General features: G+C 73.2%; 101 protein-coding genes, 1 pseudogene and 3 riboswitches (2 of these 105 only partly in view). Of the genes and pseudogenes, 38 read left to right on the top strand and 64 right to left on the bottom strand.

The window, feature by feature from the left end; translation table 11 throughout:
• From V6D49_RS04140 to V6D49_RS04125, 4 genes are all read left to right on the top strand, one after another.
• Positions 1–396: the final stretch of a M16 family metallopeptidase gene (locus tag V6D49_RS04140; protein WP_340557200.1), read on the top strand. Its footprint begins 993 nt before the window's first position; only the last 396 of its 1,389 coding nucleotides appear in the window; its start codon lies beyond the left edge, outside the window; its stop codon occupies positions 394–396.
• A 17-nt stretch (positions 397–413) separates the two neighbouring features.
• On the top strand, positions 414–1,784 hold the full coding sequence (locus V6D49_RS04135) for a M16 family metallopeptidase (protein WP_340563668.1): 1,371 nt from the start codon (positions 414–416) through the stop codon (positions 1,782–1,784).
• Between the two features lie 233 nt (positions 1,785–2,017).
• A riboswitch (cyclic di-AMP (ydaO/yuaA leader) is annotated at positions 2,018–2,153 on the top strand.
• Between the two features lie 12 nt (positions 2,154–2,165).
• Positions 2,166–2,942 carry a M23 family metallopeptidase gene (locus tag V6D49_RS04130; protein WP_340557199.1) on the top strand — a complete coding sequence of 259 codons (777 nt, stop codon included), beginning with the start codon at positions 2,166–2,168 and terminating at the stop codon, positions 2,940–2,942.
• A 158-nt stretch (positions 2,943–3,100) separates the two neighbouring features.
• On the top strand, positions 3,101–3,796 hold the full coding sequence (locus V6D49_RS04125) for a GntR family transcriptional regulator (protein WP_340557197.1): 696 nt from the start codon (positions 3,101–3,103) through the stop codon (positions 3,794–3,796).
• Between the two features lie 172 nt (positions 3,797–3,968).
• On the opposite strand, the gene V6D49_RS04120 is transcribed toward V6D49_RS04125, so the two are convergent.
• Complete coding sequence (locus tag V6D49_RS04120) at positions 3,969–4,250, bottom strand: HPr family phosphocarrier protein (RefSeq protein ID WP_340557195.1); 282 nt, start codon at positions 4,248–4,250, stop codon at positions 3,969–3,971.
• A 157-nt stretch (positions 4,251–4,407) separates the two neighbouring features.
• Here V6D49_RS04120 and V6D49_RS04115 point away from each other — a divergent pair, with 157 nt between their 5' ends.
• The 4 genes from V6D49_RS04115 to V6D49_RS04100 all read left to right on the top strand — a co-directional run bounded on the left by V6D49_RS04115 (position 4,408) and on the right by V6D49_RS04100 (position 9,749).
• Entirely contained in the window at positions 4,408–7,119 is a 2,712-nt protein-coding gene (locus tag V6D49_RS04115) for a bifunctional acetate--CoA ligase family protein/GNAT family N-acetyltransferase (RefSeq protein WP_340557194.1), read from the top strand.
• Positions 7,120–7,182: 63 nt separating this feature from the next.
• Positions 7,183–7,767 (top strand): DUF5998 family protein, encoded by a 585-nt coding sequence (locus V6D49_RS04110; protein WP_191209969.1) that lies wholly within the window; start codon positions 7,183–7,185, stop codon positions 7,765–7,767.
• A complete protein-coding gene (locus tag V6D49_RS04105) occupies positions 7,767–8,975 on the top strand; it encodes an alkaline phosphatase family protein (RefSeq protein WP_340557193.1) in 1,209 nt (402 codons plus the stop codon). Before V6D49_RS04110 ends, V6D49_RS04105 begins: the two co-directional genes overlap by 1 nt.
• Positions 8,976–9,059: 84 nt before the next feature.
• Positions 9,060–9,749, top strand: a complete 690-nt coding sequence (locus tag V6D49_RS04100; protein ID WP_340557191.1) for a thymidine kinase — start codon at positions 9,060–9,062, stop codon at positions 9,747–9,749.
• 24 nt (positions 9,750–9,773) lie between these two features.
• On the opposite strand, the gene V6D49_RS04095 is transcribed toward V6D49_RS04100, so the two are convergent.
• A complete protein-coding gene (locus tag V6D49_RS04095) occupies positions 9,774–10,580 on the bottom strand; it encodes a VOC family protein (RefSeq protein WP_340557189.1) in 807 nt (268 codons plus the stop codon).
• Between the two features lie 293 nt (positions 10,581–10,873).
• Between V6D49_RS04095 and V6D49_RS04090 the strand changes: the two genes are divergently transcribed.
• Together V6D49_RS04090 and pdxR are read left to right on the top strand one after the other, a co-directional pair.
• Positions 10,874–11,719 (top strand): sulfurtransferase, encoded by an 846-nt coding sequence (locus V6D49_RS04090; protein ID WP_340557187.1) that lies wholly within the window; start codon positions 10,874–10,876, stop codon positions 11,717–11,719.
• Entirely contained in the window at positions 11,650–13,140 is a 1,491-nt protein-coding gene (gene pdxR / locus V6D49_RS04085; protein ID WP_340557185.1) for a MocR-like pyridoxine biosynthesis transcription factor PdxR, read from the top strand. The genes V6D49_RS04090 and pdxR overlap by 70 nt, the downstream gene beginning before the upstream one ends.
• A gap of 50 nt (positions 13,141–13,190) precedes the next feature.
• Here pdxR and V6D49_RS04080 read toward each other — a convergent pair whose 3' ends face one another.
• Positions 13,191–14,588 carry a class-II fumarase/aspartase family protein gene (locus V6D49_RS04080; RefSeq protein ID WP_340557183.1) on the bottom strand — a complete coding sequence of 466 codons (1,398 nt, stop codon included), beginning with the start codon at positions 14,586–14,588 and terminating at the stop codon, positions 13,191–13,193.
• Positions 14,585–16,549 carry an FAD/NAD(P)-binding protein gene (locus tag V6D49_RS04075; RefSeq protein ID WP_340557181.1) on the bottom strand — a complete coding sequence of 655 codons (1,965 nt, stop codon included), beginning with the start codon at positions 16,547–16,549 and terminating at the stop codon, positions 14,585–14,587. The genes V6D49_RS04080 and V6D49_RS04075 overlap by 4 nt, the downstream gene beginning before the upstream one ends.
• A 283-nt stretch (positions 16,550–16,832) precedes the next feature.
• On the opposite strand from V6D49_RS04075, the pseudogene V6D49_RS04070 reads away from it, so the two are divergent.
• Positions 16,833–17,144, top strand: a pseudogene (locus V6D49_RS04070) (hypothetical protein); the annotation flags it as partial.
• Positions 17,145–17,284: 140 nt separating this feature from the next.
• Here V6D49_RS04070 and sepH read toward each other — a convergent pair.
• Both sepH and V6D49_RS04060 read right to left on the bottom strand, forming a co-directional pair.
• Positions 17,285–18,322 carry a septation protein SepH gene (gene sepH, locus V6D49_RS04065; protein ID WP_340557180.1) on the bottom strand — a complete coding sequence of 346 codons (1,038 nt, stop codon included), beginning with the start codon at positions 18,320–18,322 and terminating at the stop codon, positions 17,285–17,287.
• A 401-nt stretch (positions 18,323–18,723) separates the two neighbouring features.
• Positions 18,724–20,040, bottom strand: coding sequence for a D-arabinono-1,4-lactone oxidase (locus V6D49_RS04060; protein WP_445330462.1), 1,317 nt, complete (start codon positions 20,038–20,040; stop codon positions 18,724–18,726).
• 137 nt (positions 20,041–20,177) lie between these two features.
• Between V6D49_RS04060 and V6D49_RS04055 the strand changes: the two genes are divergently transcribed.
• Positions 20,178–20,573: a VOC family protein gene (locus V6D49_RS04055; protein WP_340557177.1), complete on the top strand. Its 396-nt coding sequence runs from the start codon at positions 20,178–20,180 to the stop codon at positions 20,571–20,573.
• A gap of 49 nt (positions 20,574–20,622) precedes the next feature.
• Here the strand turns inward: V6D49_RS04055 and V6D49_RS04050 are convergent, their stop codons facing one another.
• On the bottom strand, positions 20,623–21,873 hold the full coding sequence (locus V6D49_RS04050) for an MFS transporter (protein ID WP_340557175.1): 1,251 nt from the start codon (positions 21,871–21,873) through the stop codon (positions 20,623–20,625).
• Positions 21,874–21,974: 101 nt separating this feature from the next.
• Here V6D49_RS04050 and V6D49_RS04045 point away from each other — a divergent pair, with 101 nt between their 5' ends.
• Positions 21,975–23,099 carry a ferrochelatase gene (locus V6D49_RS04045; protein WP_340557173.1) on the top strand — a complete coding sequence of 375 codons (1,125 nt, stop codon included), beginning with the start codon at positions 21,975–21,977 and terminating at the stop codon, positions 23,097–23,099.
• A gap of 49 nt (positions 23,100–23,148) precedes the next feature.
• Positions 23,149–23,961, top strand: a complete 813-nt coding sequence (locus tag V6D49_RS04040) for an inositol monophosphatase family protein (protein WP_340557172.1) — start codon at positions 23,149–23,151, stop codon at positions 23,959–23,961.
• Between the two features lie 81 nt (positions 23,962–24,042).
• Here the strand turns inward: V6D49_RS04040 and V6D49_RS04035 are convergent, their stop codons facing one another.
• A complete protein-coding gene (locus tag V6D49_RS04035; RefSeq protein WP_263576230.1) occupies positions 24,043–24,165 on the bottom strand; it encodes a hypothetical protein in 123 nt (40 codons plus the stop codon).
• Between the two features lie 381 nt (positions 24,166–24,546).
• On the opposite strand from V6D49_RS04035, the gene V6D49_RS04030 reads away from it, so the two are divergent.
• The 4 genes from V6D49_RS04030 to V6D49_RS04015 all read left to right on the top strand — a co-directional run bounded on the left by V6D49_RS04030 (position 24,547) and on the right by V6D49_RS04015 (position 28,130).
• Entirely contained in the window at positions 24,547–25,200 is a 654-nt protein-coding gene (locus tag V6D49_RS04030; RefSeq protein WP_340557170.1) for a response regulator transcription factor, read from the top strand.
• Positions 25,201–25,206: 6 nt separating this feature from the next.
• A complete protein-coding gene (locus tag V6D49_RS04025) occupies positions 25,207–26,451 on the top strand; it encodes a sensor histidine kinase (RefSeq protein WP_340557169.1) in 1,245 nt (414 codons plus the stop codon).
• A gap of 508 nt (positions 26,452–26,959) precedes the next feature.
• Positions 26,960–27,259 (top strand): DUF4193 domain-containing protein, encoded by a 300-nt coding sequence (locus V6D49_RS04020; protein WP_191209982.1) that lies wholly within the window; start codon positions 26,960–26,962, stop codon positions 27,257–27,259.
• Between the two features lie 16 nt (positions 27,260–27,275).
• Complete coding sequence (locus tag V6D49_RS04015) at positions 27,276–28,130, top strand: hypothetical protein (protein ID WP_340557168.1); 855 nt, start codon at positions 27,276–27,278, stop codon at positions 28,128–28,130.
• Here V6D49_RS04015 and V6D49_RS04010 read toward each other — a convergent pair.
• A complete protein-coding gene (locus tag V6D49_RS04010; RefSeq protein ID WP_340557166.1) occupies positions 28,082–28,537 on the bottom strand; it encodes a DUF3093 domain-containing protein in 456 nt (151 codons plus the stop codon). The genes V6D49_RS04015 and V6D49_RS04010 overlap by 49 nt on opposite strands.
• Positions 28,538–28,619: 82 nt before the next feature.
• Here V6D49_RS04010 and V6D49_RS04005 point away from each other — a divergent pair, with 82 nt between their 5' ends.
• The 7 genes from V6D49_RS04005 to V6D49_RS03975 all read left to right on the top strand — a co-directional run bounded on the left by V6D49_RS04005 (position 28,620) and on the right by V6D49_RS03975 (position 35,277).
• Positions 28,620–29,204, top strand: coding sequence for a PaaI family thioesterase (locus tag V6D49_RS04005; protein WP_340557165.1), 585 nt, complete (start codon positions 28,620–28,622; stop codon positions 29,202–29,204).
• Positions 29,201–29,707, top strand: coding sequence for a dUTP diphosphatase (dut, locus tag V6D49_RS04000; RefSeq protein WP_340557163.1), 507 nt, complete (start codon positions 29,201–29,203; stop codon positions 29,705–29,707). The genes V6D49_RS04005 and dut overlap by 4 nt, the downstream gene beginning before the upstream one ends.
• A 1-nt stretch (position 29,708) precedes the next feature.
• A complete protein-coding gene (locus tag V6D49_RS03995) occupies positions 29,709–30,494 on the top strand; it encodes a DUF3710 domain-containing protein (RefSeq protein WP_340557162.1) in 786 nt (261 codons plus the stop codon).
• A 125-nt stretch (positions 30,495–30,619) separates the two neighbouring features.
• The gene (locus tag V6D49_RS03990; protein ID WP_340557161.1) at positions 30,620–33,160 is read left to right on the top strand and encodes a sensor histidine kinase KdpD; all 2,541 of its coding nucleotides are present in this window, start codon (positions 30,620–30,622) and stop codon (positions 33,158–33,160) included.
• Between the two features lie 38 nt (positions 33,161–33,198).
• On the top strand, positions 33,199–33,876 hold the full coding sequence (locus V6D49_RS03985; protein ID WP_340557160.1) for a response regulator: 678 nt from the start codon (positions 33,199–33,201) through the stop codon (positions 33,874–33,876).
• A gap of 118 nt (positions 33,877–33,994) precedes the next feature.
• On the top strand, positions 33,995–34,405 hold the full coding sequence (locus V6D49_RS03980) for an OB-fold nucleic acid binding domain-containing protein (RefSeq protein WP_340557159.1): 411 nt from the start codon (positions 33,995–33,997) through the stop codon (positions 34,403–34,405).
• 212 nt (positions 34,406–34,617) lie between these two features.
• Entirely contained in the window at positions 34,618–35,277 is a 660-nt protein-coding gene (locus V6D49_RS03975) for a DUF3159 domain-containing protein (RefSeq protein ID WP_340563665.1), read from the top strand.
• A 72-nt stretch (positions 35,278–35,349) separates the two neighbouring features.
• On the opposite strand, the gene V6D49_RS03970 is transcribed toward V6D49_RS03975, so the two are convergent.
• From V6D49_RS03970 to V6D49_RS03960, 3 genes are read right to left on the bottom strand one after another with little or no spacing between them, the layout of a single operon-like run.
• A complete protein-coding gene (locus tag V6D49_RS03970; RefSeq protein WP_340557157.1) occupies positions 35,350–36,039 on the bottom strand; it encodes a potassium channel family protein in 690 nt (229 codons plus the stop codon).
• Positions 36,036–36,713: a potassium channel family protein gene (locus tag V6D49_RS03965; protein ID WP_340557155.1), complete on the bottom strand. Its 678-nt coding sequence runs from the start codon at positions 36,711–36,713 to the stop codon at positions 36,036–36,038. Before V6D49_RS03965 ends, V6D49_RS03970 begins: the two co-directional genes overlap by 4 nt.
• A 56-nt stretch (positions 36,714–36,769) precedes the next feature.
• Positions 36,770–38,305, bottom strand: coding sequence for an SDR family oxidoreductase (locus tag V6D49_RS03960; protein WP_445330461.1), 1,536 nt, complete (start codon positions 38,303–38,305; stop codon positions 36,770–36,772).
• A gap of 102 nt (positions 38,306–38,407) precedes the next feature.
• Between V6D49_RS03960 and V6D49_RS03955 the strand changes: the two genes are divergently transcribed.
• Genes V6D49_RS03955 through V6D49_RS03945 form a run of 3 tightly spaced genes read left to right on the top strand, consistent with a single transcriptional unit; the run spans position 38,408 to position 40,518 of the window.
• The gene (locus V6D49_RS03955) at positions 38,408–39,766 is read left to right on the top strand and encodes a class I SAM-dependent RNA methyltransferase (RefSeq protein ID WP_340557152.1); all 1,359 of its coding nucleotides are present in this window, start codon (positions 38,408–38,410) and stop codon (positions 39,764–39,766) included.
• Positions 39,767–39,817: 51 nt separating this feature from the next.
• Entirely contained in the window at positions 39,818–40,078 is a 261-nt protein-coding gene (locus tag V6D49_RS03950; protein WP_340557151.1) for a ribbon-helix-helix domain-containing protein, read from the top strand.
• Positions 40,075–40,518, top strand: coding sequence for a PIN domain-containing protein (locus V6D49_RS03945; protein WP_340557150.1), 444 nt, complete (start codon positions 40,075–40,077; stop codon positions 40,516–40,518). The genes V6D49_RS03950 and V6D49_RS03945 overlap by 4 nt, the downstream gene beginning before the upstream one ends.
• A 254-nt stretch (positions 40,519–40,772) precedes the next feature.
• On the opposite strand, the gene V6D49_RS03940 is transcribed toward V6D49_RS03945, so the two are convergent.
• Genes V6D49_RS03940 through V6D49_RS03920 form a run of 5 tightly spaced genes read right to left on the bottom strand, consistent with a single transcriptional unit; the run spans position 40,773 to position 46,332 of the window.
• Positions 40,773–41,222, bottom strand: coding sequence for a hypothetical protein (locus V6D49_RS03940; RefSeq protein ID WP_340557148.1), 450 nt, complete (start codon positions 41,220–41,222; stop codon positions 40,773–40,775).
• Between the two features lie 10 nt (positions 41,223–41,232).
• The gene (locus tag V6D49_RS03935; protein WP_340557147.1) at positions 41,233–42,300 is read right to left on the bottom strand and encodes a hypothetical protein; all 1,068 of its coding nucleotides are present in this window, start codon (positions 42,298–42,300) and stop codon (positions 41,233–41,235) included.
• Positions 42,297–44,279: a hypothetical protein gene (locus V6D49_RS03930; protein ID WP_340557146.1), complete on the bottom strand. Its 1,983-nt coding sequence runs from the start codon at positions 44,277–44,279 to the stop codon at positions 42,297–42,299. Before V6D49_RS03930 ends, V6D49_RS03935 begins: the two co-directional genes overlap by 4 nt.
• On the bottom strand, positions 44,276–45,025 hold the full coding sequence (locus V6D49_RS03925; protein ID WP_340557144.1) for a toll/interleukin-1 receptor domain-containing protein: 750 nt from the start codon (positions 45,023–45,025) through the stop codon (positions 44,276–44,278). Before V6D49_RS03925 ends, V6D49_RS03930 begins: the two co-directional genes overlap by 4 nt.
• Positions 45,022–46,332 carry a helix-turn-helix domain-containing protein gene (locus V6D49_RS03920; protein WP_340557142.1) on the bottom strand — a complete coding sequence of 437 codons (1,311 nt, stop codon included), beginning with the start codon at positions 46,330–46,332 and terminating at the stop codon, positions 45,022–45,024. The genes V6D49_RS03925 and V6D49_RS03920 overlap by 4 nt, the downstream gene beginning before the upstream one ends.
• 586 nt (positions 46,333–46,918) lie before the next feature.
• Here V6D49_RS03920 and V6D49_RS03915 point away from each other — a divergent pair.
• The 3 genes from V6D49_RS03915 (at position 46,919) to V6D49_RS03905 (ending at position 50,501) form a co-directional block, all read left to right on the top strand.
• On the top strand, positions 46,919–48,541 hold the full coding sequence (locus V6D49_RS03915; protein WP_340557140.1) for a PP2C family protein-serine/threonine phosphatase: 1,623 nt from the start codon (positions 46,919–46,921) through the stop codon (positions 48,539–48,541).
• Positions 48,538–49,593 (top strand): cobalamin B12-binding domain-containing protein, encoded by a 1,056-nt coding sequence (locus V6D49_RS03910; protein ID WP_340557138.1) that lies wholly within the window; start codon positions 48,538–48,540, stop codon positions 49,591–49,593. The genes V6D49_RS03915 and V6D49_RS03910 overlap by 4 nt, the downstream gene beginning before the upstream one ends.
• Before the next feature lie 266 nt (positions 49,594–49,859).
• Positions 49,860–50,501: an SMI1/KNR4 family protein gene (locus tag V6D49_RS03905; protein ID WP_340557136.1), complete on the top strand. Its 642-nt coding sequence runs from the start codon at positions 49,860–49,862 to the stop codon at positions 50,499–50,501.
• Between the two features lie 115 nt (positions 50,502–50,616).
• Here V6D49_RS03905 and V6D49_RS03900 read toward each other — a convergent pair whose 3' ends face one another.
• On the bottom strand, positions 50,617–51,045 hold the full coding sequence (locus V6D49_RS03900) for a hypothetical protein (RefSeq protein WP_340557134.1): 429 nt from the start codon (positions 51,043–51,045) through the stop codon (positions 50,617–50,619).
• Between the two features lie 310 nt (positions 51,046–51,355).
• On the opposite strand from V6D49_RS03900, the gene V6D49_RS03895 reads away from it, so the two are divergent.
• Complete coding sequence (locus tag V6D49_RS03895; protein ID WP_340557132.1) at positions 51,356–52,006, top strand: phosphatase PAP2 family protein; 651 nt, start codon at positions 51,356–51,358, stop codon at positions 52,004–52,006.
• 7 nt (positions 52,007–52,013) lie between these two features.
• On the opposite strand, the gene V6D49_RS03890 is transcribed toward V6D49_RS03895, so the two are convergent.
• From V6D49_RS03890 to V6D49_RS03760, 27 genes are all read right to left on the bottom strand, one after another.
• Positions 52,014–53,384 (bottom strand): glutamate-1-semialdehyde 2,1-aminomutase, encoded by a 1,371-nt coding sequence (locus V6D49_RS03890; RefSeq protein ID WP_445330460.1) that lies wholly within the window; start codon positions 53,382–53,384, stop codon positions 52,014–52,016.
• A 9-nt stretch (positions 53,385–53,393) separates the two neighbouring features.
• Positions 53,394–53,945 (bottom strand): dTDP-4-dehydrorhamnose 3,5-epimerase, encoded by a 552-nt coding sequence (gene rfbC, locus V6D49_RS03885; RefSeq protein ID WP_340557130.1) that lies wholly within the window; start codon positions 53,943–53,945, stop codon positions 53,394–53,396.
• Between the two features lie 11 nt (positions 53,946–53,956).
• A complete protein-coding gene (locus V6D49_RS03880) occupies positions 53,957–55,189 on the bottom strand; it encodes a polysaccharide pyruvyl transferase family protein (protein ID WP_340557128.1) in 1,233 nt (410 codons plus the stop codon).
• Positions 55,186–56,130: a glycosyltransferase family 2 protein gene (locus tag V6D49_RS03875; RefSeq protein WP_340557126.1), complete on the bottom strand. Its 945-nt coding sequence runs from the start codon at positions 56,128–56,130 to the stop codon at positions 55,186–55,188. The genes V6D49_RS03880 and V6D49_RS03875 overlap by 4 nt, the downstream gene beginning before the upstream one ends.
• Entirely contained in the window at positions 56,127–57,437 is a 1,311-nt protein-coding gene (locus V6D49_RS03870; protein ID WP_340557125.1) for a hypothetical protein, read from the bottom strand. The genes V6D49_RS03875 and V6D49_RS03870 overlap by 4 nt, the downstream gene beginning before the upstream one ends.
• Positions 57,438–57,442: 5 nt before the next feature.
• Positions 57,443–58,729, bottom strand: a complete 1,287-nt coding sequence (locus tag V6D49_RS03865; RefSeq protein ID WP_340557123.1) for a DUF4910 domain-containing protein — start codon at positions 58,727–58,729, stop codon at positions 57,443–57,445.
• Positions 58,717–59,742, bottom strand: coding sequence for an NAD-dependent epimerase/dehydratase family protein (locus V6D49_RS03860; RefSeq protein ID WP_340563661.1), 1,026 nt, complete (start codon positions 59,740–59,742; stop codon positions 58,717–58,719). Before V6D49_RS03860 ends, V6D49_RS03865 begins: the two co-directional genes overlap by 13 nt.
• Before the next feature lie 2 nt (positions 59,743–59,744).
• Positions 59,745–60,392, bottom strand: coding sequence for a PIG-L deacetylase family protein (locus V6D49_RS03855; protein WP_340557121.1), 648 nt, complete (start codon positions 60,390–60,392; stop codon positions 59,745–59,747).
• Positions 60,389–61,210 carry a glucose-1-phosphate cytidylyltransferase gene (locus V6D49_RS03850; RefSeq protein ID WP_340557120.1) on the bottom strand — a complete coding sequence of 274 codons (822 nt, stop codon included), beginning with the start codon at positions 61,208–61,210 and terminating at the stop codon, positions 60,389–60,391. Before V6D49_RS03850 ends, V6D49_RS03855 begins: the two co-directional genes overlap by 4 nt.
• Entirely contained in the window at positions 61,207–62,451 is a 1,245-nt protein-coding gene (locus tag V6D49_RS03845) for a class I SAM-dependent methyltransferase (protein WP_340557119.1), read from the bottom strand. Before V6D49_RS03845 ends, V6D49_RS03850 begins: the two co-directional genes overlap by 4 nt.
• Positions 62,448–63,722 carry a glycosyltransferase gene (locus V6D49_RS03840; protein WP_340557118.1) on the bottom strand — a complete coding sequence of 425 codons (1,275 nt, stop codon included), beginning with the start codon at positions 63,720–63,722 and terminating at the stop codon, positions 62,448–62,450. The genes V6D49_RS03845 and V6D49_RS03840 overlap by 4 nt, the downstream gene beginning before the upstream one ends.
• 2 nt (positions 63,723–63,724) lie before the next feature.
• Positions 63,725–64,966 carry an O-antigen ligase domain-containing protein gene (locus V6D49_RS03835; protein WP_445330459.1) on the bottom strand — a complete coding sequence of 414 codons (1,242 nt, stop codon included), beginning with the start codon at positions 64,964–64,966 and terminating at the stop codon, positions 63,725–63,727.
• The gene (locus V6D49_RS03830) at positions 64,959–66,437 is read right to left on the bottom strand and encodes a right-handed parallel beta-helix repeat-containing protein (protein WP_445330615.1); all 1,479 of its coding nucleotides are present in this window, start codon (positions 66,435–66,437) and stop codon (positions 64,959–64,961) included. The genes V6D49_RS03835 and V6D49_RS03830 overlap by 8 nt, the downstream gene beginning before the upstream one ends.
• 104 nt (positions 66,438–66,541) lie before the next feature.
• Positions 66,542–68,494 (bottom strand): heparinase II/III family protein, encoded by a 1,953-nt coding sequence (locus tag V6D49_RS03825; RefSeq protein WP_340557114.1) that lies wholly within the window; start codon positions 68,492–68,494, stop codon positions 66,542–66,544.
• Positions 68,491–70,686 carry a bi-domain-containing oxidoreductase gene (locus V6D49_RS03820; RefSeq protein WP_340557113.1) on the bottom strand — a complete coding sequence of 732 codons (2,196 nt, stop codon included), beginning with the start codon at positions 70,684–70,686 and terminating at the stop codon, positions 68,491–68,493. The genes V6D49_RS03825 and V6D49_RS03820 overlap by 4 nt, the downstream gene beginning before the upstream one ends.
• 23 nt (positions 70,687–70,709) lie before the next feature.
• Entirely contained in the window at positions 70,710–72,632 is a 1,923-nt protein-coding gene (asnB, locus tag V6D49_RS03815) for an asparagine synthase (glutamine-hydrolyzing) (RefSeq protein ID WP_340557112.1), read from the bottom strand.
• Between the two features lie 3 nt (positions 72,633–72,635).
• Positions 72,636–74,153 (bottom strand): Wzz/FepE/Etk N-terminal domain-containing protein, encoded by a 1,518-nt coding sequence (locus V6D49_RS03810; RefSeq protein WP_340557110.1) that lies wholly within the window; start codon positions 74,151–74,153, stop codon positions 72,636–72,638.
• Complete coding sequence (locus V6D49_RS03805; protein ID WP_340557109.1) at positions 74,150–75,595, bottom strand: Wzz/FepE/Etk N-terminal domain-containing protein; 1,446 nt, start codon at positions 75,593–75,595, stop codon at positions 74,150–74,152. The genes V6D49_RS03810 and V6D49_RS03805 overlap by 4 nt, the downstream gene beginning before the upstream one ends.
• The gene (locus V6D49_RS03800; protein ID WP_340557108.1) at positions 75,592–76,857 is read right to left on the bottom strand and encodes a glycosyltransferase family 4 protein; all 1,266 of its coding nucleotides are present in this window, start codon (positions 76,855–76,857) and stop codon (positions 75,592–75,594) included. Before V6D49_RS03800 ends, V6D49_RS03805 begins: the two co-directional genes overlap by 4 nt.
• The gene (locus tag V6D49_RS03795; RefSeq protein ID WP_340557107.1) at positions 76,847–78,163 is read right to left on the bottom strand and encodes a nucleotide sugar dehydrogenase; all 1,317 of its coding nucleotides are present in this window, start codon (positions 78,161–78,163) and stop codon (positions 76,847–76,849) included. Before V6D49_RS03795 ends, V6D49_RS03800 begins: the two co-directional genes overlap by 11 nt.
• A 73-nt stretch (positions 78,164–78,236) precedes the next feature.
• A complete protein-coding gene (locus V6D49_RS03790; protein WP_340557106.1) occupies positions 78,237–79,715 on the bottom strand; it encodes a sugar transferase in 1,479 nt (492 codons plus the stop codon).
• Between the two features lie 545 nt (positions 79,716–80,260).
• Complete coding sequence (locus tag V6D49_RS03785; protein ID WP_340557105.1) at positions 80,261–80,638, bottom strand: DUF1330 domain-containing protein; 378 nt, start codon at positions 80,636–80,638, stop codon at positions 80,261–80,263.
• A gap of 135 nt (positions 80,639–80,773) precedes the next feature.
• Positions 80,774–81,523: a class I SAM-dependent methyltransferase gene (locus V6D49_RS03780; RefSeq protein WP_340557103.1), complete on the bottom strand. Its 750-nt coding sequence runs from the start codon at positions 81,521–81,523 to the stop codon at positions 80,774–80,776.
• Entirely contained in the window at positions 81,520–82,752 is a 1,233-nt protein-coding gene (locus V6D49_RS03775) for an MFS transporter (protein ID WP_340557101.1), read from the bottom strand. The genes V6D49_RS03780 and V6D49_RS03775 overlap by 4 nt, the downstream gene beginning before the upstream one ends.
• Complete coding sequence (locus V6D49_RS03770; RefSeq protein ID WP_340557099.1) at positions 82,745–83,998, bottom strand: ATP-grasp domain-containing protein; 1,254 nt, start codon at positions 83,996–83,998, stop codon at positions 82,745–82,747. The genes V6D49_RS03775 and V6D49_RS03770 overlap by 8 nt, the downstream gene beginning before the upstream one ends.
• Entirely contained in the window at positions 83,995–85,017 is a 1,023-nt protein-coding gene (locus V6D49_RS03765) for a cysteine synthase family protein (protein ID WP_340557097.1), read from the bottom strand. Before V6D49_RS03765 ends, V6D49_RS03770 begins: the two co-directional genes overlap by 4 nt.
• Complete coding sequence (locus V6D49_RS03760; protein ID WP_340557095.1) at positions 85,014–85,868, bottom strand: GHMP family kinase ATP-binding protein; 855 nt, start codon at positions 85,866–85,868, stop codon at positions 85,014–85,016. The genes V6D49_RS03765 and V6D49_RS03760 overlap by 4 nt, the downstream gene beginning before the upstream one ends.
• 177 nt (positions 85,869–86,045) lie before the next feature.
• A riboswitch (cobalamin riboswitch) is annotated at positions 86,046–86,190 on the bottom strand.
• A gap of 331 nt (positions 86,191–86,521) precedes the next feature.
• Between V6D49_RS03760 and V6D49_RS03755 the strand changes: the two genes are divergently transcribed.
• Both V6D49_RS03755 and V6D49_RS03750 read left to right on the top strand, forming a co-directional pair.
• Entirely contained in the window at positions 86,522–87,526 is a 1,005-nt protein-coding gene (locus V6D49_RS03755) for a ferric reductase-like transmembrane domain-containing protein (protein WP_340557094.1), read from the top strand.
• A 35-nt stretch (positions 87,527–87,561) separates the two neighbouring features.
• Positions 87,562–87,749: riboswitch (cobalamin riboswitch) on the top strand.
• Between the two features lie 42 nt (positions 87,750–87,791).
• The gene (locus V6D49_RS03750) at positions 87,792–88,196 is read left to right on the top strand and encodes a (2Fe-2S) ferredoxin domain-containing protein (protein WP_340557093.1); all 405 of its coding nucleotides are present in this window, start codon (positions 87,792–87,794) and stop codon (positions 88,194–88,196) included.
• 49 nt (positions 88,197–88,245) lie between these two features.
• Here the strand turns inward: V6D49_RS03750 and katG are convergent, their stop codons facing one another.
• Positions 88,246–90,477: a catalase/peroxidase HPI gene (gene katG / locus V6D49_RS03745; RefSeq protein ID WP_340557091.1), complete on the bottom strand. Its 2,232-nt coding sequence runs from the start codon at positions 90,475–90,477 to the stop codon at positions 88,246–88,248.
• Between the two features lie 377 nt (positions 90,478–90,854).
• Between katG and V6D49_RS03740 the strand changes: the two genes are divergently transcribed.
• On the top strand, positions 90,855–91,265 hold the full coding sequence (locus V6D49_RS03740; RefSeq protein ID WP_340557089.1) for a Fur family transcriptional regulator: 411 nt from the start codon (positions 90,855–90,857) through the stop codon (positions 91,263–91,265).
• A gap of 90 nt (positions 91,266–91,355) precedes the next feature.
• Here V6D49_RS03740 and V6D49_RS03735 read toward each other — a convergent pair whose 3' ends face one another.
• The 3 genes from V6D49_RS03735 to V6D49_RS03725 form a co-directional block, all read right to left on the bottom strand.
• Positions 91,356–92,225 carry a carbohydrate ABC transporter permease gene (locus V6D49_RS03735; RefSeq protein ID WP_340557087.1) on the bottom strand — a complete coding sequence of 290 codons (870 nt, stop codon included), beginning with the start codon at positions 92,223–92,225 and terminating at the stop codon, positions 91,356–91,358.
• Positions 92,222–93,190 (bottom strand): carbohydrate ABC transporter permease, encoded by a 969-nt coding sequence (locus V6D49_RS03730; protein ID WP_340557086.1) that lies wholly within the window; start codon positions 93,188–93,190, stop codon positions 92,222–92,224. Before V6D49_RS03730 ends, V6D49_RS03735 begins: the two co-directional genes overlap by 4 nt.
• Positions 93,191–93,272: 82 nt before the next feature.
• Entirely contained in the window at positions 93,273–94,592 is a 1,320-nt protein-coding gene (locus V6D49_RS03725) for an ABC transporter substrate-binding protein (protein ID WP_340557084.1), read from the bottom strand.
• 271 nt (positions 94,593–94,863) lie between these two features.
• Here V6D49_RS03725 and V6D49_RS03720 point away from each other — a divergent pair, with 271 nt between their 5' ends.
• Both V6D49_RS03720 and V6D49_RS03715 read left to right on the top strand, forming a co-directional pair.
• Positions 94,864–97,263 carry a glycoside hydrolase family 2 protein gene (locus V6D49_RS03720; protein ID WP_340557082.1) on the top strand — a complete coding sequence of 800 codons (2,400 nt, stop codon included), beginning with the start codon at positions 94,864–94,866 and terminating at the stop codon, positions 97,261–97,263.
• Positions 97,260–98,291 carry a LacI family DNA-binding transcriptional regulator gene (locus tag V6D49_RS03715; RefSeq protein ID WP_340557080.1) on the top strand — a complete coding sequence of 344 codons (1,032 nt, stop codon included), beginning with the start codon at positions 97,260–97,262 and terminating at the stop codon, positions 98,289–98,291. Before V6D49_RS03720 ends, V6D49_RS03715 begins: the two co-directional genes overlap by 4 nt.
• A 71-nt stretch (positions 98,292–98,362) precedes the next feature.
• Here the strand turns inward: V6D49_RS03715 and V6D49_RS03710 are convergent, their stop codons facing one another.
• The 4 genes from V6D49_RS03710 to V6D49_RS03695 form a co-directional block, all read right to left on the bottom strand.
• Positions 98,363–99,994: a cellulase family glycosylhydrolase gene (locus tag V6D49_RS03710; RefSeq protein ID WP_340557078.1), complete on the bottom strand. Its 1,632-nt coding sequence runs from the start codon at positions 99,992–99,994 to the stop codon at positions 98,363–98,365.
• Between the two features lie 293 nt (positions 99,995–100,287).
• A complete protein-coding gene (gene manA, locus V6D49_RS03705) occupies positions 100,288–101,481 on the bottom strand; it encodes a mannose-6-phosphate isomerase, class I (RefSeq protein WP_340557076.1) in 1,194 nt (397 codons plus the stop codon).
• Positions 101,482–101,491: 10 nt separating this feature from the next.
• Positions 101,492–102,451, bottom strand: coding sequence for an ROK family protein (locus V6D49_RS03700; RefSeq protein ID WP_340557074.1), 960 nt, complete (start codon positions 102,449–102,451; stop codon positions 101,492–101,494).
• A gap of 188 nt (positions 102,452–102,639) precedes the next feature.
• Positions 102,640–103,452, bottom strand: coding sequence for a LysR family transcriptional regulator substrate-binding protein (locus tag V6D49_RS03695; RefSeq protein WP_445330458.1), 813 nt, complete (start codon positions 103,450–103,452; stop codon positions 102,640–102,642).
• Between the two features lie 57 nt (positions 103,453–103,509).
• On the opposite strand from V6D49_RS03695, the gene V6D49_RS03690 reads away from it, so the two are divergent.
• Complete coding sequence (locus V6D49_RS03690; protein ID WP_340557070.1) at positions 103,510–103,929, top strand: DUF5997 family protein; 420 nt, start codon at positions 103,510–103,512, stop codon at positions 103,927–103,929.
• Positions 103,930–103,951: 22 nt separating this feature from the next.
• Here V6D49_RS03690 and V6D49_RS03685 read toward each other — a convergent pair whose 3' ends face one another.
• The 11 genes from V6D49_RS03685 to tdh form a co-directional block, all read right to left on the bottom strand.
• Positions 103,952–105,370, bottom strand: a complete 1,419-nt coding sequence (locus tag V6D49_RS03685; protein ID WP_340557068.1) for an NADH-quinone oxidoreductase subunit N — start codon at positions 105,368–105,370, stop codon at positions 103,952–103,954.
• Entirely contained in the window at positions 105,367–106,860 is a 1,494-nt protein-coding gene (locus V6D49_RS03680; RefSeq protein ID WP_340563656.1) for a complex I subunit 4 family protein, read from the bottom strand. Before V6D49_RS03680 ends, V6D49_RS03685 begins: the two co-directional genes overlap by 4 nt.
• Before the next feature lie 2 nt (positions 106,861–106,862).
• On the bottom strand, positions 106,863–108,713 hold the full coding sequence (locus V6D49_RS03675) for a proton-conducting transporter transmembrane domain-containing protein (RefSeq protein ID WP_340557066.1): 1,851 nt from the start codon (positions 108,711–108,713) through the stop codon (positions 106,863–106,865).
• A complete protein-coding gene (gene nuoK, locus V6D49_RS03670; RefSeq protein WP_340557065.1) occupies positions 108,710–109,015 on the bottom strand; it encodes an NADH-quinone oxidoreductase subunit NuoK in 306 nt (101 codons plus the stop codon). The genes V6D49_RS03675 and nuoK overlap by 4 nt, the downstream gene beginning before the upstream one ends.
• Positions 109,012–109,527 carry an NADH-quinone oxidoreductase subunit J gene (locus V6D49_RS03665; protein WP_340557064.1) on the bottom strand — a complete coding sequence of 172 codons (516 nt, stop codon included), beginning with the start codon at positions 109,525–109,527 and terminating at the stop codon, positions 109,012–109,014. Before V6D49_RS03665 ends, nuoK begins: the two co-directional genes overlap by 4 nt.
• 4 nt (positions 109,528–109,531) lie before the next feature.
• Positions 109,532–110,458, bottom strand: a complete 927-nt coding sequence (locus V6D49_RS03660; RefSeq protein WP_340557063.1) for a complex I subunit 1 family protein — start codon at positions 110,456–110,458, stop codon at positions 109,532–109,534.
• Positions 110,455–111,591, bottom strand: coding sequence for a hypothetical protein (locus tag V6D49_RS03655; protein WP_340557061.1), 1,137 nt, complete (start codon positions 111,589–111,591; stop codon positions 110,455–110,457). The genes V6D49_RS03660 and V6D49_RS03655 overlap by 4 nt, the downstream gene beginning before the upstream one ends.
• Entirely contained in the window at positions 111,588–111,938 is a 351-nt protein-coding gene (locus V6D49_RS03650) for an NADH-quinone oxidoreductase subunit A (protein ID WP_340557059.1), read from the bottom strand. The genes V6D49_RS03655 and V6D49_RS03650 overlap by 4 nt, the downstream gene beginning before the upstream one ends.
• Before the next feature lie 129 nt (positions 111,939–112,067).
• Complete coding sequence (locus V6D49_RS03645; RefSeq protein WP_340557057.1) at positions 112,068–112,988, bottom strand: LysR family transcriptional regulator; 921 nt, start codon at positions 112,986–112,988, stop codon at positions 112,068–112,070.
• Positions 112,989–113,009: 21 nt separating this feature from the next.
• Positions 113,010–114,191: a glycine C-acetyltransferase gene (locus V6D49_RS03640; RefSeq protein WP_340557055.1), complete on the bottom strand. Its 1,182-nt coding sequence runs from the start codon at positions 114,189–114,191 to the stop codon at positions 113,010–113,012.
• Positions 114,192–114,213: 22 nt separating this feature from the next.
• A protein-coding gene (gene tdh, locus V6D49_RS03635) for an L-threonine 3-dehydrogenase (RefSeq protein ID WP_340557053.1) crosses the window boundary here: on the bottom strand, positions 114,214–114,960 show its 3' portion. Its footprint extends 282 nt past the window's final position; only the last 747 of its 1,029 coding nucleotides appear in the window; its start codon lies off the right edge, out of view; its stop codon occupies positions 114,214–114,216.

Raw genomic sequence — 114,960 nt, 5'->3', positions numbered from 1 at the left:
ACGGTCGCCGAGATCGAGGCGGCCGTCGACGAGGAGCTGGCACGCTTCGCCGCCGAGGGGCCGAGCCCGGAGGAGCTGGAGCGCGCGCAGGCCCAGCTGGAGCGGGAGTGGCTGGACCGGCTGGCCACCGTCAGCGGGCGCGCGGACGAGCTGTGCCGGTACGCCGTCCTCTTCGGTGACCCGCAGCTCGCCCTCACGGCCGTCCAGCGGGTGCTGGAGGTCACGCCGGAGGAGGTGCGGGCGGTCGCCGCCGCGCGTCTGGGGCGCGACAACCGGGCCGTCCTCGTCTACGAGCCGACGTCCGGGGCGGAGCGGGGCGAAGAGGACGCCACCGAGGTCATCTCCGACGACGCAGCCGACGTGCACCACACCGCGCAGGAAGGGGCCGAGCAGTGAGCGACGCCACCCCCACCATGGAGTTCCACCCGCAGCCGGCCGGCGGCAGCGCGAAGCCGTGGGCCTTCCCGGCCCCCGAGCGCGCCACCCTGCCCAACGGGCTGACGGTGCTGCACTGCCACCGTCCCGGCCAGCAGGTCGTGGCCGTCGAGGTGAACCTCGTCGCCCCCCTGGACGCCGAGCCGCAGGGCCTGGAGGGCGTCTCGACGATCATGGCCCGCGCCCTGAGCGAGGGCACGGACAAGCACTCGGCCGAGGAGTTCGCGGCCGAGCTGGAGCGCTGCGGTGCCACGCTCGACGCGTTCGCCGACCACCCGGGTGTGCGCGTCTCCCTGGAGGTGCCCGTCTCCCGGCTGGCCAAGGGGCTCGGCCTGCTGGCGGACGCCCTGCGCGCTCCGGCGTTCCCCGACGGCGAGGTGTCGCGGCTGGTGGCCAACCGGCTCGACGAGATCCCGCACGAGCTGGCGAACCCGGCCCGTCGCGCCGCGATCGCCATGTCCGGGGAGCTGTTCCCGGACACCTCGCGGATGTCCCGGCCGCGCCAGGGCACCGAGGAGTCCGTCCGGCGTATCGACGCGGCGGCCGTGCGGGCGTTCTACGAGGCGCACGTGCGTCCTGCCGCGGCCACGGTCGTCGTGGTCGGCGATCTCACCGGGGTCGACCTCGCCGGGGCGCTGACCGAGACACTCGGCGCGTGGACGGGCGCGTCCGCGCAGCCGCGGCCCGTGCCGCCGGTCACCGCGGACGACACCGGCCGCGTGGTCATCGTGGACCGCCCCGGGGCGGTCCAGACGCAGCTGCTCATCGGCCGTACCGGCGCCGACCGGCACGACGCCGTGTGGCCCGCCCAGGTCCTCGGCGTCTACTGCCTCGGCGGCACGCTCACCTCCCGCCTCGACCGGGTCCTGCGCGAGGAGAAGGGCTACACCTACGGCGTCCGGGCCTACAGCCAGGTGCTGCGGTCGACGCCCGACGGCAACGGAACGGCCATGCTCGCGATCAGCGGTTCGGTGGCCACCGACGTCACCGGCCCCGCCCTCGCGGACCTGTGGCACGTCCTGCGGACGCTGGCGGCCGAGGGGCTGACCGACGACGAGCGGGACACCGCCGTGCAGAACCTGGTGGGTGTCGCCCCGCTGCGCTACGAGACGGCGGCGGCGGTCGCGGGAACCCTTGCCGACCAGGTGGAGCAGTTCCTCCCCGACGACTTCCAGGCGCGGCTCTACGAGCGGCTGGCCGAGACGGGCACCGTCGAGGCCACGGCGGCGGCGGTGGCGGCCTTCCCCGTCGACCGTCTGGTGACCGTTCTCGTCGGGGACGCCGAGCAGATCGAGGCCCCCGTGCGCGAGCTGAACATCGGGGAGGTCACCGTCGTGCGCGGCGACTGAGCGGTCGCACGGCATTTTTCGGTCACTCTCCGTGCACCCACTGTGCGGCCCCCGGACGCTCCAGGCGGACGGGGGCCGCAGCGTGTTCCCGGGCTCCCAGTGGCCCGCGTCACCCTTCTGACCTGCGAATGTGGCATGTGCGACAAAGTGGCCGATTTTCTTGGCCCGGGCGGGATGTCCGGTTTAGCGTCGTTCGCGTTGCCCGTCTGAAGCGACCACGCCCTGTGGCCGACGTGCAGCGATCGCCGAGTCCCCGCGAGGGGAGCCGGGGACCCACATGTCCTCTGGGGTGAATCGGGCCTGCGCCCGTAGGAGACCTTCCTGCTCCGAACCCGTCAGCTAACCCGGTAGGCGAGAAGGAAGGAAAGGATCACTACCTTCATGGCGTTCAACCGTGCCACCGGCAAGCTGAACCGTCCTGCCCGCGCCGTCCGTCTGGGCACCGCGGTCGCCGCCGTCGCCGTAGGCGTCGCCGGAACCCTCGCCGCGCCCGCCGCGGCGGCCGAGCACCAGAACACCTTCAGTGAGGCCCTCGCGCTGAGCCCGTCCATCGCGGGTCACGTGGCCGACCAGGCCGCCGCGCAGAAGAGCGCCGCGGCCGAGCAGGCCGAGGCGAAGAAGGCCGAGGCGAAGAAGGCGGCCGAGAAGAAGGCCGCTGAGAAGAAGGCCGCTGAGAAGAAGGCGGCGGAGAAGAAGGCCGCCGCCGAGCGCGACGACGCCAAGCGCGCCGACCGGTCCGCGGCCCGTCCCGCCTACGTGGCGCCCGTCAAGGGCGGCGACGTGACCACGCCCTACAAGAGCGGTGGTCAGATGTGGTCGTCCGGCAAGCACAGCGGCATCGACTTCGCCGCCGCCACCGGCACCCCGGTGAACTCCGTCGCCGCCGGCACCGTCGTCACCGCCGGTTGGGGTGGCGCCTACGGCAACAACATCGTCGTCAAGCACAACGACGGGACGTTCACCCAGTACGGTCACCTCTCCGCCATCGGTGTCAGCGTGGGCCAGAGCGTCTCCGCCGGTGCCGAGATAGGCAAGGTCGGCTCGACCGGTAACTCCACCGGCCCGCACCTGCACTTCGAGGCCCGCTCGACCGCCGCCTACGGCTCGGACATGGACCCGGTGAACTACCTCCGGGGCAAGGGCGTGCCCCTCTCCTGACGCGGCGCCCCCGCTCAGGACGGACCCCCGGCCACCCGGCCGGGGGTCCGTCGTTTTTCCGCCTCCTCACCGGGGGCCGTCGGCAGAATGCGAGGAGTGGAATACAGTGCGGGGAAGCGGTACCTGGAAAACGTGGGGATAACGGCGGAGGTCGGGGTATGCGCATTTCCGCGCACACGGTGTGCACGGCGGTTCGGGACGACATCGTGAGCGGTGCCTTCCCGCCGGGTTTCCGGCTGACCGAGGAACTGCTCGCACGCCGCTACGGCGTTTCCCGGGTGCCGGTGCGGGAGGCTCTGCGGGCCCTGGAGTCCGAGGGGTTCGTCACCAGCAGGCGCCACGTGGGGGCCTGCGTGGCCCGGCCGACCGAGCAGGAGGCGGCCGACCTGCTGGACATGCGTGCGCTGCTGGAGCCCCTCGGCGCGGCCCGTGCGGCGCACCGCCGGACGGAGGCGCACCTGAAGGTGCTGCGCGGCCTGGTGCGGCTGGGCCGGGAGCGGGCCGAGCACGGGCACCTCTCCGACCTGCGGCCCCTGGGGGACTGGTTCCACGAGACCCTCGCCCAGGCGTCCGGTACCCCCACGCTGGCCACGGTGCTGGTGCAACTGCGCCGCAAGATCGCCTGGCTCTACGCGGCCGACCGGCAGGACGACCCCTCGGCGACGGACCGCGCCGCCGCCGTGTGGCACGAGCACGGTGCCATCGTCGACGCCGTCGCCCGGCGGGACGCGGAGCGGGCCAGGAGCCTCGCGGCCGCACATGTCGAGCGGGCGGGCGCGATACGCCGTGCCCAGCGGCCGGTGACGGTGAGAACATCGAAACCTGCCGTCAACACGGCGCGTGGCCCCGTTTAACACGGGACGTATACAAAAGCACTCGGGAATGCGCGCCCCACTTCTTTGACGCGTTTCGCCTGGCGCGCCATTTCTCGTGCGTGGCTTTCCGTGCGTGGTTGAGAATCCGGAAGGTGTATTACGCGCCGCGCTTTTCCCGTGCACCCGGTGCGGCTTTTCGGTCCTGCCCGGTTCACACCGTCTCCGGCATCTCCTCCAGCCCTTCACCGACCAGTTTCGCCAGCCGGTCCAGTGCCGCGTCGGCGTCCTCCGCGTCGGAGGCCAGCAGGACCTCATCGCCCTTCTCCGCCCCGAGGCCCAGCACGCCGAGCATGGAGGCGGCGTTCACCGGCGGCCCGTCACCCTTGGCGATGGTGACCGGGACGCCCGTGGCCGTCGCGGCCCGGACGAAGATCGCGGCGGGGCGGGCGTGCAGCCCCTCAGCCCAGCCGACGGTGACGCGACGCTCAGCCATGGTGATGCCCTTCGGTCGTAGCCTGCCGGATCAGCTTCGCACGCGGGCGCGCGGACGGCCGGTCCACCGTCCCGGCCCCGCCCCCGGTCGTGCGGAGCGTTCCACGGGGAGGCACGGGGCGAGCGCGGCGGCACGGCCGCGCCGTACGCTGGGGCGCATGCAGACGCCCCCGGAGCGCGCGTACCCGACCCACTGGGAAGCCGACGTGGTGCTGCGCGACGGCGGGACGGCGCGCGTCCGGCCCATCACCGAGGACGACGCCGACCGCCTGGTCAGCTTCTACGAGCAGGTCTCCGACGAGTCGAAGTACTACCGGTTCTTCGCCCCGTACCCGCGACTGTCCGCCCGTGACGTGCGCCGGTTCACCCAGCACGACTACGTGGACCGGGTGGGCCTGGCCGCGATCGTGGGCGGCGAGTTCATCGCCACCGTCCGGTACGACCGGATCGACGCCACGGGCCGTCCGGCCTCCGCCCCGGCCGACCGCGCCGAGGTCGCCTTCCTCGTGCAGGACGCCCACCAGGGGCGCGGTGTCGCCTCCGCGCTGCTGGAGCACATCGCCGCGTGCGCCAGGGAGCGCGGGGTGCGGCGCTTCACCGCCGAGGTCCTGCCCGCCAACACCAAGATGGCGAAGGTCTTCACCGACGCCGGCTACTCCCAGCAGCGCAGCTTCGAGGACGGGTCCGTCCACCTCACCCTCGACCTCGAACCCACCGAGCGCTCGGTGGCCGTCATGCGGGCCCGCGAGCAGCGGGCCGAGGCGCGTTCGGTCCGGCGGCTCCTGGCGCCCTCGTCAATCGCCGTCGTCGGGGTCCGGCGGCAGCCGGGCGGGGCGGGCCGCACCGTCCTGGAATCGCTGCACAGCGCCGGCTACACCGGGCGCGTGCACGCCGTGAACGAGCGACTCCCCGAAGGCGCTTCGGTGCTGGAGGGGCTGGAGGAGGTGAGCGCGCACCGCTCGGTGCGCGACATCCCGGACCCGGTCGACCTCGCCGTCGTGGCCGTGCCCGCGCCCGCGGTGGACGCCGTGGTCACCGAGTGCGGCGAGCACGGCGTGCAGGGCGTCGTGGTCCTCTCCGCCGACTTCGACCGGGCCGCCCAGCGCGAACTGGTCCGCAAGGCCCGCTCCTACGGCATGCGCCTCATCGGCCCGAACGCCTTCGGCCTCATCAACACGGCCCCCGACGTACGGCTGAACGCCACCCTGGCCAGCCGCACGCCCGAGCGCGGCCGGATCGGGCTGTTCACGCAGTCCGGCGCGATCGGCATCGCCCTCCTCGGCGGGCTCCACCGGCGCGGGACCGGGCCGTCGTCCTTCGTCTCGGCCGGGAACCGGGCCGATGTCTCCGGCAACGACGTCCTGCAGTTCTGGGACGACGACCCGGACACCGACGTCGTCCTCATGTACCTGGAGTCGTTCGGCAACCCGCGCAAGTTCACCCGGCTGGTCCGCCGTACCGCCGTCCGCAAGCCCGTCGTGGTGGTGCGCGGGGCACGGCACAGCGGCAGCGCACCGCCGCCCGGACACGCGGTGCCCGCCATCCGCACCCCGGACGCCACCGTGTCGGTACTGCTGCGGCAGGCCGGCGTCCTGCTCGTGGACACCGTCACCGAGCTGGTGGACACCGGGCTCCAGCTCGCCTTCCAGCCGCTTCCGGCCGGGCCGCGGATCGCCATGCTGGGCAACGCGGAGTCGCTCTGCCTGCTCACCTACGACGCGTGCCTCGCCCAGGGGCTGCGCCCCCGCGATCCCGTCGACCTCACCGCCTCCGCGACCCCCGGGGAGTACCACCGGGCCCTGGCCGAAGCGCTCGCCGATCCCGGCACGGACGCCGTGGTCGTCACCGCGATCCCCTGGGTGGAGGACCAGGGTGCGGAGGAGTTGGCGGACGCGCTGCAGCACGCGGCGGCCGGATCCGGCAAGCCCGTCGCCGTCGTCCACCTGGCCATCGAGGGCCTCGACGACGCCCTGAGCGCCCGCCGCATCCCCGCCTATCCCGCCCCCGAACGGGCCGTCCGGGCGCTCGCCGAGGCGGTCCGCTACGCGCAGTGGCGGCGGGACGCGCAGCGGCCCGGCCGGGTGCCGGAGGAGGACGTCGACGAGGCCGGAGCCGCCGCGGCCGTCTCCCGTGTCCTGTACGGCGCCGCGCGGGAGCCCGACGGGCGGTCCGCGCGCCCGCGCAGCGTCACCCTGAGCGCGCCGGACGCCGCCGCGCTGCTGGGCTGCTACGGCGTCCCCGTGCTGCCGGTGCGCCCGGCGCCCGACCCCGACACCGCCGTGGCGGCGGCCGCCGAGGTGGGGTACCCCGTGGCGCTCAAGACGACGGCGCCGCACCTGCGGCACCGGGCGGATCTCGGCGGGGTGCGGCTGGACATCGTCTCGGAGTCCCAGCTGCGCCGGGTGTACGGCGAGTTCACCGACGCCCTCGGCTCACCCGCCGAGCTGCGCCCGGTCGTGCAGACGATGGTGCCGCGTGGTGTGGACACCGTCGTGCGGGCCGCGGTGGACCCGGCCATCGGGACCGTCCTGTCGTTCGGGCTGGCGGGTCCGCCCTCCGAGCTGCTGGGGGACGTGGCGCACCGCCTCGTGCCCGTCACCGACCGCGAGGCCGCCCAGCTCGTGCGGTCCCTGCGGACGGCGCCCATGCTCTTCGGCTGGCGCGGTGCCGCCCCGGTGGACACCGCCGCGCTGGAGGACCTGCTGCTGCGCGTCTCACGGCTCGTCGACGACCATCCCGAGATCGTCTCCGTGGACCTGGAGCCGGTCGTCGTCGCCGCCCGGGGGCTGACCGTGCTCGACGCCGTCGTCCGGCTCGCCCCGCCTCCCGCCACCACCGACCTCGGGCCCCGCCGGCTCTCCGCGTGGTGACGCCCGCCCGGTGGTCCGCCTCGAGCGGAAGCCGCCCGTCGGACGGGCCTTAGGATGGGCCGCATGGCGAAGACCGGAACGACGACGCAGGGACTGCGGACGGCGATCGAGCGCAGCGGCTACTACCCGGCCCTCGTGGCCGAGGCAGTGGAGGCCGCGGTCGGCGGTGAGCCGGTCACCTCCTTCGTCGTGCACCAGGAGACGACGTTCGACGCCAACGAGGTGCGGCGCCATGTGACGGTGCTCGTCCTGACCGGCACCCGGTTCATCGTCAGTCACACCGACGAGCAGGCCGCCGACAGCGGCTCACCCGTGCCGTACGCCACGACCTCCACGGAGTCGGTGCGGCTGGAACGGATCTCCTCGGTCGTGCTGAGCCGCGTGGTGGCGAACCCGGAGGCGTACCGGCCGGGCACGCTGCCGCGCGAGGTCGTCCTCACCATCGGCTGGGGCGCCGTCAACCGGATCGACCTGGAGCCCGCCGCCTGCGGCGACCCCAACTGCGAGGCCGATCACGGCTACACCGGCTCCACGACGGCGGACGACCTGTCCCTGCGGGTGAGCGAGGCGGGCGACGGACCCGACACCGTCCGGCAGGCGCTCGACTTCGCGCAGAGCCTGTCCGAGGCCACGGTGGCTGCCCGCTGATGATCCAGGCGACCCCAGCGGACCCGGCCTGGGCCGAACCCGTACCGCTCGACCCGCGCACCGCGCCCGTGCCCCGCTACGGCACGGCGTCGCTCGCGGACGTCCTGCCCGCCGCCGCAGCGGGCCTCGGTGTGCCCGGGCTGCGGGCCGGGCTCGCGCTGGAGCCGGCCGACCGCGTCTGCGTCTTCCTCGTCGACGGCCTGGGCTGGGAGGCGCTGCGGGCCCACCCGGCCGAGGCGCCCTTCCTGACCTCGCTGCTGCCCGGCTCGACGAACGGCACGGGGGAGCCCATCACCTCCGGCTTCCCCTCGACGACGGCCACCTCCCTGGCCTCCGTGGGCACCGGCCAGGTCCCCGGCGCACACGGTCTGCCCGGCTACGCCGTGCTCGATCCCGACGCCGGGTCGCTGATGAACCAGCTGCGCTGGCAGCCGTGGACGGACCCGCACGTCTGGCAGCCCTACCCGACGGTCTTCCAGCTGGCCCACGCGGCGGGCGTCGAGACCAGCCAGGTCTCCGCACCGCACTTCGAGCACACGCCGCTCACCAAGATCGCTCTGTCGGGCGGGACGTTCCTCGGCCGGCTCTCCGGTGAGGACCGCATGGACCTCGCCGCCCAGCGGCTGGCCGCGGCCGACCGTTCCCTCGTCTACACCTACTACGCCGACCTCGACGGCAACGGCCACCGACACGGCGTCGACTCCGACGCCTGGCGCGCACAGCTCGCCTACGTCGACCGGCTCGCGCAGCGCCTGGCCGAGCAGCTCCCGCCGCGCAGCGTGCTCTACGTCACCGCCGACCACGGCATGGTCGACGTCCCGCCCGGCTCGCCCTCGCGCTTCGACTTCGACGAGGACTGGGAGCTGAGCGCCGGGGTGGCCCTCCTCGGCGGGGAGGGCCGGGCCCGCCACCTGTACGCCGTGCCCGGTGCCGCCGCCGACGTCCACACCGTCTGGCGGGAGGTCCTGGCCGACGAGGCGTGGGTCGCCACCCGTGACGAGGCGATCGAGCTGGGCTGGTTCGGTCCGCCCGGGCGGGGTGTGGACGAGCGGGTCCACCGGCGCATCGGGGACGTCGTCGTCGCGATGAACGGCACCGCGGCCGTCGTCGCCACCCGGACGGAGCCCAACGAGTCGGCGCTGATCGGCATGCACGGATCGGTGACCCCGGCCGAGCAGCTCGTGCCGTTGCTGGAGGTCCGTACCTGACGTCCCGGCGCCCGGCGCCGACCCGCAGACACGTCCGAAACCCGATGACCCGGCGACCACAGCGAAGGGGGGGCCGCACCTGCCATGCCCGAACTCGTCTTCTTCAGCGGCACGATGGACTGCGGCAAGAGCACACTCGCCCTGCAGATCCAGCACAACCGGGCCGCCCGGGGGCTCCAGGGCATGATCTTCACCCGCAACGACCGCGCGGGCGCCGGGCAGCTCTCCTCGCGGCTCGGGCTGGTCACCGACGCCGTCGAGGCCGACGAGGAGTTCGACTTCCACGCCTGCCTCGTTCGCCATCTCACCGCGGGCGGGCGGGCGGACTACGTCATCGCCGACGAGGCGCAGTTCCTGACGCCCGGCCAGATCGACCAGCTCGCACGGGTGGTGGACGACCTGGGCATCGACGTGTTCGCGTTCGGCATCACCACCGACTTCCGTACCCGCCTCTTTCCCGGCTCCCAGCGGCTCGTCGAGCTCGCCGACCGGGTGGAGGTGCTCCAGGTCGAGGCGCTGTGCTGGTGCGGTGCCCGGGCCACGCACAACGCCCGCACGGTGGCCGGGCGCATGGTGGTGGAGGGCGCACAGGTCGTCGTGGGCGACGTCGCGGGCGGCGCCGAGGACGGCGGGCAGCCCCGCGACGTCGGGTACGAGGTCCTGTGCCGACGCCACCACCGGCGCCGGCTCACCGCGGCGGCGGCCCGGGCGGGCGTCCTCTCGCCCGACGTGCTCCCCGTCGACGGCGCCGCCCTGCCCGCGCCCCGCCGCTGACCCGACTCAGCCGGCCGACCCGGATCAGCCGCGCTCGCGGCGGGTCACGGCGTCCTGTGGATCGACCATGCGGATCACCGCGAAGTGCGCGCCCTCCGGGTCGGCGACGTGCGCGATCCGGCCGTAGGGCGACTCACGCGGCTCCCGCACGAGGTGGCCGCCCAGTTCGGTGACGTGCCGGGCGGCCTCGTCGGTGTCGGCCACGGCGAAGTACGTCGTCCAGTGCGGGCCCCGGTCCCGGGGAAGCGACCGCCCCACCCCCCGCACGCCGCCGACGGCGCGCCCGTCCAGGCGGAGCGTCAGATAGTCGGTGTCGGTGGACGCGGCGGGCTCGGTCGTGTAGCCGAAGACCCTGGAGTAGAAGGGGCTCACCGCGAAGCCGTCGGCGGTGACGAGTTCGTTCCACACCGGCGTGCCGATCGCGCCGTCGGCCGGCACGCCCACGTAGTCGCCGGCCTGCCAGATCCCGAAGGTGGCTCCGCCCGGGTCCGCCGCGATGGCCATGCGGCCGGCCTCGCCGGAGTCCAGCGGCCCCACGCCCACCGTGCCGCCGCAGTCGCGCACGAGGTCGCAGACGGCGTCGGCGTCGTCGGCCGCCAGGTACGGCAGCCAGGCCACCGGTACGGCGCTGCCGTCGCGCATCTCGCCCAGCCCGGCGACCCGCCGGCCGTCGAGGTGTGCGCGGGTGTAGGGGCCGAGCTGCGCCGGCCCCTCCTCGAACTCCCAGCCGAAGAGGTCACGGTAGAACTTCTCGCTGGCGGCCAGGTCGTGCACCATCAGGCTCGCCCAGCAGGGTGTGCCCGGGGTGAACCGAGTCGTGCCCTCGGTCATCTGCGTCGTCTCCTCGAAACCATCGTCGTCGTGGTGTCTCGTCGTGGCGGTCGGGCCGTGTCGTGCGGTGCCCCCTCGGGCGAGGGGGCACGCGGGCGGACGCGGGGCCAAGCGTCGCGGGTGCCCGCCGGTGGCGGGCGTCAATCCGGTGCGCCGCCGTGATCGCCCGGGGCCGGAACCCGTTGCGGGCCGGCGAGGGCGCTGCGTGCGGTGTGTAGTCATGCTCGCACTCTCCGGGGGCTGTGTCCCGGTCCGTGGGGTGAATTCCCGCCGGTGTGCGCGACAATGCGCCCATGACTGCCCTGATCTCCGCGTCCGCGCTCGCGAGCGACCCGGCCACGGCCGACCCGGCCGCCGGACCCGTGCTGCTCGACGTCCGTTACGAGATGGGCGGCCCCACGGGCCGTTCGGTGTACGAGGCCGGGCACCTGCCCGGCGCCGTCTACGTGGACCTGGAGACGGAACTGGCCGCGCCGCCGGGCCCCGGAGGACGGCACCCGCTGCCGGACCTCGACGTGTTCGGAGCCGCGATGCGCCGGGCGGGGGTCACCACGGCCCGACCCGTGGTCGTGTACGACGGCGGTCAGGGGTGGGCCGCCGCCCGCGCGTGGTGGCTGCTGCGCTACACCGGCCACGGCGACGTCCGCGTCCTCGACGGCGGCTTCGCGGCCTGGGACGGGCCGGTGACCACCGAGGCGCCGGAGGTGAAGCCGGGTGACTTCCTCCCCGAGCCCGGCGGTATGCCGCTGCTCGACGCCGACGAGGCCGCCGCCCTGGCCCGGCGCGGCGTGCTGCTCGACGCCCGCGCCGCCGAGCGCTACCGGGGCGAGGTCGAGCCCATCGATCCCGTGGCCGGGCACATCCCCGGCGCACTGTCGGCCCCGACGACGCACAACGTCGCGCCCGACGGCAGGCTGCGTCCGGCGGCCGAGCTCCGTGAGCGCTTCGCCGCCCTCGGCGCGCACCGCGACGCCGAGGTCGGGGTCTACTGCGGTTCCGGGGTCTCGGCCGCGCAGCAGGTCCTGGCCCTTGAGGAGGCGGGCGTCACCGCCGCCCTGTACGTCGGGTCGTGGTCGCAGTGGTGCGCCGACCCGGCCCGGCCGGTGGCCACCGGGGCCGGCTGCGCGGAGGCGTCCTGAGCACGCTCCCGCGCGCCCACACCCTCGACCTGCACCTCGACCTCGACCTGCGGCAGCGTCGCGGGCGCAGGGAGCAGCTCGCGGCGGCCCTGCGGCGTGCGATCGAGAGCGGACGGCTGCCGCCCGGCGCCCGGCTCCCCTCCACCCGCAGCGTCGCGGTCGAGTTCGGCATCGCCCGGGGGACCGTCGTCGCCGCCTACCACCTGCTCATCGCCGAGGGCCACCTGGAGACGGTGCAGGGCTCGGGAACCCGCGTCGTCGGTCCCGCCCGCCCGACGCCCCGGCACGTCCGGCGTCCGGCCTCCTCGCCGGAGCCCCGGACCCCGTGGCGGTACACCTTCCGGCCGGGTATGCCGGACGTGACGCTGTTCCCGCGCGGTGCCTGGACCAGGTCGACGCAGCACGTGCTCAAGACGGTCCCGGCCGAGGCCCTGGGCTACGGCGACCCCCGGGGCCGCATCGAGCTGCGCCAGGCCCTCGCCGACTACCTGGCCCGGAGCAGAGGCGTCAGCACGCATCCCGAGCGGATCGTCATCTGCCACGGCTTCACCCAGGCGCTCGGGCTCATCGCCACGGTGCTGGCGGAGCACGGGGTGGCCGGAGTGTCCGTCGAGAACCCGTGTTACCCGCTCTTCCGTGACGTGATCCAGCTCGCCGGGCTCGACGTCCACCCCGTCGACGTGGACCGGGACGGGCTGCTCCCGGGCGATCTGCGGGGCGGTGCCGCCGTCGTCACCCCGATCCACCAGTACCCGTCGGGCGTCAACCTGTCCGCCGAACGCCGCCGGGCCCTCATCGACTGGGCCAGGGACACGGACGCGGTGATCGTGGAGGACGACTACGACAGCGAGTTCCAGTACGGAAGGCAGCGGGTCGGCACGTTGCAGCCCATGGCCCCGGACCGGGTCGTCTACGCCGGGACCACGAGCAAGACCCTCGCTCCCGGCGTCCGGCTGTCCTGGCTCGTCGTCCCGCCCGACTGGGTGGAACGGATCACCACCGCCAAGCGCGTCGCGGACCGGCACACCGCCGCCCTGACCCAGATGGTCCTGGCGGACCTGCTGCTCTCGGGAGCCTACGACCGGCACGTCCGGCAGTGCCGGGACCACTACCGCAGACGGCGGGACCAACTCGGCAGGGCGCTGGCCGAACACGCCCCGACGGCGTGGCTGGCCGGGGAGAGCGCCGGACTGCACGCGCTCATCCGCTGGTCCCCGGACGGCCCCGGGGAGGACGAGGTGATCCGGGCCGCGCGCCGGGAGTCCGTCCTGGTCGTCGGGCTCGGCGACTACTGGGGCACGCCGGGCCCGCACGCCCCGGGGCTGGTCATCGGGTACGGCACACCGCCCCGGCACGCGTTCACCGGGGCGCTGGAGGCACTGAGCCGGGTCCTGGCCCGGTGCTTCGGCCGACCCGGCTGACCGGCCGAAGCACCGGTGGGCGTCCCGGCGGGCGGACGCGTCCCGCCCGGTTAGGGGAGCGCCCGGTCGACCAGTGCTCCGGCCGCGCCGACGTACCCCGAGGGATCGCACAGCGCCTCGACGCGCTCGCGGCCCAGCGCGTCGACGACCTCGGGATACGTGGTGAGGACCCGGTCCAGCGGCACGCCGGTGCGGGCCGCCCGCGCCGAGGCCTCGGTCAGCAGCGTCTTCGCCGCGTTCCGGCCGAGCACCGGCGCCAGGTGCGCGGTCACGCGCTCGGAGACGAGGTGCCCTCCGGTCAGCTCCAGGTTGGCCGCCATCCGGTCGGGGTGCACGCTCAGCCCCTCGACCAGCTCCACCACCGTGTGCGTGGCGCCTCCGGTCAGCCGCAGGCCCTCGCGGAGCAGCAGCCATTCCGCGTGCCAGGCCCCACCCGAGCGTTCGTCCTCGGCCATCAGGCACTGCGTCAGCCCCGTGCACAGCGCCGGGACCTGCAGTGCCGCCGTGCGGACCAGCGTGGCGAGCACGGGGTTCCGCTTGTGCGGCATGGCGGACGAGGCGCCCCGGCCGTCCCGGACCGGCTCCGCCACCTCCGCGATCTCGGTGCGGGACAGGTTCTGTACGTCCAGGGCCAGTTTGCCGAGGGCTCCGGCGGTGAAGGCGAGGGCGGAGGCGAGATCGGCGACGGGGGTCCGCAGCGCGTGCCAGGGCAGGGGCGGCCGGGCCAGTCCCGTCTCGGCGGCGAAGGCGTCCAGCAGGCACTCGGCGTACTCCCCGGACGTCGCTTCCGCGACCCCGTCCACCCGGGCGTACTCCAGGTACCCCGCCAGGGTGCCGGCGGCGCCACCGAGGGAGACGGGGAGCCCGCCCTCACGCACCCGCGTGACCCGCTCGTGCGCGTCCAGGAGCAGCTGCCGCCAGCCGGCCGCCTTCAGGCCGAAAGTGGTCGGAACCGCCTGGAGAGCCAGGGTGCGGCCGGCCATCACCGTGTCCCGGTGGTCGTGGGCGAACCGGGCGAGCGCCTCGGCCGCACGCCCCAGGTCGTCCAGGATCAGCCCGAGGGCCCGCCTCGCGACCAGCATGGCGCCCGTGTCGAAGACGTCCTGGCTGGTCGAACCCCGGTGCACGGACTCGGCCGCCGCCGGGTCGTCCTCCGCCACGGCCCGGGTCAGGGCCCGGACCAGGGCGACCACCGGGTTTGCGGTCTCCCGGGACGCCAGGGCCAGGGCCCGGACGTCGAACCGCTCGGCGCGCGCCGCCGCCGTGATGGCCTCGGCGTGGGCGGCGGGCACGGCCCCGAGGGCGGCCTGCGCCCGGGCCAGGGCCGCCTCGGCGTCGAGCATGCCCTGCAGCCAGGCCGCGTCGCCGACCGCCGCCTCGACCGGTGTGCCCGCGCGCACCGGGGAGAGCAGAGCGGAATCGGCCCGGCGGTCGTCGAACGTCGTCACGAACCCACCTCCATACGTCGGGGCGCCGGCCTGCGGCTCGCCACGCCCTGTGCGAGCACGGCCCGGGCGATGGCGTCGGCGTCGCCCAGGCTGACGGAGTCGACGCCGGGACGTGCCGCCGCCGCCGTCACCCAGTGCACGGACTCGGTCGGCACGCCGTGCGCGAAGCGACGTGGGTGCGGGCGGCCCTGTGCGTCGACGAGACGGCTCGGGCGGGGCGTCACCGTCATGCCGCCCGTCTCGTACCGGACGCCGCAGGCACCGTCGATCCGGAAGGGCGCGGCCCGGCCGTCCTCCCGCAGTCGGCGCATCAGCGGGTCGGCCGTGCGGCGCAGGTCGGGCTCGGGCAGCCGGGCCTCGATCAGGATGCGGGCTCTGACGGGCGGCGCCGGTATCCGCTTCGAGACGCACACGAAGGCCGGCTCATGCGGATCGACCTGGATCTCCGTGCCGGGCCCGGTCACGTGGAGGAGGCCGGCCCGGATCAGTGCGATCATCTGTTCGATACGGAAGGCCGGTGGGCCGATGGACGCGAACGCGTTGAGCGGCGTGTACCAGCCGTCCAGTTCGTCGCGGTGGGAGTTGCCGTCCAACCCGCCGTGGTCCACCGCGAGCCGGACCTCGTTGCGCAGGTCACGCAGCACGTCGAGGGCGGCCTTGACCGGATCGCTGACGTTTCCGCCGCGCGCCTGCCGGACGTCCCGTCGCAGATGGGCGATGAGCCAGGTGTGGAACGCGTCCCGGTCGGCGAAGGCGCGGCCGGTGTAGGGGCGGGCGAGGGTGTCCCAGTCCCAGCGGTCCTCCTCAGGTAATCCGAACGTGTCCAGCACGGCGGCCCGGTCCGCCTCCCGTGCGGCCGCCAGATACCGCTCGGTGAACGCCTCCCGGTCCGCCGCCCGGTCCCGGCGCGCCAGGAGCGCCGCGTAGTAGACGCTCTCCACCTCCCGTGCGATCAGCGGCCACACGTCGGTACCGAAGTAGAGACGCTCGCCGTCCCGCGCCCGCCGACGCAGCCGCGCGATGCGGTCGGCCGTCAGCAGCCGGGGGACGTACCTCCCGTGCGGTCCCTTCTCGTTCTCGCCCCTCGCCTGGTAGGGGATGCCCCGCCGGGAACCGGCGTACATCAGCGGCTCCAGCCCGGAGGGCTCGTAGGACAGCTCCCCGTCACGCCGCACGAACCTGCCCCCGCGCCCGCTGGTGAGCAGGGCCATGTAGTCGAAGAAGTTCAGCCCGAGCCCGCGCAGCAGCACCGTCTCGTGCGGCCCGACGGCGTCGAGGTCGACGTCGGCCGGGTTCACCGGCGGAATGTAGTGCAGCCCGAGGCTTTCCGCCCGGGCGCCCAGCAGCCGTTCCGGCGGAGCGGGTTCGGCCGCCACGTGACCCTGGGAGAGCACGACCGCGTCCAGCCCCTCGATCAGCCGCCCGTTCTCCAGCCGCAGGGTCTGCTCCGGCGTGCCCTCGTCCCCGCCGGTCAGCTCCACGGCCCGGCTCCGGTGCGCGGTGATCTCCACATGCGGCGGAGCGGCGTCGCGGATGCGCGTGAACATCTCCCGCAGGTAGGCGCCGAAGAACGCCCGCGTCGGGTAGTCGTCCGGGCCGAGCGACCGCGCCTCCGCCAGCGTCCGCTCGTCGTGCGCCTCCAGGGCGCTCCCGGGGGCCGCGAGGCGCAGTTCCTCCACCCACGCGTACAGGCTCGGGCCCGGCTCGACGGGGCCCTCCATCGTCACGGTGGGGTCCGTGAAGGCGGTGATCTGCGAGGCCACGGTGTTCATGAGCAGCTCGCGGGACTGGTCGGTGCGCCACACGGCGCCCGCGCCGGCGGGCCACGGGTCGACGAGGTGCAGGTGGACGCCCTCGGCCGAGGGGCGGTGGCGGGCGTTGGCACACAGGCGCTCCAGCACGGCGAGGCCGCGCGGACCGACACCGACGAGAGCGACCGACAGAGGTCTGATGGCAGCCAAGACGTGCTCCTCACGACAGGGGGGGGAGGTGGGGCCGTCATTCACGCTAGGTCCGCCGAACGCACCTGAATGGGCCACTTCGCGGCGGCTCACATGGACCACTTCCGCGTGGTGAGGTGAGCCCGGCCGACGGTGGCCGAGCGCGCCACGGGGATGTGGCGCACCATGGTGAGGGTGGTGCCGGTCCGGGTACCGCTCCGCTCACGACCGGCGTCGAAGCGAGGTCGGGGGCGCCATGTCACCTCTGTCCCAGGGCCGTTCGCGGTAGGAAGCCGAGCGCACCCTGGCGGTCAACCCCTTCCACTCGGTCGCCGCCGGGCTGACCCTGGCCACGCCCGAGCACCGTCTCCCCGAGGCGCCGATCGACCCGGAGACGGCCTATCGGCTCGTCCACGACGCGTTGATGCTGGACGGCAACGCGCGCCTGAACCTGGCCACGTTCGTCACGACGTGGATGGAGCCGCAGGCCGATGCCCACCGTTACCCCGCACGCGAGGCACGGCCCAACCTCGTGACGGGCGGCAACGTGCAGGTGTGCTGGGAAAGGTTCTGCGCCTACGGGGAGGTGGAGCCGCGCCCGATGGTCGACGACCGGAAGAGGGAGACGACGTTCCACCACGCGTAGCACCGGACGGCACTACGACGAGGCGGGACGACGCGGTAGGACATGGCCGAACGGACCCGTACCGGGCGCAGCCGGGTGCGGGCGGCGCCGGTGCCGCCCGCACCCCTCGTTCACTCCTGCTTCTTGCGGCGCGTCCCGAAGACGATCTCGTCCCAGCTCGGTACGGCGGCCCGACGGCCCGGCCGGACGCCGTCCGCCTCGGCCTGACGGTCGGTCGTGCCGGTGAGTCGGTCCCGGTGGCTGGCGACCGAACGGGGCATCAGGACATCCGCGTAGGCGGCGCCGGCGCTGGCGGCGGTCGGCTCCGCCTGTTCGGACAGCTCCGCCGCCGGCGCTTCGATCTCGTCGTCGTCCACGGGGGGCTGTTCGGGCACGACCATGTCGCCCCGGAAGCTCGGTACGGCCTCCAGCAGGCTGGTCAGGGAATCCCGCTCCTCGGGCCGGGCGACGGGCTCGGGCCGGGCCTGCCCGCCGTCCTCGCCGCCGCGCTCCCTGGGCAGGCGCGCGATGCGGGGCACGAACGGGAAGCTCGGCTCGGGCGGGTCGCTGCTCTCGCCCACCAGCGTCCGCGCCTCGTCGTCCATGCACTGCACGAGACGTCGGGGCGGGTCGTAGCTCCAGCTCGCCGAGTGCAGCTCACCGGCGACGCGGTAGACGAGCAGGACCTCCCACGTGCCGTCGTCCCGCCGCCAGGAGTCCCAGCGGACGGTGTCCTTGTCCGCGCCACGGACGAGGAGCCGCTCGGCCACGGTGTCGCCGAGTTGCGGGCCGGTGTTCTCCCCGGGGCGGCGCACCGGGGTCTTGCGGGCCCGCTCGGCCATGAACGCGCGCTCGGCCAGCACCGGGCCCTCGAACCGGCGTACCCGCTCGACGGGGATACCGGCGAGCTGGGCCACTTCCTCGGCCGTCGCACCGGCTCGTATCCGCGCCTGGATGTCCCGGGGACGGAGGTGGTTCTCGACCTCGATCTCGATCTGCCCCAGCCGGGCCCGGTCGTTGCGGACGGCGGCGCGCAGCCGCTCGTCGATCGGGAGGGTGTATTCCGTGTTGTCGGCAGCCTTGAGCACCAGCCGTGTGCCGTCGTTGCTGACGGCCACGACACGCAGTTCGGGCATGGGGACCTCCCGGGTGGTGCCTGCCGACGTCACGTGCGTCGCTGCTCCCGCTAGACGAGTGTGACGGCCCGGGGTGCAGGCTGCCACAACCTTTTGCCGACTTGCCCGGCGTGTCGGGCCCGCAATCCGATCCGTCGCTGTGGCACGGTGACCGATTGGACACCCAGAGTGACTGATTCGCTCACTCTCCGCCACATCGACCGGACAGGGCCGAGGCCAGGGCTTCGACACTACTCCATTAGGGCCACGCCGGAAGGACCGGCGCGCCGCCTATGTTCTGGCGATGCAGGGGAGTTGACCGTATAGGGCTGGTTGGTCCCGAGATAGGGGCGGAGTCGGGTGCGGCGGAGGTCTGCACGGAACCACCCGAAAGGGAACCGGGTGTTCGTGTGGGGCGTCACCCGTGTGCCCGCAGCTGAACGACCGTCGGGGCGTCAGTCACCGAGGACGCGGCGGAGGTAGTCGTTGCCGAAGACCCGGCCCGGGTCCAGCCGGTCGCGCACCGAGGCGAACTCGGCGAAGCGCGGATAGACGCCCGCCAGGTACGTCGCGTCCCGGCTGTGCAGCTTCCCCCAGTGCGGCCGTCCCCCGTGCGCCGTCATGATGCGTTCGGCGGCGGTGAAGTAGGCCGAGTGCGGCGTCCCCCGGTAGACGTGCAGGGCGAGGTACGCCGAGTCCCGGCCCTCGGCCGTGGAGAGGGTGATGTCGTCGGCGGGCGCGGTCCGTACCTCGACGGGGAAGTTGACACGCAGGTCCGACCGCTCGATCAGGGCGCGGAGTTCGCGCAGCGCCGGCATCGCGGCCTCGCGCGGCAGCGCGTACTCCATCTCCAGGAAGCGCACCCTGCGCGGGCTCGTGAAGACCTTGTACGGGACGTCGGTGTAGCGGCGGGCCGACAGCGCCCGGCTGGCCGTCCGGGCGATGAACGGCACCGCCGCCGGGACGGCCTTCCCGAACGCGCACGCGGCCCCGAAGACGCCGTTGGACAGCAGCTCGTCGTCCACCCACCCACGCACGCGCGGCAGGGGGCGCGCCGGGCCCGCCGAGCGGTTGTTGCGCTTGGTGTTGCAGTTGCCGGTGTGCGGGAACCAGTAGAACTCGAAGTGCTCGTTCTCGGCGGTCAGCCGGTCGAACTCCGCCGTCACCCGTTCGAAGGACATCGGTTCCTCGCGGGCGTGCAGCAGGAACAGCGGCTCCACACGGAACGTCAACTCCGTGATGACGCCGAGCGCGCCGAGCCCGATCCGCGCGGCGGCGAAGACGTCGGCGTTCTCCGTGGGGGAGCAGCGCAGCACCGAACCGTCGGCGAGCACCATCTCCAGCGCGACCACCTGCGCGGCGAGGGAGGCCGAGTCGCGGCCGGTGCCGTGCGTACCCGTGCTCACGGCCCCCGAGACGGTCTGCTCCATGATGTCGCCCATGTTGGCCAGCGAGAGCCCTTCGCCGGCCAGCACCTCGTTCAGCTGTCTGAGCCGGGTGCCGGCCGCGACCGTCACGGTCCCGGCGGCCCGGTCTATGGTCCGGACCCCGCTCAGCCGCTCCGGCCGGATCAGCAGGCCACCCGTGGCGGCGACCGCCGTGAACGAGTGGCCCGAGCCGACGGCCTTCACCGGCAGACCGTCCTCGGCCGCGCGCCGGACGGCGGCGGCGAGCGCGTCGGTGGTGGAGGGGGCCACGGTGCGCCGGGGGTGGGCGGAGGCGCACCCCGCCCAGTTCTGCCACGATCCCGTCCTGCCGGCCCTGCTGTACAACGTGCTCACTGTCGTCGTCCCTCCTGCCGAGGCGGTGGGGGGATCATACTCACGCTCGGCGTGCGCACGGCTTTTCCGGGTAGACGGGCGGCAGCCGGGCCAACAGGGGCCCGGAACGACGGGGAGAGGGGACGTTCATGGCCGTCGCGAAGACCTGTGTGCTCGTGCTGGACAGTACGGAGCCGGAGGTGCTGGCCGAGTTCTACGCCAAACTGCTGGACGGCGAGGCACGACTGGGGCGCCATCCGGACTTCATCGAGATCGTCGGCCCGGACGGTACCGCGCTGACCATCCAGCGGGACCACGGGTTCGCCCCGCCGACCTGGCCCCGCCCCGAGGAGTCGCAGCAGTCCCACCTGCACCTGCTGGTGGCCCAGGAGGACATGGACGAGGCGGAGCGCGAGATCATCAGCCTCGGCGGACGCCCGTTGGACACCAAGGACAACGGGGGCGCGCACGACACCCGGCTCTACTCCGACCCCGGCGGGCACCCCTTCGCGCTGGTGGCCCGGGAGGGCCGGACGGCGCCGTGACGGCCGAGCCGTCCGGGCGGCACCCGACCGGGGTCCGGGCGGCCGGCCGTCAGACCTCCGCGTCCACGGTCGCCTCCCGCCCACCGGGTGTCTGCCCGGTCACGGGCGGCCCCGGCGGCGCGGAGGACAGGCTCCGGTGGCCGAGCAGCGCGACCACGGCGGCCAGGGCTCCGGCCAGGGCCGGGACGGTGTACGCGCGCTCCGCCCCGACGGCGTCCACCGTCCGTCCCGCCACCGCCGCGCCGAGCGCCACGCCCACGGCGATGCTGCTGCTGACCCACGTCATGCCCTCCGTCAGCCGGGAGCGCGGCACCATCTGCTGGACGAGGGAGACCGACGTCACCAGGGTCGGGGCGATCGCCAGTCCGGCCACGAACAGGAGAACGGCGAGGAGCGGCAGCCCGGTCACGAAGGGCAGCGGCACCATCCCGGCGGTCACCGCGCACACCCCCGTCAACCAGCGCCGGCTCGCCGGTCCGGCCGGTCGCAGCAGGCCGAAGACGGCCCCGGCCAGGCACGAACCGGCGGCGTAGGCGGCGAGCAGCAGGCTGGCCGCTGCCTGGTGTCCGCGTTCCTCGGCGAAGGCGACGGTCACCACGTCGATCGCCCCGAAGATCACGCCGACGGCCAGGAGTGTGCCGAGAACGACCGTGATCCCGGGGGTGCGCAGCGCGGAGCCGCGCCCCTGCCCCTCCTCGTGCGGGATCACCGGCGGCTCCGTGGCCCGCTGGGACGTCAGCCAGAAGACACCCGTCAGGAGGAAGCAGGCGGCGGCCAGCGGGCCGGCCTGCGGGAACCAGGCGGTGGACAGCCCGATCGACAGGATCGGCCCGAAGATGAAGCACAGCTCGTCGACGATGGACTCCCACGCGTACGCGGCGTGCAGCTCGCGCGGACGGTCGCGGTAGATCGTCACCCAGCGCGACCGCACCATCGAACCCAGGCTGGGCACGCAGCCGGCGAACGCCGCGCAGACGAAGAGGGTCCACACCGGCCACCCCCACACCGTCCCGGCCGTCACGCCCGCCACCGCCACGGCCGTGACCAGGGCGGCCGGGCGCAGCACCCGGCGCTGCCCGTAGCGGTCCACGGTGCGGGACACCTGCGGGCCGATGGCGGCGGCCGACAGGGCGACCGTCGCGGCCAGCGCTCCCGCCAGTCCGTAGGCGCCCGTCAGCTGCGCGACCATCGTGACGATGCCGATGCCGAGCATGGCGACGGGCATCCGGCCCAGCAGCCCGGCGGCGGAGAAGCCGCGGGCGCCCGGCGCCGTGAAGATCACGCGGTAGGGACTCGGCACGGCCATCCCGCCTGACAGGGAGTAAGGGACGTTCTGACTCAGACAGCTTACGGCTGCGGGCCTGAACCGTCCGCGCCGTCCCGGATGGCAGGATCGGGACCATGCCCGACGAACGTCCGCACCCTTACGACGCCCTGCTGCTCCTCTCCTTCGGCGGCCCCGAGGGGCCCGAGGACGTGGTGCCCTTCCTGGAGAACGTGACCCGGGGCCGGGGGATCCCGAGGGAACGTCTCGAAGAGGTCGGCCAGCACTACTTCCTCTTCGACGGCGTCTCACCGATCAACGCCCAGAACCGCGAGCTGCTGGCCGCGCTCCGCAGCGACTTCGCCGATCACGGCGTCGACCTGCCGGTCTACTGGGGCAACCGCAACTGGGCCCCCTACCTCACCGACACGCTCCGCGAGATGGTCCGGGACGGCCGGCGCCGCGTCCTCACCCTGGCCACCAGCGCGTACGCCTCCTACTCCGGCTGCCGCCAGTACCGGGAGAACCTGGCCGACGCCCTCGCCACCCTGGAGGCCGAGGGGCTGCCGCTGCCCCGCGTCGACAAGCTGCGGCACTACTTCAACCACCCGGGGTTCGTGGAGCCCATGACCGAGGGCGTGCTCACGGCGCTCGGTGAGCTGCCCGAGGCCGTGCGGGACGGGGCGCGGCTGGCGTTCACCACCCACTCCATCCCGACCGCCTCGGCCGACACCTCGGGCCCCGCCGAGGCCCACGGGGACGGCGGCGCCTACGTGGCCGAGCACCTGGACACGGCGCGGCTGATCGCCGAGGCGGTCCGGGACCGCACGGGGACCGACCGTCCCTGGGAACTCGTCTACCAGTCGCGCAGCGGCGCGCCGCACATCCCGTGGCTGGAGCCGGACATCTGCGACCACCTGGAGGCTGTGCACGCCGACGGCGCCCCGGCCGTCGTCATGGTCCCGATCGGCTTCGTCTCCGACCACATGGAGGTCCTGTACGACCTGGACACCGAGGCGCTGGCCACGGCCCGGGAGCTCGGCCTGCCGGTCGCCCGGTCGGCGACGGTGGGCGCCGACCCCCGGTTCGTCGCCGGGATGCGGGAGCTGGTGCTGGAGCGGGCCGCGACCGAACGCGGGGAGGCACCGCAGCGGTGTGCCCTCGGCGCGCTCGGACCGTCCCACGACGTGTGCCCCGTCGGCTGCTGTCCGGCGCGTGCCCCCCGGCCCGCCGCCGCCGGTGCCGACAGCCCCTACCGCTGAGCCGTGCGCCGTGCAGCCGTGCGCGAGCGCCATCCGACGAGGGAGAGACATGACCGAGCCGACCGGCCCGGCACCGTACGCCGAACTGCTGGACGTCGCCCTGGAGGCCGCCCGCCGCGCGGGTGACCTCCTGCGGGACGGCCGTCCGGCCGACCTGGGTGTGGCCGCGACGAAGTCGAGCCCCATCGACGTCGTGACGGAGATGGACCTGGCCGCCGAGAAGCTGATCACCGGCTTCCTGGGCGAGCGGCGCCCGGACGACGGCCTGCTGGGGGAGGAGGGCGCGAGCGCCACCGGCCGCAGCGGCGTCCGGTGGATCATCGACCCCATCGACGGCACGGTGAACTACCTGTACGGACGAGCGGACTGGGCCGTCTCCGTCGCCGCCGAACTGGACGGCGAGACGGTGGTCGGCGTCGTTCACGCACCGGCCCGGGGGGAGACCCACCACGCGGTGCTCGGCCAGGGCGCCCGGCGCGACGGTGTGCCGGTGCGCTGCCGGCCGGGCACCACGCTCGACCAGGCACTGGTGGCGACGGGCTTCAACTACGTGCAGGCCACGCGTGACGCACAGGGCGCGGTCGTCCGGGCGCTCCTGCCGCAGGTCCGTGACATCCGCCGCTCCGGTTCGGCGGCGCTGGACCTGTGCGACGTGGCGAGCGGGCGGCTGGACGGCTACTACGAGCGCGGTACGCACCCGTGGGACTACGCGGCGGGCGACCTGATCGCCCGCGAGGCCGGTGCGCTGACGGGCGGACTGCCCGGTGCGCCGCCCGGCCGGGAGCTGCTGGTCGCGGCCTCCCCCGAGGTGTTCGGCGTCCTCCAGCCCCTGCTCGCAGAGCTGGGCGCCGCGCGCGGCTGACCGCGTCACGACGGCGGCCCCACCCGCTTCCGCGGAAGCGGGTGGGGCCGCCGTCGTGACGCCGGGTGTGGCCGGGGCGGGTCAGCGGCTGGTCAGGGCCGAGACCTCGACGCCGTACTCGCTGGCGAGCCGGTGCAGGTCCTCCAGCTCGGACTGCTCGACCTCCGCCAGGAAGTCGTCCCCGGCCTCGCGAGCGCGGTTCAAGTCGTGTTCCGTACTCCTTATGCGCTGCAGGAGCCCTGCGGTGAACGCGTCCATGGTGCGCCCCCTCGTCGTGGGTCGGCGGCACGGAGAGTGCCGGGGGTGAGGTGATCACGGCGTGGTCCCTGGGGCGAGCGGTAGCCGGGAACCGTCCGGGCTGCGCCGGTACGGGCCTCCGCAGTGGCGTGCCGCCTACTGGGCGTGATCGAGGGTGTGCATCGTTCCTCCCCCCGCCGATCCTCAGGGAAACCTCAAGTACCGCAAAATTCCCCCGGCAGCCGGGAACGCGTCCCCTTACGGCCGGTTTAACAGCGTTCGGGGCACGATGGAGACCGCACGTCCCGCCGGACGCTGCGCCACCACCTGACCGAAGGAGAGGACGCCGTGCGCGTACTCGTCGTCGAGGACGAGCAACTGCTGGCCGACGCCGTGGCGACCGGGCTGCGACGGGAGGCCATGGCGGTGGACGTCGTCTACGACGGCGCCGCCGCGCTCGACCGGATCGACCTCAACGACTACGACGTCGTCGTCCTGGACCGGGACCTGCCGCTCGTCCACGGGGACGACGTGTGCCGCAAGCTGGTCGAGCTCGGTCTGCCGACGCGCGTCCTGATGCTCACCGCCTCCGGCGACGTGGACGACCGGGTGGAGGGCCTGGAGATCGGCGCCGACGACTACCTGCCGAAGCCCTTCGCCTTCAGCGAGCTGACCGCCCGCGTACGGGCCCTCGGGCGCCGGACGACGGTCGCGTTGCCGCCCGTCCTGGAGCGGGCCGGCATCAGGCTCGACCCCAACCGCCGCGAGGTCTTCCGGGACGGCCGGCAGATCCAGCTCGCGCCCAAGGAGTTCGCGGTGCTGGAGGTCCTGATGCGCAGCGAGGGCGCCGTCGTCTCGGCCGAACAGCTGCTGGAGAAGGCCTGGGACGAGAACACCGACCCGTTCACCAACGTCGTCCGGGTCACGGTCATGACGCTGCGCCGCAAGCTGGGGGAGCCGCCCGTCATCGTCACCGTGCCCGGCGCCGGCTACCGCATCTGAGCCGCCATGCCGACTTCCGCACCGCCCCCCGCCGGCCCCCCGCCCGCCACGCCGCCCCGGCCGACCTGGGATCCGCCGGTACCGCCGCCCTCCTACCCCTGGCTGCGGCCCACGATCCGCATACGGCTCACGCTGCTGTACGGCGGCATGTTCCTCATCGCCGGGATGACGCTGCTGGCGATCATCTACCTGCTCGCCGCCCAGGCCCTCCAGGACGGTGCGGAGATGCCGATCCGCATTCTCAGCGGCAAGGTGGACGTCACCTCCACCGCCTGTGACATCACGGGGCTGAACGACCTGAACGCCGAGGTCGACGCCTGTCTGGCGCGGCAGCGGCAGGCCGCCCTGGACTCGCTGCTCCAGAGCTCCCTGCTGGCGCTGCTGGGCCTGGCCGTCGCCGCCTTCGGGCTCGGGTACGTCATGGCCGGACGCGTGCTGGCGCCGCTCGGCCGGATCATGCGCACCGCGCGCCGGGTCGCCGGGTCGGACCTGCACCGGCGGATCGAGCTGGACGGGCCGGACGACGAGCTCAAGGAGCTGGCCGACACCTTCGACGACATGCTCGACCGGCTCGACCGCGCCTTCACCGCCCAGCGGCGGTTCGTCGCCAACGCCTCCCACGAGCTGCGTACGCCGTTGGCGATCAACCGCACGCTGCTGGAGGTGCAGCTCTCGGACCCGGCCGCCTCGGTGGAGGTGCAGCAGCTCGGGAAGACCCTGCTGGCGACCAACGAACGCAGTGAGCAGCTGGTGGAGGGGCTGCTGCTGCTGGCCCGCAGCGAGAACGAGATCGTCGACCGCAAGCCCGTGGACCTCGCCGAGGTGGCGGGACAGGCGGTGGAGCAGGTCCGGTCCGAGGCGGTCGCGAAGGGCGTGGAGATCCGCGGGGTCCGCCAGCCGGTCTACCTTCAGGGCAACGGGGTGCTGCTGGAGCGCATCGCGCTGAACCTGCTGCAGAACGCCGTCCGCTACAACCTGCCCGAGGACGGCTGGGTGACGGTGACCACGGAGGCCGTGGCGGGCCAGGCGGTGCTGACCGTGGAGAACCCGGGCCCGCAGATCCCGGCCTACGAGGTGGACAACCTGTTCGAACCGTTCCGCCGGCTGCGGACCGAGCGCACCGGCAGTGACAAGGGCGTGGGGCTCGGGTTGTCGATCGTGCGCTCCGTGGCCCGTGCCCACGGGGGCACGATCACGGCCACGCCCCGCGAGGACGGCGGTCTCCTGATGCGCGTGGTGCTGCCCGTCTGAGCAGGTGAGGGGCGCGCCGGAGGCGGCGGAGGAGGACGGTGATGACCACGGGAAGGAATGGCTCGAAGGGGCTGTTGTCCGGAAAGCAGCCGCCCGGTTGCGCCACCCGCCCCAGGGGTGTTCGCTGTGAGCGCAATACCGCGAATATCGACCCCTTCGTGGCGTTGCGTCCGGTCGCGGAGCCCTTTGTGACCGAACACACACGGGCAGATTTGGTTCGGTACGCTGCGTCTTCGACGACTCGGCGGAAAACACGATAAATCAGAGGTTTCCGCAGCTCCTGGCTGCGGGAAATACCGGAAACGGCCTGCGTGACGGAGCACGCTTCCGCCGCAGTACCCTTCTCCGGCGTCCGGCCTGGTCACCTCTTCAGGGGCCCGGTCGGGTGTCGATCGAGTAACAGACCTTGATGTGAGGCAAAATCTCCGCCTCGGGTCGGGCACAAGACCGGCCCCTCACGCGTTACGTGCGCTGAGACGTCACAGAACCCAGAGGGGGAGAGAACGACATGGCTACGGACTACGACACTCCACGCAAGACCGATGACGACCTCAACGAGGACAGCATCGAGGAACTGAAGGCCCGGCGGAACGACAAGTCGGCGTCGAACGTCGACGTCGACGAGTTCGAGCAGGCCGAGGGGCTGGAACTGCCCGGAGCGGACCTCTCCAACGAGGAGCTGGCCGTCCGGGTCATGCCCAAGCAGCAGGACGAGTTCACCTGCATGAGCTGCTTCCTCGTCCACCACCGCTCGCAGCTCGCGGCGGAGAAGAACGGTCACCCCATCTGCCGCGACTGCGCGGCCTGACGGGAGCTCCGCGTTCGTGACCGGTGACGACGCACGTGATGCCGAGCGAGGCGGCCCGCAAGGCGAAGCCTCGCTCGCACCCCGCGACGCCCTGCCCGAACCGGCCCGTCGCCACGGTCCGCTGCGGAGAAGGCGCACGGACACGGCCGGCCCGACCGGCACGGCCGACACGACGGACACCGCCGCGGCCACCGAGCGCCCACCACGGCGCACGGACCGCGGCAGGCTCCGTGCCTTCGCGGGGGCCGTCGCCGACAAGCTCATCGAGACCGCGCCCCGCGTCCCCGTGCGCGGGCTCGCCACCCTGCGGGCGCAGTTCCCCGGCAAGGGGCCCGAGGAGATCGCCGACGCGCTGATCGCGGGTGCCCTGCGCGGGTCGGCCACCGTCGGGGCGGGCGTGGGCGCGGCCGCCATGCTGCCGGTGCCGCCCGCGATGCCGACCGAGCTGGCCACCGAGATCGTGGGTGTGGCCTCCGTGGAGATCAAGCTCCTCGCCGAACTGCACGAGGTCTACGGGCTCCGCCCGCCCGGCGGTCCCGCCCGACGCGGCTCCGCCTACCTCAGCTCCTGGGTCCACCAGCGGGGCATCGACCCCCTCAGTCCCGCCACCGTCAACGCGGCCCTCGGCGGTCAGCTGCGCCGCGAGCTGCGCCAGCACCTGCTCAAGCGCTCCCTGCGCAACCTCCCCAACCTCACGCCGTTCATGATCGGCGCTGTGGTGGGCGCGGCGATGAACCGGCGCGACACCAGGAAGCTCGCCGAGCGCGTCCGCGCGGACCTGCGCGAGCGGCAGGTGCCCTGGGACGCCCTCCCGGACGCTGCTCAGTCCCTGGAGCCCCCGGCGGCGCCCAGCACCGACACGAGCCGTTGAGGTCGTCGCGTGGACAGGTACACGTACGGCGTCGGGTCCTGCGGATCGACGACCTCGACGCGCACCGCCGTCGGGATGTAGGCACGCAGCACCATGAACGCCCGAGGATCGGCCCGGTGCGAGCGCCACGCCCGCGCCTCCTCCGCGTCCAGCACTCTCGCCTCTCCCAGGGCGCTCAGCGGGATGCGGGCGCTCCCGGCGACCAGCGAGCCGGCCACCACGCGTACCCGGACGGCGCCGTACGCGCTCAGCCCGGCCGCGGCCAGCGCCGCCCCCGCCACCAGCGCCGCCAGCATCGGCACCGGCCCCAGCGGCAGCACCACCAGCCCCAGCGTGAGGCCGGAGAGCGCGGGGACGGTCAGCCACCACGACCGGGGGGCGGTCAGTCGTTCGTCGTACGCCTGCATGCCCCTCAGCTTGGCACGCCCGCACGGCGCTCGGTACAGCGGCTGCGGGGGCCGGTGGCGGGCGGCGGTAGGGTCTGCTGACGTGACTGCTCAGAGAACCTCGCTCACACCGCCGGAGGGCGCGCGCGCGCCCGTCCGGCACCCGGACGCGCCCGCGCCCGGAGAGCCCCTCGGCTCCCACTACGACCAGTGCTTCGGCTGCGGGACCGGCCAGCCGCACGGCCTGCACCTGGACGCACGCGCCGGCGAGGGCGTGGACGTCACGGCCGAGTTCACCGTCAAGCCCGAGCACCAGGGCGCTCCGGGCCTCGCCCACGGCGGCGTCCTCACCACCGCGCTCGACGAGACGCTGGGCTCGCTGAACTGGCTCATGCACACCATCTCGGTCACCGGTCGGCTGGAGACGGACTTCCGACAACCCGTCCCCGTCGGATCGGTTCTGCACCTGGAGGCCAGGGTCACGGCCGTGCACGGCCGGAAGATCTACTGCACCGCCACCGGCCGGATCGGCGGCCCCGAGGGTCCCGTCGCCGTCCGGGCCGACGGCCTCTTCATCGAGGTCAAGGTGGAGCACTTCATCAGCAACGGCCGCGACGAGGAGATCCAGGCGGCCATGAACGACCCGGACCAGCTCCGCCGGGCCCGCGCCTTCGAGGTGAACCCGTGAGCGCGCCCCGGCCACCGGTGGACGTCCTCGTCCGCCGACTGGACCCCGAGGTGCCGCTGCCCTCCTACGCCCACCCCGGCGACGCGGGCACGGATCTGGCCACGACCGAGGCGTGCGAGCTGGCCCCCGGGGAACGCGCCGTGCTGCCGACCGGAGTGGCCATCGCGCTGCCCGACGGCTACGCCGCCTTCGTCCACCCGCGTTCCGGGCTGGCCGCACGCCTGGGCGTCGCCCTGGTGAACTCCCCCGGAACGGTCGACGCCGGGTACCGTGGAGAGATCAAGGTGATCGTGGTCAACCTGGACCCGCGCGGGACCGTGCGCTTCGAACGGTTCGACCGCATCGCCCAACTCGTCGTCCAGCAGGTCGAGAAGGTGCGCTTCCACGAGGTGGAGGAGCTGCCGGGGTCGGTGCGGTCCGCAGCGGGCTTCGGCTCCACGGGCGGATTCAACACCTACGTTGCGGTCGACGGCACCGAGGCCGCCGACCTGAAGGGACAGTGACGTGTTCGGTCGTCGCAAGCGCGCCGAGAAGCAGGAGAAGCTCTCGGCCGACATCGAATCAGCCGCCGACGAGGCGGCAGCCGATGACGCGGAAGGCGCGGGGAACGACGACGCGGGGAACGCCGCCCGCGTGAAGCTGCCGCCCGCGCCCCGCCCGGACGGCCCCTGGGACGTCTCCGAGGTCAGCGAACCGGGCAAGGGCCGGGTCGACCTCGGCGGCATGTTCGTCCCCGGCGTGGAGGGCATGGAGCTGCGCGTCGAGGTCGCCGGTGACGCGATCGTCGCCGCCACCGTCGTCCTGCGGGACAGCGCCGTCCAGCTCCAGGCCTTCGCCGCGCCCAAGCGGGAGGGCATCTGGGACGAGATCCGCGAGGAGATCGCCGCCGGCATCACCAAGCAGGGCGGCGTCATCGACGAGACCGAGGGGTCGCTCGGCTGGGAGCTGCGGGCCCAGGTGCCCGTCCAGCTTCCGGACGGCAAGGGCGGCGTGCAGGTCGTGCGGTTCGTCGGCATCGACGGGCCCCGCTGGTTCCTGCGCGGCGTCATCTCCGGCCAGGGTGCCGTCCAGCCGCAGGCGGCGGGCCTGCTGGAGCAGATCTTCCGGGACACCGTCGTCGTCCGGGGTGACGCCCCGATGGCCCCGCGCGACCCGATCGTCCTCAAGCTGCCGCAGGACGCGGAGATGGTGCCCGACGGCGTCCAGCAGGACAACGCGGAGCAGGGCTCCCGCTTCGCCGGCGGCATCGACAAGCTGGCCCGCGGCCCGGAGATCACCGAGATCCGCTGAGTCGCGTCCGCGCCGGGGTGCGTGCGCCCCGGCGCGACGGGCGTCCGACGGATCCGTACGCAACCTTGACGCCGGGGTGCGCGCACGCCGTGTGGACCACTCGTTCGGGTGGTGACAATGGGGCCATGGCACAGGCACCACGCGGAACGCTGCGGATCTACCTCGGGGCGGCTCCCGGCGTGGGCAAGACCTACGCCATGCTCTCCGAGGCCCACCGGCGGCAGGAGCGCGGTACCGACGTCGTCGTCGGGCACGTCGAGCACTACGGCAGGCCCCGCACCGAGGCGCTGCTGCACGGCCTGGAGCTGGTCCCGCGACGCGGCGGGGAGATGGACACCGACGCCGTCCTCGCCCGCGCGCCCCGCGTCGCCGTCGTGGACGAGCTGGCGCACACCAACGCGCCCGGCTCCCGCAACGGGAAGCGCTGGCAGGACGTCGACCGTCTGCTGGAGGCCGGGATCGACGTCATCTCGACCGTCAACATCCAGCACCTGGAGTCGCTCGGGGACGTGGTGGAGTCCATCACCGGACTCCGGCAGCGCGAGACGGTGCCCGACGAGGTCGTCCGCCGGGCCGACCAGATCGAGCTCGTCGACATGTCGCCGCAGGCCCTTCGCCGCCGCATGGCGCACGGCAACATCTACCGCCCCGACAAGGTCGACGCCGCGCTGTCCAACTACTTCCGCCCCGGCAACCTCACCGCCCTGCGCGAACTCGCCCTCCTGTGGACGGCCGACCGCGTCGACGAGTACCTCCAGCGCTACCGGGCGGAGCACTCCATCAGCTCCACCTGGCGGGCCAGGGAGCGCATCGTCGTCGGTCTCACCGGCGGCCCGGAGGGACGGACCCTCGTCCGCCGGGCCGCCCGGGTCGCGGCGAAGGGCTCGGGGAGCGAGATCCTCGCCGTCCACATCGCCCGCCCCGACGGCCTGGCCGCCGCCTCGCACGCCGAGCTGGCCGCTCAGCGCGGCCTCGTCGAGGACCTCGGGGGGACGTACCACCACGTCATCGGCGACGACGTCCCCGCCGCCCTCCTGGACTTCGCGCGCGGCGTGAACGCCTCCCAGATCGTCCTCGGCTCCAGCCGCCGCAAGAGCTGGCACTACGTCTTCGGCCCCGGGGTGGGCGCCACCGTCGCCCGTGACTCCGGGCCGGACCTGGACGTGCACATCGTCACGCACGACGAGGTCGCCACCGGGCGCGGACTGCCGGTGGGGCGGGGCGCCCGGCTCGGTCGGCTGCGCACCGTCACCGGTTGGCTCGTCGCCCTCCCGGCGCCCCTGCTGCTCACCTTCGTGCTCTCCGAAACACCGCTCGACGTCGGCTTCACGAACACCGTGCTGCTGTTCCTGGCGTTCACCGTCACCGCCGCACTGGCCGGCGGACTGCTGCCCGCCCTGGTCTCGGCCACCGTCAGCTCGGCGCTTCTGAACTACTTCTTCACCGACCCCCGGCACACCTGGAGCGTCACCGACCCCCACAACGTCGTCTCCATCGCGGTCTACCTGCTGGTCGCCGTCTCCGTGGCCTCCGTCGTCGATCTCGCGGCCCGGCGCACCCAGCAGGCCGCCCGGCTGCGGGCCGAGTCCGAGATACTCTCCGTCCTCGCCGGCAGCGTGCTACGGGGGGACGACTCCCTCGAAGGCATGCTCGACCGGGTGCGGGAGACGTTCTCCATGGAGGCCGCCGCGCTGCTGGAGCGGCAGGAGGACCACGGCCCGTGGGCCTGCGCGGCGGCCGTCGGCGCCCCGCGCGGCGGCGGTGCGCTGCTGCGTCCCGAGGACGGCGAGGTCGACATGCCGGTGGGGGACCGGCGCATGCTCGTCCTCTCCGGCCGGGCGCTGCCCGCCGAGGACCGCCGCGTCCTCGCCGCGTTCGCCGCCCAGGCGGTGGGCGTCCTGGACCGGCAGCGGCTCGTCGGGCAGGCCGAGCAGGCCCGCGAACTGGCCGAGGGCAACCGCATCCGCACCGCCCTGCTGGCGGCGGTCAGCCACGACCTGCGCACCCCGCTCGCGGCGATCAAGGCCGCCGTCACCTCCCTGCGCTCCGACGACGTCGCCTGGTCCGAGGAGGACGAGGCCGACCTGCTGGAGGCCATCGAGCAGGGCGCCGACCGGCTGGACCACCTGGTCGGCAACCTTCTGGACATGTCCCGCCTGCAGACCGGCACGCTCACCCCGCTGATCCGCTCCATCGACCTGGACGAGGTCGTGCCCCGCGCCCTCGGCGGCGTCCCGGAGAGCAGTGTCGACCTCGACGTCCCCGAGACGCTGCCCGTAGTCGCGGCCGACCCCGGGCTGCTGGAGCGCGCCGTGGCCAACGTCGTCGAGAACGCCGTCAAGTACAGCCCGGCGGGCACGCGCGTGCTGGTCGCCGCCAGCGCCCTGCGGGAACGTGTCGAGGTGCGCGTCACCGACCGCGGACCGGGCGTACCCGACAGTGCGAAGGACCGCATCTTCGAGCCGTTCCAGCGCCACGGTGACGCCCCGCGCGGCGCGGGTGTCGGGCTCGGCCTCGCCGTCGCCCGCGGCTTCGCCGAGGCCATGGGCGGCACGCTGCACGCCGAGGACACCCCGGGAGGCGGGATGACCATGGTGCTCACCCTGCGCGCGGGGGAGGCCGCCCCCCACCCGCGGGCGGACCTGCCCGCGCACGTCACGACGTGACCCCGCCCGCCGTGGCCGGGAACGGAAAGGAACCGCTCATGCACCGTGTGCTCGTGGTCGACGACGAGCCGCCCCTCGTCCGCGCCCTGCTGATCAACCTCAGGGCGCGCCGGTACGAGGCCGAGGCCGCGCCGGACGGGGAGAGCGCGCTGCGGCTGGCGGCCGAGTGGCACCCCGACGCCGTCATCCTCGACCTCGGCCTGCCCGACATGGACGGCGTGGAGGTCATCAGGGGCATCCGGGGCTGGAGCCGCATGCCGATCCTCGTGCTCTCCGCCCGGCACACCTCAGACGAGAAGGTGGCCGTCCTGGACGCCGGCGCCGACGACTACGTCACCAAACCCTTCGGCATGGACGAGCTCCTCGCCCGGCTGCGGGCCGCCGTGCGCCGGGCCGAGCCCGCCGGTGGCGACGTCGGGCTCGTGGAGACCGCGACGTTCACCATCGACCTCGTCGCGAAGAAGGTGCACCGCAGCGACCGCGACGTGCGGCTCACCCCCACCGAGTGGCACCTGCTGGAGGTCCTCGTCCGCAACCCCGGTCGCCTCGTGGGCCAGCGGGAACTCCTCCAGGAGGTCTGGGGCCCGGCGTACGAGAAGGAGACGAACTACCTCCGCGTCTACATGGCCCAACTGCGCCGCAAGCTCGAAGCCGATCCCTCGCACCCCCGCCACCTGATCACCGAACCCGGCATGGGGTACCGCTTCGAACGGTGACGCCCGGTGACCGGCGCACACCCCCCGGGACGGGCGGCCCGGCGTGCTCCCGTGAGCCCCGGTGACGCTCCTCACCGGGCCTTAGGAGCGGCCCGCGACCACGGGTACGCTGACCCGTATGAGCGGTGTCCACGACTCCGAGAAGCGCAGCACCGGCCGTATACGGCGCTTCCTCGACCGGTTCGCCCCCGGTGACGGAGCGTCACGGCAGCAGGACGAGCAGGCCGCCGAGGAGGCGCTGCGGGGCTGCACCAAGATCTGCGACTGCGGCGACCGGCAGATCGTCAAGGTGACCGGGACGCTGCGTACCGTTACACTCCGGCCCCGGGCCGGTATGCCCGCGCTGGAGGCCGAGCTCTTCGACGGTTCCGACTCGCTGGACGTCGTGTGGCTGGGTCGCCAGGCCATCGCGGGCATCGAGCCGGGCCGTACGTTGATCGCCTCCGGCCGCATCGCCATGAACCGCGGACGCCGGGTGCTGTTCAACCCGAAGTACGAGCTCCGACCCTGGGACAGGAGTAACGGGTGACCTCACTCGACAAACCGGCGGCGCACGACGCGGGAACCGGCGCCGTGCCACCGGCCGACGGAGCCGGGCCCGGCGACAGGCCCGGTGACGGCCCCGGCGACGGGAACTCCCCGGCCGCCGGAACCGAAGCCGCCGGAACCGAAGCCGCCGGAACCGAGGCCTCCGGCACCGGCGGTCACGACACCGGCAGCCACGACGTCACGAAGGCCGCCATGCTCGACGCCTTCGGCGGCGCACGCGGCATGGTCGAGACGACCGTGCCCGGGCTCGTCTTCGTCCTGAGCTACACGATCAACCGGGACATCCACGTCTCCGCCATCGCCGCCCTGAGCCTGTCCGCGCTCATGGCCGTGCTGCGGCTGCTGAGCAAGGGCACGCTCAAGCACGCCTTCGGCGGCGTCTTCGGCGTCGCGTTCGGCGCCGTCTTCGCGATGATGTCCGGCGACGCCAAGAACTTCTACCTGCCCGGCATGCTCTACACCCTGGGGCTGGCCGTCGCGTACCTGGTCACCGCCGCGGCGGGCGTGCCCCTCCTGGGGATCGTCCTCGGCCCGCTGTTCCGGGAGAACATGTCGTGGCGCACCCGCAACCCGGGCCGCAAGAAGGCCTACACCAAGGCCAGCTACGCCTGGGGTCTGGTCCTGCTGGGGAAGTCGGCCATCACCTTCCCCATCTACCTCTGGGGGGACGCCACCCAGCTCGGCTGGCTGCGCGTCGCGCTCGGCATTCCGCCGTTCCTGCTGTGCGTGTACCTGACCTGGATCTTCCTCGCCAAGGCCCCGGCGCCCATCGACGTCTTCGCCGAGATGGAGGCGGAGGAGGAACGCGAGCGCGCCGCTGCGGCCGCCGCCGAGGGCGACTCGGCCCGCTGAGCACGCGGGCCGGGCCCGTTCCGCCGACCCCGCGTCCTCACCCGGGAGCCCGGTGGAGCGGCGGCCCGGAGGTCACTGCGGGGCGTCGGCGTCACCGTGCTCCCGGCGCACGGACAGCAGCTCCTCCAGCTCCTGTTCACGGGCCGGGGCGGCCACGAAGAGCAGTTCGTCGCCCGCCTCCAGCACGTCCTCCGGGCGGGGCGTCAGGACCCGCGAGCCCCGGATGATCGTCACCAGCGCCGTGTCCTCGGGCCATCCGACGTCGCCCACCCGCGTGCCCGCCAGAGCCGCCTCGGGGGCGAGCGTCAACTCGACGAGGTTGGCGTCACCCTGGCTGAAGCGGAGCAGCCGGACCAGGTCGCCGACGCTGACGGCCTCCTCGACCAGCGCCGACATCAGGCGCGGCGTGGAGACGGCGACGTCCACCCCCCACGCCTCGTTGAAGAGCCACTCGTTCTTGGGGTTGTTGACGCGCGCGACCACGCGCGGCACGCCGTACTCCGTCTTGCTGAGCAGGGAGACCACGAGGTTGACCTTGTCGTCACCCGTCGCGGCGATCACGACGTTGCAGCGCTGGAGGGCGGCCTCGTCCAGAGCGGAGATCTCGCAGGCGTCCGCCAGCAGCCACTCCGCCAGCGGCACCCGCTCCACGGCGATGGCGCTCGGCGCCTTGTCGATGAGCAGGACCTCGTGCCCGTTCTCCAGCAGCTCACCGGCGATCGACCGGCCCACCGCGCCCGCTCCGGCAATCGCGACTCTCACCGCTGGTGCTCCCCTGCCTCGTCCGGCCCCCGGTCGAAGACGGCCTCCACCTCGCCGACCTGCTGGCTGCGCATCATCACGTGCACCAGGTCGCCCTCCTGCAACACGGCCTGCGGGTCGGGCAGTATGGCCTCGCCCAGCCGGGTGATGAACGCGATCCGCACGCCCGCCTCGGCCTCCAACCGGGCCGCGGCGTGGCCGAACCACTCCGGCGAGACGTGCACCTCGGCGAGCTGCACCCCGCCCGTGGGGTCGAGCCAGAGCGGCTCGGCGCCGGCGGGCAGCAGCCGCCGCAGCATCTGGTCGGCCGTCCACCGCACGGTGGCGACCGTCGGAATGCCCAGCCGCTGGTAGACCTCGGCGCGGCGCGGGTCGTAGATGCGGGCGGCGACGTTCTGCACGCCGAACATCTCGCGCGCCACCCGGGCGGCGATGATGTTGGAGTTGTCACCGCTGCTCACGGCCGCGAACGCGCCCGCGTCCTCGATGCCCGCGTCACGCAGGGTGTCCTGGTCGAAGCCGACACCCGTCACCCGCCGACCGCCGAAACCGGAGCCGAGCCTGCGGAACGCCGTGGGGTCGCGGTCGATGATGGCGACGGTGTGGCCCTGGTTCTCCAGGGTTCTGGAGAGTGCGGCGCCCACTCGGCCGCACCCCATGATGACGATGTGCATGAGGCCGCTACCCCGCACCTTCCCCTGCTGCGATCACCTCGGTAAACACCGTAACGCTACCCGCTGTGAGGCGATTCTCCGCCACCCAGGTGCGCCGTGACCGCCGCGCGCTCGGCCGCCCGGGCGATGTTGCGGGCCATCCCGCCGAACACCAGGGCGTGGAAGGGGCTCACCGACCACCAGTAGAGATGACCGGCCAGCCCGTGGGGGTGGAAGATGGCGCGCTGGGCGTAGCGCGCGCGCCCCTGTCCGTCCTCCCGCACCTCCAGTTCCAGCCAGGCCAGCCCCGGCAGCCGCATCTCGGCGCGCAGCCGCAGCAGCCGTCCACGCTCCACCTCCTCCACCCGCCAGAAGTCCAGCGAGTCACCCGCCCGGAGCCGCTCCGCGTCCCGCCGCCCACGCCGCAGCCCGACGCCCCCCACGAGCCGGTCCAGCCAGCCCCGCAGCGCCCACGCCAGTGGGAAGGAGTACCAACCGTTCTCGCCGCCGATGCCCTCCACGACGTGCCACAGCACCTCGGCGGGCGCGTGCACCGTCCGCTCCCGCCGGTCGGTGTAGAGGCTGCCGCCCGCCCACCCCGGGTCGGTCGGCAGCGGATCACTGGGCGCCCCCGGCACGGCGGCCGACGACCAGCGGGTGTCCACCCGCGCGTCCCTGATCCGCTGCAGGGCCAGCCGCAGCGCCGCGTCCAGCCCGAGCAGCCCCTCCGCAGGCGGCGGCACGTACCGCTGGATGTCCGACTCCGCGCACACCACCTCGTGTTTCAGCGACTCCGCCAGCGGCTTCGCGATCGAGGCCGGCACCGGCGTGACCAGCCCGATCCAGTGGCTCGACAGCCGGGGTGTCAGAACCGGCACCGGGACGATGAACCGACGCGGCAGCCCGGCGATGGCCGCGTACCGCTGCATCATCTCCCGGTACGTCAGCACGTCCGGCCCACCGATGTCGAACGTCCGGCTGACGTCCTCCGGCAGGGCCGCACTGCCGACGAGGTAGCGCAGGACGTCTCCCACGGCGATCGGCTGCACCCGCGTGCCCACCCAGCTCGGCGTCACCATCACCGGCAGCCGCTCGGTGAGGTACCGCAGCATCTCGAACGACGCCGAACCGGAGCCGATCACCACCGCCGCGCGCAGCACCGCCGTCGGCACCCCGGAGTCCAGCAGGATGCGCCCCACCTCGGCCCGCGAGCGCAGATGCGGCGACAGCTCCTCCTCGGGGACGCCGGAGGGCGTCAGCCCACCCAGGTACACCAGGCGCCGCACCCCCGCGTCCCGGCACGCCCGCCCGAAGATCCGCGCGGCCAGGCCGTCCGTCCGCTCGAAGTCCCGGCCACTCCCGAGGGCGTGCACCAGGTAGTACGCCACGTCCATGTCCGACAGGGCGGCCCGTACGGACTCCTCGTCCGTCACGTCCCCGCGCACCACCTCGACGTCACCGGCCCACGGGTGGTCGCGGAGCTTCTTCGGGCTCCGCGCCAGGCACCGCACCCGGTACCCGGCGGCCAGCAGCTCCGGCACGAGCCGGCCCCCCACGTAGCCGCTCGCTCCCGTCACCAGCACCCGCTGCGGTTCGTCGTTCACGCGCCCCATGCTCGACCGCCGCCCCCGCGCATGCAACACCGACCCCCACGGGGCACTAGACTGAACGGCTGCCGTCGCTTTCCACCCCCGCCCCCTGGAGCTCTCACCGCCATGCCCACCGAAGACTCCCGGGGGACGAGCCCCGCACCGCTGACCGGCCACGCGTACGAGGTCGAGGTCGGACCGGTCGCGCACGGCGGCCACTGCGTCGCCCGTACCGAGGAGGGCCGGGTGCTGTTCGTGCGGCACGCCCTCCCCGGCGAGCGCGTCGTCGCCCGCGTCACCGAGGGCCACGAGGACTCCCGCTTCCTGCGCGCCGACGCCGTGGAGATCATCGAGGCGTCCAAGGACCGCGTCGAGGCGCCCTGCCCCTTCTCCGGCCCCGGCCGCTGCGGTGGCTGCGACTGGCAGCACGCCAAGCCCGGCGCCCAGCGGCGGCTCAAGGCCGACGTCCTCACCGAGCAGCTGGCGCGCCTCGCCGGCCTCACGCCCGAGGACGTCTCCTGGGACGGCACCGTCGAACCCGTCCCCGGCGACAAGCTGCCCGCCGGAGAGGTCCCCGCCTGGCGCACCCGCGTCCAGTACGCCGTCGACGCCGACGGGCACGCCGGGTTCCGCCGGCACCGATCCCACGAGGTCGAGCCCGTCGACCACTGCCTCATCGCGGCCGAGGAAATCAGCGAACTGGGCATCGAGCGGCGCACCTGGCCGCAGATCGCCTCCATCGACGCGATCGCCGCCAGCGGCTCCACCGACCGGCAGGTCATCCTCACCCCCGAGCCCGGCGGCCGGCTACCGCTCGTCGAGCTCGACCGGCCCGTCTCCGTCCTGCGGGCCGAGGAACCCCGGGGGCGCAGCGGCAGCCGCGCCGTCCACCGCGTGCACGGCCGACCCTTCGTCCGCGAGCGGGCCGACGGCCGCACCTGGCGCGTCGGCGCGGGCGGCTTCTGGCAGGTCCACACCGCCGCCGCCGACCTCCTGGTGGACGCCGTCATGCGCGGCCTTACCCCCCGCAAGGGCGAGACGGCGCTCGACCTCTACTGCGGCGTCGGCCTCTTCGCGGGCGCCCTGGCCGACCGCATCGGCCCCGAGGGCGCCGTCCTCGGGATCGAGTCCGGCAAGCGCGCCGTCGAGGACGCCCGCCACAACCTCGCCGACTTCGACCGCGTCCGCGTCGAGCACGGCCGCGTCGACCGCGTCCTGCCCGCCACCGGCATCACCGAGGCCGACGTCGTCGTCCTCGACCCGCCGCGCTCCGGCGCGGGCCGCGACACGGTGAAGCTCCTCACCGCCCTGAACCCGCGCCGCATGGCCTACGTCGCCTGCGACCCCGCCGCCCTGGCCCGCGACCTCGGCTACTTCGCCGAGTCCGGCTACCGCGTCCGCTTCCTCCGCGCCTTCGACCTCTTCCCGATGACCCACCACTTCGAGTGCCTCGCCATCCTTGAACCCGCAGCGAAGGGCGCCTGAACCGCGGTCTCGCCGCGTACGCCGCTGCGGTACATGTGCTATTCGTGGTACATGTCTATGAAGCGAACCAACGTCTACGCCGATCCGGAAGATCTCGCGATCATCAAGGAAGCCGCCAAGCGGCGCGGCGTCAGCGAGGCCGAGATCATCCGCCAGGGCATCCATCTCGCGGCCATGGCCAACCGTGTCTGGGACGAGCCTCTCTTCTCCCGCACCTTCCGCGGGCCGGGTCGTACTCCCGGCAAGAGCGAGGTGCGTGACGCTGTCGCCGACGCCGTGGGCCGCGAGACGGAGTCGGGTACCGCCGGGTGATCATCGTCATCGCGGACACCTCCGGGCTCCTCGCGGCGCTCGACTCCGCCCACCCGGAGCACCACGCGTCGAACGAGGCGATCATGTCGGCCGGGCTCCTGGTGATGTCCCCGCTGCTGCTCGCGGAGATCGACCACGTCGCCACGCGCGAGCTCGGCCGTGAAGCGGCGCTCAGCGCGGTCGACGACATCCGGCACTGGATGCGGCGGGGCCGTATCGCTCTGCCGGAGATCACGGAGGATCATCTGGGTGTCGCCCAGTCGGTGCGGTCCCGGTATCGCGACCTTGATCTGGATCTCGCGGACGCGGTGAACGTGGCCCTCGCCGCCGAGTACGACACCGATGCCGTACTCACGCTCGACCGTCGCGACTTTCGAGCGGTGCGCCCACTGGGCCGGTTCAAGGCGTTCCGGGTCCTGCCCGACGACCTTCCGATCTGACGCGGAAGCCGCCCGGCTGTGACCCGATGACCCACCACTTCGGCTGCGTCGCCGTCCAGGAACCCGGCGGCAGCCGTACGTACCCCCGGCCTGTTCCACTGCGCGCGCCGCGCCCGCTCTGCGGTCGACCCGGATCGGGTGGGTGACGTGCGCGTGAACGCCGCATCGACGGCGGCGACGCCCGTACCATCCGAGCCGCGACAGGAACGGGTTGACCGAGGACCGGAGCGCACGACACCCTCCCTGCGCTGGCGCTACTGGCGATCCGTGCGACGGACGTGATGCGTGTGGAAGGTCAGTCCCGCAACGGTGCCTGACTGGACTACGGGACCGTGCTGGACTCCCCCACTGATGTGGTTGTCCACCGTGCGCCAGGTGTCTGCCGTGGCCGCCGAGAGTTCCTGCAAAGAGGTCAACAATGCGCGAAGGGCTTCGTCGCTTCCGGCGTCGGCTTCCGCCAGTCGGCGCAGACGGTCACCGTATCGACGGCTGATCTCGCAGGCGATTCGTTCACGTTCCGTGGCGTCGGTGACGAGGAGCCGGGTCCTCGCGTCCTGCAGGTCCTCGAACGTGTCGGGGGCCGCGCCTGTGCGGTTCAGGTACCGCCCGACGAGTTCCCGGGCATGAGTCCAGGAATCGGTGACCATGAGCGAGACCAGTGTGGTGGCGCCGGACGCTGCTAGTACGGCCAGTTCGCTGTTCACGTGTCTTCTCCTAGACGAAAGGGGCGCCGGAGGCAGGCGCCTCGTCGTCATCAGCTGCCAGGGATGTCGGCGGATCGAAGTGGTGCTGGATCTCTTCGGCGGTCTCGTGGCGGTTCTGCTCCTTGATGAGACCCGCGATCTGTGCCGCGAGCATCGGGCGGCGTACATCTCCGTCAGTGAAACCGACGCTGTCAAGGAAGTCGGAGAGACGCGTGGTGGCCGTTTCCTTCCCCTGAGGAGCTGAGGAAGGCTCCATTCCGCAGAAGTCCGATGCCGTCGGCTCGCCGTTCTGCTGGGAGATCAGATCTCGCAGTCTTTCGGGAATGTCGGCGTCATTGGCTGCCGAGGTGAGCTGAGCCAGCAGGCCCAGGTCGTTCACCGTACGTTCCACGTGTTCGTCGTTCTTGGTGAGCCACCAGACCACGGCGCTGCCGGTGTCCTTGAGGACGTCCTCGCCCAAGTACCGGCGTTTGCTCTGCTCGTACTTGCGCTGGTGCACCCACACCGCTTCGTCCTTGCGTACGTTGGCGAGCTTGTCGAGGCGCTCTTGGTCCTGCTGAGCCAGGACAACCTGGATGTCCTGCGCCATTGCCTGGAGGTGTCCGGTTGACTCGGGTGCCATCGGGCTGAGGGCGCCGGACAGTTCCTGCTCGACGAGTGAGACACGGATGGGTTCTCGTTGCTCGGTGATGGCGCGGGCCCGCTTCAGGATCGCGTCGACGGCGAGGCCCGCCGGGTTGAGCACGGGAGCACACGCGGGAGCGTCGACGAGATACCAGCGCACCGTCGCCGAGAAGACGAAGTCGTAGTCGGGCCACTTGCTGGGTAGGACTACCTGGCTGACGCGATGGTGCGTGCGTTCCGTGGGGGCGGCCGTGAGTTGCTCCTCGAAAGCCACCGGTACTGGTCCGCGGCGCGTCGCGCTGATCCGGAAGACGACCGCGGGGACGACGAGCAGCGTTGCTGCCACCAGTGGCCATGCCCACGCGGGCCACCGCTGCGTCAAACCAACGATGCTCAGTAGGAGACCGCTTAGAACGGTGAGGAAGACGGTTGCGGTTTTCCGCGTGGTTGTCATGGTCGAGTTCCCCTGGGTGAGGTCGTCGGTGTGGCCGGTGCGATGCCTTGAGCCACGCTGATCTTGTGGAGCAGTACACCTGTGGTCTCGGCTGCCCGTGCAGCATCTTCCGGACCGGTGCGCTCGGCGTCGCGGGCGCACGCGTACAGCAGAGCGAAGGTCGTGCCCCGCTTCTCCGTGCACCGCTGCGCCGCGCCGACAAGCAGGTCGAGCAGGAGCCCACCGAGCGGCCCGGTGTCTGCGGCCGCGCAGTGGAGCCAACGTCGTGCTTCGCTCTGCCACTGTGGAGGCGGCAGTTCGGTCAGTACCGCGTGCCAGCAGGCTGTCAGGGAGCGCTGCGCGCTCTGCTCCTCGACCAAGGCGTGCGAGTTGCCGGGACGGAGCGTCAACAGTTCGGGGTCGCTGACCTGGAGGAATATCCCGAGATTGGCGGGTGAGAAGTCGGAATGAGCGAGACGGTTGAGTAGCACGCGGTGCAGTCGGCGGCTGCGCGTCACCAGCTCATACAGCGCCTGCCGGGCACGCGTCGTGCCGCGTTCACGCCGGGCCAGGTGATAGAGCCTGACCAGGGCTTGATCGGGATGGCTGGTCGCGAGGACGTCAGCACAAACGCGCACCAGCACCTGCGCGAGCTCCCCCTTGAGGCGCCGTTTGGCGCACCATTGGTAGATCTGTTCGCGGATGTTCCTGGCGTGCGCCGGGTCTGCCAGCCCTCGGGTGAGCGCATGAACGGCCGCTTCCAGGCGAGGGCGGCTCGTCACACCGGTGCTCCAGGCTTCAACGAGGTTCCCCAGTCGGTCCGCACGTCCGGTCCGCAGATACTCACCGGCCACTCGTTCCACCAGTCCGTCGCGTACAACGGTCACGACGTGTGGGTCGTTCAGCTCCACCACACTCCCGGCCCAGGTACCGAGATGGGGGCGGAGATCCGGCATGTGGTCCCAGAAGTGGGCACGCACGGCCGAGTCGAAGTCCAGCTTCTCGAACCTCACCTGCCCGTTGGGGGCAACCGTGGCCGAGATCTCGAGGAGTCGCTCGGCCAGGTCCCGGTGCTGCAACGGAGAGTCGCCCTCCGGCGGGAGCCCGAGGAGGCTTAGCAGTTGCTGCGTCGCGCGGTGAACGACATCGGCATGTGCCCCGTGCAGCATGGACACTGCGATCAGCAGGGCTCGCTGCGAGGCTTCCCGTATCTTGGAGACGAGCGCGGCGGCTTCCCGCCGGCCGTCGTTTCGAGCCTGCCAGGCCGCCTCGCACCACTGACCGAATCCATCCCCCGGCTGACCGGCCTCGCGTGCTCGGCGCACCAGGTCGGCGAATTCCGCGATCTCCCGCATGGGCCTTTTGGCCGTCAGGAACCCGGTGACGGTTTCGTCCGGACGGAGGTATTGCTCAGGCGGCACACCGTGTAGACGCAGATGCCGCCGGAAGACGCCAATGCCGGGAGGCCGTTCGAGCATCACACGGCAGTACTGCAGCTCCGGGTCGAGAACGCCGTAAGGCGGCATGATCACGACGAGATGAGCCCGCTGCTCGTGCACAGTCCTACGCAGAGCCGGGAGGTCGGCCTGGGCCGCTGCCCAGCGGCTGTCGTCCGCGGCGGACAGGTCGAGCAGCAACTGATCACCGGACCCGACCAGAGCGGGGTCGTGGAGGGAAAGCTCGCCCTCCTCACCAGGCAGGAGTTCGTGGAAGGCACCACTGTCCCGGTGGTGTTCGTGCAGCAGTACGCGGGCCGCTGCTGACCGACCGCTGCCGGGGACACCGTCCAGGATGACGGTGCCGGAGTCTGCAAGTTGGGCACGAGCCTCACCCATACACGGCGGTGCCACCAGCACGTAGCGCAGTCTGCGGAGTTGGTCCTCGGCGATCCGGCGGAAGGCCGGTTTGTCTGAGTCCTGAAGCCCTGCGCCGATGTAGACGGGGCCTGGGCCTGCGACCGTGATGCCCGAGTCCTGGACCCATGTGCAGGTGTGGTTCACCGGCTCTTGTCCTCTTGAGCGTCCCGTTCAGTGAACCGGTGCTGGATGGCGCCGTGGTGGTCACCCTCGAAGTACGTCATCCCGTCGCCGGAGAAGTGACGGTCGCCGGAGACATGACGTGAGTGCGAGTAGATGTTGCCGTTCCCGGTGTGGACGGGACCTTGGGCGCCCTTGATGACCGTGCCGACGTCACCGGTGAAGGCACGGCTCTGTACGGCTGTACCGTGCACGGCCTTGATGGAATTGGTCACGCCGCCCGGCACGGACGCACCCGTTTCGGTCGCGTGCCGGTTGAGGCTGGGAACCAGATCGGCCATCAGTTCACTGATGCGCGCGACACAGGCGTCGGTGTCACCGGATTCGAACGCGATGGACTGGAGATCGGCGAGCCTTCGCAACGTGGGCGGAAGATCGGCCTTGCTCAGTCGACTGGTCTTGCGCCCGTCCAGAACGGGGACAACCGGAACCTCACACGTGAAGGCCTCCTCGATCTCCTTGCGCACCCAGTCCTCCGGATTCTCCAGGCAGGTGCGGAAGCTCATCCAGTCCGGTCCGATGACGGCCAGGAGCACGGAGCTGCGCCGTACCGCGACCAGTAGCCGTTCGGGCCAGCTTTCGCCGGGGATGATGGACTGTGACGCGTGGAACGCGTGTCCCGGGCCGAAGCGGTGCGACAGCCCTTGGCGGAGCAGTGCCGCGGTCTTCTCCCCGTCTCCGGTGCGGTAGTTGATGAAGATCTCGTTCATGACGGTGACTCCTCGAGAGAGGTATTCGGACGTGACAAGGTGCCGAGCCGCGGTGCCAGCCGACGCACCAGTGGGTGGTCCGGGTAGCGAGCCAACACCCGGACAAGTCGTCGGAGATCGGTCGTGACGGTCGCCGAGCGCACAGCCGTCATGCCGTCGAGCAGTGGCTCCGTGAGTTCGCACGCGTGGTCAACCTCGCCGGCGGAGGCATAGGCGAGGGCGCGGCGTACGCCGTATCGCACCTGAGTGCGCACCGCGTCGGGGCCGACCTGTGCGAGCTGCCGATCCAGCTCCTCACCCGCCTCGCGCGGTCGTCCGGGATCGACGAGGCACCAGCCGGTGACCATGCCGACCGGATCGGGCAGATGCATAGAGCCGATGACCGGGTCGTCGGCACCGTCGTTCGGGCGGGTGAGCAGAGCACGGGCCCGGTCCAGGGAACGGAGGCAGGCGCTGCTGTCGCCGGCGAGGGCGTGACCCTGCGCTTCGCGCTGAGCGGCAAGACCGCGGATCCGTGACGGAAGCACGCCACTCTGCGCTCGACGGGCCAGCGCGATTGTCTGCTCGGCGTCTTCCCGGTACAGCGTGACTAACGCCCTGCGGACCAGCGCATAGCCGGCCAGTGCTTGATCACCGCCGGCGGCGGCCAGGTCGACTGCACGCTGCGTCCACCACAGCGCCGCACGCTCGTTCCCGGTCTCCTGCACCAGCCAGCCCACGTACTCGGCGTACCGGGAACCGAGCGCCAGCAGGCGACGCCTGGTGCCGCTGTCGCTCTGAGCCGACAGCTCTCGCAGCGTGTGTGTCTGCGTGATCAGAACGGGCAGGAGCAGGCCGGGTTCCACGGCCTGGCCGAGCCTGCGGTAGTGCGTGAAGAGTGAGCGTGAGGCTTCCAGCATGCCCGCGCCGGCGGCCGGAGAAGCCGGATTCGATCCGTCGGACCTCCAGGTCATCAGCGATGCGACACCGGCATTCACCACATCACGTCGGCCCACGGGCCCGAACGAGCTCGGGCCGTACGGTGACAGCTGCATCATCCAGTTCTCCTCCTCGACCCGGCCTGGCGCCGATACGACAGGTGAATCGACAGCGGTTGGGGTGCTCAGGGCGATCAGCCCCCCGTCGGCACCGAGCGTGGCGTCACATAGCCGTGCGAGATCACGGCTGGGTGCTTTGATGCCCCGCTCGACCTTGCTGAGCTGCGCCTTGCTGTAGTGCACGAGACCGGACAGGCCCGTAAGGCTCAGCCCGGCCTCTAGACGTCGCTTCCTCAGTTCCTCGCCGAACGATGTGGACGGATGTGGCACGGGACCCTCCCGAACCCGGTCGTCCGGGCTGAGGCGGTACTGCACGGAAGAGTGCTGCACCAACTCCCGGACTGACAAGGCGATCGAAGCTGTTTCCCGTTTCCATCTCCGGTGACAGAGCGCTGCAAGCCTCGTCGGTAAAACTCGACTACGCTGCCCATTCGGCGTGGGTCTCTGCCATGCACTGGGCGCACCGACGCGACTCCATCGGTATGAGGCTCCGTACCGGTGGAAGCGTCGCGTTCTACGGGGAGGCACGACGTGCCAGAGTTCCGGTGCCGAACCGACCTCGATCTGTGACGCTCATTTGACGCTTCGTGTGCCCGACGGCCTTTGACTAAGTTGAGTAATCCGCTCTGCTGGCTTCTTGACGCCTGCGTCCAGGTGGAACACATTTTTATGCCCACTTCACGGAGCGCGCCGTGCCCGCTCTGGGGTCGGCTCGGATCGGGTGGGTGACGTGCTCGTGAACGGTGCATCGGCGACGGAGACGCCCGGCCGGCCAACCTGTACGGTGGGAAACAGTTGCTGCGTTGCAGTGACGGCGACAGGCAGGAGGCTGGGAGCCGCCGGGACTCCCGAAGCAATGGATTCTCCCTCTCCCCCCTCGCGTGACATCGTCCGGAATCTGGTCAGCGACCTGGACCGGACGCCCTACGCCGTGCTGAGACTCGGTCCGGACGGCGCCCCCGTCGGTCTCAACACCCGGGCAGCGCGCCTGCTCGCCGTGGACACCGGGCCGGTCACGGTGCCCGGGTGGCTCGCCGAGGCGCACCGTGGTCTGAGTTCCGCCGACGGGGAGGGTGACGGTTACGCGGGGCCGGTCGGCGACCGTCGGCTTGAAGCGCGCCCCATGCCGGAACGCGACGGCACCGTGGTGTGGTGGCTCCTGGACGTCACCGACCGGGTGCGGGCCGATCGCGAGCTTCAGCAGGAGCGGGAGCGCGCCACGGTGCTCGCGGAGGTCTCCACCGCCCTGCTGTCCGCTCTGAACGTGGACCGCTGTCTGGAGTTGATAGCACGCACCGCGGCCGACCATCTGGCCGAGGCCGTCGTGGTCATCGCCTCGGCCAAGGGCCGCCGGTACCCTCTCGCGCTGGCCCGGCGGGGCGGCCCGGTCACGTTCGACCAGCAGGCGCTCGACCCCGCTCGACTGCCCGGCCTGACGGAGGCCCTCGCGGGCTTCCCACCCGCCACCGCGCGCTGGATCGTCCCGGGCGATCTACCGGACTGGGCCCTGCCGGCCGGACCGCACACGCCCGTGCGGTCCGTCAGTGTCGTCCCACTGCCCGGACACGGCGAGTCCTCCGGGGCGCTGGTCCTGCTGCGTAGCGCCGCTCGGGCGGCGTTCGACCCCGCTGAGGAGGTCTTCGTCCGTTCCTTCGCCGTGCGGGCGGGGGCGGCACTGTCCTCCGCCCGCACCTTCGCCGAGCAGGCGGAGATCTCCTCCGTGCTCACGCGTGATCTGCTGCCACCGACCCTCGGTCCCCTCGACGGGGTCGAGTACGCCGGTGCCTACCGGGCGGCACAGGACGCCGATCAGGTCGGCGGTGACTTCTACGACGTCCACCCGCGCGCCGGCGACGGGGACGAGACACTCGTGGTCCTGGGCGACGTGGCCGGCAAGGGCTTGGAGGCCGCCGTGCTCACCGGACGCATTCGCAGCACGCTGCTGGCGCTGCTGCCCTTCACCGGGGACCACGGACGGGTTCTGGACCTGCTCAACCAGTCGGTGCTCCTCTCCCGGCACCACCGCTTCGCCACCCTGGTTCTCGCCTCCGTGCGCCGCGGCCCGGAGGGTGTGACCCTGCGGATGACCAGCGCCGGGCACCCGCCGCCGCTGGTCGTCAGGCTGAACGGCTCGGTGGAGGAGGTGCCGACCCAGGGGACGGCGGTCGGCGTGGTGGACGAGGTGTCCTCGCGCACGGTCGAGGCGGTGCTCGCACCCGGTGAAGCCTGCCTGCTGTACACGGACGGCGTCACCGAGGCACGCGGCGGCCCCTTCGGAGACGAGTTCTTCGGCGAGGCACGCCTGGCCAAGGTCCTCGTCGAGTGTGGAGGCATGCTGCCCCACGCCGTGGTGGAGCGCGTTCAGATGGTCGTCGGCGAGTGGGTCGGCGGAGGTCGGCACGACGACATCGCCATCGTCGCCGTCGGAGCGCCCCGCGCCCACGGCGAACCGACCGCACCGTCCGGGGACGGACCGTGAGCGGGTCGGCGCTCGACGGGCTGCGTGACGGCCTGTGGCACGCGGTGGCCGACGGTGACGGGGCCACGGCCCTGGAGTTGGTCCGGCAGGCCCGAGGGTCGGTCGCTGACGCCGAGACGCTGCTGCTGGCCGTCGTGGCCGACATCCAGGGGCGGATCGGCGAGGCCTGGGCCGAGGACCGGCTGTCCGTGGCGCGGGAGCACGCCGCGACCGCGATCAACGACCGGATCGTCACCCTGCTCAGCATGCCCGACGCGGGCGTGGCGCCTCCACCGCCACGCGGTCGGGTGGTGGTGGCCTGTGTGGAGGGCGAGTGGCACGCCCTGCCGGCCCGACTGGTCACCGGAGTGCTGCGGCTGCGCGGCTGGCGTGTGGACTTCCTCGGCGCCCAGACCTCCACCCGACACCTCATCAACCACCTGCACCGGACCACCGCCGACACCGTGCTGCTCTCCTCCTCGCTCCCCACGCGGTTGCCGGCGGCGCACGCCGCGATCAGCGCCTGCCATGCCGTCGGAACCCCCGTGCTGGCCGGTGGCGCCGCCTTCGGCCCGGACGGCCGCTATGCCGGGCGGCTCGGTGCGGACGCCTGGGCGCCCGGTGCCCGGGAAGCCGCCGACGTCCTCGCGGCCGGCGTGGAGACCCCCTCGTCCACCGCGACCCGGCACCCCGTGGACGATCTGCCGCACCTGGCCGACCAGGAGTACACCCTCGTCGTCCGGGCGCGGCCCCGGCTGATCAAACAGACCCTCGCCGACCTGTCCGACCGACTTCCCGCCGTACGTCGCTACGACGACGAGCAGCGTGAACGCACCGCCGAGACCCTGGCGCACATCGTCGACTTCCTGGCGACGGGCCTCTACGTCGACGACTCCGACGTCTTCACCCGCTTCCTGGCTTGGTCGGCGGATATCCTCACGGCCCGCCGCGTCCCCGCGCTCTCGCTTGTGCCGGTCCTGGACTCGCTCGGGGAGCAACTGCACGAGTTCCCACGAGCCCGACGTCTGTTGGGCGACGGAGCCGATGTGCTCAGCAACCACCCCGGTGCCTGACGGCTTCGCGGCCGTCGCCCACCCCCGGATGCCGGGGAGGAGTGGCCTCTCCCGCACGACGCGGCCATCCCCCCGACCGGCCGTGGACGCGGTCGGGGGTTGAGGAACATCCGTGTCAGATCGTGCGCTTAGCCGGCGTCGGCCCTGGTGGACCGCTGACGGAGGGGCGACGGCCGGGCCCGCCTACAGTCTTGTTGGCAAGGAAGGCTGTTGATGAGGGGTGCGTAGCCCTCGGCGGTGGCGTAGCGGGGTGCGACAATCCGTCCGTGTCCGAGGAGCTCGCGCGTTGGTACAGGGGTCGCCTGGTAGGCGGTGCTTTCAGGCCGTTCGACCCAGACGAGTGTGCCGAGCTGGAACGGGAGATCGGGCTGCCCCTGCCATCCGCGTACCGCTTGTTCCTGGAAGCCGCCGGCGGGGACAAGCTGGACTACTCGGTCCGCCTCCCCGGCTGTGAACCAGAGCCGATCCAGGGCTTCGACGACCTCTACCAGTTGGGCCGTGACGCCACGGGCGAGTACGGCTGGGGAACTCTCCTGGGCGAGTATCGGCGCAGTCGCGACGGGTGGCTCGCCGAGAACGTGCCCCTGGCCGGCCTGCTGCCCATCGCCCGCAACGGTGGAGGCGACACCCTCTTCCTGGACCTGAACCCGGCCACGCATGGTCAACTGCACGCGCTCGTCCATGCCATCGCCTGGCCGGGGTATCTGGGCAACCATGTCTTCACAAAGGTCGCCGACAACTTCGACGCCTATCTCGACAGCCTGTTCGTCGACACCGACATCGCAGAGGACGCCTGGGCCGATGTCGCCGGCGACGACCCCTCGAATCCTTGGCGGAGGACCGTCGAGGAGTGGCTGGACAAGGAACTGCCAGGGTGGCGTGCTGAAGCCTGGGCGGCGGCTCGCTGACCTTGGGGACTCCGGCCAATCCTGCACGTCGCCCCGACATTGGAGATCGTCCCAGACATGGCCTCCAACGCCGTCTCACCGGGTGACGGGAAGGCTGACAACGTGCGCCGGTACTTCAGCACTCCCCGGAGACGACTGCTGAGCTGACCAGTCCCCTCGCGCCGGGCGACGCCCGCCGCTGACCCCGTACGCGTTGTTGTACCGGGTCGCCCCGGTACAACCTGTTCATTGCCGCGGCCTGTCCGTCCTGCGGCCCCTGCACCTTTTCTTCCTTCTGGAGCCGCACACCATGAGCACGCTTCCGGCACAGCCATCGGTGCCGTCTTGGCCGCACTGCGCGCACGGCGCTGACCCGGCCACCGATCCCGTCGGCTGCCGCGGCGTCCACGTCCCCGGCCGCACGGTCTGCCTCGCCCATCTCCAGCTCCGCCTGCGTGCCCAGCATGTTCACCACGTTGGGACTGCGCATCGCGTAGGCACGCTCTTCCCCGGGAAGCCGGATGAGCAGCCCCAGGTTGACCATCTCATCGAGGTAGATGGTCAACTGGCGCTCGGAATGGAGCGGGAAGTCTTACCAGAGGACGCCGACAATGCGCAGTCGTGAGCACACAATCCGTGCGCCCCCTTGGAACGTGTCACGCCCCTGAGCGTTCCGGGCATCCTCAACTACGCTGACGGGCATCGCGCGACGCGCGTGCGGGTCCGCGTGGCCTGCCCGTGAGGGGGATTCTGGACCCGTCGCCGTACGGCTCTGCCGAAAGGGCGGGGGCGAGCGCGAATGCCGGGGAGACGTAGTGAACCCGAACGAAGGCGCCCAAGTCGACGAGCGGCCTCGTGTTCGGCGGCGGACGGCTGTGAGCCGGGCTCTGCCGGAGGCGCTGGTGGTGTTGCGGGGGGTGTGGGGGGTGGTGGCGGTCCTCGCGGCGGTGGTGGTCGGTGTGCTGGGGATGCGGTACGCCGGTACGGGGGAGGCCAGCGGGGTGGACGCGGCGGTCTGGGCGGCGGTGCACGAGCCGGGCCCCCCGTGGCGGGGTGTCGCGCTGGCCACGGACTTCCTGGGGGAGCCGGTGGGAGCGGCGGCGCTCGTCGTGGTCACCGTGGCGGGCTGCCTGCTGCTGCGGGCTCCGCGCGCGGCGGTGCTCGCGGTCGTCGGCGCCGGCCTGAGCGTCGGGGCGACGAAGCTGCTCAAGCCGGTGGTCGGGCGGACCATTCACGACGGGCACCTGGCCTTCCCGAGCGGGCACACCGCCTTCCTGACCGCCCTCGCCCTCGTGGTGGCGCTGCTCGCGACCGGCCGGCTCGGTCTGGGCCGGGCGGCCGGAACCGCGCTCGTGTTCGGGGCGGCGCTGGCCGCCGGGGCCGCCATGGGCTGGGCGCAGGTGGCGCTGGGGGCGCACTACCCGACGGACGCGCTCGGCGGCTGGTGCGTAGCGCTGGCGGTGGTCCCGGCGGCCGCGTGGCTGGTCGACCGGGTGGCCGACGCCCCGCGCAGGGCGTCTCGGTGACGGGCGGTCAGGCGCGGCGGCGGAACACCGGCCGCACCGGGCGTCCGCCCAGCCAGGGGGTGGGGTCCCCACCGTCGAGGGCCTTGCGGTACACCGCGCACGCCTGGGCCACCACGTCGACGGTGTGCTCGATGTCGGCGTCGGTGAGGGCGCTGCTCACGACGAACGACGGGGCCAGCACCCCGCCCGCGAGGAGCCGCCGCAGGAACAGGGTGCGGTACTCCTGGGACGGCCGCCCGTGCTCGTCGAGGGTGGCGAAGACCAGGTTGCTGGCCCGGCCCCGGACGAGGAGGTGGTCGCCGACGCCCATGGCCGCCGCCGCGTCGCGGACCCCGGCGGCGAGCCGGTCGCCGAGGGCGTGCAGCCGCGCGGTGACGCCCTCGTCGACGTAGGTGGTCAGCACGGCCATCGCGGCCGCCAGGGCGTGCGTCTCGGCGCCGTGGGTGGTGGACAGCAGGAACACCCGGTCGCCGGAGTGGCGCAGTCCGCCGAGCTCCATCAGCGCGCGGCGTCCGGCGAGTGCGGAGACGGCGAACCCGTTGCCGAGCGCCTTGCCGAACGTGGAGAGGTCGGGGACGACCCCGTACAGGCCCTGGGCACCGGCCTCCGACCAGCGCAGGCCGGTGATCATCTCGTCGAAGACCAGCACGCAGCCGTGCCGGTCGGCCAGCGCGCGCAGTCCGGCGAGGTATCCGGGCGGGGGCTCGGTGTGGGTGGCGGGCTCCAGGATCAGGCAGGCCACCTCGCCCCGGTGCCGGGTGAGCAGCTCCTCCGTCGCGCTCAGGTCCCCGTAGGGGAAGGTCACGGTGAGCTCGTCGGTCGCCGCCGGAACGCCGGCGGACATCGGCGTGGTGCCGATGAACCAGTCGTCGACGGAGAAGAACGGATGGTCGGCGCAGAGGGCCACCCGGGGACGTCCGGTGGCGGCGCGGGCGAGCCGTACGGCGGCGGTGGTGGCGTCGGAGCCGTTCTTGGCGAACTTCACCATCTCGGCCGTGGGCACCGTGGCCAGGAAGCGTTCGGCGGCCTCGAGTTCCACGATGGACGGCCGGACGAAGTTGCTGCCGCGGTCGAGTTCGCGCCGTACCGCCTCGATCACCCGGGGGTGGGCGTGGCCGAGGCTGACGGAGCGCAGCCCGGCGCCGTACTCGACGTAGCGGTTGCCGTCGACGTCCCACACGTGGGCCCCGTCGCCGTGGCTGATGACGGGGGCCAGGTGTTCGGGGTACTGGTCGTCGCCCTTGGCGTAGGTGTGCGCGCCTCCGGGGATCAGGGCGTGCAGCCGCTCGTTCGCGGTCCGCGACCGGGGGAGGGACGGCTCCTCGGCGGGCACGCCGGGCACGGTGGACACGGTGGGTTCGGTGGCGTCGTTGTGCATGGCGGCCTCTCAACTCCCCTGCGGTCGCAGGGCCTCGGCGAGCGGTGGCGCCTCGCGGTCCCGGCGGGACATGGCGGTGACGGGGAGCGGCCAGGGGATGGCGAGCTCCGGGTCGTCGAAGGCGATCGTCACGTCCTCGGCCGGGTCGTGCGGGCGGTCGATGCGGTAGGAGACGTCGGCCGTCCCGGTGAGGGCCTGGAAGCCGTGCGCGCATCCGGCCGGGACGTACAGGGTCGCCTGCGTCTGGTCGGACAGCTCGAAGAAGGCCCGGTTGCGGTAGGTCGGCGAGTTCGGTCGCAGGTCCACGACGACGTCGAAGACCCTCCCGTACGAGCACCGCACCAGCTTCGCCTCGCCCGCGCCGGAGCGCAGGTGGAGGCCGCGCAGCACGCCGCGGACCGAGCGGGACAGGCTGTCCTGGACGAAGGCGTCCGGGTCGAGGCCCACGGAGCGGACCACGTCGGCGTCGAAGGTGCGGCAGAAGAAGCCGCGTTCGTCGGCGTGCGGGGTCGGCTCGAACAGGTGGGCCCCGGCGATGGCCGGGACCTCGGTCGCTGTCATTCCGGGCGCGTTCATCGGGTCTCCCGCAGGGCTCGGGCGTGGTCGGTCGTCGGAAAGAGGGTGGTGCCGAGGACGGTGAACTGGTGCTCCAGCTGTCGGACGGCGGTTCGGTTGCGCTCGGTGAGGGTCCGCCGCACATCCGCCGATGCCGCCTCCAGCGCCCGGAACTGCCCGAGCAGCCGGTCGGCGTCGACCGCGCGGGCCGGGTGGCAGTACGCGTCCAGGCCCATCCGGGCCATGAGCGCGTCACTCTTGGCCGCGTAGCTGAGGGCGAGCGTGGGGGTGCCGACCTTCAGTGCGCAGACCAGGTTGTGGTAGCGGGTCGCCACGACGACATCGGCGGCTGCGGTCTCCCGCATCAGGTCGGCCAGCGAGTCCGCTTCGGCCGCCGTCACCAGGGGGGAGTCCACCGCGCCGAGGATCGCCGCGACCACGGCCGCGTCGGCTCCGTCCCCGGTGAGCAGCCGGACCGGCCTGCCCTCCGCGACCAGGGCGCGCACGAAGCGGGTGGCCCCGTCCACGTAGCGGCGGTGGATCTCCTCGGCCCGGTCGCGCTCGTCGTCGCTGCCGTGGAAGTCCATGACGCCCAGGCAGACCGTGCCCGGCCGCCTCGGGGACGCGCCCGGGGGCGGCGTCGGCAGGGCGAAGGCGAGGTCCGGGTAGACCTCGTCGCGCGCGGTGTCCACGCCCATCGCCCGCAGGGCGTGGCGGGACTGCGGGTCCCGGTAGGACCGGTAGGCGGCCAGCCGGGCCGACCAGCGGATCAGGGTGCGGGTCGCCGGGCTGCCGATCGGTCCCGCTCCGACGCTCACCAGGGCGACGCGGGTACCGAACAACCGGCCGCTCGCGCAGAGCAGGAACAGCGCGTACGGGAAGCCCCACGGCCGCAGCGGCAGCGTGGCCTCCAGGACGCCCATCCCCGGCACGATCACCACGTCGTGCCGACGGACCCACGCGGCGGTGCGGACGGCGTCGACGAGTTTGCCCAGACCCTTCGCCGCGATCGCCGTGGCACGTGACGCGGTCCGGTACTCGCCGCGGTACCAGTGCAGCCGGGTCGCGCGGATCCCGTACCGGGCCGCGACGGTCTCGGGCCCGCCGCACAGGGCGTCCACGACCGCCTCCGGGTGCCGTTCCCCGAGGTGGCCGAGGACGGCCTCCAGCGACCCGTCGTTGCCGAGGTTGCCGGAGCCGAGCAGCCCGAACACCCCGACGCGTACCGGGGACGTGCGGGCGCGCGTCATGAGCGTCCCTCCCGGCCCGCCACGAGGGCGTCGACGGAGACGTCGAGCCGCTCCGGGTCGACCGGGGCGCGGTCCTCGACCCGTTCACCGGCGCCCGGCCGGGCCCGGCTGGTCAGCCAGGCGGCCAGGTGGCGGTAGCAGGCGCGCCGGTCCGCCGGGGACAGCGGCGCCCGCCGCACCGCCGCGACGAAGCCCCAGACGTACTCGGCGAGCAGCCGGGGCGTCGGGTGCAGCGGGCCCGCCCGGCGCGGGTCGAGGTTGACGCACCGGGCGCGCTTGCCCGGGTTGGCCCGCTCGGCGCGGGTGGGGTGGTCGCGGCGGAAGTACAGCAGCTCCGGCACCTGGTGGAAGGGCCCGTGCAGCGTGAGCTCGGCGACGAACGTGCGGTCCGCGTGGTGGTAGCTGTCGTGCGGCTTCACCCGGCGCAGGACGTCGGCCCGCATCACTCCGTAGAAGTCGTCGCCGCCGGGCTCGAACAGCAGGCTGCGGAAGCGCTCCGGCGCGTGCGGGGAGTCGGTGGCGAGGCCGTAGGCGTAGGGGACCTTCACCCGGCCGTCGCCGTCGATGACGGCCTGTCCGCTGTGCGCGAGGATCATCTCCGGCCGCTCGTCCAGCGCCTGGACGCACCGCTCCAGCAGGGTCCTGGCGTACAGGTCGTCGTGCGAGGCCCACTTGAACAGCTCGCCCCGGCACCGGGTGAAGACGTGGGTGTGGTTCGGCGCGGCACCGATGTTCCGGGGCAGCCGCAGGTAGCGCACGCGCGGGTCCCGTGCGGCGTACCGGCGGCAGATGTCCGCGGTCCCGTCGGTCGAGGCGTTGTCGGAGATGACGAGCTCGAAGTCCTCGTAGGTCTGGCCGAGCAGCGCGTCGAGCGATTCGGCGAGGTACTCCTCGCCGTTGTAGACGGGCAGGCCGATGCTCAGCCGGGGCTGGGCGGTCATGGTGTCCTCACTTCGCGAAGGTGGTTCGGGTGGTGCTCGCGCAGGGCGGACCGCAGGTGCAGCCACCACACGGCCGAGCCGCAGACGGTCGCGGCGGCGACGCCCCAGGCGGAGCCGACCGTGCCGGCCACGGCCGCTCCGCCGAGGCCGCCGCCGACGTAGCAGGCGGAGGCGAACAGTTGGCAGCGCAGGCTGCGCCGGGCCGCGCCGAGCGCGCGCAGCCCGGCCGCCGCGCCGGTTCCGAGCCCGGCGCCCGCGACGCCGAGCGTGGCCGGGACGATGAGCTCCGACGCGGCGTGCCAGACGCCGCCGAGCACGAGCTCGCCGAACCGGTCCGGCACCAGCAGCAGCGCCGCGCCCCACAGCAGTGCGGCGGCGGCCTGGGCGCCGCCCAGCGCCAGGCAGAAGGGGCCCAGCCGGTGCGGGGCCCGCCGCAGCACCCGGGCCGCCTCCGCGACGGTGACCAGGGAGAGCCCCATCAGCACGGCCAGGAAGGGGCCGAGGAGCAGCTCGGCGCCCCGGATCACCCCCACCGCGTCCACCCCGACGATCGCCCCGAGGCCGTAGGCCCGCAGCTGACTCGCGCCGCTGACGCTGGTGTTCTCGACGAGGTACCGGTAGCCGAGGTCGCGGTGTTCGGTGACCCAGGCGCGCACGGTGGTCAGGGCGGGCCGGAGCCCGGTCTGGAAGCAGCCGTAGACGGCGGCTACCGCGGCCGAGGCACCCCAGGCGAGGACGAAGGCGGCGACGGTCCCCACGCGGGCGGCGACGACCATGGCCGGGATCAGCACGACGCCCCACACGACGTCGTTGACGAACGCCTTCCGCCCGGTGCCGGCCGCGAAGAACGCGTACCGCCAGGCGTCCTGGAGCAACAGCCCCGGCAGCATGACGCCGAGGCAGGCGAACGCCGACCCCAGGGTGCCGCCCAGGCCCAGCCCGGCCACCAGGCACAGCGCGCCGATGACCGCCCCCACGCCGAGCGCGGTCCCCGAGGACCGGGCCACCGCCCCGCGCCAGGACGCCGTGGGCACGCCGCTGAAGCGCACCACGAGCGGGTCGGTGGCCAGGCCGCGCGAGACGCTGAGGACGACCCCGTACGTCACCCAGGCCAGGCTGAACACGCCGAAGGCGGCCAGCCCGAGCGAGCGGGCCACGAAGATCCCCACCGCGAAGTTGGTCATGCTGGAGGCCGCCTGGTCGGCCAGGCCCCAGGACAGCCGCCCGACGAGGGCCCGTCGGGCGGTCCGCCGGGCGCGTCCGGCCGGGCCCGCCGTCGCCGGCTCCGTCCCCTTCCCGGTGGTCATCGGCGTCACTCCTTGATCAGTCCGGCGCCGCACAGGGCGTCGGCCGCGGCGGCGACGGTGTCGAACGGCAGCCCGGAGCGTTCGGCGATGTCCAGCAGCCCGTGCTCGCCGTCCGAGAGGTTGAGCACCCACAGCAGGGCCAGCTGCGCCTGCTTGGCGTCGCTGCGGCCGCCCAGGGCGTCGTACAACCCCCGGCGGCCCAGCTGCGGTTCGCCGTAGGGGCTGAGGTTGACGTAGCGCCGGTCGCGGTCCAGCACGGAGAACGCCTCTCGGCAGACCGCGAGCGTGTCCGCCATCGCCTCGGGGGTGACGAAGTCCAGGTCGTCCGCCGAGGTGTGGTACTCGGGGTACCCCGCGTACGGGGTCCGGCTGAGCGAGCCGACGCCGAGGTCGAAGCCGGGCGAGCAGAACTGCCGCTCGTCGTAGCCGTAGGGAGTGAACTCGGCGATGTGGTGCGGACGCTCGGAGGCGCCCAGCACGTGCCGCATGACCCGGTCGATCCCGGCGTCGCCGCGCCGGCTCCGCTTGTACGTCAGCCGCCCCCGGTCGCCCGCACAGGCCAGCACCAGCCCGTGCCGGACGTCTCCCCGGTGCACCCGCTCCGCGTTGCGGGCCAGCCAGGTGATCGCCCCGATGGTGCCGGGCGCGAACAGGAACCGGTAGGTGTAGTAGGGCGTTTGACGCGCCAGTTCCCGGGCGAGGAACGTCGCCACCGCGATGCCGGCCAGGTTGTCGTTGGCCAGCGACGGGTGGCAGACGTGGGCGGAGACGATCACCTCGTCGGCGACCTGCCCGGGCACGACGTGCTCGGCGTAGGTGAGGTGGCCGTCGGCGAGGGTGGAGTCGATCCGCACCTCGTAGGGGCCCTCCGGCAGCGCGTCCAGCGTCTCCTGGGCCAGGCAGAAGCCCCAGTCGGGGCGGTAGTAGCTGGTGCGGTAGGGCACCCAGGACGGGTGCTCCGGCAGGGTGTGCAGGTGAGGGCGCAGCTCGGACAGCGGCATCGTCGCCGAGACGGGCACGCTGTAGCCGAGGACGTGCAGGCTGGACGCGGCGAAGTCGACGACGCGCCGCCCGCCCGCGTCCGCGATGTACGCGTCCCGGATGTTCCACTCCTGCGGCACCGTCCAGTCGAGCACCCGCGTGCCGGTGGGCACCTCCTGCACCTCCAGCGGCAGGTACGCGCCGACGATGTCCAGGGTGGCGCGCACCCCGTCGCCGGTGATGCTCCGGCACAGCGGGTACAACCGCTCCACCAGCGCGTACATCTCCTCGCCCGGGCTCACCGGCGCCACCGCAGCGTGTCGTCGACGGAGCCGGCCTCGGACGCCGCGCGCAGCACGGCGAGCCGGGTGAAGCGCCGCTCGAAGCCCTCCCGGGTCAGCCCGTGCTCCCGGTAGGCGTCGGCGAGTTCGAGTGCGCCGCGCTTCACCGTCCAGGCGCAGTCGAAGCCGGGCAGCGCGGCGCGGAACCGGGAGAAGTCCACCCGGTAGGAGCGCGGATCGGCGCCCGTCTCCCCGGTGATCACCACCCGCGAGCCGGGCACCGCCTCGGCGACCTGTTCGGCGATCTCGGCGACCGTCACGTTGTTCGTCTCGCTGCCGATGTTGAACGCCCGGTCGTGCACCGCCTCGCGCGGCGCGACCAGCGCGGCGGCGAAGGCCCGCGCGATGTCCGCCGCGTGCACCAGCGGACGCCAGGGGGTGCCGTCGGAGAGCACCCGCACCTCGCCGGAGAGCAGGGCGTGGCCCACCAGGTTGTTCAGGACGATGTCGGCGCGCAGCCGGGGGGAGTGGCCGAAGGCGGTGGCGTTGCGCAGGTACACCGGGCTGAAGTCGCCGTCGGCGAGCGCGTGGAGGTCGTCCTCCACCCGCACCTTGGACTCCGCGTACGGCGTCACGGGGCGCAGCGGGGCGTCCTCGGTCACCAGGTCGTCCCCGCCGGTGGCGCCGTAGACGGAGCAGGTCGAGGCGTACAGGAAGCGCCGCACCCCGGCCTCGCGGGCCAGCCGGGCCAGCCGGACGGACGCGTGGTGGTTGATGGCGTAGGTCAGCTCGGGCGCCAGCGCGCCCAGCGGGTCGTTGGACAGGGCGGCCAGGTGGATCACCGCGTCCACCCCGGCGAGGTGCTCGGCCGTGACGTCGCGCAGGTCCACCCGGGAACCCGGCGGGTCGGCGGGCGGCGGGCCCAGCACGCAGTCGGCGAACAGGCCGGCGTCCAGCCCGACGACCTCGTGCCCGGCGTCCGCGAGGACGGGCGCCATCACGGTGCCCAGGTAGCCCTGGTGCCCGGTCAGCAGTACACGCACGGTCATTCCCCCAGATCGAGAGTGAGTTTGGTGACGGCGAACGCCTCGGCGTAGCGCGCGTGGCATTCGATGCCGCGGATCCGGGCCAGCCCGAGGAAGGCCTCCCGGTCGAACCAGGGCCGGTGCCCCTGGGAGGGGTAGTGCTCCTGGAGGAGGCGCACCTTCCGGTCGGCGACCTCCGGTGCCAGCGGCTGGTAGGCCACCGGACGCCCCAGATCGCCGTCCCACTTGACGATCTCGTAGCCCAGGACGAGGTGGTCGCGGAACACGGTGGGCATCAGCCGGGCCAGGCCCCGGTGGTCCTGGTGCGCGTCCTCGGTGCGCGGGGCCAGCACGAGGTCCGGCCGCGTCCGCGCGCCCAGTTCCTCGACGGCGGCCTTGGCCTCGTCCCAGTACGCGGGCAGCCGGCCGTCCGGCAGTTTGAGCACGGTCAGCCGCAGGTCGGCGTCCGGGCAGAAGGCTTCGAGCGCGGCCCGCTCCTCCCGCTCGCGCTCGCCGCCCCCGCCGGAGAGCACCAGGGCGTCGACGCGCAGACCCGGCCGTGCGCGGCACAGCGTCAGCAGGGTGCCGCCCGCGCCGATGGCGATGTCGTCACAGTGCGCGCCGACCGCGACGACGCGCTCCACACGCCCGGCCCCGAGCCGGATCACCGCCGCGCTCCCGGGCCGGGCCCGCCGCCGGACGCGACCGCGCGGTCCCGTTCCCACAGGGCCCACGGGCGGTGGCCCCGGGCGTAGGCGTCGTCGAGCGCGGCCCGCTCCTTCACCGTGTCCGTCGGCTTCCAGAAGCCCCGGTGCTGGTACGCCACCAGCCGTCCGCGCTTGGCCAGCTGGGCGCAGCCGTCGGCCACCAGGTCACCGTTCTCGGGGATGTGGTCGAAGACCTCCTGGCGCAGCACGAAGTAGCCGCCGTTCTCCCACAGCGGCAGTTCGCTCACCGGGGTGATGCCCCCCACCAGGCCGTCGTCGCCCAGGTCCACGCAGTGGAAGGAGGACTGCGGCGGCACGACCATCATCGAGGCGCCGGCGTCGCGCCGGGCGAACCGGTCGATCATCTCCGGCAGCGGGGCGTCGGTGAGCACGTCCGCGTAGTTGGCGAGGAACATCTCGTCCCCGCCCAGGTGGTGCCGCACGCGGCGCAGCCGCTCCCCGATCGGCGACTCGATGCCGGTCTGCACGAAGGTGATCGTCCAGGAGGAGATGTCGGCGGACAGCAGCTCGGGCCGTCCGTCGCGCAGGACGAAGTCGTTGGACGTCGTCTCCTCGTAGTGGAGGAAGAAGTCCTTGATGTGGTGGGCCCCGTAGCCCAGGCAGAGGATGAACTCCGTGTGGCCGAAGTGCGCGTAGTAGCGCATGACGTGCCAGATCAGCGGCCGTGGGCCGACCATCGCCATCGGTTTGGGGACGTCGTCGGCGGCTCCGTTGCGCATCCGCATCCCGTAGCCGCCGCAGAACAGTACGACCTTCATGGCTTGACCTCGACAATGCTCAGTTCCGGAATGGGAAAGACCAGCCGACCGCCCCAGGCGTGCACGAAGGACAGCTGCTCGGTCAGCTCGGCGCGCAGGTTCCACGGGAGGACGAGGACGTAGTCCGGCCGGTCCTCGGCGATCCGCTCGGGCGGCAGGACGGGGATGCGGGTGCCCGGGGTGAACCTGCCGTGCTTGTAGGGGTTGCGGTCGACCGTGTACGGCAGCAGGTCGGGTCGCACACCGCAGTGGTTGAGCAGGGTGTTGCCCTTGCCCGGGGCGCCGTAGCCGACGACCGTCTCGCCACGTTCGGCCGCCTCGACGAGGAACCGCAGCAGGTCCCGGCGCACCTTCGCGACCCGGGCGGAGAACTGGGTGTACCCGGACAGCTCCCGCAGCCCGGCGGCCTTCTCCCGGTCCAGGACGTCGGCCACCCGGCGGCTCGGCTCTCCGGCCACCTCGGCGGGCCGGGCCCACAGCCGGATCGAGCCGCCGTGCGTGGGCAGCAGCTCGACGTCCACGAGCGTGAGGCCGCCGCTGGCCAGTGCCCGGGCCGCCGAGGCGACGGTGTAGTACTGGAAGTGCTCGTGGTAGATCGTGTCGTACTGGTTCTCCTCGATCAGCGTCAGCAGGTGCTGCACCTCGACGGAGACCCAGCCGTCGTCGGCGACCAGGGCCCGCAGGCCCCGGGTGAACCCGACGACGTCGGGGATGTGCGCGTACACGTTGTTGGCCACGACGAGGTCCGCCGGGCCGTGCTCGGCGCGGACCCGGGCCCCGGTGTCGGGGTCCAGGAACTCCGTGACCGTGGGCACGCCCGCCTCCCGGGCGGCGGCGCCGACGTTCACCGACGGCTCGATGCCCAGGCAGCGGATTCCCCGGTCCTGCACGTGCCGCAGCAGATACCCGTCGTTGCTCGCCACCTCGACGACGAAGGCCTCACGTTCCTCGGGGCCGAGACCGAGGAGCCCGACGGCTTCGTCGACGAACGTGCGCGCGTGCTCCACCCAGAAGGTCGAGTAGGAGGAGAAGTACGCGTACTGCGTGAAGGTCTCCTCCGGCGTGATCAGCGGAGGGATCTGCGCCAGCCAGCAGTCGGTGCAGACCCGCAGGTGCAGCGGGTACGTCGGCTCCGGCCGGTCCAGTTGGTCCGCCGCGAGAAAGCTCTCACACGGCGGGGTCGCCCCCAGGTCGACGACGCTCTCCAGCGCCGCCGAGCCGCAGAGTCGGCATCGTGTCATCTCACGTCCCCATCCCGCTCGGGCGAGGAGCCCCGCCGCGAGCCAGTGCTGTCGTCCCCGACCGGCGGCGGGACGTCCCCGTCGCCGGACCGCACCGCGATGGCGGTGCGGTATCCGTCCACCAGGCGCTCCAGCCCGACGGCCGGGCTGAAGTCCCGCTCGTAGCGGCGCCGTGCCGCCCGGCCCATCGCGCGGTTGCGGGCCGCCTCGGCCGTGATCCGGCGCAGGCAGGACGCGAGTGCGCCCGGCTCGCCCGGCCGGTGCAGCAGCCCCGTCACCCCGTCCTCGACGAGTTCGACGAAGGCGCCGTGCGCGGCGGCGACGGCCGGCACCCCGGCCGCCATGGCCTCCACGACGACCAGGCCGAACGTCTCCAGCCACGTGGAGGGGGCCACCACCGCGACCGATCGCGCGACGGCCCGCCGGCACTCCGCCGTGTCGTACAGGCCGACGTAGCGCACGTCGTCCCGGTCCGCCGCCCAGGCGGCCACCTCGCGCTCCAACGGCCCCGCCCCGGCGATGACGAGCGGCACCCCCACGCCGCCGTCGGCGGCGAGCGCGTCCCAGGCGGCCATGAGCACCCGCAGGCCCTTGGCCTCGGCGAGCCGGCCGAGGAAGAGCAGGTGCTCCCCGCCGCCCGTGCGGCGGGCGCCCGGATCGGGCACGAAGTTGTGCTTGACCGCCAGCCGCTCGGGCGGCATCCCGGCGCCCACCAGGACGTCGCGCTGCGCCGCCGAGATGCAGAAGAACCGCGCCACGCCGGACCACCACCGGCGCCGGTTGACCGACAGGCTCACCGCGAGCGGCACCGTCGCCAGCCGGGAGCCCCGGTAGCAGCCGTGCCGGACGGCGGGCAGCGGTGCGGCGCCGACGCACTCGGTGCACGGGCGGCCGTCCCGCTGCAGCGTGCCGGGCGCGCAGAACTGGTTGTAGTTGTGCAGGGTGGCGACGGCGGGCACGCCGGCGTCGGCGCAGGCGGCCAGCACCGACGGCGACAGGAGCGGGAAGACGTTGTGGACGTGCACGACGTCCGGCCGCTCCGCCCGCAGCCGGGCGGCGAGCTCCGATCGGACCGCCGGGTTCCACGGCACCAGCAGCGGCAGCGCCGCCTTGCCCGCCAGGGACCGGGCGGCGATGTCGTCGCTGCGCCGCTCGAACACATCGACCCGGTGGCCGGCCCCGCGCAGCAGGGCCACCTCCTGGTCGACGACCTTGTTCTCGCCGCTGGGCTGCGCCGAGGCGTAGCGATTGTGCACCACGAGGACGTGCATGGTCAGACCACCTCCGATCTGCGGGCCCAGCGCGGGACGCGCCGTCCGGGGACGTCGGGCGCCGGGGGGTGCGTGGCCGTGGTGGGCACGACCAGGAGTGAGGCGGCCACGGCCAGGTGCAGCAGGTACGGCGAGGCGTCGCCCAGCCCGGCCTCGGTGTACGACGCGATGGCGCAGTAGCTGATGAGGAAGAGCGCGCAGGCCCGCGACAGCGACGGGGGCCGCAGCAGCGCGACACCGCCCAGCACGACGACGAACGCCGCCACCAGCGTCACGCCCGTCACCCCCTGCTCGTGGTAGACGGCGAGCCAGCTGTTGTCGATCGGCAGTCCGCCGAAGGACTTGTCGCCCAGGCCCGCGCCGAACAGGTACTCCGAGGTCGTCCGGGGCGCGGCCAGGAGGGCGTCCCAGACCTTGGCCCGGCCCGTGAGGCTGGTGAAGTTCTCCTCGCTCTGCCCGCGCAGGAACCAGGCCTGCAGCAGGGGGCCGAAGCCCACCGCGGCCACGGTGGCGCACAGCACCGTCCAGCTGAAGAACCGTCGGGCGGCGGCGCTGGTCAGCACGAGGGAGCCGATCGCCAGCGCCAGCCCGACGAACATGCCGAGCGTGGCCGTCCGGGTGTGGGTCAGCGCGAGCAGGACGAGGGCCGGCACGATGACGAGGGCCGCGCTGCGCCGGTCGGTCCGGCGGCCGAGGGCGAGCAGCGCGGTGAGCCCGGTGATCACGGCCGCGTACTGCCCGATCTGCGGCGGGGTGAGCGGCCACAGCGCGCCGACCAGCCGCCCGCCGTAGAGCTCGGGCAGGGCGGCGCCCGGTGAGGCGATCGCGCCGGCGGCCACCGAGGCCAGGACCGCGACGTACGCCCGGATGTGGTATCGGACGAAGGTGGGGCCGCCGTCCCACCAGCAGCTGAGCAGCCACAGCGTGCTGACGAACAGCGCCAGCCTCCCACAGCGGAACAGCGCCCCGAAGCCGGACTCCAGGTTCGCGCTGGCGATCACGCTCGGCACCAGCAGCAGCGTCAGCAGGAACAGGTAGGCGCTGGGCCGGATCCGCACCCGGCGGTTGACGGCCAGCGCCAGCACGAACGCGGCGGCCAGCGAGCCCATGGTGACCATCTGGATGAGGGAGCGCGGTAGCGGAACGATGGTCTCCGCCCCGGCGGAGCCGAGGGTGTTGAGGACCAGCAGTCCCCAGGCGACGCCGACGATCCTCGGCGTGCGGTCCGCCTGCACCTCAACCACCGTCCCCGGGGCGGAAGGTGCTGCCCTCGTCCTGCCGGTACGGGGCGCCCCGCCACTGCCCGACGTCCAGCGTCCGGCTCGGGTCGTGGGCGACGAACGTCCACGGTCCGACGTACACGTTGTCGTGCCAGCGGTTGTGCTGCTCCAGGGTGATCGCTTCGGCCACCCGCTCGCCGTGGTAGGGCGACCAGTCCGGGTAGGTCCCGTAGTTGGCCAGCACCGCCATGCGGTCGCACCGCACCGTGCAGTCGACGACGGACGGGTCCAGCACGAAGCGGTTGTGGTGGATGTCCACGCGCTGGGTCTTCCACCGGCAGTCGGAGTGGAGCGGGGCGGTGGCGATCTCCGGCTGTGCGCACCGCTCGGTGTCGTCCACGAGCAGGGTGCAGTCACCGGAGGAGGTGTTGGCCGGGCTGTTGCAGAACCGGTCGGCGTTCTCCCACAGGGTGATGCCGGACCAGTTGTCCTCCAGCACGTTGCGGTGGATCTCGATCTTGTCGGTGCGGGCCGGTACGCGCGGTTCGCCGCCGGACTCCGACACGTAGAGCGTCGCGAACGGGAAGGTGTCCCCGCGTTCGGCGTGCCGCCGGCCCTCGACCCAGTTGTTCCGCCGGATCATGTTCGCGCGGATGACGGCGTTGTAGCTGGTCTCGTAGATCAGCGCGGCACCGTCGTTGTCCTCCAGCAGGTTGTCCTCGATGCGGAAGTCGTTGTTGTTGGTGTCCGCCCACAGCCCGGGCCCCCGGTTGTCGTGCACCCAGTTGCCCCGGACGTCGGCGCCGTCGACCGCCCAGAACTTGACGCCCCCGGTGCAGCCGCAGCCCGGCCGTCGCCGCTCCCAGTCGTCGGTGTTGTTGCCCACGATCTCGTTGCCCTCGACGACCAGCCCGCCGAGCGGGCCGTCGCCCTTGTAGGCGTTCATGCCGTACTGGCCGTTGCCGCGCAGACAGCTGGCCCGCACCTGCTGGCGGGCCCCGGCCATCAGCCCGGCCCCGGAGTTGTGCTGGATCGTCGTGTGCTCGATCACCCACCCGTCGGCCGAGTCGTGGTTGACCACGCCCTCGTCGTGCGGCGCGACGAAGCCCTGCACGGTCAGATGGCGCAGGGTGACGTCGGGGGCGGTGCCGCCGAACGCGTACTGGTTGGTCTCCCGGCCGTCGAGCACCGCGCCGGGCGCGCCGAGGTAGCGGTTGCCCTCCTTGGGGACGACCTGGGCGTACCGGTCCGCAGGGAGCGTGTGCCGCCCCGGCCGGAGCCAGAACGTGGTGCGCGGCGGGTTCTCGCGGGTCTTCGCCGCCAGGTCACCGGGGACGGCGGGGTCGACCGGCACGGCGCCCGACGGAGCCGTCGCCGGGCCCGCCAACGGCTCGGCGCACACCCGGGCGACGGACGTGACGGGCCCGGCTGTCGGCCCCGGCGCGGCGTCCGGCGCGCTCTCGCAGCCGCTCGCCGCCAGCAGGGCCAGCGTCAGCGGTGCCGCCCAGCGCCGCGACGTGCCGTCCGGGCGTCTCGTCGACGACGGCAGCGCGCGCCGGGCCGCGCTCCGTCCTCCCCTCGTTTCCACCACCTGCGCCCCTAGCCGTGGAATCCGAGCACGGTGGTCAACTCCGCCGAGCCGTCGGCGAACCCGGAGCCCACCAGCGTGGTGGCGGGCTCCTTGCGCCCGAAGCCGGCGGAGTACCAGCCCAGCGGCGGGTCGCTCTCGCCGCGATGGGCCCGCCAGGTCAGCTGCCCGGGCAGCTGGAGGGTCGCTGAGCGGTCGGCACCGTCCCGGGTCCAGCTGAGGTGCGCCCGGTTCCCCACCAGCTCGGCGGCGACGGCCGGGCCGAGGTGGAAGGCCAGGCGCACGGCCCGGCGCGGGCCGCGCAGCTCGTCGACCACCCGCAGCTCGCGTGTCGCGGCCGTCAGCTCCACGCTGCGGCGGTGCACGGAGCCCCGGTAGCCGTCGTGCTCGGCGCACCAGCGCGAGCCCTCCGGGCCCGCGGGGTCCGCGGGGTCCGCGACCAGGACGCGGCTGCGCGCGTGCCGGGTCCACAGGAACGGGCCGCCCGGGACGGACTGGTCGGCCCCCTCCACCTCGAGGGTGTTGTGGCCCAGGGTCGAGCGGAAGTACCGCCGCCACTCGGGCTGCCCGTGGTAGCAGAACGTCCCCGGGTCGGCGAGCACGTCGACGCCGTCGTGCCGGACCTCCACGGAGAGCGCGTCGGCGTGGGCGTGCGCGGCGATGGACAGGAAGCCGTGCGGACCGCCGTCGCAGCGGCACCAGATACCCTCCGGCCCCCGCAGGACCGTCAACCCCGCGTCGGCGAAGTGGGCCGGCCGGCTCGGCGGGCGGGAGGCGGCCGGTGCGGTGGGCCGCAGGAGCGCGGCGAGCAACGGGGTGCGGACGTCGGTGCCGGTCACCGTCGGCCACCAGGGGAGGCGGCCGAAGACGGCGTCCCCGGTGGCCAGCAGGGAGGCCCACCGGTCGGTGCCCTCGCCGTCCAGCACCAGGCCGTGCCCGTCGTCGGCGTCCCCCTGGCGCGGCGGCCGTAACCGGTCGTCGACGACGGCCGCGAGGGCGTCCGTCATCCGCAGCAGCACCAGCCGCACCGACGCGGGGACCGGCACCTCGGCGGCGTCCGCCTCCGCCACCGCCGCGAGGCCGAGCTCCAGGACCAGGCCGTGGTACTCGGTGGCCAGTTCGCGGTTGAGGCCGGAGGGGAAGGTGTTGCCGCGCAGCTGCCGCTCCAGCGTCCGCAGCGCCTCGGCCCGCCAGCGCGCCGAGGAGGGGAACCAGTCGAACGCGCAGCCTGCCGCCAGCTGCCCGGCGGCCTCGGCGATGACGTGGTTGTTCGCCGAGGAGCCCCGGCTGGGGAAGGCGGCCAGCCAACGCTGGTGGTGCCAGATCTGCCGGAGCGCCACCGGGTTGCGTTCGAACAGCGCGGCCGCGCCCGGCCAGCCGTCCAGCAGCCGGCGGACCCACACCCAGGACAGCAGCCGGATGCCCAGCTCGATGCCGCTGGTCCAGTGCACGCCGCGCAGCGGCGCGTTGGCCGCCCACCACGAGCGCAGGTGCGCGGCCACCCGCTCGGCGTACCGCTCCTCCCCGCTCACCGCGTAGGCGGCGGCGAGGACGGTGAGGTACTGGTGCCGGGACGGCTCCCAGATCTGCTTGACGTCCCCGATCGCGTCCTCGTCCCGGTACGGCACGTCGAACGCGTAGCCCCCCGGAGCCCGGCGCCCCGTCTTCGGGTCGTGGAACCAGTCCGGGTCGGTCATGTCGTCGCGGGCCACCCCGAAGAACACCGCGTGCCCCTCCATCAGCCGGTCCGCGTGGGCGAGGAGGCGCTTCGCGGCGTCCGGTGGCACCGAGGCCGTGACCCGCGGGGGCAGGGTGGCGGTGAAGCGGGCGCCGGTGACGTCCGGGCAGCCGGGCGGCGCCGTGCGCCAGCGCCGTCTGCGCACCGTGTCCGCCACCCTGCCGCCGACCTCCCGGGGCCCCATCCGGGACAGCCGCCGCAGGTACCAGGCCGCGCTCATGCTCATCGCGCCTCCGCCAGCGTCACCGGCGCCCCGGTGGCCAGGGCGGTCGGCACGGCGAGGGTGGCCGTCGTGGTGGCGACCAGCGACTCCAGCGACACCGGCATGGGCCCACCGGTCCGCACGGCCCGCAGGAACGCGTCGAGTTCGGCGCGCTGGCCCTTGTCCCTTGCCTTGGGCAGCCGGGAACTGACCCACCGCTTACGGCCGTACACCGAGGCGCGGACGAAGTCGTCGAGCCGCAGCGCGCGGCCGTCCGCGACCAGGTCCAGCGTCTCCTTCGGGAACGCCGAGGGGCCGGTCGTCAGGTAGCTGAGGGTGGCGGTGGACCCGCCCGGGTAGCGCAGCACGACCTGGAGGTCACCGGTACCGGGCGTGGTGACCGCGTACACCGAGACCGGATCGGCGCCGAGCAGATGGCTCGCCGTGTCGATGAAGTGCCCGCCCTCCCCGGCGAACCGCGACCCCTCGGTGCCGTGCCGCAGGTACCAGCTGCCGTGCTCCAGCCGGCCCGCGTTGACCAGGTAGCGCAGGTTCGCGGATCCGGTCAGCGGGCCGAACCGCTGCGCGGCCTCCCTCAGCAGCGGCGCGAACCGGCGGTTGAAGCCCACCTGGAGCCGGTCGTTGCCGGACTCCTCGACCGCCGCGAGCACCTCCGTCAGCTCCTCCTCGGTGAGGGCCAGCGGCTTCTCCACGAACACCGCCTTGCCCGCCAGCAGCGCCTTCCGTGTCAGCTCGGCGTGCGAACTGTGGCGGGTGACGACGAACACCGCGTCGACGGCCGGGTCGCCGAGCACCGCGTCCAGATCGGTGGTCGCGTGGGCGAATCCGAACTTCCGCCGCGCGTTGGCCGCCGACAGCGCCGTCGTGGTGACGACCGTGGACAGCTCGACACCGTCCCGCCCGGAAAGGTGCGGCAGCAGCATCGACGTCGCGTAGTTCCCCGCGCCGGCGAACGCCAGCCGCACGGGGGCCCCGGCGACACGCCGCGCCGGGGCGGGGGCCGCGCCGCGCGGTACCGGCGGCACGGCCACCTGCGGGGGCGCGGGCCGCCGGTCCGGCGCCTCCTCCGGGCGACCGGGGTAGCGGAACAGCACGGCCACGGCCTTCAGACCGCCGTCGTTCATGCTGCGGTAGGTCTCGACCGCGTCCGCGAAGTCGGCCGTGTGGGAGACGAGCGGCTCCACGTCGACGCGGCCCCGGGCGACGAGGTCGAGGAAGCACGCCAGGTTGCGGCGCTCGGTCCAGCGCACGTAGCCGATCGGGTAGTCGCGGCCCTGGAGCTCGTACTCCGGGTCGTAGCGCCCGGGGCCGTAACTGCGGGAGAACCGGACGTCGAGCTCCTTCTCGTAGTACGCGTTCCACGGCAGGTCCAGCCGGCACTTGCCGATGTCGACGACCCGGCCGCGGTCCCGGCTCAGCCGGGCGGCCAGCTCGACGGGCTCGTTGCTGCCGCCCCCGGCGGCCAGGTACACCTGGTCGACGCCGTGGCCGCCGGTGAGTTCGGCGACGGCGTTCTCCACCGTCGGCGAGCCGGGCGCGCCGCACGCCGCCGCGCCCAGGCCCACGGCGAGTTCGCAGCGCACCGGGTCGGGGTCGACGCCGACGACGCGGGCGCCCGAGGCGGTCAGCAACTGCGCGACGAGCTGCCCGATCAGCCCGAGGCCGACGACCAGCGCCACCTCGCCCAGCTGCGGTTCGCCCTGGCGGACGCCCTGCAGGGCGATCGCCCCGACGGTGCCGAAGGCCGCGTGCCGGGGCGCGAGACCGTCCGGCACCGGGGCGTAGAGGTTCTTCGGCACCCAGTTCAGCTCGGCGTGCAACGCGTGCTCGTTGCCCGCGCAGGACACGAGGTCACCGACCGCCACCTCGTCGATCCCGGCGCCGACCTCCTCGACCACCCCGCACAGCGAGTAGCCCAGCGGTGTGTAGGAGTCCAGCCGGTTCATCACCTTGCGGTAGGTGGCGGACATCCCGTTGGTCGCCACGCTCTGCGCGACCTTGGCCACCTGGTCCGGCCGGGAGCGGGCCTTGCCCAGCATCGACATGCCGGCCTCGGACACCTTCATGAGCTCGGTCCCGGTGGAGATCAGCGAGTAGGCGCTCCGGACCAGCACACCGCCCGGCCGGCACCCCGGTGCGGGCACGTCGAGCAGCGCCAGCTCGCCGCTCTTGTAGTTCTGCACAACCTGTTTCACGAAGTCCTCTTGTCTCTACGTCGTCAGGGGAGCTGGCCGGACCCGGAGGTCGCGCCGCGGTACCAGTACTCGAGGGTCAGCACATGCCACAGATGCTTGGAGAAGTCGCGGTGGCCTGCGGCGTCCTCGGCGACCAGCCGCGCCAGCGCGTCCCGGCGCAGCAGCCCGGAGCGCACCAGCAGGCCGTCGTCGATCACCTCGCGCACCAGCGGGGCCAGGTCCCGGCTCATCCAGGCCCGCAGCGGGGCGCTGAAGAGGCCCTTGGGCCGGTACACGATCTCCTTGGGGAGGATCGAGCAGGCCGCCTCCTTCAGGACGGCCTTGCCCTGCCGGCCGGCGATCTTGCGGTCGCCGGGCACGGCGAACGCCGCCCTGACCACCTCCACGTCCACGTACGGCACCCGCACCTCGGTGGACGCGGCCATGCTCGACCGGTCCGTGTACGCGAGGTTCAGGCCCGGCAGGAACATGCGGGCGTCGCCGAGACACATGCGATTGACGAAGTCGTCCAGGTCGTTGTCCTCGTAGACGTCCGCGTGCTCGGTCAGCACGTCCTCGACCGTCCCGGCCAGGTCCGGGTCGACCAGGGCGAGCAGTTCCTCGCGGTCGTACATGGTGTAGCTGCGCCGGAAGGCGGTCTCCTCCGGCAGGTCCGCGAAGGAGAGGAACCGCTTGGCGAACCGCACGGACCGGTACCCCCGCCGGGACGAGGCGACCGGCAGCCGGTCCACGGCCGCCGACAGGCCGCGCCGCAGGGGGGCGGGGACGCGCTGGTAGCGCAGCGCGAGCAGGTTGGCGAGGTGCTTGCGGTACCCGGCGAACAGCTCGTCGGCCCCCATGCCCGAGAGCATCACCTTGACCCCGGCCTCCCGGGCGGCCGAGCAGATCAGGAACGTGTTGATCGCGGCGGGGTCGCCGATGGGCTCGTCCAGGTGGTACGTCATCCGCGGCAGCAGCTCCAGGACGTCCGGAGCGATCTCGATCTCACGCAGGTCGACGCCGAACCGTTCGGCCACCCGGCGCGCGTGGCGCAGGTCGTCCGGCATCGCCTCGAACCTGGCGTCCTCGGCGCGGAACCCGATCGTGTACGCCGAGATCCCGGGGCGGTCGCGGGCCGCCAGGGCGGTCAGGTAACTGGAGTCCAGGCCGCCGGAGAGGAACGTCGCCACCGGGACGTCGGAGAGCAGGTGCCGCCGGGTGGACTCCTCGACGACGGCGGCGATGTCCGGCCGCTCCCCGCTGCGGGCCCGCTCCCGGCCCTCGGCGGCCACGTCCCGCAGGTTCCAGAACCGGCCGCGCTGCACCCGTCCGTCGGGCCGGCACCGCAGCCAGCTGCCGGGCGGCAGCTTCTCCGCCTCCCGGAACGCGCACCGGGAGTCCGGCACCCAGTAGTACAGCAGGGAGGCGACCAGCGCCCCGTGGTCCACCTCCAGCGGCCGGCCGGTCCCGGCGGCGAGCGCCTTGAGCTCGGAGGCGAACGCCAGCCCCGTGCCGCGCCGGAGGAGGAAGAGCGGCTTGATGCCGAGCTGGTCGCGGGCGAGGACCAGCTCACCGGTGCGCTCGTCGAAGATCCCGAACGCGAACATGCCGCGCAGCCGGGGCAGGCAGTCCGTGCCCCAGCGCCGCCAGGCCTCCAGCAGCACCTCGGTGTCCGAGGTGCCCCGGAAGCGCACCCCGGCGGACGTCAACTCGGCGCGCAGCTCGGGTGCGTTGTACAGCTCGCCGTTGTAGGTGAGGGCGAGGCCGCCGGAGACCATCGGCTGCGCGCCGGTCCCGGAAAGGTCGATGACGGCCAGTCGGCGGTGTCCGAGGTGCACCTCGCCGTCGCCGAGGGCGTGGCCGTACCGGCCCGCCCCGTCCGGGCCCCGGTGGGCCAGGGTGTCGGTCAGCCGGTCGGTGACGGCCTTCCCGTCCGGCCACCGGTACGTGCCTGCGATGCCACACATGTCCTACCGCACCTCCTCGTCGCTGTCCGGAACGCGTGCCGCGCCCACCGGCAGCCGCTCCGGCCGCCGCGCTCTCCCGTTCGGCCGGGCGGTCCGCTCGTCCCGCCCGCGCGGCGCCGTGGGCGCCCCGTCCCACAACGTGCCGTCGGTCCGGTCGCGCGGGTCGGGGTCGACCAGCACCACGCCGAGCACCGGGACGTTCTGGTCCGCGAGCTGCCGTGCCACGGTGTGCAGCCAGGCGGTGCTGCCGTGCCCGGCCCGGACGACGAGTACGGTCCGGGTGCCGAGGTGGCGCACGTCGGTCCACGCCGTTCCGGGCGCCACCGAGCCGACGCCGATCCGGCGCCCGTGGGGCGGGGCGTCCGCGCCGCTCCCGCCGCTGACGACGGCCGGGTCCTCCGGTCCCGTCCGGCGCTCGGCGAGCTGCCGGCCGGGCAGTCCGTCGACGACGACCACCGGCTCCTCCTCCGCCAGAGCACGGGCGAGGTCCAGGGCGAGCACGCTCGCCCCGCGCGCACACCCCAGCTCCAGCAGCGAGACCGGTTCCGCCGAGCCGCGCAGCGCACGGGCCAGCGTCGCGGTGAGCCGCGACCGTGCCGACCGCACCCGCCGGCGCCGCCACAGCCGGGACGACCCGCCGGGCAGCTCCGCGATGACCGACGCGCCGAGGTGCGTCGCGATGTCCCGGCGCAGCACCGGACGGTCCCCGACCACCGTGCCGACGGCGGCGACCGAGAGCCCGAGGACGATCCCGAGGACGAGACCGATCGCGCCGTTGGTGGCCGCCGCCTTGGGCACGGAGTGCCGCAGGGCGCGCGGGGCGTCGACGATCTGCGTGCCGGAGACGAGCTCGGCCGTGCCGATGCGCGCCTCCGTGGCGCGCCGGCCGAACGCGCCGATCTCCGAGGTGAGCTCCGCCCGGCGGGCGAAGAGGGACTCCAGGTCCGCCGGTGCGGCGGCTCCGCTCTCCGCCGTGCCGTCCTCGATCTCCTCGTTGAGCTCGGTCAGTTCCTCCCGCAGCCGGTCGCGCTGGGCGAGCAGGGCCTCGGCCTCGGCGTCCGCGGCCTCCCGGATCCGCCGGACGTGGTCCGCGACGAACGCGTCGGCCAGCGCCTGGGCGCGGGCCTCCGCCTGCGCCTCGGTGTCGCCGCTCACGGTGATCTGCAGGAGGTTGTTCGTCAGGCCGAGCCCCTCGTAGTCCTCCATGAAGTCCTCCGGCTTGTCCGGGGAACCGAGGGACCGCAGGGCCTCGTCGGCGATCCGCGTGGTGTGCAGCAGCGCCACGTCGGTGCGGATCAGCGTGCCGGGGTCGTTCGGCTGGTCCGCCTCGTGCGCGACCAGCACCTTGGTCACCGCCGTCGGCGGCGGTGGCAGCAGGACCGCCGCCGCCGCGCCCGCGAGCAGCCCGAGCAGCGCCAGGGAGCACCACAGACGGCGTCGTCTCCGCACCGCCACGACCAGCGACTGGAGGTCCAGCAGCGGAGCGGTGGGGGCGGGCTCCGGCGTCGTACCCGTCGTCACGTCGCGGCCCCCCGCACGTCCTCGGCCGCCGGAGGCGCGACCGGGGCGGCGTCCCGGGGACGGCCGCCGTCCCGAGAACGGCCGGCGGAGCGCGCCGGACGGGAGCGGACCGGTCCGGCGAGGACGACCCCGACGACCTCGTGCCCGGCGTCCGCGCACGCCTCGGCGACACCGGCCAGCTCCTCGCTGGTCCGGCTGCCCGCGCTGAGCACGACCACGGCACCGGACTCCTCGTCGCGGTCCGGCACCCACGGCCGCGCCACCGAGACCTCCACCACGCGCAGCGCGGGGTGCCCGGTGCCCGGTGCTCCGGGGGAGGGACCGCTGCCCGCCTCGGCGGCGAGCCGTCCGGCGGCGCCGCGGGCGACCGCGTCGCCCTCCGGGACGACGACCAGGAGCCGTCGGCGGCCCGGCAGCCGGGCCCGGAGGCGGGCGTGCACCCGCCGGTAGCGCGCCTGCCGGCCGGCCTCGTCGCCCGAGGTCCGCGGCGCCGGCACGTCCCACCGGACGTCCAGGCCCAGCAGCCGCCGGAGCCGGGCGCGCGGTCCGGGGACAGCCGTCCGGTGCGCGTCCCCGTCCCGGGGCGCCTGCGCACCTCGCGGGTCGCGCGGGTCCTCGGGGACGTCGACCGTGCCCAGCGACGTCGCGCCCAGGGCGGTGGCGATCTCCGGTTCGGTGCGCGGCCGACGGCTCATGCGGGCCGAGGCGAGATGGCCGACGACCGTGAGCAGAAGGAACAGCAGGGCCCCACCGCCGACGAGTTGCGCCCGCGTCGGCGGTGCCTCGCCGTCCGGCCGGGTGGCCGGGCCCATGACGACCAGGGCGGCCCGGTCCGCCACGGGGTCGGCCTCCTCCAGCCGGTCGCCGGCCTCCTGCAGCGCGGTGCGCAGCTTCGTGAGCTCGGTGCGCGTCTGCACGCTCTCGACGGTCTGCCCGGGATCGGTCGCCTCCGCCAGTTCGGTGATGCGCCGGCTGGTGCGCACCACCAGCTGGCGCAGCGACTCGGGCTCCTCCGCCTCGGCGGTGCCCTCGCCCGCCAGCCCCGCGGCGAAGGCGACGTACTGCTCGGCCATCTGGTCGGAGAGCTGCTGGGCGCGCTCCGGTGTGTCGGCCGTTCCGGTGATCTCGATGATGTTGCCGTCGGCGGCCCCGGCGCTCACGTCCTCCCGCAGCTCCCTGCCGCCCACTCCCGGCCAGTCGAGTGTGGCGGCCACGCGGTCGACGACCACCGAACTGTCGGCGATCGCCGCCTGGGTCAGCAGCTCCCGCTCCTGCCACGCGCCCGGCAGGACCACCGACGCGGAGGTCGTGTAGCGCGGCGGGAACAGCACGGAGGCGCCGTAGCCGACGAGCGCGCCCACCAGGGTGAGGAGGGCGAGCAGGCGTCGACGCCGGTGGAGCAACCGCCCGATCGTGGCCAGGCGTATCGTGTCCTCGCTCAACGACGCGGCCTCTTCCCGGCCCGTCCCGGGGCGCCGGTCGGCACCGTGGAGCGGTCCCGGCAGGCGGCGGCGTAGGCGGCGAGCAACGCAGCCTGCGAATGACGCCAGGAGAGCGGCCCGTTGATCCGCTCCTGGCCGATCGTGCCCATCCGCGCCCGCAGTTCCGGATCGTCCATCAGCCGTGCGATCAGCCCGGCGAACGCGGTCTCGTCGTTGGCGGGCGCGTAGACGGCGGCGTCACCGGCGGAGACCCGCGCCTCCCGGAGGTCGAACGAGACGACCGGCCGGCCCATCACCATGTACTCCAGCACTTTGTTCATGGTCGACACGTCGTTGAGCGGGTTGTGCGGATCGGGGGAGAGACACACGTCCGCGGTGGACAGGTAGCGCACCAGGTCCGCGTCCGGTACGCGTCCGGTGAACCGCACGTGCTCCGCCAGCCCGAGGTGCCGGGAGAGCTCGACCATCGCGTCGAAGGTGTCGCCCGCGCCGACGAACACCGCGTGCCAGTCGGTCCGCCCGAGCTCGTCCCGCAGCTTCGCGAGGGACCGCAGGGCGTAGTCGACCCCGTCCTGCGGGCCCATGACGCCGAGGTAGCACAGCAGGTGAGGCTTGCCGCGCTTCAACGCGGGCTCCGGCGGTACGGGGTGGAACCGGTCGACGTCGGGTGCGCTGCGCACCACGAAGACGTCCTCCGCCCGACGTCCGCCCCGCCGCACCGCGACGTCCCGGTAGCTCTCGTTCGTGGCGAGCACCACGTCCGCGGCCCGGTACGTCAGCCGTTCCAGCGCGCACACGGCACGGTAGAGCACGTCCTGGCCCCGGCCGAACCGGGACAGGTACAGCTCCGGTACCAGGTCGTGCTGGTCGAAGACGAACCGCGCTCCGCGTCGCTTGAGCCACAGCGCGGGCAGGAACAGCAGGTCGGGCGGGTTGCAGGCGTGGACCACGTCGACGGGGCCGACCTTCCGGGCCAGCCGCAGCGTGTGCCACAGCGCCGTTCCGTACTCGCGCAGATATCCGGCGGGGCCCCCGGTGGCCGCGCGCAACGGGTAGCGGTGGATCCGCACCCCGTCGATCTCCGCCTCCGGTTCGGTGTCCCGTCTGCTCCCCTGCGGACAGATGACGTGCACCGTCCAGCCCGCGTCGCGCAGCGTCGTGCACTCCTGCCACACCCGCCGGTCGAACGGCACCGACAGGTTCTCCACCAGGACCAGCGCGCGCCGGCCGCGCCGGTCACCGCTGGTTGCGTTACCAAGCAAGGCCCATGTACCCCGGTTCTGTCTGACGCGTCTCGGCGTCGGGAAGGTGGACGAGGTCGACGATCGCCCGGCCGTCGCCGTGCGGCAGCGCCGCCAGTACGGCCGGATCCCGGGTACCGACCACGCACACGTCGGCGTGGTCGAGCACCTCCTCGACGGAACCGGCGAGCAGTTGCGCGAGGTGCGGCAGGCGGGTCTCGATGTATTCGCGGTTCGCGCCGAGCAGCCGGGAGAGGCTCACGTTGGCGTCGTAGATCCGCAGGTCGTACCCCTTGCCGAAGAGCCGCTCCGCCAGCTCGACGAGCGGGCTCTCGCGGAGGTCGTCGGTGCCCGGTTTGAAGGACAGCCCGAACAGGCCGGCCCGGCGTTTGCCGGTGCGCTCGACCAGCTCCACTGCGCGCTGCAGATGGTCCTCGTTGGAGGGCAGCACGTGGGCGAGGATGGGCACGGAGACGTCGGCCCGCCGAGCCGCGTGGACGAGGCTGCGCAGGTCCTTGGGCAGGCAGGAGCCGCCGAAGGCGAAGCCGGGCCGCAGGTAGGCGGGGCTGATGTTGAGCTTGCGGTCGGCCAGGAACACGTCCATGACCTGGTGGGAGTCCACCCCGAGCGCCTGGAACACCGCGCCCAGTTCGTTCGCGAAGCCGATCTTGAGGCCGTGGAAGGCGTTGTCCGCGTACTTGATGGCCTCGGCCGTCGGGATCGGCACCCGGAACACCTCGCCGGGCAGGCCCTCGTACAGCGCCCGCACCACCTCGCCGCTGGCCGGGTCGAGTTCGCCGATGACCGTCTTGGGCGGGTCGTAGAAGTCCCGCACGCTCGTGCCCTCGCGCAGGAACTCCGGGTTGACCGCGACCCCGACGTCCACGCCGGCCGTACCGCCGACGGACTTCTCCAGGATCGGTACCAGCAGGTTCAGGCAGGTGCCCGGGAGCATCGTGCTGCGGAAGACGACGGTGTGCCGCCCGCCCCGCTCGGCCAGTGCGGCGCCGATCTGCTCGGTGACCCGCTCCAGGTACGTCGTGCACAGGCTTCCGTTGGGCTCGGACGGCGTCCCCACACAGACCAGCGACACCTCGCTCGCCCGGACCGCCTCGCCGACGTCACCGGTGGCGCGTAACGCCCCGCTGAGCACGACCTCGGCGGTGAGCTCGCCGATGCGCTCCTCGACCACCGGGGCCCGGCCCTGGTTGACCAGGTCCACCTTGACCCGGTTCACGTCCACCCCGATGACCTGGTGGCCCATCCGGGCCAGGCACACGGCCGACACGCAGCCCACGTAACCGAGCCCGAAGACGCTGACCCTCATGACCTGTTCCTCCCCACAGGCAGGCCCTCTCGGCCTGCGATCGGCGCACGGGCCGGACGACGACGGCCGCGCATCAGTAGGCCCCCTGCCCGTGGAGGACCGCCCGGAGCGTCTTCCACAAGATCACCGTGTCCAGGGCGAGCGACCAGTCCTCCACGTACCGCAGGTCCAGCCGGACCGTCTCCTCCCACGAGAGGTCGCTGCGGCCGCTGATCTGCCACAGGCCGGTGAGTCCCGGCTTGACCAGCAACCGCCGCCGGATGTCCGGGTTGTACGCGGCGGACTCCTCCGGCAGCGGGGGCCGCGGACCGACGAGTGACATCGATCCGGTGAGCACGTTGAGGAGCTGGGGGAGCTCGTCGATCGAGTACCGGCGCAGCACGCTCCCGACCCGCGTCACCCGCGGATCCCGGCGGAGCTTGAAGAGCAGGCCGGCGCCCTCGTTGCGGTCGGCCAGCGCGGCCCGGGCCCGGTCCGCTCCGGCCACCATGGTGCGGAACTTGAGCATGGTGAACTCGCGGCCGTCCTTGCCGACCCTGCGCTGGCGGTAGAACGCCCCACCCCGGCTGTCCGCCAGCACCAGCAGGGCGACGCCCAGCATCAGCGGGGCGAACAGCAGCAGCAGGACCGCCGCGCCCACCCGGTCGACGACCCCCTTGACGGCCCGGCGCCCGCCGGTGAACGTCGGCATGCTGACCCGCAGGAGCGGGATCCCGAGCACCGCGTCGACGTGCAGCCGCGGCCCGGCCACCTCCATCAGGACGGGGGCCACGATCATCTCGGCGTCGCTGCCTTCGAGGTTCCACGCCAGCCGTTGCAGCCGGTCCGGGGACCAGTGCGGGTCCGGGGTGATCGCGACGACCCGGTAGCCGTCGCGGCGGACGTGGTTCGCCACCTCCGACAGCCGGCCCACGACCGGCACCTCGTCCAGGTGGTCACCGCCGGGCCCGAGGCCGTCCGGTGTGCACACAGCGTCCACCCGCCAGCCCAGGTGGGGGAACTTACGGGTGCGGGTGATGAGGTCGTGCACGGTGGCCGGGCTCCCGGCCGCGAGCACCGGACGCAGGCACCGGCCCTCGTTGCGCTGCTTGTGCAGCCACAGGCGCAACAGATAGCGCACCGTCATGGTGACGAGCGCGATCGCGGGAATCGCGACGAAGATCCAGAGTTTGATATTGCGCGAGGTCAGGGCGATTCCGGCGAGCGCGAGCACGACGGTCGCCGTGAACAGCGCGCGTCCGAGCCGGCGGAATTCCTCGGCGCCCTGTCCGAGTACCGCCGGAGCCCATGCCCGGCTCACGGCGAGCGTTCCCAGGACCAGCAGTTCGGTGGCGAAGGCGAGAATGCCCCACTTCTCGTGCCAGTCGGCCGCGTCCCGGGCCCCGAAGAAGTTGCCGATCGCCGCCACCACGCAGGCGGCGGCCACCGTGTCGGCGCCGATGACGTAGCGCCGGTACCGCTGCTCCCAGTCGATCGTGGGCCTGCTGATCGTCCCGCTCGTCAGACGCCCGTGCGCCGACGGAGACGGGCTGACTAATCCCGCTTGCCGCACAGAACCCCCCAGGTTCGACGTGCTCGCCCCACACTGACCCTCCTGGTGGGCGGCCCCCGTCTCACCGCCCCGCTGTCCCTCCCCACGGCAGGCGGCTTCCCGCCTCCGTGCACGTCCTGGCCGGGCCGGCGCCACGTTCCACGACCGCATGCGGCCGCAGCGGATCCGTGTGCCCTGCCTGTCGCCCGAGGGCCACGGGAACGCGAAACCCCAGGTGCTCCCCGCACCGGAGGCTTCCTCCCGGGCTCCGGGAATCGACCACCCCCAAGCCCGGCACCGGGGACGCGACTGCTCGCCGTCCGTGGGTCCCGGACCTAAAGATCATTACGGTTCGCCCCACGCCCGAACGGCTGAAGCACGGTCAATCTAGACCATTGGCAGTTGATATGAAGAGAGGATGTGTGAAATTCGTGCCGGAGATTTGGGGTTGGTACACCTGTTCGGTGAACACCACCTGAAACATCGGCACCACGGCGCACTCCAGTCGCGCGCGGCACCCGTGCGCGGCTCCGTGCGGCCCCCGCGTCCGGCCGTTCCGCGTGCGGTCACGCCCTCCGCTGCGTGCCCCATGGCGTGGTCGGCTGGAGTACGGCTTCGCTGAGGGCGCGGGTCCGCAGGCCGGTGATCTCCTGGTACTCGGGGTCGGCCACCATGCGGCTGAACGCCTGCCGGTCGGGGTACCGCACGAGCAGGACCGCGTCCCACGCCTGCCCCCGCTCGGCGACGAGGGGCGTCTCGCCGTCGCCGGAGTAGAGCAGTTCGCCTCCGTAGCGCGCCAGAAAGGCGGCCGTCCGCCGGGTGTACTCCCCGTACAGGGTCCGCCCGCCGGGCGCGAAGCGCAGCAGGTTGAGCATCACGAGGGGCCGGCCCGGATCCTCCGCAACGAACCGGGCGAGCTCGGCACCTTCGGGGTCGACGGCCATGGCTGCTCCACAGGGGATCGGCCCGGCGGCGGCCTCTCGGCCGCACACGCGGGAGGGCGGGACGCGGTCAGGAGCATAGGGGAGAAGCCTCCTCGTGCATACCGTCCAGTCGGTCTGCCTTCGGTCTGTCTTCGGTCAGTGTGGACGGCGCCCCCGCAGGACGAGCCGCTCGGCGTGCTCGTCGTAGGGGCGGCCATCGAACCCGCCGAAGACCTCCACTTGGCCGAAACCCGCCTCCTCGGCCATGCGCCGCAGCTCCACGGCGCTGTACACGAACCACACGAGCGTGGCCCGCGTCACCCGCTCACCCCGCACCAGAACCCAGTCGCTGCGCAGCCGCGCCCAGTCGTCCAGCACGGTGTCGGTCTGCACCATCAGGTCCTCGCCCCGCCGCACCACCTTCGGCGGCGTGACCCGACGGGCCAGCAGCTCCTTGCCCGCCAGGTCCAGGACGAGGGTGCCGCCGGGCGTCAGACAGTCGTGCAGGGTGCGCAGGACGCGGGCGTTGTCGGCGGGGTCCTCGAAGTACCCGAAGGAGGTGAACAGGTTGAGCACGACGTCGAACGCCTCCGGTGGCTCGTACGTGCGCGCGTCGGCCCGGACGTAGGCGACGCGCGCACCGGCGTCGGCGGTCCGTGCGCGGGCGCGTTCCAGCATCGCCGGGCTGAGGTCCACCCCGGTCACCTCGTGGCCCCGGCGGGCGAGCGGCACGGTGAACACCCCCGGCCCGCAACACAGGTCCAGCACCCGGGTGCCGGGGGAGAAGGAGAGCAGGGGAGAGGTCTTCAGCAGTTCCTCGGCCTGGGCGTAGCGCTGCTCGGAGAAGAGGAAGTCGTGGAACTCGGTCCAGAAGTCGTCGTCCAGGAACCCACCGGTGGAGGTCATTTCGGCGTCAGTGCTCCTTCGTGGTCGTCGTGGTGGGGCCGACCGGGTGCGCGGCGGCGCAGGGCCAGCAGGGCAGGGGGCAGCAGGAGGCACTGCGCGGCGGCCAGCAGCCAGAACCAGCCGGTGTGCCCGGCGCTTTCACCGAAGCCGTACAGCTGACCGCCGAGCACGCCGCTGGCGCACGCCCCCAGGCCCGCGGCCAGCCGCTGCTGGCCGAAGACGACGGCGTCGGAGCGGGGGCTGCGGCGCAGGGCCTCCAGGTCGTTCTTCAGGAACAGCACGATGTCGCCCAGCGTGATCAGCGCCGCGCCCGCCAGCATCGCCGCCCGGGTCCCGGCGGCCAGCACGGCCAGTCCGGCCGCCATGCCCAGGAAGCCGAGAGTGAGGGCCAAGGCGTAGGGCATGCGCCGGATCAGTCCGGACGCCACCGGCTGCACGACGATGACCAGGGTGAAGCAGAGCAGCAGGACCAGGCTGTAGAACGTGCCCGAGGCCCGCTCGACGGCGTACACCGCCAGGAAGTGCTGGAAGTGGAAGTAGAGGTAGAAGGCGAGCGCGTTGGCGGCGAAGGGAAGTGCCACCAGGCCGGCCAGGACGCCCGAGCGGGCGCCGCCGTCCGGCGGCCGCCCGGCGCCCGCCTCGGGCAGCCGCGCGTGGCCCGCCGTGACGACGAGGAACAGGCCCGTGGCGGACGCGAACAGCCAGCCGGGCGCCGACAGGACGAACGGTCCGGCGATCAGCGGCCCGACGGCCATGCCCGCGTTGAGCGCCGCGTTGCCCGCCGAGAGGAACGCCGGACGGCGCTCGTCGTCGACCCCGTGCACCAGGTACGCCTTGTTGGCGGGCAGGTAGAGCGCGGCCCCGCAGCAGGTGAGGACGAGGGCGCCGACGGCCAGGGACGGCCAGCGCAGCGCGAGCAGCAGCCCGACGAAGCCGGCCGTCCGCACGCTCAGGGCCCAGACCATGGTGCGGCGCAGCCCGACACGCTCCGCGAGGGCTCCGCCGAAGAGGCCGCCGGAGAACTGTACGAGCGACGCGGCGGCCAGGACGACACCGACGGTGCCGAGGCCCATGCCGAGCCGTTCGTGCAGGAACACGGACATGAACGGCAGCACCATGAAGCTGCCGAGCGGGATGAGGAACGAGCTGAGCAGCAGGAAGCGCAGGGGGCCGGTGAGCGGGAGGAGCGCAGCCCGCAGCCCCGGCTCCCCCCGGGCGGTCTCAGCCACCCTCGGCCTGCCGTCCGTCCGGTGCGGGGAACGGCTCGGTGAGCACGCGCAGCGCGCCCGCGGCGGCCACGGCGCGGTGCGTGGCCAGTTCGGCGGTCTCCGCCTCGGCGTAGACGATGCCGGCGTACCCACGGCTGTCGTCCAGGTGCTCGACGGGGTCGCCGATCCGGCGCACCGGGTACCAGGTGGGCGCTCCCGGCATGCCCGGCAGCCGATCGAGCCCCGCGACGCCGGTGAACAGGCCGGGTTCGGACGGGTAGCCGAGGACGAAGGCGACGGCCGGTCCGCCGGGCGGCTCGGTGTCCACCAGGCCGGGGCGGCGGCCGAGCGCCGTCTCGACCATCGCCTCGTACACGTTGACCCCGAGCGCCCGGCACAGTCCCTCACCGACCAGCGCCCCGCCGATCCGTGGGTTGATCTCCACCACTTCCGGCCCGTCGGCGGTCAGGACGAACTCCACGTGGGCGAAGCGGTCGGTGTACCCGACGGTGTCGAGCACGGCGTCGAGCCACCGCTCCAGCGACGCCCGCCGAGGCTCCGGGAAGGCCACGGGGAAGGCCGTGATCTCCTCGCGGAAGCGGGGCTCGGGCGACATGAGCCGGCTGGAGACGCCGAGCAGTCGGGTGCGGTGGTCCCAGGTGAGGGTCTCGGCGCTGTACACGGGCCCGCTGAAGTACGGCTCGGCGAACAGCCGACCCTTCAGGGACCGTCCCGCGCTCTGGCCCAGCGCCCGGTCGAGCTCCTCCTCGTTCCGGACGAGCCAGACGTTCTGGCTGCCGGTCCCCGCCGTGTCCTTCAGGACGGCGGGCAGCCCCACCTCCTTGAGGAGCTGCTCGCGGGCGCCCGGGTCCGTGGCGGGGACCTCGACGGCCTGTCCGCGCGTGAGTCCGGCTCCGTGCAGGCGGTTGCGTACGGCGGCCTTGTCGCGGGTCAGCCTCAGCACGGCGGGGTCGAGACCGGGTAGGCCCAGCCGGGCGGTGAGTTCCGCCCCGGTGAGCGTCCAGGTGTCCGTGGAGCTGATCAGGCCGCGCAGCCCGGGGGTGTCCTGGAGGTGGCCGGTGAGCCGCTCCACGTCGAAGGTGTCGGTCTCGACGACGTCGAGGGAGCCGGGGGGCAGGCGGTCCAGTTCGTAGGCGTAGAAGGACGGGTCGCGCGTCAGCAGGAGCAGCCGCTCGCCGAGCGCCCCGGCGGCGTCCACCAGGCGGCCGAGGCCGAACGTCAGGGACTCCAGGCAGGCCACGGTCATGCGGCGGGCTCCTTCCAGCGATCCGGGCAGGCGGCGCGCTTCCACGTCGTGCGGGACCAGGGCATGGTCATGTCCTCCGGTCCGCCCACCTCGACGGGCTTGAGGGCCGTCGGGTCCAGGGCCTCCGCGTGCCGCGCGAACACGCGCTCGACGTAGCGGTGGCCGGTGTCGGCGCCGACCACCAGGTGCAGCCGGTCGGGGTGGCGGCGTGCCTCGTACGTCGCGGCCAGGAACGCGGCGCCGGTGGAGAGCCCGGCGAACACCGCGTGGTCGCGCAGCAGGGCGATCGCACCGGCCATCGCGTGGGTGAAGTCCAGCCAGTGCACGGTGTCGTAGAGGTGGTGGCGGACGTTGTCGAAGACGATCGACGACCCGATGCCCGCGATGATCGCCTCGGGATCGTGGTGCTTCTGGCTGCCGAACGTGATGCTGCCGAAGGGCTGGACGCCGACGAGGCGCACCGAGGGGTCCCTGCTCCGCAGCCGTTCGACGAGGCCGCCGGTGGAGGCGCCCGACCCGACACCGCCGACGACGGTCAGCGCGGCACCGGGCACCGTCGCCGCGATCCGGTCGGCCACGTCGCGGTAGCCGAGGTAGTGGATGTCGTCGTGGTACTGGCGCATCCAGTGGTGGCCGGGACGCTCGGCGAGGATCTCCCGGACGCGCCGCACCCGTAACTCCTGATCGAGTTTCAGGTTCTCTGACGGCTCGACCTGTTCCACGGTGGCGCCGAGGACCTCCAGCTGCGCGAGCGTGGTGGCGTCCACGGTGGTGGAGGCGACGATGTGGCACCGCATCCCGTACCGGTGGCACGCGAGGGCGAGCGCGTGGGCGTAGATGCCGCTGGAGCTGTCGATGAGGGTCTGTCCGGGGCGGACCGTGCCCCGGTCGAGCAGGTGGCGGACGGCCGCCAGCGCGGAGTAGATCTTCATGGACTCGAACCGCAGCAGGACCGTGCCGTCGGTGAGCCGGACCAGGTCGGGAACCTTCAGGGCGTCGGTGATGTGGGGGTGGATCACCCGTAGCCTCCTTGGGCGAATGAGCACTGATGGCCGAGCGAGCGGACGTACGCGGACAGATCGGCCCGGGTCGCGGAATCCGGGCGGTGGGTGAACAGGTAGCCGATCAGGCAGCCCGTGTGGGCGACGAAGACTCCCTCGGCGCCGAACTCGTCGCGGTGGGCGAGCAGGCCGTCGTACGTCGTCTTGGGCAGTACCTCCTGGGAGAGGGCCGCGCTGGCCGACGCGGCCCGGGCCACGGCGGCGGGGTCGGCCGAGTCGAAACCCTTGAGGAGGTCGGCCAGGCACCGCTCGTACTCCTCGCCCCGCCGCCGGTAGTGGTCCAACAGGCGCGGTGTCACGGCGGCCGTGTCCACGGTGCCGGGCTCGGTGACGAAGGCGGTGTGGAACCCAATGCCCGTGCCCAGCCGCCGCACCACCCGGTGCCGACCGCTCAGGTGCAGGGCGAACTCGTCGAGGAAGACGCTGTCGGAGCGCTCGATCGCCGCCAGGACGCCGAGGATCACGTCCGCGTCGTACTCCAGCGAGAACAACCGGAAAAGGCAGCGCAGGGTCGCCACGATGTCGGCCGTGGAACTGGCCATGCCCACGCCCACCGGCAGATCCGAGTGCCGACTCCACTCGCCCGGCGGCAGGGTGAGGCCGTAGTGCTGCAGGAAGAGCCGTGCCGCCGTCGCCGACTTCTCCCCGAGGGCCGAAGGACTCGCTTCCGCCGTGGCCGCCCCCGGGGTGAAGTACACCCAACTGTGACGCTCCACGGGGAAGGAGACCACCGCGATCTCCGGTGCGGGTCCGGCCCGCAGCGGGCCCTGGTACAGCTCGCCGAGGGTGCCGTGGCAGACGCCTGACATGGGCACCGCTCTCGGAGGCGCACTCCGGGTGTCACGCACACGTCCTCCTCCGTCCGGGCCGCGAACACGGGGCCGGGGAGGGGACGCGGCACGCCGGAACGTGCGACCGTCCGTACCGCCGACCCAGTCCACGAGGTCACCGTGCACAACCCGCGCGTGCCGCACGGGCGCAGCGGCAGGTCTTCGGACTCGTCGGCACGTCCACCCAGAGGCGGACCCCTACCGGCCGTCCCTTCCCGGACCGACGCGGGCCCAGTGTCGTTGACGGCTTTCGTTCCCACTCACCGCTGCGGGACAGTCCCGGATTCCCACCGGGTTCCCTCTTGCGTCGCTCCCCACGTGCGCCCCGGGAGGACGAACGGGAGGCCCGAACCGGCTGCGCGCCCAGCGTAGGGACCTCCCGTGTGACCCGACAGTGGCGCATCGGCGGTTGGCCGGAAAGAGGGGGTGCGTCACCACGGTGTCCCGGGCGTGAGCGGCCCGGCGCACAGGAAACGGCGCACGTCGTTCCGCTTCCGGTACCGCTGACTGATCGTCCCGGCCACTCTGTCCTGAACACGCCTCTATGACGCTTCGTCACATCGGTCAGACTGGTCGCCCACGAACCAGGCGCACCGTTCTTCCGCGGTGCTCTGAGAAACGGGAGGTCCGCGATGCCGTCCGAGGTGAGACGGGACGAGGTGAGGCCCCAGGAGGCGGGAACCGCCACCCCGGCGGGACGCACGCCCCCTCCCCCCGACCGGGTGGCTCTGCGCGGTGATCTCCGCGCCGCCCTGCCCGACGCCGCCGCTGCGGTGCTCGTGACGGCCGCCGTGTTCGTCTTCCTGTACGTGCGCATGGACTCCGGCACTTCGGACACCGTCGCCGTCATGCCCTTCATGGACGACCCCGGCACCTACTGGATGTACCTGCTCAGCCAGGCGTTCGGCTGGTCCGGGCTCCTGTGGGCCTGGGGCACGGTCATGTTCGGACTCCTGCTCTCCGGCCGCCGGCCGGCCCGCCTGCCGGTCCGCCGGGAGACGCTGGAGCGCTGGCACCGCACGACGAGCCTGACCACGATGGCGCTGATGGCCGCCCACGCGCTGATGTTCGCCGCCGAACTGGTGCGCTACGAGACGTCGCTGGCCTGGGCGGAGCGACTGTGGGCGGGCTTCGCCGACAGCTTCGTGCCCGGATGGTACGACTCCGGGACCGGGCAGATCGCCATTCCGATCGGTCAGGGCGCGCTGTACCTGGCGGTCCCCCTGGGGCTGCTGTTCTACGTACGGCACCGCATCGGGGCGAACACCTGGCGGCGCCTGCACCGGTTCGTGATCGTCGTGTACGTGCTGAGCGTGTGGCACACACTGCTGTACGGGACCAACGTCTGGTACGGGGAGTGGCCGCGCACGGTGCTGTGGCTCCTGCAACTTCCCGTGGCGGCTTTGTTGTTGTACCGACTGCTGCGTCCCGCCCGGCGAGCACAGCGACTCGGCCCGCCGCCCGGGACCGGCGCGAGGGCGCTCGCCCCGACCTGGGCGACCCGGGCCCTGGGCCGCGTCGTGGCCGCCGCCGTGCTCGTCGGGCTGGTCGTCGTGCCGGTGTCCGGGCACGACGGCGGACGGGACCGGCCGGCCGAGCCGTCCGCGACCCTCCCGCACGACCACGCGGCCGACTGACGCGGGCCCCTCGCCGCAGGCGCCGAGGTGCGCCGTTCCGGGCGATGGGATGATGTCGGACGACAAGGCGACGGCGGACGAGGAAGCCGGTGTGAATCCGGCGCGGTCCCGCCACTGTGACCGGCGAGCCGGTCCCGACAGGCCACTGCCCGAAGACGGGTGGGAAGGCCGGGGCAGGCATCGACCCGGGAGCCAGGAGACTCACGCTGCCGCCTCCTCGACGAACCCCCGGGGCGGATCTCCCCGGAGAGAGGGAGGGCGCGGCATGTCCGCACCACCGACGCGAACGACGGCCGCCGCTCCGGGCGGCGGCGCGGCGACCGGACCGCTGCCGTGCCGCGTCGTCGTGTGCCGGGACTGCTGCTGCGGCAGCCCGAAGATCACCGGCGTCGACCACGCGGCCCAGACCGAGCGGCTGCGCGCGGCCGCACCCGTACGCGTCTCCGACTGCCTCGACGTCTGCGACCAGGCCAACGTCGTCGTGGTGCAGCCCTCCGCCGAGGGGCGGGCGGCGGGGGCCCGGCCGGTCTGGCTGGGGCTGGTCAACGACCCGGCCGCGACGGAGGACATCGTCGACTGGATCGGCGACGGCGGCCCCGGCGTCGCGCCGCTGCCGGAGATCCTGGACCTCTACACGTTCACCCCGCCGGGGCGGCGCACCGCGCCGTGAACCGGCGGCACCCGGGCCGTCCCCGCAGGGGGACGGCCCGGATGGCGGTTCAGACCAGGTCGAAGCGGTCGAGGTTCATGACCTTGTCCCAGGCGCTGACGAAGTCGCGCACGAACTTCTCCCGGGCGTCGTCACAGGCGTAGACCTCGGCGAGCGCCCGCAGCTCGGAGTTCGAGCCGAAGACGAGGTCGGCGCGGGTGCCGGTCCAGGTGACCTCCCCGGTGGCGTCGTCACGGGCCTCGAAGGTGCTCGCGTCCTCGGAGGTCGCCTTCCACGTCGTGCCCAGGTCCAGCAGGTTGACGAAGAAGTCGTTCGTGAGGACGCCGGGGGTGGCGGTGAGCACGCCGTGGGCCGAGCCCTGCGCGTTCGCGCCCAGCACGCGCAGGCCGCCGACGAGGACGGTCATCTCGGGGGCGCTCAGGGTGAGGAGGTTCGCGCGGTCGATCAGCAGGTACTCGGCCGGCAGCCGGTTGCCCTTGCCGAGGTAGTTGCGGAAGCCGTCGGCGGTGGGCTCCAGCGCGGCGAAGGACTCGACGTCGGTCTGCTCCTGCGAGGCGTCCACGCGGCCCGGCGTGAAGGGCACCTCCACGGTGACGCCGGCCTCCCGGGCGGCCCGCTCGACGCCCGCGCAGCCCGCGAGCACGATCAGGTCGGCCAGCGAGATCTGCTTGCCCCCGCTCTGCGCGGAGTTGAAGGACTGCCGCACCCCTTCCAGGGTGCTCAGGACGGCCGCCAGCTCGTCGGGGTCGTTGACCTCCCACCCGCTCTGGGGCTCCAGCCGGATCCGGGCGCCGTTGGCGCCGCCGCGCTTGTCGCTGCCCCGGAAGGACGAAGCGGAGGCCCAGGCGGTGGAGACGAGCTGGGACACCGTGAGCCCCGAGGCGAGGACCTGCTCCTTCAACGCCGCGACGTCCCCGGAGTCGATCAGGTCGTGGGTGCGCTCGGGCAGCGGGTCCTGCCACAGGAGGGTCTCGCTCGGGACCTCGGGGCCGAGGTAGCGGACGACCGGGCCCATGTCACGGTGCGTCAGCTTGAACCAGGCGCGGGCGAAGGCGTCGGCGAACGCGTCCGGGTTCTCCAGGAAGCGGCGGGAGATCTGCTCGTAGGCCGGGTCGAAGCGCAGCGCGAGGTCGGTGGTCAGCATGGTGGGCGCGTGGCGCTTGGCAGGGTCGTGGGCGTCGGGGACGGTGTCCGCCCCGGCGCCGTCCTTCGGTCGCCACTGGTGCGCCCCCGCGGGGCTCTTGAACAGCTCCCACTCGTAGCCGAAGAGGATCTCCAGGAAGGTGTTGTCCCAGGCGGTCGGGGTCGGCGTCCAGATGCCCTCCAGCCCGCTGGTGATGGCGTCGGCGCCCTTGCCGGTGCCGTGGGTGCTGCGCCAGCCGAAGCCCTGCTCCTCCATCGAGGCGGCCTCCGGGTCGGGGCCGACGGCGTCCGCCGGGCCCGCGCCGTGGGTCTTGCCGAAGGTGTGACCGCCCGCGATGAGGGCGACCGTCTCCTCGTCGTTCATCGCCATGCGGCGGAACGTCTCCCGAATGTCCCGGGCGGCGGCGAGCGGGTCCGGAGTGCCGTTCGGGCCCTCGGGGTTGACGTAGATGAGGCCCATCTGCACGGCGCCGAGGGGGTTCTCCAGCTCCCGGTCACCGCTGTAGCGCTCGTCGCCGAGCCAGGTGGTCTCGGGGCCCCAGTAGACGTCCTCCTCGGGCTCCCACACGTCCTCCCGGCCGCCGGCGAAGCCGAAGGTCTCGAGGCCCATCGACTCCAGGGCGACGTTGCCGGTGAGGATCATGAGGTCGGCCCAGGAGAGCGCCCGGCCGTACTTCTTCTTGACCGGCCACAGCAGGCGGCGCGCCTTGTCGAGGTTGCCGTTGTCCGGCCAGCTGTTGAGCGGGGCGAAGCGCTGCTGTCCGGCACCGGCGCCGCCTCGGCCGTCACTGATGCGGTAGGTGCCCGCGCTGTGCCATGCCATCCGCACCATGAAGGGCCCGTAGTGCCCGAAGTCCGCGGGCCACCAGTCCTTCGAGGTGGTCAGCACCTCGGCGATGTCCCGCTTGACGGCCGGCAGGTCCAGGTTCCGGAACGCCTCGGCGTAGTCGAAGTCCTCGCCGAACGGGTTCGCCACGGCGGGGTTCTTGGCGAGGATCTTCAGGTTGAGGCGCTCCGCCCACCACTGGCGGTTGCCTCCGCCCTGGGTGGGGTGCGGGGCGCGCCGGTGCGCGACGGGGCAGCCCTCCGCGCCGTCCGTCTTCGCGTCGGTGACGATGGCGTCGGGATTCTCGGACATGGGTATCCTCTCGGGCTCAGCGGATCATGGTGATCAGAGAATTGCAGACGGTCGAGGGGCCCGGAGGCGTTTCGACGGAGGATGTCGGAGCCACGTCGGCGGACGGGCCGGGACGACCGGACGGGACGGACGCGGGGCGGCCGCGGACAAGCCGGTGCCGGCCGACACGGGGAGAGCGGGGGCGCGGCAGTTGCGTACGGTGGCCTCCACGGACGCCTGGCCTCCTCCCGCACGGCCCCCCTTGGCCGTCGCCGGAACCGATCCTACGATGGACCGGGTCCAGGTCAAGAAGTTCACCTGATCCGTAGTCAGTCGGAACCCGGACATTCATCGGCGAACTTCGGGTACTCCCAGCCCACCTGAAGAGGAGAAGCGAGATGAGTGACCTACTGGGACGGCTGCGGGCGCGTGGCTGGCGGGTGACGTCCCAGCGGCGCGTCGTCGTCGAGGTCCTCGACGGTGACCACGTCCACCTGACCGCCGACGAGGTGCACACCCGGGCGGCCCGGCGACTGGCCGAGATCTCCCGGGCGACCGTCTACAACACGCTGAGCGAACTGGTCGCCCTGGGCGAGGTCAAGGAGGTCGCGACCGACGGGCGTGCCCGCCGCTACGACCCCAACGCGGCACGGCCGCACCAGCACCTGGTGTGCTCCGGCTGCGGCACCATCCGCGACGTCCACCCGTCCGGCGACCCCCTGGCCGCGCTCCCGGTCGCGGAGCGCTTCGGCTTCACGGTGTCGGAGGCCGAGGTCACCTACCGGGGCCTGTGCCCCTCGTGTGTCTGAGGACGTGCGGGGGAGGCGGCGCGTGAACCCCCGCACGTCCCAGGGCGTGCGTGCCGTTGCTCGGCGGTCCGTCCGGTGGCCGGCGGGGGCCTACTTGGTGGCACCCTGCGAGAAGCCGTTGTAGATGTAGCGCTGGAGCGACAGGAAGACGATCAGCGTGGGCACGATGACGAGGATCGCGCCCGCCGAGATGGCCTCCCACTGCGCCCCGAACGGGCCCTTGAACCGGAACAGGGCGGTGGACATCGTCCCGAGCTCCTGGGAGGGCATGTAGAGGAAGGGGATGTAGAAGTCGTTGTAGACGGTGATCCCCTTGATGATGACCACGGTGGCGATGGCCGGCTTGAGCAGCGGCAGGATGATCGTGCGGTAGATCCGGAAGGCGTTCGCCCCGTCCAGCCGGGCCGCCTCGTCCAGGGAGACCGGGATGCCCCGGATGAACTGGAGGAAGATGTAGATCGAGACGATGTCCGTGCCCATGTAGAGGAGGATCGGCGCCCACCGGGTGTCGAACAGCCCCATGCCGCCCACCACCTGGAAGGTGGCGACCTGCGTGGTCACACCGGGCACCAGGGTGGCGACGAGGAAGAGGCCCATCACGAGCTTCCTGGCACGGAAGTCGAACCGGTCGATGGCGTAGGCCGTCATGGAGCCGATGAGCACGGTACCGGTGATGGAGAACAGCAGGATGAACGCCGTGTTCCCGAACGCGGTGAGCATCCTGCCGTCGGAGAACGCCGTGACGTAGTTCGAGAGGTTCAGCCAGTCGCCGGGCAGCGACAGCGCGTCCCCGTTCATCACCTCCTCGGACGTCTTGAGCGAGGTCAGGAACACCACGGCGAGGGGAAGCAGCACCACCACCGAGGCGGCGACGAGGGACAGGTAGACGAGGGAGGGGCCGATCCGGCCGCGGAGCCGGGACGCGGCGGTGTCCCGGACGGTCGGCGGGGGCGCGGTCATACGAGATCCACTTTCTCGTCGGGCACCAGACGGCGCTGGATCCAGGTGACCAGCAGGATGATCAGCAGCAGCACCACGGCCGCCGCCGAGGCCAGCCCGGTCTTGTTGAACTGGAAGGCGAGCTTGACCGTCTGGATGACGAAGGTCGAGGTGCCGGTCGCGCCGCCGGTCATGATGTAGGGGATCTCGAACACCGAGAGGGAGCCGGAGATCGCCAGGATGACGCTCAGGCTGAGCACCGGTTTGATGCCGGGGACGATGATGTGGCGGAACTGCTCCCACCGGCTCGCCCCGTCCAGTTGCGCCGCCTCGTACAGCTCCCCGGGCACGGACTGGATCGCCCCGAGGAACAGCACGAAGTTCAGACCGGTGAAGCGCCACACGGAGACGCCGGCCAGCGAGCTGTTGGCCGAGGTGGGGTCGCCCAGCCACGCGTGGTCGGGCTCCGTGCCGAACCAGGAGAGCACCGAGTCCAGGGTTCCGCCGTCCTGGAAGAAGTACAGGAAGACGAAGCCGATGGCCACGCCGTTGATGAGGTAGGGGAAGAACAGGATGCCCTTGAACAGGTTGCGGAACCGGAGGTTGAAGCTCAGCACGGTCGCGAAGTAGAGGGCGATCACGATCTGCACCACGGAGGCCGCGAGGTAGTAGAAGCTCACGAAGAAGACCCGGAAGAGTTCGGGCCGGGTGAAGATCTGCACGTAGTTGTCGACGCCGGTGACGTTCCGCTCGGGGCTGATCCCGTCCCAGTCGGTGAAGCTGTAGTAGAGCATGTTGCCCACGGGCACGTAGGTGAACGCGACCAGCAGGGCCAGGGGGACGGCCAGGAACGTCCAGGGGGTGACCAGGCGGAGCAGCCGCCGCGGCCGTGCGACGCCCCGCGGCGGACGCCGTGGGCCCGCCGTCGTGCGCGGGGGCGCGGCGGCGCGCGCTCCCGCGGCCACCGGGTCGGTCGTCTTCGTCATGTGTCGGACCTTTCGTCATCCGCTCGCGCGGCGGACGCGGGCCCCGGCCGGTGTCGTGCGGCCGGGGCCCGCCCGCCGTCGGTCAGGAACCGGCGATCTCCGCCGCCTCGTTCCACTTCGTGTCGAGGTCGGCGAAGTAGTCGTCGAGGTTCCCCCGCTGGGCCTCGCGGGCGATGTCGATCAGCTTCTGGCGGTAGTCGGGCGTGTTGAGGCCTATCTCGGCGGCGGTGTCGATCTCGTTGACCGCGCCGGTGCGCTCCTCGGACCGTTCGACGAAGGTGACGTCGTTGTCCACGAAGTCCCGCAGCGTCTCGGGCATGGGGGCCGACTTCAGGGCGGAGACGGCGCCCTCCTTCTCGGAGTAGCCCGACTCCTCCGTGAACCAGTCGATCCAGGCCCGCGCCGCCTCCTTGTGGCCGGAGTGGATGTTCACCGCCTGCTGGTAGTCCGAGACGAGGGTCGCGCAGAAAGTCCCGTCCTTCGTCGCGGGGAAGGGCATGAACCCGATGTCCTCCGGGTCGGCCCCGGCCTTCCGCGCCGCGTCGCGCATCTGCGTGATGGCCCAGGAGCCGAGCATCATCGAGCTGATCTCGCCCCTGGCGAGCAGGCTCTTCGACTGCTCCCAGTTGGTCGTGTTCGCGTCCGCCTCGGACAGGTCCCGCTCGACGATGTCGTGCAGCAGCGAGTCGATCACGTGCAGCTCGCCGCCCTTCTTCCACGGGGACACCGGACCGTCGAGCGCGTTCGTCGCACCGGCGTCGCAGGTGACCGAGCCCACGTTCGTGGTCCACTGGACGAGCGGCCAGCCGTCCTTGAAGTTCGTGTAGTAGGGGACGGCGTTCGTCTCGTCCTTGACGGCCTCCAGGGCGTCGAGGAACTCCCGTGACGTGGTCGGCCACTCGGTGACGCCGGCCTGCTCCCACAGCTTCCTGTGGTAGACGAACCCGTTGGCCGTGCCGAACTGGGCGATCCCGTAGACCTTGCCGTCGACCTCGGTCTTGTCGCTGAAGCGGTACTTCTCCGACAGTTCGGCCCCGGTGCCCAGCGGGGCGAAGAACTTCGGGTAGTCGTTCTTGGACACCGCGCCGGGGATCATGAGGACGTCTCCGTAGTCGTCGGTGTTCATACGGATCCGCACCTCGCCCTCGTAGTCGGTGAGGCCCTCGAACTCCACCTTCACGTCGGGGTAGGTCTTCGCGAACTCCTCCGCGTACGCGTCCATGGTGCCGTTCTGCACGAGGTCGGTGCGGTGGGTCAGGACCGTGATCGTGCCCGAGACGTCCGCCGGGTCGGAGGGGGCCGTGGCCGTCTCCGTCGAGGGCGTGCCTCCGCCCGAACACCCGGCGACGGTCACCAGCGCGACGGTCACCAGGGCGCCCGTCAGCGTCTTCGTCGTACCCATGTGCCCAACTCCTTCGAAATGGCGGCTCAGGTCGGGGGTGGGATGTCGGCACTATGGCAGTCCGATAGTGAACCGGTAAAGCTCCTCTTTCCTCCGCGATGCCTAATCGTTACCAGGGGGGTGATATTGCCCGTTCTGCCACGGCTGTTGTGTCGTTCGTGATGCGCGATGCGTTACTAGAACGGTTTATGGACAAGCCCTCCCATGCGGAGTTAGGTTGTCCGGCGTCGCATCACCCCCGCTGCGCCCCGCGCGATTGGAGCCGCACACCATGAAGGACGTCACCCCGCTCACCGACGGCTGGAGCCTGCGTCACCGGGGGGCGCTGCTGCCGGCCCGGGTCCCCGGCTGCGTCCACACCGACCTCCTGGCCGCCGACGTCATCCCGGACCCCTACCTCGGGCGCAACGAGGACGAGGTCGCCTGGGTCGGCCGCCAGGCCTGGACCTACGAGCGGGAGCTGGCCCCCGTCGGCGGCCACGAGCGCACCGACCTGGTCTTCGAGGGGCTCGACACCGCCGCGCGCATCAGCCTCGACGACCGGGTCCTCGGCTCCACGCGCAACATGCACCGCGCCCACCGGTTCGACGTCACCGGGCTCTCCGGCGTACTGGAGGTGCGCTTCGCCTCCGCCTACGACGAGGCGGCGGCCGTCCGGGCGGCGACCGGCGAGCGGCCGAACGTGTATCCCGAACCCTCGCAGTACCTGCGCAAGATGGCCTGCAACTTCGGCTGGGACTGGGGGCCCACGCTCGTCACCGCCGGGATCTGGCGCCCGGCCCGGCTCGAGCACTGGTCCACCGCACGGATCGCCGCCGTCCGGCCCCTGGTGACCGTCGAGGACGGGACCGGACGCGTGGAGCTGCGCATCGAGGTCGAGCGCACGGCCCCGGGCCGGGGCCGCCCGCTCACCGCCCGCGCCACCGTGGGCGGGGCGAGCGCCGAGGTGACGTTCGAGGGCCGGGAGGCCGTCGTCCGTCTGGAGGTGGCGCAGGCCCGGCTGTGGTGGCCGCGCGGCTACGGCGAGCAGCACCTGTACGCGCTCGACGTCACCCTCTCCGACGCCTCCGGGCCGCTGGACACCTGGCGGCGGAGGGTCGGCTTCCGCACCGTCGAGCTGGACCGCTCCGCCGACGCCCACGGCACCGGCTTCACCCTGGTCGTCAACGGGGAGCGGATCTTCGCCCGCGGCGTCAACTGGATCCCCGACGACGCGTTCCCCGCCCGCGTCACGCCCGAGCGGTACCGCCGCCGGCTCGCCCAGGCGGCGGACGCCAATGTCGACCTCGTCCGCGTCTGGGGCGGCGGGATCTACGAGGACACCGCGTTCTACGACGCCTGCGACGAACTCGGCCTCCTGGTCTGGCAGGACTTCCTCTTCGCCTGCGCCGCCTACCCCGAGGAGCAGCCCCTGCGCGGTGAGATCGACGCCGAGGCGCGGGAGAACGTCGTCCGGCTCATGCCGCACCCCAGCCTCGTGCTGTGGAACGGCAACAACGAGAACCTGTGGGGCTTCCGCGACTGGGGCTGGGAGCCGGAGCTCGACGGCGACTCCTGGGGGGAGGGCTACTACCTGGGCCTGCTGCCCCGCGTCGTCGCCGAGCTCGACCCCACGCGGCCCTACACGGCGGGCAGCCCCTGGTCGGGCTCCTGGGACCACCACCCGAACGACCCCGCCCACGGCACGCACCACTCCTGGGAGGTGTGGAACCGGCTGGACTACGCGGAGTACCGCGCCGACGTTCCCCGGTTCGTCGCCGAGTTCGGCTGGCAGGCGCCTCCCACGATGGCCACCCTGCGACGCGCCCTGCCGGGTGAGGAGCTCGCACCGGACTCCCCGGGCATGCTGCACCACCAGAAGGCGGAGGACGGCAACGGAAAGCTGGACCGGGGCGTGGCCCGCCACTTCCGCCTGCCCGAGGGCGACGTCGACCGCTGGCACTACCTCACCCAGGTCGTCCAGGCCCGCGCCGTCGCGGCGGGGATCGAGCACTGGCGCTCCCACTGGCCCGTCTGCGCCGGGGCGATCGTGTGGCAGCTGAACGACTGCTGGCCGGTGAGCTCCTGGGCGGCGATCGACGGGGACGGCAGGGCGAAGCCGCTCCTGCACGAGCTGCGCCGGGTCTACGCCGACCGCCTGCTCACCGTGCAGCCGGGCCCGGACGGCCTGGAGCTGGCCGTGATCAACCAGGCGGCGGGGGAGTGGCGCGCCGAGGTGACGATGCGGCGCACGGCCGTCGACGGCACCACGCTCGCCGCCGCCACCCTGCCGGTGACGGTCGGACCGCGCACCGTGGAACGGGTTCCGGTGCGGCCGGAGCTGCTGCCGGCCGCAAAGTCGGCCAAGGAGTTCCTCGTCGTCGACGCGGAGGGGCTGCGCGCCGTCCACGTCCCGGTGCCCGACAAGGACTTCGCCTACTCGTCGGCCGCCTACGACGTGACCGTGGAGCCCGTCCCCGGCCGGAGCGATACAGTCGACGTCGTGGTGAGCGCGCACACGGTGGTGAGAGACCTCCTCCTGCAGGCGGACCGGCTCGGCCCGGCCGCCGAGGCCGACCGGGGGCTGCACACCCTGCTGCCCGGTGAGCGGAGCCGCATCCGCGTCACCGGCGCCGGGACGCCCGACGCCGACGCCGTCCGGGCGGCGCTGTTCTGCGTGGACGCCGGGTGACGGCCTCCCCGCGCGCGACGATCAAGGACGTCGCCGCCCGTGCCGGGGTGTCCAAGGGGGCCGTGTCCCTGGCCTTCAACGACAAGCCGGGGGTGTCCCAGGCCACCAAGGAGCGCATCTTCCGCGCCGCCCGCGAGCTGGGCTGGGCGCCGAGCGTGACCGCCCGCAGCCTGTCCAGCAGGCGGGTGGACATCGTGGGGCTCGCGCTGTGCCGCCCGGCCCGGCTGCTGGGCCTGGAACCGTTCTACATGGACTTCATCTCGGGCATCGAGAGTGTCCTCGCGGACCGGTCCTGCTCGCTGCTGCTGCGCCTGGTCCGCGATCCCGCCGAGGAGGTCGAGCTGTACACCTCCTGGTGGCGCACGCAGACGATCGCCGGTGCCGTGCTCGTCGACTTCCACGAGGACGACCCCCGGGTGGCACCCCTCCAGGCCATCGGGCTGCCGGCGGTCGCCGTCGGGCACCCGTCGCTGACGGGGGCCTTTCCCGCCGTCTATACGGACGACGCCTCGGCCGCCGCCGAGGCGGTCCGGTACCTGGCGGCGCTCGGGCACCGGCGTATCGCACGGGTGGGCGGCCCGGCCGGGCTCGGGCACAGCGCCATCCGCGCCGCCGCCTTCTCGGCCACGATGCGGGAGCTGGGGCTGGAGGAGGGGCGCCAGATGGCGACCGGCTACGACGGCAAGGAGGGGGCCCGGGCCACGCGCTCCCTGCTGATGGCGGCCGACCGTCCGACCGCCATCGTCTACGACAACGACATCATGGCCGTCGCGGGGGCGGGCGTCGCGGCCGAGATGGGGTTCGTCGTGCCGGACGACGTCTCGCTGCTGGCGTGGGACGACTCGCAGCTGTGCCGGATCACCCACCCCACGCTGTCGGCCATGAGCCACGACGTGCACCACTTCGGCGCCGTGGTCGCCCGGACGCTGTTCGCGGTGATCGAGGGGACGCACAGCGGGGCGCTCCAGGTCCCGACCCCGACGCTCACGCCCCGGGGCTCGACGGCGGCGGCTCCCCGCCGTTCGTGACGCGCCATCGCCGACGTGGCCCTCCGCACCTCCGCGGAGGGCCACGTCGCCGTTGCGCACGCGTCAGAACGTCAGCCGGTGGTGCAGCGGGAGCCGTTGAGGGTGAAGGACTCCGGTGCCTCGTTCCCCCCGCCGGAACTGCCGTTGAAGCCGAAGCTCACGGAGCCGCCGGCGGGGATCGTCCGGGTCCAGGACTCGTGCCCGGCCCGGACGGCGGAACCGTCCTGCGTCACCCGGGCGTTCCAGGCGTGGCCGACGCGCTGGTCGCCACCGAAGGCGAACGCGAGCTCCCAGCCGTCGATCGCCCGGGACCCCGTGTTGTGGACGGTGACGTCGGCGTTGAACGAGCTGCCCCAGTCACTGAGCCGGTAGCTGACGCGGCAGTCCCCGCCCACCGGTCCCTCGGGCGTGCTGACGGCCAGCCCGGCGGAGCGCTCGGAACGGTTGCCCGCCGCGTCCCGGGCGTACACGGCGAAGACGTAGTCGGTGGCCGGGTCCAGGCCGCCGACCGTCGCGGTGGTCGTCGCCGACCCCGCGACGCGGGTCTCCCGGGCGCCGTCGATCCGGACGACGTCGTAGGCCGTGACGCCGGTGTCGTCGGTCGCGGCGGGCCAGCTGAGCGTGGCACTGCTCGACGTCACGTCCGCGGCCGTGGGGGTGCCGGGTGCCGTGGGTGCCTCGGTGTCCCCACCGCCACCGCGGTAGACACTCGCCTCCCGGGACGTCTCCCCGATCCCGTCCGGGCCGTGGAAGAACCGCTGGCCCCACGCGGTGAGCCGGGACGCGTCGAAGTCGGACGCCATGTCGAGGTACTCGACCCCGCCGCCGTTGCCGCTCCAGGACCAGCCCAGGTAGCCGACGCCGAATTCCCGGGCGGTGGCCATGATGGCGTCCTCGTCCGGGTTGCCGTCCGAATGCGCGTCGCCGAATTCCCCGACGACGATCGGAAGGCCGCGTGAGACGAACCGGTTCAGGTAATCCCGGACCGCGCTTTCCGTCTCGTACACGCCGTACATGTGGATGGAGAAGACGGTGTTGCGGTCGGGGTCGGCGGAGAAGACACCCGGCGCGTTCTCCAGCATGGTGGACGACCAGTCCTGTCCCCAGTTGGGGGCGTCGGCCATGAGGGTGTGCTCGAAGCCGGCCGCCCGCATGCGCTGGAGGGCGTCCGTCGTGCCGGCGGTCCAGTTCTCGTACCCGGTGTTGCCGTAGGGCTCGTTGCCGAGGTTGAGGATGACGTACTTTTCCTGCCCCTTGACGGCGTCCTGGACGTCGATCCAGTAGTCGACGGCCCGGGACAGCGGCACGGCCGCGGCGGCCTCCCCGTAGCCGGTGGTGTCGTGGACCTCAAGGACGCAGATCAGGCGGTTGTCCTTGCACTGCCGAACGACCGCCGCCACGTCCGAGACGTCGTTCCTCGTCCACTGGTCCCCTGAACTCAGCACCACACGTGCCGAGTTGGCGCCCAGGGCCTTGATGTCCGCCAGGGCCTGCGGGGTGCTGTCGGGGTACCAGGTGTGTGCGTGGTTGACGCCTCGGAGGACGAAGTCCTCGCCGTTCGCGTCCAGGAGGCGGCCTTCGCCGACGTGGAACCCGGGGGACGCCGCCGCGTCGTCCGCCGCCTGTGCGGCGGGTGGCGCGGCGAGGGCGGTGGTCGCCATGGCCAGGATCGCTCCCGCGGCGACGGCCAGTTTCCTTCTCATCTCTCGCTCCCAACGTGGGGGCCGGGCCGGGCCGTGGCGGGACACAGTCCGCCACCGCCGGGGACCCGCTCTGCCGTGTGGTGCCTGATGGCGGTGTCCGTCGGCCGCCGGTGCGGTGCTGCGGCTCGTGGCGGCCGACGGGGAGGAGTGGCCGGGGAATTCCCTCCGCAGGTCGGCAAAAGAGCGACAAGCGGGTGACGTTGACGTGTTCCCCGGTCAACTGGAAGAGAGGTTAGAGGCGGTGAGGTGGCAGGACAACAGCGAGAGCAAAACCGGTTAAGTTTAGTGCGTGTTTAGAGCTGCCCGACGGCTGCCGTCGCCCGGAACACCGTGCCGGAGCCCGAAAGGGCCGCCTGCTCGCCCGCCCTGACGAAGACCGCCGAGCCCGGCACCAGCGTGCTCGCGCCCCCGGAGTCGGTGACGCGCGCCCGGCCCTCGGTGCAGACCAGGATCTGCGGGGCCGTACCGTCCAGGGGCATCGGCGCGCCACCGGGGCGCGGGCGCAGCCGGGACAGCCGGAAGTCGTCGACCGGGGCCGGGTAGACCTCCTCGCCGGACGCCAGGGCCACCGGTCGCAGGGTGGGCACCGGACCGGCGGAGAACCGCGTCACCCGCAGCAGTTCCGCCACGTCGACGTGCTTGGCGGTCAGGCCGCAGCGCAGCACGTTGTCCGAGGCCGCCATGACCTCGACGCCGAGGCCGCGCAGGTAGGCGTGCGGCACCCCGGCGCCGAGGAACAGGCCCTCGCCGGGCGCCAGCCTGACGTGGCGGAGCGTCAGGGCGGCGAGCAGCCCGGGGTCGCCCGGGTGGGCCCGGGCGACGGCCCTGTACGCGGCGAAGTCCGCACGGTGCCGGCCCTCGGTCCGGGCCGCCCGTGCCACGGCCCGCGTGACGTCCTCCACCAGGGCGGAGCCCTCGGTCACGAACGCGGTGAACACCGAGCGCAGCGCCTCCTCCTCGGGCCGCGCGCGCAGGTCGGCACAGTGCCGGTCGAGGGCGTCGAGCCGCAGTGCGGCCAGCAGTTGTGCGCACTCCTCCGGGGGCCGGAAGCCGCACAGCCCCTCGAAGGGCCCGAGCGCGACGATCATCTCCGGCTTGTGGTTGTCGTCCCGGTAGGTGCGCTGCGGCGCGTCCAGCGGGATCCCGCGCGCCTCCTCGCTCCGGTGGCCGTGCGCGGCCTGGGCCGCGTCGGGGTGCACCTGGAGCGAGAGCGGTGCATCGGCGGCGAGCAGTTTGAGGAGGAAGGGCAGTCGCGGGCCGAACCGGCGCAGCACGGGTGCGCCCAGCTCGGCGGCCGGATCGCGCGCGATCACCCGGTCCAGGGGCTCCTGCCCGGCCCCGCGTTCGATCAGGGACGGCGCGGCCGGGTGGGCACCCATCCACAGCTCCGCCTGCGGCGTTCCGTCGGGTTCGACGCCCAGGAGTTCCGGCAGCGCCGTGCGCGAGCCCCAGGGGTAGGGGCGCAGGGGATTGGTGAGGCGGTCCACACGGTTCTCCTCATCCCGCCGGGGGTAGCGCGACGCCGTGGGCCCGGGCGGCGGCCGAGGCCGCCGCTCCGACCAGGCCGGCGTCCAGCGCGAGCCGCGCGGGAACGACCCGCAGGTCGCGGGTGAAGTCGAGCACGGCGTACGCCGCCAGGTGCTGGCGGAGCGGCGTGAAGAGGACGTCGCCGGACTGGGCCACGCCACCGCCGACAACGACGAGTTCGAGCTCCACCAGGGCGGCCGCCGCCGCGATCGCGGCCCCCAGGGCACGGGCGGCGCGTTCGTACGCCGCCAGCGCCCGCTCGTCCCCCGCGCGCGCCGCCACGGCGACGGCCGCCGCGTCCGCCGCGACACCCGCCGGCGGCTGCCATCCGGCCGCCTGCGCGTGGGCCATGATCGCCGTGCCGCTCGCCATGCCCTCCACGCAGCCCCGACCGCCGCACGGGCACCCGGGCCCGTCCATGTCGACGCTCATGTGGCCGATGTGGCCCGCGTTCCCCGTGCGGCCCGGGTGCACGGACCCGTTGAGCACCAGGCCAGCGCCCACGCCGGTCGACACGACCATGCACAGGGCGTTGGCCACACCCCGCGCGGCGCCGAGCCAGTGCTCGGCCGCCGTCATGGCGACGGCGTCGCCGACGAGCAGCGGCCGGACGCCGCCGGGCAGCCCGGGATGGGCGGCGATCCGGTCGATGAGGGGGAAGCCGCGCCAGGCGGGGATGTTGACCGGGCTGACGGTGCCGGCACCGGTGTCGACCGGCCCGGCACACGCCACGCCGAGGCAGGACAGGCCGCTCCAGGCGGGATGGGCGGCCAGTTCGTCGAGCACCGAGGACACGGCGGCCATCAGTTCCCCGGCCGGGCGGCGGGCGGGGGTGGGCCGCTGGGTCCGGGTGATCGGTGTCCCCGCCGGGTCCAGGAGGGCGCCGGCGATCTTCGTGCCCCCGATGTCCAGTGCTCCGTAAGCGGTCACGTCACAGCCTTTCGTCAGCGGGCGCCTCGCCCCGGGCGGACACTCTGACGCGTGGACGACCTACTTGTCTAGTAAACGGTTTAGTTTACGTAATGGTTTAGTAAATTCACTGAGTCGTGGCTGGTGGAGGACGCTGACGCGGTACGGCTGCGGCGGCGGAGGCGGAACGCCCGGCAGGGGCCGGCGGGCTACGAACGGCGGCGCGGGCGGCCGGTGCCGCGCCGCGCGCCGGTGCCGCCGCGCGGCTTCTTCCCGGCGGACCCGGTGCCGGAGGACGCCGGGAGCGTACCGGCCGCGCGCGAACGCTTCCCCTGCTTCCCCTTCTTCTCCTGCCGAGGCTGTTCCGGCGCATCCGACCGGCGTCGGCCGCGCGTGCTGTTGACGGTCCGCCCGCGCACGACGCCGATGAAGTCCTCCACGGCGTCCGTCGTCCGCTCCTCCGGCCAGGCCAGCGCGACGCCGGACTGCGGCGCGTCGGCCACCGTCCGGTAGGTCAGGTCCCTGCGGTGGTGCAGGCGGGCCAGGGACTGGGGGACGACCAGCAGACCGACGCCCGCCGCCACGAGTTCGACGGCGTCCCCGGTCGTGGCCGGACGGTCCAGCGCGGGCCGTCCGGGAGGCGCCTCCCAGTCGAGCGTGTCGTCCAGGGGGTGGAGGAGGATCTCGTCCGCGAGCTCCTCCAGCGCCACCTCGTCCGCCGCCGTCACCAGGTGGTCCTTCGGCACCACGACGACGGTGGTCTCGGTGTACAGGGGGATGGCGTGGAACACCGCCCGGTCCACGGGCAGCCGCAGCAGCGCCGCGTCGGCCGCACCCCGCAGCAGCACGCCGGAGGCGTCGGCGGGGGAGACGTCCACCAGGCGCAGCGGGACACCGGGGTGCCGCTCCTCCCAGGTCCGCACCCACTTGCCGGGCGTCACGCCGGGAACGTACGCGAGGCGGAACGCCTGAGGGGACGCGGCGGAGGCGGGCGGGGGAGGAGGTGGTTCCTGGCCTGTCACCGGGCCAGGCTACCGGCGTGGTCGGGGAGGGCGCGGACGCTCGATATCCTGGACCGCATGACGGCGCACCGGAAGACCCAGACCATGAAGCCCGCGACGGCGGCCAAGAAGCTGGGTGTGTACCTCGACGCCACCCCTGCGGAGTTCCGGGACGGGGTCGTCTCCCGGGACGAACTGAACGCGCTCCAGGCCGATCCGCCCGCGTGGCTGCGGGAGCTGCGGCGCAACGGTCCGCACCCGAGGCCCGTCGTCGCGGCCCGCCTGGGGGTCTCCATCTCGGGCCTCGCGCGCGGCGGCGTCACCGAAGCGCTCACCTCGGAGCAGATCGAGGCGCTGAAGCAGGAGGACCCGGAATGGCTCCGCAAGGAGCGCGCCACGCAGGCCGACGTGCGCGCCGAGGCCGCGCGGCTGAAGGAGAAGAAGCAGGACCGCCCGGCTGCGGGACAGACCGAGGAGACCGGCCCCCGCCGGGCCTGACCCGCTACCGGTCGGCCGCTCCTCAGCGCAGCAGGCCGTCGGGCAGCACCGCGAGGACGGGGCCCGCCGCGACGCCCAGCGCCACGGTCACGGCCGCCGCCCCCACGGCCGTGGAGGACGCCCAGGGGCGCACGTCCTCCACCGGTGCGGCCACCGGTGCGGCCGGCGTGAGGGCCGGGGCCAGCCAGCGCAGGTAGTAGAAGAGGCTGGCCACCGTGTTGAGTGCCGCGACGACCACGAGCCAGGCCATGCCGCCGTCCCAGGTGGCGGAGAAGACGGTCAGCTTGCCGACGAACACGGCCGTCGGCGGGGTGCCCACGAGCCCGAGGAGGCAGACGGCCAGCGCGGCCGTCGTCCACGGCCGGTGGCGGCCGAGCCCCCGGTAGGCGCCCAGTGTCGTCCGGGCGGGCAGGGCGGCGGCGACGGCGAAGGCGCCCACGTTGGTGAGCGCGTAGGCCGCGAGGTAGAACAGCAGGGCGCGCAGGGCGTTCTCCCGACCGGCGACCGCGACGGCCATGAGGGCGTACCCGGCCTGGCTGACCGTGGAGTAGCCCAGGAGCCGCAGCGGGTCCCGCTGGCCGAAGGCGGCGAGATTGCCGAGCGTCATCCCGGCCGTGGCGACGGCGGCCACCAGCAGCCGCCAGTCCACGACGGAGTCGGGGACGGTGAGCAGGACGCGGGCCAGGGCGATGAGGCCGCCGATCTTCGGCACCGTGGTGAGGAAGGCGGCGGCCGGCGGGGTCGCCCCCGCAGCGGCGTCCGGTACCCAGAAGTGGCCCGGCACCGCGCCCGCCTTGAACAGCAGCCCGGCCAGCAGGGCGACGACGCCCACCGCGAGCGCGGCCCTCGGCGCGCCGCCCAGGGCGTCCCGCAGCCCGGCGTAGTCGGTGGCGCCCGCGAGGCCGTAGAGCAGCGTGACGCCGAGCAGCAGGGTGATGCCGAGGAGGGCCCCGAGGAGGTACGTCTTGAGCGCGGCCTCGGCCCCGCGCGCGTCCCGGGCCCATCCCGCCAGCGCGTACAGGGGGAAGGAGGCGAGCAGGTAGGCGACGGCGAGGACCAGCAGGTCGGAGGCGCCCGCGAGAAGAACGCTGCCGAGCGACCCGAGCAGCACGAGCACGGAGAACTCGGCCTCCCGCCGGTCGCCCCGGGTCCGCTCGACGGAGAGGGCGAGCACCGCCAGTGCGGCCAGCGGCACCAGGACGCGCGCGGTGTGGGTCGGCCCGTCGACGGCGTAGGTGTGCGCGTAGACCATGCGGTCGTCCCCGGCGGCCTGGACGACGGCCACCGTGAGGGAGCCGACGAGCGCGAGGGCCGCGATCAACCGGGCGGGCCACTGGCGTTCCCGGGGGAGGTAGGAGCCGGTGAGCAGGGTGAGGACGGCCCCGAGGAGCAGGAGCAGCTCGGGGGCCAGGGCCAGCGGATCCTTGTGCACACCGATCACCCGGTGACCAGTTCGACGACCCGCCGAGCCGCCGGTTCGACCGTATCCAGCAGCCACCGGGGTGCGAGGCCGACGGCCACCGAGAGCGCCAGGAGCGGCACCACGGACCACGTCTCGGCCGGTCGGAGGTCGTGCACCGAGGCGGTGGCGTTCCCCGGGGGGCCCAGGAACACCCGGTGCAGCGCCCACAGGAACAGTCCGGCGGTCACGAGGATGCCGAGGAGGGCCAGTGCTGTGGGGACGGGGGCCGGGCCGAGCGATCCGGCGAAGATCTGGAACTCGGCGACGAAGCCGCTGAAGCCGGGCAGGCCGAGCGAGGCGAAGGCGGCCAGGGCGGTGAGGGCCGCGAAGCGCGGCGCGGGGCCGGCGAGGCCGCCGTAGGCGTCCATCTCGTAGGTGCCCGCCCGGTCCCGGAGCACCCCGGCGAGGAGGAACAGCGCCCCGGTGATCAGCCCGTGGCTGACCATCTGCACCACCGCGCCGGTGACGGCCACGGTCCGCGTCCCGGCGTCGCCGCCGCCGACGATCCCGGCGGCGCCGAGCGCCAGCAGGACGTACCCCATGTGGTTGACGCTGGTGTAGGCCACCATCCGCTTGAAGTCGGTCTGCGCGAGGGCGACCAGGGCGCCGTACAGCACGGAGACCACACCCACGACCACGACGACGAGCGCGTACGTCCGCCAGGCGTCCGGCAGCACCGGCATGGCGATGCGGACGAACCCGTAGGTGCCCATCTTCAGCAGGACGGCGGCGAGGACGGCGGAACCGGCGGCGGGGGCGTCGGTGTGGGCGGGCGGCATCCACGTGTGGAAGGGGACCGTCGGTGTCTTGACGGCGAGCCCGACACAGAGCGCCAGCAGCACGAGCGCACCCCCGGCGCCCTCACCCCGCAGCGGCGGGTCGCCGGTGAGCTCGACGATGTCGAAGGTGTGCGGGGTCGAGGCGGCGTACAGACCGATGAACCCGAGCAGCAGCGCGAGTGAGCCGACGAAGGTGTAGAGGAAGAACTTCAGCGCCGAGAGCGCGGCCCGCGCCCCGTGCCCCCAGCCGGCGATGACGAGGTACATGCCGACGATGGAGAGGTCGAAGAAGAGGAAGAAGAGGATCAGGTCGAGGGCGGCGAACAGCCCGAGGCAGGTCGTCTCCAGGGCGAGGAAGAGGACCGCGAAGCGGCGGACGTCGTGCTCCCTCTCCCGGCGCAGCGTGTGGACGGCGCACATGAGGAAGACGACGGCGGTGAGGGCGAGCAGCGGCAGCGACAGGCCGTCGACGCCGACGTGGTACCCCGCGCCGGCGCCGGGGATCCAGGGCCGGTCGGTCTCGTGGCCGATGCCCTCGCCGTCGTACGTCACCCACAGCGCGACCGTCAGCGCGAGCTCCGCCGCCGCGACCACCACCCATGTCCAGACCACGGCGCGGTCCGGCAGACGCCGGGCGGACAGGAGCAGCGCGGCCGCGACGAGCGGGGCGAAGACGGTCAGGGAGAGCACGCTCACCTCAACAGCAGGAGCAGGGCGACGGATGCGGCCAGGAGGGCGACGGCCTGGGCGTAGTACTGGTGGAGCTGCCCGGTCTGCGGTCGCAGCGCGGCCGCGCCCAGGCGTCGTGTCCCGGTGGCGACGCCCCGCACGAGGCCGTCGACGCCGCCGCGGTCGGCGCGGGCGGTCCACCCGGCCAGGCGGCGCACCGCCCGCGGAGCGGCGGCCACGGCCCGGTCCACGACGGTGTCGTCGAACCGGGCCAGCGCACCGGCCGCCGCCAGCACCGGTCGTACGACGAGGGCGCGGGCCGCCGCTTCCAGGCCGAGCCAGTTCCGCGCCCGGGCGGGCTCGGGCAGACGGTCCGCGAGAAGGACCGCGCCCGTGGTGACCGCCACGGCGAGGGCGGCGGTGACCACCATCGTTCCGGCCCCGGCGGCGGGCTCCCCGGGGACGCCGAGCACGGCCTTCAGCCTGTCGCCGCCCAGGGCGGGCAGGGCCAGGACGCCCAGGACGGCCGCGCCGAGAGCGAGGACGGCCAGCGGGAGGCGTTCGGCGGGGCGCGGGGCGCGCAGGCGCCGCCGCGCCCGCTCGGGCGGCCGCAGCAGCAGGCCCAGTGCCTTGCCCGCGTAACCCGCCGAGAGCACGGCGGCCCCCAGGGCGACGCCGTACAGCGCGGGGTGTTCGACGCCGGCGAGGATCTCGTCCTTCGTCGCCCACAGCGACAGCGGGGGGACGCCCGCCAGGGCGAGCGCGCCGACGGTGAACGGCAGGCCGACGCTCCGGTCGGGACGGGCGGCGCCGCGCAGGGCGCGCAGCCGCTGCGTCCCCCGTGTCGTCAGCCACGCCCCGGCGGTCAGGAAGAGCAGCGCCTTGACCGCCGCGTGCGCGACGAGGTGGGCCGTGCCGCCCGCCAGCGCCCCGGCACCGGCGGCCAGGACCACGAAGCCGAGCTGGGCGGCGGTGGAGGCGGCCAGCAGCTGCTTGAGGTCGCGCTGGGCGAGCGCCACGGCTCCCAGGGCCAGGGCCGTCAGCGCACCCGTCCAGGCCGCGACGTCGGCCGCCCACCCGGTGGCGGAGAGCAGGGGGTGCAGACGCAGCAGCAGGTAGCCGCCCATGGCGACCATGGCGGCCGAGTGGAGCAGCGCGCTGACCGGGCTGGGGCCGAGCATGGCCCGGGAGAGCCAGAAGGAGAACGGAAGCTGGGCCGCCTTGCCGAGTGCGGCGGCGAGGACCCCGGCCGCTGCGAGCTGCCGCCAGCCGCCCGCCAGCCCGGGCAGGGTGTCCAGGGCGAAGGTGCCGCCGCCCGCCAGGGCCGCGCCCGCCGCCAGGTAGAGGCCGACGTCCCCCGTGCGGGTGGTGAGGAAGGCGACCGTTCCGGCCGCCGGAGGGCCGTCCGTCCGCCAGTGGAAGGCGATCAGGCCGTAGGACGTCGCGCCCATCACCTCCCAGGCCAGCAGCAGCCCGGTCAGCGTGGTGGCCGTGGCGGTCAGGAGGACGGCGGCGAGGAACAGCAGCATCAGGCCGAAGAACCGGGGGCGTCCCGCGTCGATGTCGGCCGTCGCGAAGAGGAGGACGAGGAGGCCGACCGCCGACACGGTGACGATCACCACGGCGGACAGCCCGTCCACGGCCAGCGCGAGCGGACCGCCCGGCAGGAAGTCCGCCGTGGCGCGCGGCCGGTGCACGGCGGCGAGCAGGGCCAGGACGGCGGTGGCCGCCGCGACGGCGAGGGCGACCACCCCGGCCGTGCGGCCCCACCGGCCGTCCCGGTCCCGCCCGTCCCGGTCGCCCCCGGCGAGGGCGAGCACCCCGCCCGGCACGGCGGGCAGGAGGACCAGCGTCCACAGCAGGGCGCCGCTCACCGCCGCAGCTCCGCCGCCATGTCGGTCGTGTCGGCGTCCTTGGCGCGGAAGAGCAGGGTCACGACGGCGAAGCCCATCGCCATCTCGACGGTCATCGCGGAGATGACGACGAGGACGAGCACCTGACCGTCCGGCTGGGCGGGGGCGACGAAGTACCAGAAGGACGCGGCCGCCACGATGACGCCGTTGATCATCAGCTCCAGACCCATCATGATCATCACCACGGACTGCTGGCTGAGCGCCCCGTACAGGCCGACCGCGAAGAGGGCGGCGGCCAGCAGGAGGAAGAGGTCCGGCGTCATCGGCGCCCGCCCCGCACGTCGTAGCGGCTGCGGGAGGCGGAGAGGACCAGAGCGGCCACGATCGTGGTGAACAGGACGGCGCCGACGCCGATCATCACCAGCATCTTCGTCTCCATCACCCCGGTGCCGACGGCCCGGGTGGGGTCCTCGGGCACGGTGCCGCGCCGCTCGGGCCAGGGGGTCAGGAGGGCGACGGCGGCCAGGGAGAGGAACACGCCCACGGACAGGGCGAGGGCGCCCCGCCGGTTGTGCACCATGGACATGGGCATCAGACCCGCCGGGTTCATCATGAACATGATCATGAACACGGCCATGATCGCCATCTCCATGACCATCATCAGCACGGTGACCACGCCGAGATAGGCCAGGTCCAGCAGGAGCAGCGCCAGCCCCACGGCGACGAAGGACAGTGCCAGGGCGTACGTGGCCCTGGCCATCGAGTCCACCCGGAACACCGCGATCCCCGCGCCCACCGCGACCACGGCAAGCGACCAGAACAGCAGCGCCTCCACGACCTCACCCCTTCGCGACGACGACGATCGACACGGCCAGCACCTGGAGCAGCACGACGGGCAGGGCCACCACCCAGCCCAGCCGCACCACCACCTGCGGCCGTAAGCCGGGCAGCCGACCCCGCAGCACGACCAGGCAGCCCAGCACGGCCAGCGTCTTCAGCAGCGACCACAGCCAGCCCGGCAGCCACGGCCCCGCGCCGCCCCCGAGGAACAGCGCGACCGCCATGGCGGCCCCGGCCGTCAGCAGGGCGTACCGGCCAGCGAGCAGCAGCAGCCGGTCGACGCCCGACGCCTCGGCGAACACACCCCCCGCGACGTCGTCGCCGCCCGGGGCCCCGAACGGCCCCCACAGGCTGAACCCGGCCACCCCCAGCAGCAGCACCACGAACGCCACCGGCATCCAGACCACGAACCACAGCCCGTCCTGCGCCTCCACCACCGCCCCCACGTCCAGGCTGCCCGCCGCCACGGCCGGGGCGGTCAGCGCGAACATCAGCGGCAGTTCGTACCCCAGGGCCTGGGCGAGATAGCGGTACCCGCCCACCAGCGGGTACGGACTGTCCGGGCCCCAGCCCGCGAGCCACACCACGGCCCACAGGCAGACGTCCATCGCGTTGAACCAGACGACGCCCACCGGGACGTCGGCCACCACGTGCCCACCGAAAGGCACCACGGCGATCATCAGCGCAGCGACCACCACCGGCCCCGCCACCCCGGCCTGCCACAGCAGACCGTCGCGGACGGCCGTCGTGCGGCGCCGCTGGCGCAGCAGCCGCGCCGTCTCCGCGAACGGCCGCGCCGCCCGCGCCCCGCCGCCGACCGCGCCACCGGGCAGCGCGGCGTCCAGGACGGCCCCCGCCGAGGCCACCGCGAGCAGCGCGGCGAGCACCGGCAGGGCCGCCCACACCGGGGCGGCGTCGACCGTCATGACGCCCCCGCCGAGGCCGGGACCGGCGTATCGGCCGCCGGCTCGTCGGGGTCCGGGTCGAAGCTCGCCACGACCGTGCGGGCCTCCGCCAGCTCCAGCCCCGGCAGCAGCTCCACAGCGGCCCGGAGCAGGGCGGCCGAGGGCGCGGCGGCGGGCTCCCCGCGCGGACCGCCGTCGGGCGGGGGCGCGCCGCCCAGCACGGCGTCCGTCTCGACGAGCCACTGCCGCAGCCGGGCGGAGACGTCGTGCGGGGGCGCCGCACGGGCGGCGGGGCCGCCCACCCCCAGGCGACGCGCGTCCGCCGGGTGGAGCACCCCCACGTCCCGGGTGCTCCACCGCAGCAGACGCGAGCCCTCCACACGCCGCCGCCAGGGACCGAAGTCCGCCCGGACGCGCTCGTGCGGTGCACCGGCGAGCAGCCGGTCCCGCAGCGCGACCGCCCCGGACGCGGCGCCCTCCCAGCCGGTGACGGACAGCAGCCGGGCCAGCGCGTCGAGGTGCGAGCCGGCGCAGCGCCTGCGCCGGAGGTCCGGGGAGGCGTCCGCACCGGGCGCCCAGTAGGACGGCCGCCGCGCCGCCCCCGCCCGCAGCACCCGGGCGGTCGCGCTCCGGACGACGTCCCCCTGGAGCCGGACGTCCACGACGAGCCCGGCGGGCCAGTGCGGCAGGACGGGGCCCAGCGGCACCCGCAGCACGTCGAGCGTCAGCCCGTCGCGGTCCTCGGCGCGGTCGGCCATCGGCAGACCGCCGGGCAGGTCCTCCTCGGGGCCGGGGACGGAGGTGTCGTCCCGGCCGGCGGCGTCGTCCTCCTGCTCCGCCGCCCCCAGGAGGGGCACGAGTCGGCGCAGGACGCCCTCGGCCCGTCCCGGCCCGGCCACGACGCCGCGCGCGCGGGGCCCGGGCAGCTGCGACCACGTGACGTCGGCGGCCCTCCGCAACTCCGCCGACGGCTCCCCGACCACGAGCAGCACATCCGCGTCCGCGGGCCCGAGGGCCCGCACACCGCCGAGCGCGGCCAGCGCCGCCTCCGTCTCCAGCCGCAGCTCCGTCGCGCCGGGACACACGACGAGGAGGACGTGCGGGCACCGGGCGGCCCAGCGCGCCAGGGGTCCCCGGCCCCTCCGCGCGCTCACGCCCACGCGAGGACACCTTCTCGGCGGGCGTAGAGCACACCGCACATCAGCAGGCCGAGGAACGCGAACATCTCCACCACGGCCGCCGTCCCCACCTCGGCCACCACGACCGCCCACGGGTACATGAACAGCATCTCGACGTCGAAGGCCAGGAAGACCAGCGTCAGCGCGTACCAGCGGGCATGGAACCGGGACCACGCGTGCTCCGCCGGTGCGCCGCCGCAGGAGAACGGCCCGGTCACCAGCGCGGCGGCCCGCACGGCCGTCAGCCGGTGCAGGACGCGCAGCCCCGCGACACCGCCGACGACCAGCACCAGCATCAGTCCCAGGTGCGCGAACTCCGCCATGTCTCAGCTCCGCCTCCACGACGTGTACGGGCGACGACCGTCATCGCCGCCCGGTACCCCGCCGGGACGTCCCCATACCTGCGAAACGGGCGATTCCCCCCAGGAGCGGGCGACCGTCCGCGCCGGGCCTCAGCCCTCGCGCGTCGACAGCCCCGCCGCCGCGTCGCCCAGCGCGTCCAGCACCGGGCGGATCAGCGGGTGGTCCTCCGCGCCCCGGCGGACGGCCGCGAACACGCGGCGGAACGCGGCCGGACCGGTGACCGGCCGCACCACCACGTCGCGCACCTCCATGCCGCGCAGCGCCGAGCGGGGCACCAGGGCCACGCCCGCGCCCGCCCCCGCGAGGGCCACCACGGCCCGGAAGTCGTCGGAGGAGTGCCGCAACCGCGGGTCGAACCCGGCCAGCTCACAGGCCAGCAGCACCATGTCCAGACACGGATTGCCCGGGTAGGGGCCGATCCAGTCGCTGTCCGCGAGCGACAGCAGAGCCACCTCGGGCTCCGCCGCCAGCGGATGCCCGGCGTGCAGGACGGCGTCGAACGGCTCGGCGTACAGCGGCACGCGGACCAGCCGCCGGTCACCCTCGCGCGGCGCGCCCCGGTACTCGACGGCGAGCGCGACGTCCGCCTCCCCGTCGAGGACCATCGGCAGCGAGGCGTCACCCTCGGCGTCCCGCACCCGCACCCGGACACCGGGGCGCCGCACGCCGAGCGTGACGATCGCCGGGGCCAGCACCTCGGCGATGCCGGTCGCGAAGGCCGCGACCGTCACCTCGCCCGCGCTGCCGCCCGCGTACGCCGCGAGCTCCGCCTCGGCCCGCTCCAGCTGGGCGAGCATCGCGTTCGCGTGCTCCAGCAGGATCTCCCCGGCCGCCGTCAACCGCACGCCCCTGCCGCTGCGGGTCAGCAACGTGTGCCCGGTCTCCTGCTCCAGCGCGGCCAGCTGCTGCGAGACGGCGGACGGGGTGAGGTACAGCGCCGCCGCCGCGGCGGTCACCGTCCGGTGGTCCGCCGCGGCCCGCAGGATGCGCAGCCGCCGGGGATCGATCACCGGTCCATTGTCACCCGGCCGTCACCCGGCCATCGCGGACCGGGCGTCGGTGAAGGCGGCCACGGCCCGCTCCACGTCCGCGGTGGAGTGCGCCGCCGACAGCTGCACCCGGATGCGGGCCTGGCCCATCGGCACCACCGGGTAGGAGAACCCGATCACGTACACGCCGCGTTCCAGCAGCAGCTCCGCCATTCGCGCCGCCCGCGCCGCGTCCCCGATCATCACCGGCGCGATGGCGTGGTCGCCGGGCAGCAGTTCGAAGCCCTCCTCCGTCATGCGGGTGCGGAACAGTTCGGTGTTGGCGGCCAGCTTCTCCCGCAGGTCACCGGCCGACTCCAGCAGGTCCAGCACCTTCAGCGACGCGGCCGCGATCACCGGCGCCAGCGAGTTGGAGAAGAGGTAGGGGCGCGAACGCTGCCGCAGCAGCGCGACGATCTCCGCCCGCGCCGCGACGTACCCGCCGGACGCGCCCCCCAGCGCCTTGCCCAGCGTGCCGGTGATGAGGTCCACCCGGTCCATGACGCCGTGCAGCTCCGGCGTGCCGCGTCCCTTGGCGCCCACGAAACCGACCGCGTGCGAGTCGTCCACCATGACCATCGCGTCGTACCGGTCGGCCAGGTCGCAGATCTCGGGCAGCGGCGCCACGTAGCCGTCCATCGAGAAGACGCCGTCGGTGACGATGAGCCGCCGCCGCGCGTCCTGCGTCCGCACCAGCTGCTTCTCCAGGTCGGCCATGTCGCGGTTGGCGTAGCGGTGCCGACGGGCCTTGGACAGGCGGATGCCGTCGATGATCGACGCGTGGTTGAGCGCGTCGGAGATCACGGCGTCCTCGGGCCCGAGCAGGGTCTCGAAGACACCGCCGTTCGCGTCGAAGCAGGAGGAGTACAGAATCGTGTCCTCCTGGCCGAGGAACGCCGACAGCCGCCGCTCCAGCTCCTTGTGGACCTCCTGGGTGCCGCAGATGAAGCGCACGGACGCCATGCCGTAGCCCCAGCGGTCCAGCGCCTCCTTCGCCGCCGCGACGACCTCCGGGTGGTCGGCGAGGCCGAGGTAGTTGTTGGCGCAGAAGTTCAGGACCTCGCCCGAGGCCACGGAGACCGTGGCGCTCTGCGGCGTGCCGATGACGCGCTCGGGCTTGTGGAGGCCCGCGTCGCGGATCTCGTCGAGGGTGGCGCGCAGCTCGTCGCGGACGGACGTGTACATGGGAAAGGCTCCTTGGGGAGGGTCAGGCGGTCCAGTCGAGGATGATCTTGCCGCTGCGGGCGGTCGCGGCCTCGTCGAAGGCCGCCTCGAAGTCGCGGTAGGAGTACGAGCCGGTGATCACCGGGCTGAGGTCGAGCCCGCCTTCCAGGAGCACGGTCATCGCGTACCAGGTCTCGAACATCTCGCGGCCGTAGATGCCCTTGATCGTGATCATCGAGGTGACGATCCGCGACCAGTCGACGGCGAACTCCTCCGCCGGCAGCCCCAGCATCGCGATCCGCCCGCCGTGCGTCATGTTCGCGACCATGTCGCGCAGCGCCTCGGGCCGGCCGGACATCTCCATCCCGACGTCGAAGCCCTCGCGCAGCCCCAGCTCCCGCTGCGCCTCACCGATCCCGGTGTGCGCCACGTTGACCGTGAGGGTCGCGCCCGCCTTGCGGGCCAGGTCCAGCCGCGGCCCGCTCACGTCGGTGACCACGACGTTGCGCGCCCCCGCGTGCCGGGCGACCGCCGTCGCCATGACGCCGATCGGCCCCGCGCCCGTGATCAGCACGTCCTCACCGACCACCGGGAACGTCAGCGCCGTGTGCACGGCGTTCCCGAACGGGTCGAAGATCGCCGCCACGTCGAGGTCCACCCGCGTGCGGTGCACCCACACGTTCGACGCCGGCAGCGCCACGTACTCGGCGAACGCCCCGTCCCGGCCGACGCCGAGCCCGACCGTCGCCCGGCACACGTGGCGCCGTCCCGCCAGGCAGTTGCGGCACGT

This window comes from Streptomyces sp. GSL17-111 (assembly GCF_037911585.1).
Classification (GTDB): domain Bacteria; phylum Actinomycetota; class Actinomycetes; order Streptomycetales; family Streptomycetaceae; genus Streptomyces.
This window is presented reverse-complemented; position numbering and strand designations above follow the sequence as displayed.

What these genes read in the sequence shown, in the direction of transcription:
- V6D49_RS03740 (WP_340557089.1), top strand. Translation starts at nt 90,855, where the DNA reads ATGAGTGACCTACTGGGACGGCTGCGGGCGCGTGGCTGGCGGGTGACG.
- V6D49_RS03710 (WP_340557078.1), bottom strand. Translation starts at nt 99,994, where the DNA reads ATGAGAAGGAAACTGGCCGTCGCCGCGGGAGCGATCCTGGCCATGGCG.
- V6D49_RS03925 (WP_340557144.1), bottom strand. Translation starts at nt 45,025, where the DNA reads ATGAACGAGATCTTCATCAACTACCGCACCGGAGACGGGGAGAAGACC.
- V6D49_RS03650 (WP_340557059.1), bottom strand. Translation starts at nt 111,938, where the DNA reads ATGGCGGAGTTCGCGCACCTGGGACTGATGCTGGTGCTGGTCGTCGGC.
- V6D49_RS03735 (WP_340557087.1), bottom strand. Translation starts at nt 92,225, where the DNA reads ATGACCGCGCCCCCGCCGACCGTCCGGGACACCGCCGCGTCCCGGCTC.
- V6D49_RS03760 (WP_340557095.1), bottom strand. Translation starts at nt 85,868, where the DNA reads ATGTCAGGCGTCTGCCACGGCACCCTCGGCGAGCTGTACCAGGGCCCG.
- V6D49_RS03750 (WP_340557093.1), top strand. Translation starts at nt 87,792, where the DNA reads ATGTCCGCACCACCGACGCGAACGACGGCCGCCGCTCCGGGCGGCGGC.
- V6D49_RS03975 (WP_340563665.1), top strand. Translation starts at nt 34,618, where the DNA reads ATGCTCGACGCCTTCGGCGGCGCACGCGGCATGGTCGAGACGACCGTG.
- V6D49_RS03880 (WP_340557128.1), bottom strand. Translation starts at nt 55,189, where the DNA reads ATGACGCGCGCCCGCACGTCCCCGGTACGCGTCGGGGTGTTCGGGCTG.
- V6D49_RS03915 (WP_340557140.1), top strand. Translation starts at nt 46,919, where the DNA reads ATGGATTCTCCCTCTCCCCCCTCGCGTGACATCGTCCGGAATCTGGTC.
- V6D49_RS04025 (WP_340557169.1), top strand. Translation starts at nt 25,207, where the DNA reads ATGCCGACTTCCGCACCGCCCCCCGCCGGCCCCCCGCCCGCCACGCCG.
- V6D49_RS03985 (WP_340557160.1), top strand. Translation starts at nt 33,199, where the DNA reads ATGCACCGTGTGCTCGTGGTCGACGACGAGCCGCCCCTCGTCCGCGCC.
- V6D49_RS03980 (WP_340557159.1), top strand. Translation starts at nt 33,995, where the DNA reads ATGAGCGGTGTCCACGACTCCGAGAAGCGCAGCACCGGCCGTATACGG.
- V6D49_RS04090 (WP_340557187.1), top strand. Translation starts at nt 10,874, where the DNA reads ATGACTGCCCTGATCTCCGCGTCCGCGCTCGCGAGCGACCCGGCCACG.
- V6D49_RS04130 (WP_340557199.1), top strand. Translation starts at nt 2,166, where the DNA reads ATGGCGTTCAACCGTGCCACCGGCAAGCTGAACCGTCCTGCCCGCGCC.
- V6D49_RS03690 (WP_340557070.1), top strand. Translation starts at nt 103,510, where the DNA reads ATGACGGCGCACCGGAAGACCCAGACCATGAAGCCCGCGACGGCGGCC.
- V6D49_RS04040 (WP_340557172.1), top strand. Translation starts at nt 23,149, where the DNA reads ATGACCGAGCCGACCGGCCCGGCACCGTACGCCGAACTGCTGGACGTC.
- V6D49_RS04095 (WP_340557189.1), bottom strand. Translation starts at nt 10,580, where the DNA reads ATGACCGAGGGCACGACTCGGTTCACCCCGGGCACACCCTGCTGGGCG.
- V6D49_RS03755 (WP_340557094.1), top strand. Translation starts at nt 86,522, where the DNA reads ATGCCGTCCGAGGTGAGACGGGACGAGGTGAGGCCCCAGGAGGCGGGA.
- V6D49_RS03770 (WP_340557099.1), bottom strand. Translation starts at nt 83,998, where the DNA reads ATGACCGTGGCCTGCCTGGAGTCCCTGACGTTCGGCCTCGGCCGCCTG.
- V6D49_RS04105 (WP_340557193.1), top strand. Translation starts at nt 7,767, where the DNA reads ATGATCCAGGCGACCCCAGCGGACCCGGCCTGGGCCGAACCCGTACCG.
- V6D49_RS03850 (WP_340557120.1), bottom strand. Translation starts at nt 61,210, where the DNA reads ATGAAGGTCGTACTGTTCTGCGGCGGCTACGGGATGCGGATGCGCAAC.
- V6D49_RS03875 (WP_340557126.1), bottom strand. Translation starts at nt 56,130, where the DNA reads ATGACCGCCCAGCCCCGGCTGAGCATCGGCCTGCCCGTCTACAACGGC.
- V6D49_RS03795 (WP_340557107.1), bottom strand. Translation starts at nt 78,163, where the DNA reads ATGAGGGTCAGCGTCTTCGGGCTCGGTTACGTGGGCTGCGTGTCGGCC.
- nuoK (WP_340557065.1), bottom strand. Translation starts at nt 109,015, where the DNA reads ATGACGCCGGACCTCTTCCTCCTGCTGGCCGCCGCCCTCTTCGCGGTC.
- katG (WP_340557091.1), bottom strand. Translation starts at nt 90,477, where the DNA reads ATGTCCGAGAATCCCGACGCCATCGTCACCGACGCGAAGACGGACGGC.
- V6D49_RS04100 (WP_340557191.1), top strand. Translation starts at nt 9,060, where the DNA reads ATGCCCGAACTCGTCTTCTTCAGCGGCACGATGGACTGCGGCAAGAGC.
- V6D49_RS03785 (WP_340557105.1), bottom strand. Translation starts at nt 80,638, where the DNA reads ATGGCCGTCGACCCCGAAGGTGCCGAGCTCGCCCGGTTCGTTGCGGAG.
- V6D49_RS03725 (WP_340557084.1), bottom strand. Translation starts at nt 94,592, where the DNA reads ATGGGTACGACGAAGACGCTGACGGGCGCCCTGGTGACCGTCGCGCTG.
- rfbC (WP_340557130.1), bottom strand. Translation starts at nt 53,945, where the DNA reads ATGACAGCGACCGAGGTCCCGGCCATCGCCGGGGCCCACCTGTTCGAG.
- V6D49_RS03950 (WP_340557151.1), top strand. Translation starts at nt 39,818, where the DNA reads ATGTCTATGAAGCGAACCAACGTCTACGCCGATCCGGAAGATCTCGCG.
- V6D49_RS04125 (WP_340557197.1), top strand. Translation starts at nt 3,101, where the DNA reads ATGCGCATTTCCGCGCACACGGTGTGCACGGCGGTTCGGGACGACATC.
- V6D49_RS04055 (WP_340557177.1), top strand. Translation starts at nt 20,178, where the DNA reads ATGGCCGTCGCGAAGACCTGTGTGCTCGTGCTGGACAGTACGGAGCCG.
- V6D49_RS04010 (WP_340557166.1), bottom strand. Translation starts at nt 28,537, where the DNA reads ATGCAGGCGTACGACGAACGACTGACCGCCCCCCGGTCGTGGTGGCTG.
- V6D49_RS04115 (WP_340557194.1), top strand. Translation starts at nt 4,408, where the DNA reads ATGCAGACGCCCCCGGAGCGCGCGTACCCGACCCACTGGGAAGCCGAC.
- V6D49_RS03955 (WP_340557152.1), top strand. Translation starts at nt 38,408, where the DNA reads ATGCCCACCGAAGACTCCCGGGGGACGAGCCCCGCACCGCTGACCGGC.
- asnB (WP_340557112.1), bottom strand. Translation starts at nt 72,632, where the DNA reads ATGTGTGGCATCGCAGGCACGTACCGGTGGCCGGACGGGAAGGCCGTC.
- V6D49_RS03890 (WP_445330460.1), bottom strand. Translation starts at nt 53,384, where the DNA reads ATGCACAACGACGCCACCGAACCCACCGTGTCCACCGTGCCCGGCGTG.
- V6D49_RS03870 (WP_340557125.1), bottom strand. Translation starts at nt 57,437, where the DNA reads ATGACCACCGGGAAGGGGACGGAGCCGGCGACGGCGGGCCCGGCCGGA.
- V6D49_RS03960 (WP_445330461.1), bottom strand. Translation starts at nt 38,305, where the DNA reads ATGGGGCGCGTGAACGACGAACCGCAGCGGGTGCTGGTGACGGGAGCG.
- V6D49_RS03965 (WP_340557155.1), bottom strand. Translation starts at nt 36,713, where the DNA reads ATGCACATCGTCATCATGGGGTGCGGCCGAGTGGGCGCCGCACTCTCC.
- V6D49_RS03825 (WP_340557114.1), bottom strand. Translation starts at nt 68,494, where the DNA reads ATGAGCATGAGCGCGGCCTGGTACCTGCGGCGGCTGTCCCGGATGGGG.
- V6D49_RS03840 (WP_340557118.1), bottom strand. Translation starts at nt 63,722, where the DNA reads ATGCACGTCCTCGTGGTGCACAATCGCTACGCCTCGGCGCAGCCCAGC.
- V6D49_RS03660 (WP_340557063.1), bottom strand. Translation starts at nt 110,458, where the DNA reads ATGACGGTCGACGCCGCCCCGGTGTGGGCGGCCCTGCCGGTGCTCGCC.
- V6D49_RS03640 (WP_340557055.1), bottom strand. Translation starts at nt 114,191, where the DNA reads ATGTACACGTCCGTCCGCGACGAGCTGCGCGCCACCCTCGACGAGATC.
- V6D49_RS03990 (WP_340557161.1), top strand. Translation starts at nt 30,620, where the DNA reads ATGGCACAGGCACCACGCGGAACGCTGCGGATCTACCTCGGGGCGGCT.
- V6D49_RS04135 (WP_340563668.1), top strand. Translation starts at nt 414, where the DNA reads ATGGAGTTCCACCCGCAGCCGGCCGGCGGCAGCGCGAAGCCGTGGGCC.
- V6D49_RS04110 (WP_191209969.1), top strand. Translation starts at nt 7,183, where the DNA reads ATGGCGAAGACCGGAACGACGACGCAGGGACTGCGGACGGCGATCGAG.
- V6D49_RS04045 (WP_340557173.1), top strand. Translation starts at nt 21,975, where the DNA reads ATGCCCGACGAACGTCCGCACCCTTACGACGCCCTGCTGCTCCTCTCC.
- V6D49_RS03935 (WP_340557147.1), bottom strand. Translation starts at nt 42,300, where the DNA reads ATGACAACCACGCGGAAAACCGCAACCGTCTTCCTCACCGTTCTAAGC.
- V6D49_RS03845 (WP_340557119.1), bottom strand. Translation starts at nt 62,451, where the DNA reads ATGACACGATGCCGACTCTGCGGCTCGGCGGCGCTGGAGAGCGTCGTC.
- V6D49_RS04120 (WP_340557195.1), bottom strand. Translation starts at nt 4,250, where the DNA reads ATGGCTGAGCGTCGCGTCACCGTCGGCTGGGCTGAGGGGCTGCACGCC.
- V6D49_RS03730 (WP_340557086.1), bottom strand. Translation starts at nt 93,190, where the DNA reads ATGACGAAGACGACCGACCCGGTGGCCGCGGGAGCGCGCGCCGCCGCG.
- V6D49_RS03720 (WP_340557082.1), top strand. Translation starts at nt 94,864, where the DNA reads ATGAAGGACGTCACCCCGCTCACCGACGGCTGGAGCCTGCGTCACCGG.
- V6D49_RS04020 (WP_191209982.1), top strand. Translation starts at nt 26,960, where the DNA reads ATGGCTACGGACTACGACACTCCACGCAAGACCGATGACGACCTCAAC.
- V6D49_RS03780 (WP_340557103.1), bottom strand. Translation starts at nt 81,523, where the DNA reads ATGACCTCCACCGGTGGGTTCCTGGACGACGACTTCTGGACCGAGTTC.